Source organism: Blautia sp. LMAG:36 (assembly GCF_008680535.1).
Classification (GTDB): domain Bacteria; phylum Bacillota; class Clostridia; order Lachnospirales; family Lachnospiraceae; genus Blautia_A; species Blautia_A fusiformis.
In genome coordinates this window covers 372,672-462,074 of sequence record NZ_NALB01000006.1, presented here as the reverse complement: position 1 = coordinate 462,074, position 89,403 = coordinate 372,672, and the positions used below count along the sequence as shown (strand labels likewise).

At 46.0% G+C, this 89,403-nt stretch carries 66 protein-coding genes, 1 tRNA gene and 5 pseudogenes (1 of these 72 cut by a window edge); 18 read left to right on the top strand and 54 right to left on the bottom strand.

What is annotated here, in order from left to right; translation table 11 throughout:
• The first annotated feature begins 319 nt into the window (after positions 1 to 319).
• The 6 genes and pseudogenes from CCC17_RS09525 to CCC17_RS09500 all read left to right on the top strand — a co-directional run bounded on the left by CCC17_RS09525 (position 320) and on the right by CCC17_RS09500 (position 5,960).
• A complete protein-coding gene (locus CCC17_RS09525; RefSeq protein ID WP_015527375.1) occupies positions 320 to 475 on the top strand; it encodes a hypothetical protein in 156 nt (51 codons plus the stop codon).
• Positions 476 to 916: 441 nt separating this feature from the next.
• A pseudogene (locus CCC17_RS09520) lies at positions 917 to 1,552 on the top strand (IS607 family transposase).
• Positions 1,515 to 2,676, top strand: a pseudogene (locus CCC17_RS15070) (RNA-guided endonuclease InsQ/TnpB family protein). The pseudogenes CCC17_RS09520 and CCC17_RS15070 overlap by 38 nt, the downstream one beginning before the upstream one ends.
• Positions 2,677 to 2,853: 177 nt before the next feature.
• The gene (locus CCC17_RS09510; protein WP_287082264.1) at positions 2,854 to 4,062 is read left to right on the top strand and encodes a MalY/PatB family protein; all 1,209 of its coding nucleotides are present in this window, start codon (positions 2,854 to 2,856) and stop codon (positions 4,060 to 4,062) included.
• 104 nt (positions 4,063 to 4,166) lie between these two features.
• A pseudogene (locus tag CCC17_RS09505) lies at positions 4,167 to 5,562 on the top strand (M20 family metallopeptidase).
• Positions 5,546 to 5,960: pseudogene (locus tag CCC17_RS09500) on the top strand (C-GCAxxG-C-C family protein). The pseudogenes CCC17_RS09505 and CCC17_RS09500 overlap by 17 nt, the downstream one beginning before the upstream one ends.
• A 320-nt stretch (positions 5,961 to 6,280) precedes the next feature.
• Here the strand turns inward: CCC17_RS09500 and CCC17_RS09495 are convergent.
• From CCC17_RS09495 to CCC17_RS09485, 3 genes are all read right to left on the bottom strand, one after another.
• Complete coding sequence (locus tag CCC17_RS09495) at positions 6,281 to 7,210, bottom strand: glycoside hydrolase family 36 protein (protein ID WP_287083004.1); 930 nt, start codon at positions 7,208 to 7,210, stop codon at positions 6,281 to 6,283.
• Between the two features lie 329 nt (positions 7,211 to 7,539).
• Positions 7,540 to 7,821 (bottom strand): hypothetical protein, encoded by a 282-nt coding sequence (locus CCC17_RS09490; protein WP_287083002.1) that lies wholly within the window; start codon positions 7,819 to 7,821, stop codon positions 7,540 to 7,542.
• A 75-nt stretch (positions 7,822 to 7,896) separates the two neighbouring features.
• Entirely contained in the window at positions 7,897 to 8,307 is a 411-nt protein-coding gene (locus CCC17_RS09485; RefSeq protein ID WP_287083001.1) for a hypothetical protein, read from the bottom strand.
• 257 nt (positions 8,308 to 8,564) lie between these two features.
• Between CCC17_RS09485 and CCC17_RS15065 the strand changes: the two genes are divergently transcribed.
• Both CCC17_RS15065 and CCC17_RS15210 read left to right on the top strand, forming a co-directional pair.
• Positions 8,565 to 9,146: a cupin domain-containing protein gene (locus CCC17_RS15065; protein ID WP_287083000.1), complete on the top strand. Its 582-nt coding sequence runs from the start codon at positions 8,565 to 8,567 to the stop codon at positions 9,144 to 9,146.
• Positions 9,147 to 9,170: 24 nt separating this feature from the next.
• The gene (locus tag CCC17_RS15210; RefSeq protein WP_442859774.1) at positions 9,171 to 9,512 is read left to right on the top strand and encodes a helix-turn-helix domain-containing protein; all 342 of its coding nucleotides are present in this window, start codon (positions 9,171 to 9,173) and stop codon (positions 9,510 to 9,512) included.
• 181 nt (positions 9,513 to 9,693) lie between these two features.
• Here CCC17_RS15210 and CCC17_RS09470 read toward each other — a convergent pair.
• From CCC17_RS09470 to CCC17_RS09460, 3 genes and pseudogenes are all read right to left on the bottom strand, one after another.
• Positions 9,694 to 11,770 (bottom strand): annotated as a pseudogene (locus CCC17_RS09470) (heavy metal translocating P-type ATPase).
• A 14-nt stretch (positions 11,771 to 11,784) separates the two neighbouring features.
• Positions 11,785 to 12,126, bottom strand: a complete 342-nt coding sequence (locus CCC17_RS09465; RefSeq protein WP_022426232.1) for a DUF6110 family protein — start codon at positions 12,124 to 12,126, stop codon at positions 11,785 to 11,787.
• Between the two features lie 259 nt (positions 12,127 to 12,385).
• Positions 12,386 to 12,844 (bottom strand): transcriptional repressor, encoded by a 459-nt coding sequence (locus CCC17_RS09460; RefSeq protein WP_021651932.1) that lies wholly within the window; start codon positions 12,842 to 12,844, stop codon positions 12,386 to 12,388.
• Between the two features lie 329 nt (positions 12,845 to 13,173).
• Between CCC17_RS09460 and CCC17_RS09455 the strand changes: the two genes are divergently transcribed.
• Both CCC17_RS09455 and CCC17_RS09450 read left to right on the top strand, forming a co-directional pair.
• Positions 13,174 to 14,289, top strand: coding sequence for an ABC transporter ATP-binding protein (locus tag CCC17_RS09455; protein WP_015527387.1), 1,116 nt, complete (start codon positions 13,174 to 13,176; stop codon positions 14,287 to 14,289).
• Positions 14,290 to 14,393: 104 nt separating this feature from the next.
• The gene (locus CCC17_RS09450; RefSeq protein ID WP_287082271.1) at positions 14,394 to 15,482 is read left to right on the top strand and encodes a PucR family transcriptional regulator; all 1,089 of its coding nucleotides are present in this window, start codon (positions 14,394 to 14,396) and stop codon (positions 15,480 to 15,482) included.
• An 84-nt stretch (positions 15,483 to 15,566) separates the two neighbouring features.
• Here CCC17_RS09450 and CCC17_RS09445 read toward each other — a convergent pair whose 3' ends face one another.
• From CCC17_RS09445 to modA, 3 genes are all read right to left on the bottom strand, one after another.
• On the bottom strand, positions 15,567 to 16,616 hold the full coding sequence (locus tag CCC17_RS09445) for a sulfate/molybdate ABC transporter ATP-binding protein (RefSeq protein ID WP_287082273.1): 1,050 nt from the start codon (positions 16,614 to 16,616) through the stop codon (positions 15,567 to 15,569).
• Positions 16,616 to 17,311 carry a molybdate ABC transporter permease subunit gene (gene modB, locus CCC17_RS09440; RefSeq protein ID WP_021651929.1) on the bottom strand — a complete coding sequence of 232 codons (696 nt, stop codon included), beginning with the start codon at positions 17,309 to 17,311 and terminating at the stop codon, positions 16,616 to 16,618. Before modB ends, CCC17_RS09445 begins: the two co-directional genes overlap by 1 nt.
• A gap of 67 nt (positions 17,312 to 17,378) precedes the next feature.
• Positions 17,379 to 18,281: a molybdate ABC transporter substrate-binding protein gene (modA, locus tag CCC17_RS09435; RefSeq protein ID WP_044961707.1), complete on the bottom strand. Its 903-nt coding sequence runs from the start codon at positions 18,279 to 18,281 to the stop codon at positions 17,379 to 17,381.
• A gap of 312 nt (positions 18,282 to 18,593) precedes the next feature.
• Between modA and CCC17_RS09430 the strand changes: the two genes are divergently transcribed.
• Entirely contained in the window at positions 18,594 to 18,806 is a 213-nt protein-coding gene (locus tag CCC17_RS09430; protein WP_015527392.1) for a TOBE domain-containing protein, read from the top strand.
• Positions 18,799 to 19,719 (top strand): substrate-binding domain-containing protein, encoded by a 921-nt coding sequence (locus tag CCC17_RS09425; RefSeq protein ID WP_118608662.1) that lies wholly within the window; start codon positions 18,799 to 18,801, stop codon positions 19,717 to 19,719. Before CCC17_RS09430 ends, CCC17_RS09425 begins: the two co-directional genes overlap by 8 nt.
• A gap of 139 nt (positions 19,720 to 19,858) precedes the next feature.
• Here the strand turns inward: CCC17_RS09425 and CCC17_RS09420 are convergent, their stop codons facing one another.
• The 9 genes from CCC17_RS09420 to CCC17_RS09380 all read right to left on the bottom strand — a co-directional run bounded on the left by CCC17_RS09420 (position 19,859) and on the right by CCC17_RS09380 (position 34,547).
• Positions 19,859 to 21,433, bottom strand: coding sequence for a serine hydrolase (locus CCC17_RS09420; RefSeq protein WP_287082998.1), 1,575 nt, complete (start codon positions 21,431 to 21,433; stop codon positions 19,859 to 19,861).
• A 54-nt stretch (positions 21,434 to 21,487) separates the two neighbouring features.
• Positions 21,488 to 22,564: an acyltransferase family protein gene (locus tag CCC17_RS09415; protein WP_270389514.1), complete on the bottom strand. Its 1,077-nt coding sequence runs from the start codon at positions 22,562 to 22,564 to the stop codon at positions 21,488 to 21,490.
• 15 nt (positions 22,565 to 22,579) lie between these two features.
• Positions 22,580 to 25,348: a CDP-glycerol glycerophosphotransferase family protein gene (locus tag CCC17_RS09410; RefSeq protein WP_287082997.1), complete on the bottom strand. Its 2,769-nt coding sequence runs from the start codon at positions 25,346 to 25,348 to the stop codon at positions 22,580 to 22,582.
• A 23-nt stretch (positions 25,349 to 25,371) separates the two neighbouring features.
• Entirely contained in the window at positions 25,372 to 27,036 is a 1,665-nt protein-coding gene (locus tag CCC17_RS09405; RefSeq protein ID WP_287082996.1) for a CDP-glycerol glycerophosphotransferase family protein, read from the bottom strand.
• Positions 27,037 to 27,050: 14 nt separating this feature from the next.
• Positions 27,051 to 28,247 carry a CDP-glycerol--poly(glycerophosphate) glycerophosphotransferase gene (locus CCC17_RS09400; RefSeq protein ID WP_021651922.1) on the bottom strand — a complete coding sequence of 399 codons (1,197 nt, stop codon included), beginning with the start codon at positions 28,245 to 28,247 and terminating at the stop codon, positions 27,051 to 27,053.
• Positions 28,248 to 28,274: 27 nt separating this feature from the next.
• On the bottom strand, positions 28,275 to 29,198 hold the full coding sequence (locus tag CCC17_RS09395) for a hypothetical protein (protein WP_173775812.1): 924 nt from the start codon (positions 29,196 to 29,198) through the stop codon (positions 28,275 to 28,277).
• Between the two features lie 24 nt (positions 29,199 to 29,222).
• Positions 29,223 to 30,125: an undecaprenyl-diphosphate phosphatase gene (locus tag CCC17_RS09390; RefSeq protein ID WP_021651920.1), complete on the bottom strand. Its 903-nt coding sequence runs from the start codon at positions 30,123 to 30,125 to the stop codon at positions 29,223 to 29,225.
• 130 nt (positions 30,126 to 30,255) lie between these two features.
• Positions 30,256 to 33,471, bottom strand: a complete 3,216-nt coding sequence (gene carB / locus CCC17_RS09385; RefSeq protein WP_287082995.1) for a carbamoyl-phosphate synthase large subunit — start codon at positions 33,469 to 33,471, stop codon at positions 30,256 to 30,258.
• On the bottom strand, positions 33,471 to 34,547 hold the full coding sequence (locus CCC17_RS09380) for a carbamoyl phosphate synthase small subunit (RefSeq protein WP_015527400.1): 1,077 nt from the start codon (positions 34,545 to 34,547) through the stop codon (positions 33,471 to 33,473). Before CCC17_RS09380 ends, carB begins: the two co-directional genes overlap by 1 nt.
• Before the next feature lie 237 nt (positions 34,548 to 34,784).
• On the opposite strand from CCC17_RS09380, the gene CCC17_RS09375 reads away from it, so the two are divergent.
• Positions 34,785 to 34,868: transfer RNA gene (locus tag CCC17_RS09375), tRNA-Leu, on the top strand.
• 67 nt (positions 34,869 to 34,935) lie between these two features.
• On the opposite strand, the gene CCC17_RS09370 is transcribed toward CCC17_RS09375, so the two are convergent.
• From CCC17_RS09370 to CCC17_RS09330, 9 genes are all read right to left on the bottom strand, one after another.
• Complete coding sequence (locus CCC17_RS09370) at positions 34,936 to 35,403, bottom strand: signal peptidase II (RefSeq protein WP_144094782.1); 468 nt, start codon at positions 35,401 to 35,403, stop codon at positions 34,936 to 34,938.
• An 81-nt stretch (positions 35,404 to 35,484) separates the two neighbouring features.
• Positions 35,485 to 36,177 carry a zinc ribbon domain-containing protein gene (locus CCC17_RS09365; protein WP_287082994.1) on the bottom strand — a complete coding sequence of 231 codons (693 nt, stop codon included), beginning with the start codon at positions 36,175 to 36,177 and terminating at the stop codon, positions 35,485 to 35,487.
• A gap of 42 nt (positions 36,178 to 36,219) precedes the next feature.
• Positions 36,220 to 37,605, bottom strand: coding sequence for an ATP-dependent Clp protease ATP-binding subunit ClpX (clpX, locus tag CCC17_RS09360; protein ID WP_114002048.1), 1,386 nt, complete (start codon positions 37,603 to 37,605; stop codon positions 36,220 to 36,222).
• Positions 37,606 to 37,741: 136 nt separating this feature from the next.
• The gene (locus CCC17_RS09355; RefSeq protein ID WP_173740712.1) at positions 37,742 to 39,307 is read right to left on the bottom strand and encodes a S1C family serine protease; all 1,566 of its coding nucleotides are present in this window, start codon (positions 39,305 to 39,307) and stop codon (positions 37,742 to 37,744) included.
• A 150-nt stretch (positions 39,308 to 39,457) separates the two neighbouring features.
• Positions 39,458 to 40,387, bottom strand: a complete 930-nt coding sequence (locus CCC17_RS09350) for a glycosyltransferase family 2 protein (protein WP_256163751.1) — start codon at positions 40,385 to 40,387, stop codon at positions 39,458 to 39,460.
• A 71-nt stretch (positions 40,388 to 40,458) separates the two neighbouring features.
• Positions 40,459 to 41,811, bottom strand: a complete 1,353-nt coding sequence (locus CCC17_RS09345; RefSeq protein WP_092072540.1) for an LCP family protein — start codon at positions 41,809 to 41,811, stop codon at positions 40,459 to 40,461.
• A gap of 18 nt (positions 41,812 to 41,829) precedes the next feature.
• Positions 41,830 to 43,233, bottom strand: a complete 1,404-nt coding sequence (locus tag CCC17_RS09340; protein ID WP_022426969.1) for an undecaprenyl-phosphate glucose phosphotransferase — start codon at positions 43,231 to 43,233, stop codon at positions 41,830 to 41,832.
• A gap of 108 nt (positions 43,234 to 43,341) precedes the next feature.
• Positions 43,342 to 44,298 carry a glycosyltransferase family 2 protein gene (locus tag CCC17_RS09335; protein ID WP_195656685.1) on the bottom strand — a complete coding sequence of 319 codons (957 nt, stop codon included), beginning with the start codon at positions 44,296 to 44,298 and terminating at the stop codon, positions 43,342 to 43,344.
• 4 nt (positions 44,299 to 44,302) lie between these two features.
• Complete coding sequence (locus CCC17_RS09330; RefSeq protein ID WP_287082993.1) at positions 44,303 to 46,162, bottom strand: glycosyltransferase family 2 protein; 1,860 nt, start codon at positions 46,160 to 46,162, stop codon at positions 44,303 to 44,305.
• 334 nt (positions 46,163 to 46,496) lie between these two features.
• On the opposite strand from CCC17_RS09330, the gene CCC17_RS09325 reads away from it, so the two are divergent.
• Positions 46,497 to 47,744 (top strand): D-alanyl-D-alanine carboxypeptidase family protein, encoded by a 1,248-nt coding sequence (locus CCC17_RS09325; RefSeq protein WP_287082992.1) that lies wholly within the window; start codon positions 46,497 to 46,499, stop codon positions 47,742 to 47,744.
• A gap of 108 nt (positions 47,745 to 47,852) precedes the next feature.
• On the opposite strand, the gene CCC17_RS09320 is transcribed toward CCC17_RS09325, so the two are convergent.
• The 11 genes from CCC17_RS09320 to CCC17_RS09270 form a co-directional block, all read right to left on the bottom strand.
• Positions 47,853 to 49,292 carry an ArnT family glycosyltransferase gene (locus tag CCC17_RS09320; protein ID WP_287082991.1) on the bottom strand — a complete coding sequence of 480 codons (1,440 nt, stop codon included), beginning with the start codon at positions 49,290 to 49,292 and terminating at the stop codon, positions 47,853 to 47,855.
• 11 nt (positions 49,293 to 49,303) lie between these two features.
• Positions 49,304 to 51,751, bottom strand: coding sequence for a glycosyltransferase family 2 protein (locus tag CCC17_RS09315; protein WP_287082990.1), 2,448 nt, complete (start codon positions 51,749 to 51,751; stop codon positions 49,304 to 49,306).
• Positions 51,727 to 57,366, bottom strand: a complete 5,640-nt coding sequence (locus CCC17_RS09310) for a glycosyltransferase (protein WP_287082989.1) — start codon at positions 57,364 to 57,366, stop codon at positions 51,727 to 51,729. Before CCC17_RS09310 ends, CCC17_RS09315 begins: the two co-directional genes overlap by 25 nt.
• A gap of 14 nt (positions 57,367 to 57,380) precedes the next feature.
• Entirely contained in the window at positions 57,381 to 58,703 is a 1,323-nt protein-coding gene (locus CCC17_RS09305) for an ABC transporter ATP-binding protein (RefSeq protein WP_118625862.1), read from the bottom strand.
• A 132-nt stretch (positions 58,704 to 58,835) separates the two neighbouring features.
• On the bottom strand, positions 58,836 to 59,642 hold the full coding sequence (locus tag CCC17_RS09300) for an ABC transporter permease (RefSeq protein ID WP_015527413.1): 807 nt from the start codon (positions 59,640 to 59,642) through the stop codon (positions 58,836 to 58,838).
• 11 nt (positions 59,643 to 59,653) lie between these two features.
• Positions 59,654 to 60,211, bottom strand: coding sequence for a dTDP-4-dehydrorhamnose 3,5-epimerase (gene rfbC, locus CCC17_RS09295; RefSeq protein WP_015527414.1), 558 nt, complete (start codon positions 60,209 to 60,211; stop codon positions 59,654 to 59,656).
• A gap of 27 nt (positions 60,212 to 60,238) precedes the next feature.
• A complete protein-coding gene (locus tag CCC17_RS09290) occupies positions 60,239 to 61,555 on the bottom strand; it encodes a D-alanyl-D-alanine carboxypeptidase family protein (RefSeq protein ID WP_287082988.1) in 1,317 nt (438 codons plus the stop codon).
• An 18-nt stretch (positions 61,556 to 61,573) separates the two neighbouring features.
• Positions 61,574 to 62,704 (bottom strand): dTDP-4-amino-4,6-dideoxygalactose transaminase, encoded by a 1,131-nt coding sequence (rffA, locus tag CCC17_RS09285; RefSeq protein WP_015527415.1) that lies wholly within the window; start codon positions 62,702 to 62,704, stop codon positions 61,574 to 61,576.
• An 88-nt stretch (positions 62,705 to 62,792) separates the two neighbouring features.
• The gene (locus CCC17_RS09280; protein ID WP_022426963.1) at positions 62,793 to 64,085 is read right to left on the bottom strand and encodes an ATP-grasp domain-containing protein; all 1,293 of its coding nucleotides are present in this window, start codon (positions 64,083 to 64,085) and stop codon (positions 62,793 to 62,795) included.
• Positions 64,082 to 65,053: a hypothetical protein gene (locus tag CCC17_RS09275; protein WP_173758256.1), complete on the bottom strand. Its 972-nt coding sequence runs from the start codon at positions 65,051 to 65,053 to the stop codon at positions 64,082 to 64,084. The genes CCC17_RS09280 and CCC17_RS09275 overlap by 4 nt, the downstream gene beginning before the upstream one ends.
• The gene (locus CCC17_RS09270) at positions 65,053 to 65,985 is read right to left on the bottom strand and encodes a glycosyltransferase family 2 protein (RefSeq protein WP_287082986.1); all 933 of its coding nucleotides are present in this window, start codon (positions 65,983 to 65,985) and stop codon (positions 65,053 to 65,055) included. The genes CCC17_RS09275 and CCC17_RS09270 overlap by 1 nt, the downstream gene beginning before the upstream one ends.
• Positions 65,986 to 66,153: 168 nt before the next feature.
• Here CCC17_RS09270 and CCC17_RS09265 point away from each other — a divergent pair, with 168 nt between their 5' ends.
• Both CCC17_RS09265 and CCC17_RS09260 read left to right on the top strand, forming a co-directional pair.
• Positions 66,154 to 66,504: an EamA family transporter gene (locus CCC17_RS09265; protein WP_015527420.1), complete on the top strand. Its 351-nt coding sequence runs from the start codon at positions 66,154 to 66,156 to the stop codon at positions 66,502 to 66,504.
• Complete coding sequence (locus CCC17_RS09260) at positions 66,497 to 66,835, top strand: EamA family transporter (protein ID WP_015527421.1); 339 nt, start codon at positions 66,497 to 66,499, stop codon at positions 66,833 to 66,835. The genes CCC17_RS09265 and CCC17_RS09260 overlap by 8 nt, the downstream gene beginning before the upstream one ends.
• 44 nt (positions 66,836 to 66,879) lie before the next feature.
• Here the strand turns inward: CCC17_RS09260 and CCC17_RS09255 are convergent, their stop codons facing one another.
• The 16 genes from CCC17_RS09255 to gpr form a co-directional block, all read right to left on the bottom strand.
• Entirely contained in the window at positions 66,880 to 68,427 is a 1,548-nt protein-coding gene (locus tag CCC17_RS09255) for a GH25 family lysozyme (protein WP_287082984.1), read from the bottom strand.
• Between the two features lie 171 nt (positions 68,428 to 68,598).
• Positions 68,599 to 71,520: a L,D-transpeptidase family protein gene (locus tag CCC17_RS09250; protein ID WP_287082982.1), complete on the bottom strand. Its 2,922-nt coding sequence runs from the start codon at positions 71,518 to 71,520 to the stop codon at positions 68,599 to 68,601.
• Between the two features lie 52 nt (positions 71,521 to 71,572).
• Entirely contained in the window at positions 71,573 to 71,836 is a 264-nt protein-coding gene (locus tag CCC17_RS09245) for an HPr family phosphocarrier protein (protein WP_015527424.1), read from the bottom strand.
• Between the two features lie 58 nt (positions 71,837 to 71,894).
• Positions 71,895 to 73,196: a CdaR family protein gene (locus CCC17_RS09240; protein ID WP_287082981.1), complete on the bottom strand. Its 1,302-nt coding sequence runs from the start codon at positions 73,194 to 73,196 to the stop codon at positions 71,895 to 71,897.
• Positions 73,177 to 74,061 (bottom strand): diadenylate cyclase CdaA, encoded by an 885-nt coding sequence (cdaA, locus tag CCC17_RS09235; RefSeq protein WP_015527426.1) that lies wholly within the window; start codon positions 74,059 to 74,061, stop codon positions 73,177 to 73,179. Before cdaA ends, CCC17_RS09240 begins: the two co-directional genes overlap by 20 nt.
• 42 nt (positions 74,062 to 74,103) lie before the next feature.
• The gene (locus CCC17_RS09230) at positions 74,104 to 75,213 is read right to left on the bottom strand and encodes a hypothetical protein (protein ID WP_287082980.1); all 1,110 of its coding nucleotides are present in this window, start codon (positions 75,211 to 75,213) and stop codon (positions 74,104 to 74,106) included.
• Positions 75,210 to 75,644, bottom strand: coding sequence for a hypothetical protein (locus tag CCC17_RS09225; protein ID WP_015527429.1), 435 nt, complete (start codon positions 75,642 to 75,644; stop codon positions 75,210 to 75,212). The genes CCC17_RS09230 and CCC17_RS09225 overlap by 4 nt, the downstream gene beginning before the upstream one ends.
• A 147-nt stretch (positions 75,645 to 75,791) precedes the next feature.
• On the bottom strand, positions 75,792 to 76,499 hold the full coding sequence (locus CCC17_RS09220; protein WP_287082979.1) for a ComF family protein: 708 nt from the start codon (positions 76,497 to 76,499) through the stop codon (positions 75,792 to 75,794).
• The gene (gene recD2, locus CCC17_RS09215; protein WP_015527431.1) at positions 76,496 to 78,769 is read right to left on the bottom strand and encodes an SF1B family DNA helicase RecD2; all 2,274 of its coding nucleotides are present in this window, start codon (positions 78,767 to 78,769) and stop codon (positions 76,496 to 76,498) included. The genes CCC17_RS09220 and recD2 overlap by 4 nt, the downstream gene beginning before the upstream one ends.
• Positions 78,770 to 78,894: 125 nt before the next feature.
• Positions 78,895 to 79,878: a rod shape-determining protein gene (locus tag CCC17_RS09210; RefSeq protein ID WP_044961702.1), complete on the bottom strand. Its 984-nt coding sequence runs from the start codon at positions 79,876 to 79,878 to the stop codon at positions 78,895 to 78,897.
• Positions 79,879 to 80,010: 132 nt separating this feature from the next.
• Complete coding sequence (gene uvrA / locus CCC17_RS09205) at positions 80,011 to 82,860, bottom strand: excinuclease ABC subunit UvrA (protein ID WP_059086148.1); 2,850 nt, start codon at positions 82,858 to 82,860, stop codon at positions 80,011 to 80,013.
• 154 nt (positions 82,861 to 83,014) lie between these two features.
• Complete coding sequence (gene hemW / locus CCC17_RS09200; protein WP_118752912.1) at positions 83,015 to 84,151, bottom strand: radical SAM family heme chaperone HemW; 1,137 nt, start codon at positions 84,149 to 84,151, stop codon at positions 83,015 to 83,017.
• Positions 84,141 to 84,527: a hypothetical protein gene (locus tag CCC17_RS09195; RefSeq protein ID WP_021651885.1), complete on the bottom strand. Its 387-nt coding sequence runs from the start codon at positions 84,525 to 84,527 to the stop codon at positions 84,141 to 84,143. Before CCC17_RS09195 ends, hemW begins: the two co-directional genes overlap by 11 nt.
• An 11-nt stretch (positions 84,528 to 84,538) precedes the next feature.
• Positions 84,539 to 86,347 (bottom strand): translation elongation factor 4, encoded by a 1,809-nt coding sequence (gene lepA / locus CCC17_RS09190; RefSeq protein ID WP_021651884.1) that lies wholly within the window; start codon positions 86,345 to 86,347, stop codon positions 84,539 to 84,541.
• 82 nt (positions 86,348 to 86,429) lie between these two features.
• A complete protein-coding gene (locus CCC17_RS09185; RefSeq protein ID WP_287082977.1) occupies positions 86,430 to 87,761 on the bottom strand; it encodes a stage II sporulation protein P in 1,332 nt (443 codons plus the stop codon).
• Between the two features lie 23 nt (positions 87,762 to 87,784).
• The gene (gene gpr / locus CCC17_RS09180) at positions 87,785 to 88,714 is read right to left on the bottom strand and encodes a GPR endopeptidase (RefSeq protein WP_015527438.1); all 930 of its coding nucleotides are present in this window, start codon (positions 88,712 to 88,714) and stop codon (positions 87,785 to 87,787) included.
• Between the two features lie 292 nt (positions 88,715 to 89,006).
• On the opposite strand from gpr, the gene rpsT reads away from it, so the two are divergent.
• Positions 89,007 to 89,270, top strand: a complete 264-nt coding sequence (gene rpsT / locus CCC17_RS09175; RefSeq protein ID WP_022426951.1) for a 30S ribosomal protein S20 — start codon at positions 89,007 to 89,009, stop codon at positions 89,268 to 89,270.
• 113 nt (positions 89,271 to 89,383) lie between these two features.
• A protein-coding gene (locus CCC17_RS09170) for a M48 family metallopeptidase (RefSeq protein ID WP_287082976.1) crosses the window boundary here: on the top strand, positions 89,384 to 89,403 show its 5' portion. 553 nt of this gene lie beyond the right edge of the window; the window shows 20 of its 573 coding nt (coding positions 1-20); the start codon lies at positions 89,384 to 89,386; its stop codon lies off the right edge, out of view.

Here is an 89,403-nt window from a genome sequence, read left to right as displayed (position 1 = left end):
ACAATCTGTGATTTTCAGAAATCAAGATTATATAAACATATAAAATCCAAGATGTAGAAAATCCATATGCTGAAGAAATGAAAAAAGAACTGATTGCAGGCTTCCAAAATGAAGAAGACTTTGCTTATATGAAAGGCTATAAACCCTGGAAAAAATTATTAGCAAAGTATTGATCCTGCTTATGTTTATTGCAAAATAAAAACCCTATTCATTCGCAATAGAGCATTTATAGATAAAAGAGATTATTGGGCAGGCGTCGCGGCTCCTGCCTCTCTTTTAACCCATAGAGTGCGTGATTGCAACGAAATTTACCACCTCAATGGATGATAAATTGCAATATATTTCAAAAATAAAAGAAGAACGTAATAAGGCACAGGACGAACTTGCTGAACTAAGGAAAATTCTTGAATTGTCAGATGATATTTCTTTGACAGAACACATTACAAAGATAAAAATAAATATTGACAAGGAGTAATTGAACCAGTATTATATAAGTACAAAGAAGTCTTTTTCCGGAGTGAGAAAGATATTATTACTTATTCAAAGGAAAGGGGCTCTGGACGAGTTCCTTTTTACATTTCATAAAATTTGATTTTATAACATATACTATGATCACAAAGTAGCTCTGGATAGGATATTCGGAGTTGTAAAACGGCGGAAATATCATTGCTGGTATTTCCGCCACTTCTTTTATAGATTATTCGCACTATTCAACCCATCCACTCAATTACGCAAAATCAAATCGTCTCATAATTTACATTAATATATGTACGCCACCCCCAAAATATGATAAGGTGAAGCAAATAGAATTTTTCAGGAGGTTATTAACAGTTAAATATAAATTATAAAATCATATAAGTACATGTTGAGTTTTATAAGATATTAGAGCAGAATATTATTGAAAGGAGTTGATGCTTTGAGTAAATATTATTCTATACATGAATTTTCAAAAATTATAGCGTATCCGCCCAGACATTACGAAATTGGGATGCCAATGGAAAACTTCATCCGCATCATACTACAGTAAGCGGCTATAGATATTATTCTGACGAGCAACTCAACCAGGTAATAAATGTAAAGCCTAAAACCGCATTACAATTGGATATTGTCGCGTTTCCAGCCATAAACAGAAAGATGATCTGGAACGACAGATTGATAATGTTAAGACATATCTTCTGGCAAAAGGACAGCCATTTGAGATAAAGTGATATCGGTTCCGGAATTAATTATAAGAAAAAAGGACTCCAGGAATTGATCAGGCGAATATCTCAAAATCAGGTTGAAAAGGTTGTTGTTTTATATAAAGATCGGCTATTGCGATTTGGTTTTGATTGATAGAATATATCGCTTCCTTTATAATTGTGAGATTGAGATTATTGATAATACTGAAAAATCCGAACAGCAGGAACTTGTTGAAGATCTGGTTCAGATATCACAGTATTCAGTTGCAAATTACAAGGAAAACGAGCGAATAAAGCAAGAAACTTATCCGGGAATTGATACAGGAGAAAGAGATGGTAAAAGCCATAAAAGTAATGTTAATACCAAATAATATACAGAAAACTAAGATGTTTCAGTACGCAGGTGCTTCAAGATTTGCTTATAACTGGGCTTTGGCAAGGGAAATAGAAAACTATGAAAAAGGGCGGAAAATTCATTTCAGATGCAGAACTCAGAAAAGAATTTACAAAGCTTAGACATTCTGATGAATACGCATGGTTATTGAGTATTTCAAATAATGTAACCAAACAGGCGATCAAAGATGCCTGCACCGCTTATAAGAACTTTTTCAAAGGTTTGCAGAAATTCCCAAGATTCAAGCCAAAAAAGATCAATGCCGAAGTTCTATCAGGATAATATTAAGATACAATTCAGCAATACTCATGTTAAGTTTGAAGGATTTTCTTCGAGCAGGAAAAGAAATAAACAAAAACTAAATTGGGTAAGACTTGCAGAGCATGGCGTATTCCTACAGATGCTAAATACATGAATCCGAGAATATCTTTTGATGGGTTGAACTGGTGGATCAGCGTATGTGTGGAATTTCCTGATTGCATAGAAAAACTTAATGATGATGGGATTGGTATAGATCAGGAATCAAAGATCTGGCTATTTGCTCTGATGGAGCTAAGTATAAGAACATCAATAAAAGTCAGAAAGTAAAGAAACTAGAAAAACAGAAACGCAGATTACAGCGTAGTATCTCTCGCTCTTACGAGAAAAATAAGAAAGGAGAAAGTTACTGCAAAACAAATAATGTAATCAAAAAGGAAAAACTTTTATTAAAACGAAATCACAGATTAACAAATATCCGTAAGAACTATTTGAATCAGACTACATCTGAAATTGTAAGTCGAAAACCAAGATTTATTTGTATTGAAGATTTGAATGTTAGTGGAATGATGAAAAATAGACATTTATCAAAAGCAGTTCAGAATCAGGGTGTTTTTTGAGTTTAGAAAGCAGCTTGAATACAAGTGCAGCGATAAAGGGATCCAGCTTATTGTGGCTGATCGGTTTTATCCATCATCAAAGCTTTGCAGTTGCTGTGGAAACATTAAAAAAGACTTGAAATTATCTGACAGAATTTATAAATGTGATTGTGGAAATGTCATTGATAGAGATTTTCAGGCATCTATAAATCTCAAGGCTTATGGAGAAAGATTTGCAAGCTAACACTAAAACGTTAGTGCAAATATGTACGGGTACGTTAATCCGGAATTTACGCCTATGGAGAGTACAAGAACTTGTGAGTAGATAGATATTTATATCATCAAAAGCATACTCGTTGAAGTAGGAATGAAACATAGAAGTTTATAACTTTTTATAAGTTTTCAGTAACGGAGCATTCATATGAAATACGACTTCACTTCCATCATTGACCGGCATGGCAGAGATTCCATCGCAGTAGACGGCCTGAAGGGCGATGGTTTCTCTCCTGCCCCGCCGAAGGAGGGCTTCGATGTCATCCCGATGTGGGTAGCAGACATGAACTTCCCTACTGTACCTACCATACAGCAGGCGATCATCGAACGGGCCAGTCACCCTACCTTCGGTTACTTTGAAGCCCCGCCGGAATATTATAAGGCCATCATCCGCTGGCAGGAAACACGCCACGGTGTCACCGGTCTGAAGCCCAGACACATTGGCTATGAAAATGGCGTTCTGGGCGGAGTTATCAGTGCACTGAACTGCATCTGCTCCCGCGGTGATAACGTCCTGGTTCACAGCCCGACATACATAGGCTTCACCAAAAGTCTGAAAAACAACGGCTACGAGGCCGTACACTCTCCTCTGATAAAGGATGAAAACGGCATATGGAGAATGGATTATGCAGACATGGAAAAACAACTCCGTGAAAAGAAGATCCACGCTGCCATTCTCTGCAATCCACACAATCCCTGCGGACGCGTGTGGGAACGCCGGGAGCTGGAAAAAGCCATGGAGCTGTACCGAAAATATGATGTCTACGTCATCTCAGACGAGATCTGGTCTGACCTCATCCTGAATGGCCATAAGCATATCCCCAGCCAGTCCATCAGCGAAGATGCCCGCCAGCGTACAGCGGCCTTCTACGCTCCATCCAAAACCTTTAATCTGGCAGGACTTGTTGGCAGCTATCACATTGTATACAACAGCTGGTGGCGGGATCGTATTTTGAAGGAGTCCAGTCTGAGCCATTATAATATGATGAATGTTCTGTCCATGCACGCTCTGCTTGGCGCTTATCAGCCTGAAGGCTATGAATGGACCGATGAACTATGCGAAGTACTAAGCGGAAATGTAAGCTTTGCCTGTGATTACATTGACCGGCACTTTAAGGGTGTCAACGTTTCCAGACCGGAAGGCACCTACATGCTCTTTGCCGACTGCACCGACTGGTGTACTGCCCATGGCAAAACAATCGAAGATGTGGAAAAAGCCTGCTGGGATGTCGGCGTTGCCGTCCAGGACGGCAGGATGTTTTTCGGTCCCTGTCACCTAAGAATGAATCTGGCCTCACCCCGTTCCCGCATAGAAGAAGCCTTCCGCCGAATGGATCGGTACGTCTTCAACAGGTAAAAATCCACTCTGCCATTCATTACAATCTATGCTATAATAGAGCTCATAACATCAGCGTTCCATCCTGTCACTTTCCGGAACGCTGTAAACAGGAGGAAATCAATATGGATATTAAAGAGGAAATCCACGCATTATCAGAAGAAATGCTCACAAATCTTGGCAGACTGGTTGCCATTGACTCCCAGCTCGGTACCCCTTCCGAGGGAAAACCATTTGGTGAGGGTCCTGCAAAAGCCCTGGAAGAGGGACTGAAGATTGCCGAAGAACTTGGCTTTAAAACCGTAAACCTGGATAACTACTGCGGTTATGCCGAAATGGGTGAGGGCGATGAGATCGTCGGCATCGCCGGTCATCTGGATATCGTTCCTGTAGGCGGAGACTGGACCTACGATCCGTTCCGCCTTACCCGTGAAGACGATCATGTATACGGCCGCGGGACCACTGATGACAAAGGCCCTATCCTGGAAGCGCTCTATGCCATGAAGCTTCTCCGCGACCACGGCGTGAAGCTGAACAAAAGAGTCCGCCTGATCATGGGCTGCAACGAGGAAACAGGTTCCAAATGTATGGATCACTACAATCAGGTAGCAGAAGAGCTTTCCTGCGGTTTCACACCGGATGCCAGCTTCCCGTGTATCCACGGTGAAAAAGGTCAGCTTGCCATGATCGCCTGCTCCAAAAACACCCGGATCATCTCCATGAACGGCGGTTTTGTATCCAATGCAATGTGTGACACCTGTACAACCATTGTTCCCGATGAGGACGGTCTGAAGAAAAAGCTGGAATCCGCACTTTCCCGGACGAAGCTCCAGGAATATAAGGTAACCGAAGAAAATGGTGAGCTCACCATCTACGCCAAAGGTATTCCGGCTCATGCCAGCACTCCCCATCTCGGTGTCAATGCTGCAGGAGTAACTTTTGAATGTCTGGCAAAAGCAGGCTTTGAAGATGACTTTGTGGAATTCTATAACTCCCATATCGGCACTGCATGTGACGGCTCCGGCATTGGTCTGAAATTTGCAGATGAATACGGCGATCTGACGTTATGCAACGGAATCGTAAAAACAGAAAACGGTGTCATTTCCTGTACCATCGATATCCGTGTTCCGGTAACTCTTAATGAGACCGATATCCGCAAAATGTGCCAGGACAGACTGGAAGATAAAAACGGTCGTATTGAGATCATAAAGGTTGTTGCTCCGTTATTCTTCCCAAGAGAATCTCCGCTGGTAAATGCTCTTTACAAAGCTTACACAGATGTGACCGGCGATACCGAACACAAACCAATGGTCATCGGAGGCGGCACTTACGCAAAATCCCTCCAAAAACATCATAGCCTTCGGACCTGAAAAAGAGGGAATTGACTATCGCATCCACGGAGCCGATGAATTTATCCTGGTCTCCGGCATGGAAGAAGCGGTACTGATTTATATGGAAGCGATCAAAAATATGTTGCGATCTGAAATCAGGAGGATAAGAAATCATGAGTACAAAAGCTGAACACGCTACAAATATTACACGAGAATGGCTGTAACTGTGCACAAGCAGTTGCCTGTTCTTTCTGCCGGGAATTTGGCATCGATGAAAACGAGATGTTCCGTATTGCCGAGGGCTTCGGCCTTGGAATGAGTGTTATGGAAATGTGCGGTGCTCTTTCCGGTATGGCTATGATCATCGGACTTTCCAACAGCCGCGGAAATACCGAAGAAGGTTCCGGCTCCAAAGGTGACACTTACAAAAAGCTTCGCACCTATATCCAGAAATTCAAAGAAAAAAACGGTTCCTGTATCTGCCGTGAATTAAAAGGTGTGGAGACAGGCAAGGTTCTCTGCAGCTGCCCGCAGTGTATCACAGATGCGGTTGCTCTTACAGAAGAATATCTTGCGGAAAACAGATAATCTCATAAAATAAAACAGCAGAATTGTATATTCCCTGTAATCCCGGGACATACAGCTCTGCTGTTTTCTGTTTCTATTCGCTTTTCACTGTCAGATCCTTCACCCATCTGTATTTCTTATAATTCAGGTACACAGCGGGATCTTTGCAACTTCATCCAGACTGATGAGCTTTCTGGTAAAAATGCCGGCGCTCTTTTATTTTTGCCCACGCCTCTTCGTCAAACTTACGGTCTTTCCTGATTTTCTATTTCATCTCGATCTTAAACAGTCTGGCCGCTTTTTCCTGTGGCATCTTCACTACAAGATTTCCATTTTCGATCTTATATCCGCACATCTCTTCCTTCGGATAGATCACGGATACTCTGCGGACCTGCTCTGCATTTTCCAGTGGGATCACTGCTTCGTTGTTCCCGGTGTCCATACCGAAAGATAGGTTTCTTCTCTGCTTTCACTCCGTAAGCAAGAACTTCAGATTTCAGAGTTCCAAAACCAAGCGGGAAGAACGGCACGCCGTCACGTACTTCCTCACGGATCTCCTTATACAGGGAGATTCCCTCCTTCATACGGTTCATGGAATTTTCGCCCAGCTTCCATACCATACCGCTGATATATGGGCGGAGAAGCATACCATTTACTACATTGTAGATCACATGCTCTTCTTCATCCTCATACGGATATACCCACATACCACCCTGCTCCGGAGTTACCGCACTGGCTACATTGGCAGCGATATTGGCATTGTAGAGATAATCTGTCTGATCACTGGTAGACTGCAGGCTTAAGATTTTCAGCATTCCATAATCCATACGCTGTCCGCCGGAACCGCAGTTCTCCACAACAAGCTCCGGATGATCCCGGAAGATTTCCTCATACCACTGGTGAAGACATTCATAATGCTCACGGATGGCATCTGCACAGCTGTCACTGTTCAGATCACTTCCGTATCCCATGGTTACGTTATAGTCCACTTTAAAGTACTCTACACCGTAATCATTGATCAGCCTGTCTACTACATCACGGCAATATTTCCGTACCTCCGGATTGCGGAAATCCAGCATATAGCGTTTATTGTCAATGTGGCGTTTTCCATGACGGCAGACAAACCAGTCATCCGGAAGCTTGTTTGCCAGCTCACAGGCAACTCCCATAACCTCGATTTCCAGCCAGAGTCCCATTTTCAGGCCTTTACTGTGTGCATGATCGCAGACTTCTTTCAGACCATTGGGAATCTTCCGGATGCTTCTTTCCATTCCCCGACACGGTCCCACCAGAATCCGTCGTCATACCAGCCTGCATCCAGACAGTAATATTCGCATCCGAGCTCTGCTGCCTTGTCAATGAGGAAAGCTCCCGCTCCGTTGTGGGTCTCCCATCAGGCAATTCATGTAATCATTAAATACCACGTTCAGCTTCTCATCGTCCGTATTCGGTCTGCGTACTTTTCTCCGATATCTGGTCAGTGCCGCTGCTGCCGGATTCAGGCCACCTTTTACAACCGCTGCCCCTGCCGGAACGGTTGTAAAGCTTTCTCCCGGTTTCAGATTCTTATACCAGCCATGCTCCTGCTCTGTGGCGCCGCTTAAGGCAAGATACAGATTTCCGCCCTGTGCAGAGCCATATTCTGCCAGCCACTGTCCGGAGCTTTCAATCTGGAAAATATACGTCTCCCCCGTTTCTCTGTCCTCGGCAATTCCATGGGAAGATACTCACAGGTAGACCAGGTGCCCTTTCCACTGTAACAATAACGGTTCAGGCCATATCCCTGATGATTGAAGCCATCTACGACCATTCCGTTTAAATTCAGCGTTTCTGCATCGTATTTCTGCCACTGTGCCTCACAGCACCAGCTGTTAAACGGCACATAGATATCTGTTTTTTATAATAAGGCTTCTCGCCGCCTCTGGAATTCCCTGATACATAAAAGAAGAAACATAAGTCAGCCCCTGATCCTCGCTTCCCTCATTAATGATCTTGTCCAGGTCTGTACTGCCGGCACTCCGTCAAACAGGCGCATATGATATACCGCCTTCAGCTTTTCCGGGGAAACCATTACGATCTCCAGCTCTTTTCCGCCATCCTGTTCCTTCAGCTCATGGTTCTCATAAACAAAATCCGCAGAGGACTGATTAATGTTGTTTTTGTAAGCATGCATGTTCAGGCTTCCTGTGCCGCTTCTGTGAATCTCAACAGCCGGATAACAGATATCCTCCTTCGCTCCATGATCGTTTTTTACTTCCTGTGAAGAAAATCTGCCAGCTCTACCACGCCGTTTTCCCGGATACAAACTGGATATCCAGGCCATTCTCATGTAATTCGTCATTTTCATGTTTTCATTTTTATAGCTCATAGAAAATACCCTCCGTTTTTCTGATTCTGATCACAGTATAATATCTGTTTTTTTATAAGGTGACAGGTATCATCCCCTGAATGTAAAAATGCAATATATTGTCGTATTTATTTTTGCGTGATATACTTATTTGCAGACAGCAAAGGATACATTCAGGCGGGCAGAGTTTTTTAACCGGATATCTGCATCTGTCTGACTCGAAATTTACAGCTGAAATATTTACATTCCGTTTCGCATCGTACTCAGGAGGTTTTTTCATGCCAGATATTTTCCAGGACTCTTCCCAATATTTCCATATTTCTGCTTTTTATGCTCTCTCCCTGCCTTATTATCATATGGAGCATCACACACATTCCAGCTATGAGATTATGTATATCACCTCCCGGTTCCGCCGGGTTTTCTGCCTGGACGGCACGCAGGACATCAAATTCCCACTGAAATCCGGGCAATTTATCTTTATCCGGCCGGATGTACCTCACCGGCTGGAGATTCCGGATGGTTTTCCCTGCTCGATCCTGAATCTGCGAATTTTCCCTTACTCCCGAAAAAAGTCCGGTTGCTCTGGAGCTTCTCCTGAAAAAGGATCCCGGATTTTCCCGGTTCTGGAATTTTATGGAAGCCTCCCAGGGCTTCTGCTCCGGCGCGGATTCCCGCAGCTTCGGATACAGCCTGAAGGATCTGCTCACCTTTTTACAACAAAATTCCGGTCAGATACAAAAGGAAGAATTTCTCTTCTTTCTTCTTTTCAGCCGCATGCTTACAGAGCTTGCATTCTGCGCCCGCTCCAGCCGGAGCACCCAGGAATCGTCTATCTGAAAAAAAGCGCTCCGCTATATTGACGAGCATTATCTGGAAGACATTATATTCCTGCCATCTCCGCATATGCAGGGATCAACAAATCCTATCTGCAGGCGCTCTTTACAGAAAAAAACGGCTGCACCATCAATACCTATATCAACCGCAAGCGTATGGAACAGGCCGCCTTTCTTCTGTGCAACAGCACTCTGCGCATTACGGATATTGCCTTTCTTCCGGATACAACAGCCGGCAGCATTTTGCACATACCTTCGAAAAAATTTTATCATATGAGCCCCTCCAGGTACCGAAGCCTTCATACCCGGCCTCTCCGTTCGGATACCCAAAAAAAACGCTATCATATGACTGACGGACTGATGTTGGAAAGCGAACCCTTTCCTCAGGAATAAAACTTACTTCATACACCTACACCTTCAGGCTGATACCTGCGATCCACGTCTGAGCAGCCTAAAAAAGCCGGCCAGGTACGAAGCTCTTATCTCTTCGATAACCTGGCCGGCTTTTTATATTTATTGTCAAGCGGATATTCGCAATCCTACAGGGGACTTACTTGATTCGGTTAAAAATTTTCTATGGAAGCAGATTCTGCATACTCTTCAGGCTGATCGCCAGTGTGGAGGTATTATGCAGAAGTGCGGATGAAGTCGGCTGCAGGATACCTGCAACACCACAGGCGATAAGACCTGCGTTAAAGGTAATAATAAAACGGTAATTGCGTCTGATACGCTTCATCAGTGCATTGCTGATCTCTTTCAGAACAACCAGCTCCTGAAGATCATCTGCACCTACAGTAATATCTGCGATCTCCCGGGCAATTTCAGCACCATCACTGATGGCGATACCGACATTGGCTGCGGAAAGTGCCGGAGAATCATTGATTCCGTCACCTACCATGATAACCTTTCTTCCGGCTGCCTTTTCTTTTTCGATGAAGTTGGCCTTATCCTCCGGAAGTACCTCGGAATAATATTCGTCCACTCCCACACGTCTGGCAATGGCTGCTGGCTGTACGCTCACTGTCCCCTGTCATCATAACGATCTTGGAAATCCCTGCCCCGCGCAGTGCTTCTACAGAAGCTTTCGCCTCCTCACGAAGAGGATCTTCAATACAGATCACGGCTGCAAGACGTCCGTCAATGGCAAGATACAGATGGGAATACTCTTCCGGAATATTGTCGAATTTCTCCTTGCCATCCTCCGGGATCAGACATTTCTCATCTTCAAATACAAAGTGATAGCTTCCGATCACGGCCTTATGGTCTTCGATCGTAGTGGAAATTCCATGCGCTACTACATATTCAACCTTTGAATGCATCTCCTCATGGGCCAGATGCTTCTTCCTGGCAGCACTGACAACAGCCTTAGCCATGGAGTGTGGGAAATGCTCTTCCATACATGCGGCGATACGCAGCATCTCCTCCGGATCATTGTTGTCAAAAGGAACCACATCCACAACGGTTGGCTTCGCCTTTGTCAGAGTTCCTGTCTTATCAAATACGATGGTATCTGCCTCAGCCATTGCTTCCAGATATTTACCGCCCTTAACTGTAGCCTTATGTGTACCGGCCTCACGGATCGCAGACAATACAGAGATCGGCATTGCAAGCTTAAGCGCGCAGGAGAAATCCACCATCAGGATCGCAAGGGCCTTGGTGGCATTTCTGGTAAGGAGATATGTAAGTGCTGTTCCTCCAAGAGTATAGGGAACCAGCTTATCTGCCAGATGCTCTGCCTTTCCCTCCAAAGAAGATTTCAGCTTCTCAGACTCCTCGATCATGGTAACGATCTTGTCATAGCGGCTGGAACCACCTACCGTCTTTACGCGGATGGTGATCTCACCTTCCTCCACAACAGTGCCTGCATAGGCAACGCTACCCTCTTTCTTGCATACAGGTACAGACTCACCGGTAAGAGAAGCCTGGTTGACCATAGCCTCTCCATCTGTAACACTTCCGTCAAAAGGAATTACGGTACCCATACGTACAACAACCTCATCTCCCGGCTGGACCTCTCCGGACTCTACCAGGATCTCCTGATCCTCTTTCTTCAGCCATACCCTGCCAACATTCAGGGACATGGTTCTTGCAAGATCACCTACGGATTTCTTATGCGTCCACTCTTCCAGGATCTCTCCGATTCCAAGCAGGAACATGATGGAGCCTGCAGTACCAAAGTCCTGACGTAATACAGACACTCCAATTGCAGTGGCATCCAGGACCGGCACCTCGATCTTACGGTGAAGAAGTGTATCGATTCCCTTCCAGATATATTTCAGGGAAGTAGCTGTTGTATAAATGGCATTCAGCGGATATGGCAGAAAAAGCCTTCTTCCGTAATGGCAGATCACCTTGGAGATCAGCTTCTCCTGATATTCTGCATTCAGTGCTCTCCCTGAGCTCTGCAGCACCTGCGAAGGAACCTCTACATCCTGATAATGAAATTCGCTGATACCACGGATAACCGCAGCTCTGCTGCCCCGATAATTTACAACTGCGTCACAGGTTCTCTCGTATACCTTGGCAGAAGCCACTCCATCAAGATTCTCGAGATAATACAACAGCGTATCTGCCTGCCCGTAGCTCATCCTCTTCTGAGCAAGATGGATACGAAGCCGGCCTCTTGTCTCATGTTTGATATAAAATTTCACGGAAAATCGCCTCTTTACTCAGCTGTCTCTTCTGCTGCTTCTTCTGTCTCTTCTGCTGTTTCTTTGAATGCATCCTCATCTGCAGTTTCCTCTGCTTCTGTCTCAACATCCTCTACAGCCTCTTCAGCTGCTGCTCTTTCCTCATTGATCTCCTTAGCTTCAGCATAAATATCTTCAGCATTCTCCTGAAGATTCGTAGCTGTTTTCATGATGCAGTCCTTAGCTCTTAAAACGGCTGCTGTGCATCCTGTGTAAAGCTTCTTCGCATCCTTGCTTGTGAGGATCTTGATTCCTGCTGTACCGAAAAGAACGCCTGCTGCAAAAAGTCCTGATTTCTTGAATTTAAAGTCTACCATAATAATTTCCTCCTGATATATGATTTTTATTTTTTTCTGATTCCCGGTGAGGATTTTTCATGTCCGCCCCGATATTTTCATTATTATAAAATGTCTGTAAAAAAAAGTCCAGTGTTTTTTGTGTGAATTCAACACAATTCGTTAAATTTTCAGTTATTTTTGCCTAACAGTTAATTTTTACTAATAGTTTAATCTATCTAATTCTTAGTCTGTACAAACCTCTTCTTTCCTATTATATTGTGCCATAGCTTTTCCATACTCACCCGACCTCATGAACAGGCAGCAGCGCCAGGGTACGGATATTCTGTTCACTGATCTCCCCGCAGGCCCGAAGTCCTGCAAGAATCACTTCATTAAGCTTCTGTCCGGACAGATGGCATATCGTATCATCATCCAGTTCTACTGTGCAGACGCCTTTTGTGCTGCATGCCACGCGATACATATTCTTTCGGCTGATAGCACCAATGGATTCCAGCGTATTGACCATACGGTATACTGTAGCTACACCGATCTTCGGATCCAGTGCGGAAGCCCTGTAATAGATTTCCTTACAACAGGAGCACTCTCCCTCCAGGATAATGTCCAGAAGAATCTTTCTCTGTCTGGTGATGCGGAGCCCCTTCTCCTTCAGTTTCTCTATAATAAGATCCCTCTGCATCTCTGTATGTCGGTAGCATCCTGTTTTTTTCTCTTCTGTTTCGGCTTCTGCAATATGCATTCTGATCCCTCCTTTATTGAGAAAACTTTTCTTTTATCTTAAGTTAGTATACTCCAACTCAGGTTAGTTGTAAATAACTCATTTGAACTTTTTTACATATTGAGGATTCTGCCTGAATACCGTATAATGTCTCGTGAACCTGTACATAGGAAACCGTCGTTTTGACAAAATGACGAAAAATCCCCTTTCGTTTTTTCGTCAGAATGACAAGAAACTGCCGGAAACTTTGTAAGATTCAGCTCTAGCCCTTTTCTCTCATTTTCGATATACTGTTAACCAGCAAAGGAAATTACGTAAAAACAATATATTAATTTTGGAGGGAAACAACAATGGCAAGTTTATCATTATCTCACATTAATAAAACTTATCCGAACGGCTTCCAGGCAGTTAAAGATTTCAACCTGGAGATTGAAGACAAAGAATTCATCATCTTCGTAGGACCATCCGGATGTGGAAAATCTACAACACTTCGTATGATCGCAGGTCTTGAGGAGATCAGCGGTGGTACACTTAAGATCGGTGACAAAGTCATGAACGATGTTGAGCCTAAGGACCGTGATATCGCAATGGTATTCCAGAACTACGCTCTGTATCCTCATATGACAGTTTATGATAACATGGCATTCGGACTTAAGCTTCGTAAAGTTCCGAAGGACCAGATCGACAAGGCTGTTCGTGAAGCAGCAAGAATCCTTGACCTTGACAAGCTTCTTGATCGTAAACCGAAGGCTCTTTCCGGTGGTCAGAGACAGCGAGTTGCTATGGGACGTGCTATCGTTCGTAATCCTAAGGTATTCCTTATGGATGAGCCTCTTTCCAACCTGGATGCTAAGCTTCGTGTACAGATGCGTATCGAGATTTCCAAGATCCATCAGAGACTTGGCGCTACTATCATCTATGTAACACATGACCAGACAGAGGCTATGACACTTGGTACCAGAATCGTTGTTATGAAAGACGGTGTTGTTCAGCAGGTTGATACACCACAGAACCTGTATCAGAAACCAGGCAACCTCTTCGTTGCAGGATTCATGGGATCTCCGCAGATGAACTTCCTTGATGCTGTTATCTCCGAAAAAGGCGGCAATGTAGTTGCTACGATCGGTGGTGAGCATGAGGTTATTGTTCCGGCAGCTAAGGCTAAAGTCCTGAAAGACAAAGGCTATGTTGGAAAGAAAGTTGTTCTTGGTATCCGTCCTGAGGATATCCATGATTCTCAGATGTTCCTTGAGACATCTCCAAGCAAACCAATGAACTCCGTAGTTAAAGTTTACGAGCTTCTTGGTGCTGAAGTATTCCTGTACTTCGATGTTGACGGAACTCAGGTTACAGCACGAGTTGATCCTCGTACAACAGCTAAGACCGGTGATCCGATCAGATTTGCATTCGATATGGAGAAAGCTCACTTCTTCGACAAAGAGACAGAGCTTACTATCACAAACTAATTCTCGTCGAATCATAAAAACAGAATGTAACCCCGGGGGATATGATTTCCCGGGGTTTCTTTTTATTTCACTAGTTTTATTTCACATCAGAAAGGACGCTTTTTATGAAAATACAGCAAACAATTCAAAAATGTCTGGATGACTGGAACCGGATCAGCGGTCTTGATTTCTGTATTCTGGATGAAAATGACCAGATATACATTTCCACAGGGGACCGCCGACTTCCTTCTTCTGAAAAGCTTGCTCAGTTCCGGGAGGATCCTGCCTTATGCATCTCCAACCGCAGCTGCAGTCTGTACAAGCTGAACAACATACCTCAGAACAATATGCTTCTGATCGTATGGGGCTCCGGAGAGCAGGCTTCTACCATCGGAGAGCTTGCTGTCTGCCAGGTAGAAAGTCTCCTCACTGCCTATACGGAAAAAACAGACAAGAACTCCTTTATGCAGAATCTTCTCCTGGACCGCTATTCCCAGGTAGAAGCTTTTAACAAGGCTGCCCGTCTTCATATTACACCTTCCGCCCGCCGTGCGGTATTTCTTGTGGAAACCAAGCAGCACAAGGACGAAAATGCCCTGGCTACCATCCGCAACATCTTTTCTGCCCGTACACGGGATTTTATCACTGCACTGGATGATTCCGGCATCATCGTAGTACGTGAGCTTCAGAGCACCGAAAGCTACGAAGAACTGGAGGGTATCGCCTGCATGCTGGTGGATATGCTCAATACAGAGGCTATGACCTCTGCCTGGGTTTCCTACAGCAATGTTGCAGATGATATCATGGAGCTTTCCGATGCCTACAAGGAAGCCCGCACTGCTCTGGAGGTCGGCAAGATCTTTTATGCTGACAAAAACGTTTTCGGTTACAACCGTCTGGGCATCGGACGTCTGATCTATCAGCTTCCCACTCAGGTCTGCAACATGTTTGTAGGCGAGATCTTCGGAGAAGAATCCCTGGAATCTATTGACGACGAAACCCTCAATATCATCCGGACCTTCTTTGAAAATAACCTGAACCTTTCTGAAACCTCCAGACAGCTCTATGTGCACCGGAATACTCTGGTGTACCGTTTTGAAAAGCTGCAGAAGCGGTTTGGCCTGGATATCCGTACCTTTGAGGATGCACTGGCCTTCAAGCTTGCCATGATGGTGTCCGATTACATCACCTATTCCGGAAATCACGGAAAATAGCTCCTGTCCGCGAAAATCCATCAAAAATGCAGGTGCACAAAAAATCCCGGAAACAGCAAATAATGTCTGTTTCCGGGATTTTCTTTATTTCAGCAGCATCAGATGCTCCGGTGGAAGATACAGATATTCCGGAAGATCTTTATCCGGATCCTCCGTAAAGCTGTTTTTGGGACGCATCCACCATAATCCGGCAGCATTCTCTTCCGCTTTGTTTCGGATCATATACTGATGTTCAAATGTAGTTTCTATGTATTGGTCTACCTGCACTACCATACAGTTCTCACCCGGCTCTGATTCCGGGCGGATCCAGTGGCCGCGGATCCCTACATGGGTAATATCCATATCTACGTTTTCTTCGGTATGGAGCTTCATTTTCCAGTCCGCCGCATAGATCTCGTGCGGTCCCAGCCTCTCCGCTCTGGAAAAATTCTTACAGCCGGTAAGCTTTGCTGCCTCCAGAAGTCCCGGTCTCTCAAACAGCTGCTTTGTCTCCCCGGTCACAAGGATCCTGCCTTCATGTACAATGGAAAGCTCCCTGCAGAATTTATAAGCCTCATCTCTGCTGTGTGTCACAAGGATCATATCTCCCGGATAGTCCTTGAGGAAATCCTGCATCTCCCGCTGGAGCACATCCTTCAGGTAACCGTCCAGTGCGGAAAACGGCTCATCCAGAAGAATAGCTTCCGGCTCTCCGATCATCATTCTGGCCAGTGCCACTCTCTGCTGCTGTCCGCCGGAAAGCTGTGAGGGCAGGCGCTTCTCCAGCCCCTCCAGATGATATCGCCGGATCAGATCTGCCACTTTTTCTCTGGCGAAGGATTTTTCCCCACGATAACCGCAGCGGATGTTCTGTTCCACTGTCATGGTTGGGAACAGCGCATAATTCTGAAACAGATATCCGATCCGTCGCTTCTGCGGTTTCAAATTGATCCCTTTTTCAGAATCAAACACTGTTTTTCCATTGATGACGATCCTTCCTTTATCCGGTGTTTCGATCCCTGCAATACAGCGTAAGGTCATGCTTTTTCCGCTGCCGGAAGCACCAAGAAGCCCAATGGCTGCCGAACTGCCTTCAAAATCTACCTTCAGGGAAAAATCACGGAAGTTTTTTTCGATATTTACTTTGACTGCCATCAGATCCACCTTCTTGTTTTCATTCCTCTTCCGGATACGATATTGATCAGCGCTACGATCACAAAGGAGATCAGCACGATCACAACGACCCAGAATCCTGCAGTTCCGTAATTTCCGGCTGCTGTCTCTGATGCAATGGCAACAGAAACTGTTCTGGTTTTTCCAAGGATATTTCCGGCAAGCATGGAGGTTGCGCCATATTCTCCGATCGCACGTGCAAATGCCAGCACTGTTCCGGATGCGATCCCCGGTCCTGCCGCCGGCATGACTACCCGCCAGAATATCCGGCTGTCGCTCATCCCCAGAGTCTGGCCTGCATGGATAAGATTTATATCCACCTGTTCAAAAGCAGCCCGAGCATTGCGGTACATCAGCGGAAATGCGATCACTGCCGCTGCGACCACACAGCCCTTCCAGGTCTGCACGATCTTAATATCAAAATTATCCAGAAGAAAGCTTCCGAAGGGCCTTTTCAGACTGAAGATCAGTAGCAGAAAAAATCCAGCCACTGTAGGAGGAAGTACCAGCGGAAGAGTAAGGATCCCGTCCAGTACTGCTCTGGCTCCCGGCTTCAGTTTCATGATCTTTCGGGCACAGAATATTCCCAGAAAAAAAGCGATCACTGTGGCTGCCAGACCTGTTTTTAAGGAAATCCACAGAGGACTCCAGTTTATTTCTCTCAAAAATTCTGTCATATTTCATTCCTGTGCCGGCATTTACTGTGTTTCAATATTTACTGCCTGCCGGTTTTCTACATCATACTCATTTGGATGTGCTGTCTGCGGAAGCTGTGCTGTCCTCAGCCTCCGTGTTGTCTGCAGAAGCTTCTGTGGCATCCTCGGAATCCTCATCCTCATATGCTGTAAATCCATAGCCCTCAAATACCTTGATCGCTGCATCAGACTCTACATAATCAAGAAAAGCCTCTGCTGCCCTGGTATCGTCTTCCGATGCTTCCTTGTCCTCGATAAGTCCCACAGGATAAAGAACCGGCGTCTTAAGGCTGTCTGCCGGCGCCTCTGCGATGATATCTACTTTATCAGTAACAGACGCAGCATCTGTCGCATATACAACACCAACCTCATTGCTTCCTTCACTGACTGCTGCAAGTACATCCGTTACATTCTTGCACTCGTTGATCTCCATTTTGTTTACATCGTCCATGATCCCAAGATTGTTAAAGATCTCACGGGCGTACTGTCCCACCGGAACATCCTCTCCTGCAAGCGCCATATTTTCAGCGTCTGTGATATTCTCGAATCCTGTTACCTTTGTCTCTCCGTCCTTTGGTCTGATCAGAACGACTTTGTTCTCAAGAAGATCCTTAACGGTGTCTTCCTTTGTCAGTTTTTCCTCTGTGAGGGCATCCATCTGTTTATCTGCTGCTGAAAAGAAAAGATCACAGCGTGCACCTTCCTCGATCTGTGTCTGCAGTGTACCTGAGCTGTCTGCACTGTAATAGATCGTTACATTCGGATAAAGCTCATTGAAATCCTTCTGGATCTCCTCCATGGAATTGCTGAGGCTGGCAGCAATAAATGCATAAACCTCTCCCTTCAGGTTCTCATCACCTTTCACTTCTGTGTCCGCCGCAAAAACAGTTCCGGTCATAAGGCCTGTTGTTAAAATTCCCGCGGTAAGGGCTGCTAAGATTTTTTTCTTCATCTTTTGTTTCTCTCCTTTTCCGTTTCGTTCAGTTTTGTTTAGTTTTGAATGGTTTTGTTTAATTTTACCGAAAGGAAAGTTTCTTGTCAAGCTATAAGGCATTGCTGTTTTTCTCTACAAGTGCTATCATAAATACATAGTTGACAAGCCAGGCGGATGTTCACGATCCGCTTCGTTTCTTATCTTATCATGAGTGGCTTACAGCACTCCTGATACAGACAAATCCCACACAAGGTTCATTGCTCTGCACAACGTAAGCAGAGAACTTGCCTGATCCGGTTCATTCAATATTCAAGAAAAGGAGAATTACTTATGAAACTCAGTGCACGTAATCAGTTAAAAGGAAAAATCATCAACATCAACCAGGGAGCTGTAAATTCCATCGTTTCCATCGATATCGGTGGTGGAAATATCATCACTGCTACCATCTCCTGTGCGGCGGTGGAAGAACTTGGACTGAAAGTAGGCTCTGATGCTTACGCAGTGATTAAGGCAACCAATGTTATGGTAGGTATCGATGAATAAAGTCTACACAGCACAGGAAGTTGCAGATAAACTAAAGATCAAAAAATCCACAGTATATGACCTGATCAAACGCGGAGAGCTTTCCTCCTCCAAAGTCGGCAAACAGCTGCGGGTCAGCGAGGAACAGCTGTCTCAGTATCTTAAGGGTTCGGAATGTTCTGCGTCTTCTGCTCAGTCTTATGATCACCAGCCGGAGAGCTCTCTTTTGAAAAGGGATTATCTTCTGCATTCCAGTGGACTGATCATCAGCGGACAGTGTTCTCCGGCTCTGGATCTTCTCCTGAATCAGCTTCCCACACACCCGGACAATCTGCCGGTTCTGCAGTCTCACATGAACACCTACAACGGACTGTATTCTCTCTATTTTGAAAAAGTCCACATTGCCTGTGCATCCGCCTCACCGGAAGATATCCATAGCCTTATACCCGGTATCCCACTGACTGTGATCTCTCTGTGTCAATATCCTGTCGGCTTCTATGTAAAAAAAGAAAATCCCAAGAATATCCGGGGATTTTCTGATCTTACACGGGCAGATATTATTTTTGTGAACCGCGAAAAAGGAAGCAGCCGTCGTATCCTTCTTGACCGTACACTTCTGTCTTCCGAAATTTCACCGGATTCCATATCCGGATATCGAAATGAGCTTGTTACCGATCACTCCACGGCTGCTGCAGTGGCTGGCGGACAGGCAGACATAGCTCTTGGCGAGGCCTGTGTAGCGAGAAGCTTTCCGGAGCTGGATTTTCTTCCTGTTTGCCAGGAATCACTCTTCCTGGTTATGCAGACCAAAAATCTGAGCACCCCCGGCTTTCAGGCCGTAGCGGAAACCATTGCATCCGAACCTTTCCGCCGGTTTTTAGCTCTTCAAACCGGATACGATACTACTGACACCGGAAATATCCGGCATATTTAGGGCTAAGAAAAACGCTTATGTAAAAAATTCTTCCACAACCATTTCTTTGATAATACAAAATCAGCCAGCACGTCAATGATCACTCCTTATTTTTGCCCAATTAAGGAAGTTTCTTGATCCTATGACTGCTGACTGATCTTTATTTATTCAAATATTGATATACTCTTGAAGAAATCGAACGGATTCCGTACAGTAAATGATCTTCGGAAGCGCCTTCTGAAAATATACATAATACATAATTTGTTTTCTTTCCATAGACGATTGCCATATCATGCTGAACTGAGCTTGTCTCACCAGTTTTGTTCGCGCATACTATACCTGTCGGAAGACCTGATGGAATTTTGTATCGTTTCGTCTGATGCAGTAAAAGATTTAGCATTTCTCTGGAATACTGTTGAGAAACACACTGACCTCGATAGATTTTTTCTAAGAGTCTCCCACAATCTTTTGCAGATGCCGTGTTACGCCAGCCATCACTGCTCCAGGCAGAAGAAGATGGATGCAGGGAACTGTGACAACCGGTATTTTTGTAACCGTTCTTTCGAAGATACTGGTTCACTACAGCCGTTCCTCCTACAAAGCTTCCGCCTCCCTGACGCCTTACCAGTTCATTATAACATTCATTATCACTGACAGTGATCATATCCCACAGCAAGCTGTACACACCGGAGCTGTATTGCATTTTTCCCTGACGGATCTGATCATAGACCGACGCCATCACAAATGCCTTGATCGTACTTGCCGGATACATTTCCCGATCATTTATGTTTACAACATTTCCTGTTTTCAGATCTTTTATATAAACAGACCAGTTTCCACCGTAGGCAGAAACAAAGCTCTCCAATTCCGATTTAAATGCACTTAGAGCATACTCTGATCTTGTACTTTTTCTTCCCTGCCAGTCCACATACTGACCATCCGGTGTTTTCATATTTTTCGCAATGGTTCCGTTCGATTTCAGGTAATAACCATCTTTCCACCGGTTCACCAGCATTTTTCCATTTTGGTCTACATAATATTGCTGGCCCTCACAGGTTACCCACCCTGCCTTCTGTACCATTCTCCCATTATCATTGCCAAAATAATAGATTCCGTTAAACTTTTTTCCCTGAACTGTTTTGTTCACTTTATGAAAAGACGGACGCATGCAGATTCTTCCGGTTCCATAGAAATAATAATAACCGCCTTTAAAATCACGCCCACCGAATCTTCTCTGTCTTATATAGCGTACTGTTCCACGATCAGCCAGTTTTCCGTACGCTTCCACATAATAAATGCCTGCGATAATTTTTTTGCCCCGTACCTTCTGTTCAGCTACGTTTACAAAGCCACGCTCTCCCTTTGAAATTCTTCCATTGGAGTCTGTGATGTGGTATTTATCAAAGCGGACACCAGAAACTGTCTTTTTATCGAAATAATAAACGGATTGCTTTCTCAAAAGTTTTCCGTTTTTATCAAACATATAAAATCCTGTTTTTAAAAACTCTGTCTTTGGGATTGACAAATAACGTAATCCGGTAAGTTTTCGCTTCTTAGAATCTTTCAAATACCAGTTCCCGCCAGATTTCTGAAGATAATTTCCACTGTTATCCCAAAATCGTACCGTTCTTTCAGCAGCCTCGACCTTTATCTCTGTACTTCTGGCACCAATAATACATCCAAAAACCACTACTAATATCAACCAATATATACAAACTGTTTTTTTTGCTTTCATACTTTAACAAGACCTGCCACAGACGATGGCAGGTCTTTCTCCTTTATCTTTATATTATCCTATTTTCATGCAGATGTTCTGGATCAGGCGGTTGTATCCGCTTACCTTTTTCAGCCATTCCAGCGCTATGGACACTGCCAGTGAAGCCAGCAGAAGCGTCAGTGTATTGGTCAGAAAATATCCACTCACATACACAAAAGAAGATTTTCTTATAAATGTATGTATCAGAAATATATTCATGGAATGTTTTCCGAGGAACAATAAAATCTGTCGCACTCCCGGAATGACATTAATAAATTCGCAGCAAAATGCCATAAATACAATTGGATACACACCCCAGTGGATCTCACTGTATACCGTCAGCGGCAAAGTTCTGTACGCTTTATACAAAATAAACACCGCAAGAAGCTCCAGAAGAAATTTGAAAACATGCTTCATTCCAGCATTCCATATCTTAAACCATCGGTTAAACAGATCATACTTGGCTACACACATTCCCATGAGAAATACCGGTAAAAATGCATAAATACCCGTAATTCCCATAACCTCCAGGGAAATTGTCCGTGGAAATGCCACAACAGCCACAAGAATAAATACCAAATATTCTTCCTTTATCATAAACAGCGGCACGCAGATGATAAAAATGATCGCCGCACTCATATACCACCAGGTTCCGTTCAGAGTCGAAGTTCCGAAAAGTTTCGCCAGACCAAAAAAATCCAGCACCATTGCGCTAACACCTTTGGCAATATTTCCGTTTCCGAAATATCTGGCCACGGCATAGCCGTTATAAAGCTGTGAGCTCACAACAGAAAGCCCCCATATGATCCAGAACCCTCCCATTGTTTTTATCAGTCTTTTGGCTGTCCACTTGCCAGGTGTAGAATTATTTTTTCTGTAACTGAGATACAGTCCGTATCCGGAAATAAATGCATAGATCGGTACACAGATCTTAAATGTTCTGCACAGATACATGATCCGATCTGCTGAAAACGGAGTGAAAACAACATTCAGCCCCTCAAATCTGTCTTGACTCAGATACATATGATGGAACAGCATTATAACAATGGCAATGCCCTTCATCGCCTGAGAATTATATTTATCAAACTTTATTGCCTGCTTTCCTTCCAAAATCCAACCTCCATATTACCGATTCTCGATGATCCTCTCATAAACTCGTTTGGAACAGTTACGGTCATTAAATGCAAAGGTCTCATCCATTCGTTTCCGATATTCCTCTTTCATCTGACAGCCGTCTGCCATATATTCGATGATCCGGTCCACAGTTCCGTCCAGTGTATGCTCCACCTCTCCGAATCCATCTCTCTCATAGTCAAAGTATCCCTCTGTGTAGGAATGCGCGCCACTGAAAAAGCTGTCTCTGTCAAACTGGGAGTATACGATGGGTTTTCTCAAATATGCAAAATCAAAGGCAACCGAAGAATAGTCCGTGATCATCAGATCTGTCTGGGCAAAAATGTCCTTGTAGGAATAAGACGAATCCATAAATTTTACCCGTGGATCATGACGGAACATATGCAGACCGTCAATGGTATTTGGGTGAGGCATGAAGCAGATGGTATATCCGTACTTCTCTGCCGCTCCCAGAAGTCTTTCGTTGTTGAGAAGATCATCATAAAAATGAAAGTATTCGCTTTCCTGAAATTCTTTTCCAAGCTGCCATACCCCTCTGGCATCGGTTCCTGAGGAAAGGCTCTTGCGCCAGGTAGGCATCACCGTCACATACTTACGCTCATCATGGACCAGACGGTCATAACGCGGCATTCCCGTAAGCCAGATATTTTTTTCCGGATAAAAATAGTCATAGGTAAAGGCAGAATCATATTCCGGCTTTGTGCTGACGATAAATCCGAAAAGATTACGGTTGTATTTGTTCAGCCACTTGGACTGGTTGTCTTTGGTCACACCATGCTGTAAAAATACCAGCTTTTTGTCATAGATGATATCGCGGTACAGATACTCCAGCTTTCCAAAAGGATTGATCACCGGTTTGTTAGCCTGGGAGGACAGTGAAAATTCATTCAGCAGGAACAGAAGCTTATGCTTCCAGGAGAAAGGCTCCACAACCTTTCCAAGCTTCTTCATTTCCACATAATCCTGTGTATCCTTGTTGACTACAAAGTACGGCTCCACCGTAGGGTCCGGATTGGCGCAGAGATAGCGGAACATCACTTCGCCGTTATCATCTCCGCGTGTTGTACGATCGGAGATCAGCCAGATCTGCTTTTTCTGCTTCGCCTTCTGCATCTCGTAGAGCTTACGCACGAGAACTGCCTTTTTTCCGGCCTTTCCCTGAGAAAATATTGCTTTGGTGCGTTTTTTCTTCAGCTGTTTCTCCCTGCTCTGACTGTATGGCTCTACCGTTACTTCATACTGATGGCCCAGAACCTTTGCATCTTCCTGATTCTCTCCACGGATCATCCGTACTTTTTCGTTAAGATACAGAAGCTTATCCTCTATATGCAGGAAAAGCGGCAGCTTCTTTGTAAATGGCACATATTTTCCGTAGGAAATATTGTACATTTTGTTTATATGTCCATCTGTGCCTGTGCCCCAGCTGATAAACTCCCGGATCTCGGAAAGCGGAATGTCCACGATATACAGCTTCTCAACGGCACTTTCTTCTCTGCACCAGCCGGTTCTTTCCAGTGTATATTTCCATCTGGCTTCATAGGTGTTGCCACCAGTCATCATATATACACGGTTTGTCCTGCTCACAGGCTCCACAATGGAAAATTCACAGTGCAGCTGGTCTTTTTCCGGCTGGAATATCTTGACACGGAGATTGTCATATATGGGATTCAGGATCGTGTCTGCCTGATCCGGAAATTTTTTGCATATATCCGGATAATATTTCCGGAGAAGATACACTTTGTTTGCCCTGCTGATATGCTGATTGGACATCACGATCTCCGGAAACTCCATCTGCTTCAGGAAGCTTTCGATGCCTTCCTCATATCTGCACTTTTTCTCTTCATCAAGCTTCTCGTTATCAAATATGATATCCGCTATTTTTGCGCTGTAATACAGCAGCACATAATCTGCATTTTTTTCATGAACAGGATTTTCTTTTCTTCTGCAGTCTGCGATCTTTCGGAAAAATTCCTGATAAAATACCTCCAGTTGTTCCGGATCCTGCAGCATATTCTTCCAGTCCTCCACCATGAGATGGTCCGCAAGGATCTGCACATAGATATCTTCCCCTGAAGTCACTCCCAGACTCCGGCAGCTTACAACGGACTGATATACCATAGTCATCACATCCAGATACCAGATCTCCGGACGGATCTCGGATACCCATTTCACCTGATCTGCTGCAAATGTATAAGCGGCATACAGCTGATGCAGAAGATATACATTGTTATCCAGCGTTGTTTTTTCGGTGAAACGGTCACAGTAGTTATTATGCTCCCGCACATGGATATTTCCTTTTCCACGGATCTTTGTTATGACAACATCTCTGTTGTCTTCCTCAAAGCAGCGTCTGACCTCTGCACTGGATTTTGGGGAAAAACAGATTCCGGCTTTTGCAAAAACAACATAGCTTCCGGCTATCTTATCCTTCAGCTCCGCCACAAGATCCCCACATTCCAGTCCGTCAATATATAAAAGATCCCGGTCATCCAGCATCTCCCGGAAACGAGGATCCTCCGGATTGAACTCTCCGTAGATCTTATCCAGCTCTTCGTCCTTGAGCTCTTTCTCCTTTTCTCCGGCTTCCTCCAGCTCCCGCATGTCCCGTTCATCAGGAATATCCATATCTCCTGCAATGCATACTGCAAGGATCTGTACCGTTCCTTCCGGTGTGACCTCACGTACATTTTTAAAGGTTCTGTAAAGCTTTGCGGTATCTTTTGCAAAAACAACTACTGAAAATTCATACTCCCTGTTCATATTGCTCCTTTTGTATCCTTACATTAAAATTTTTTCTCTTTCAGCCTTCTTTTCAGTTTGTCCGGTATTTGAGCATTGGCTATATATTCATAGATTCGTTTGCTGTTGTCATTGTCCCTGTAGGGAAGAAGCTCATCTCTTCTTCCTGAAAATTCCGGTTTTTCACGGAATCCGTTCCTCGCATATTCTCCGATAAGATCTACCAGCTGGTTCTGATCCCATGCCAGATCTCCGAAAACATCTTTTTTGTAGTCCATATAGCTTCCCTGGACTTTCTCATAGGTTTCCAGATCAAAGGGATAAAATATCACCGGTTTTTCCTGATAGTAGACATCCCAGGAAACAGAAGAATAATCGGTGATCAGCATATGACAGCTCATCAGAAGCTGATTCAGCGGCATAGTCCCAAATGGGATCAGCCGGATATGCCTGTCTTCCACCTGAAAGCTCCGGATATGTTCCCTGAATTTCGGATGGATATAAAAGTTCAGCGTGATATCCTCCTTTTCCAGAAGAGTCTTAAGCCTCTCATCCTGCAGAAATGCTTTATAACGCTGATAGTATTCACTTTTTTTGAACTGCTCCTCGCTGATATCCTCCAGCCAGCTTCTCCATGTAGGCATCAGCAGGATCTCTTTATGAGCCGGATCCGACTTGTCCTCCAGCACATCCCATCTGGCCAAACCAGTGATGATGATCTCTTCATTATCGTATCCGAAATAATCATGGATGATCTTCTGTTCATAACCCGAAGACACCACAAACAGTGCCATCTGATTGCCTCCGCCTTTATGAAAGGTCCTGTGGCATTGCTTGAAGCCCATCACTCCATGCTGGAGAAATACAATGTTCTTCCGTGCCTGATACAGAACCTTGTAGATGCTGTTGGGCGAATCCCAGATATAAAAATGCCGGATCGCATCGGTAGATATCAGATACCGTGCAGCGCTGAGATAGATCATGTACTTAAATGACATGAACTGGATCACATTGGCATCATACTCTTTTACAGCCTGATAATCCGGACATTTTTTATCTATTACATAAAAAATCCGACTTCTGTCCTTCTCCGGTACATGCTCCATACAGTACCGGAAAAAATAGAGGCCGTTGTCCTGTGCCATTGTACAGTATTTCTCGCAGATCAGCCATAATTTCTTATGATCCCAGTAAGGTTTCAGGATAAAATAGCAGAATAATGCAAGAAATTCTTTTGCTATAAATGCATAGCTGTCATATTTCGGATCATATTTCCGGTATTGAATGGTAAACTGCCTTGCTCCGTTGACAAAGGGATAAACCATATGCCCATCCCCGGTTCTGGTCCATCTTGGAAAAAGGATCAGCTTAAGTTTAAGTTTTGAACTTAAGCCTCCCAGGATCGCATCCTCATAATTTCCTTTTCCTTCTTTATCCACAGATGCCACCACATCCCAGAATGCGGTTTCCATCGGATACTGATCTACATTGATCTGTGCATGATACACGATCGTATTTCCTTTTTTTGCTGTCTGCATTTCAAAAGGAAAACTTGTATCCAGCACTGCATTTCGCTGTTTCAGCTTCAGGGAACGGATCCTTCCTCTGGATCCTTCCAGCTCAAAACTGATCTTTATGGTTCCTTTTGTCAGCGAAAATTTCCTGGTTTTTACCTTGATCTCCGCCGGAGCTTCCATTAACTGCTGCAATTTTTCACCACCTGTTACATTTCTTTGATCGCTTTGTAATTTCTTTCACAGTTCTTTGTATCCCACAGATCAAAATATTTTCCGTGTCTTTCCAGATAAATCTCTTCATTGGCAAATCCCTGCTTATGCAGGCGGATCAGCCAGTCCGTTACTTCCTGTTCCGTTACACATACCGGACCGAAGCCATCTTTCCGGAAATCAAAATACCCGATCTGATGATGACTTTGCCGGAATTTTTCATTGTCAAACTGGTAGTAGACCAGTGGCTTTTTCATGTAGGCAAAGTCCATGGCCACACTGGAAAAATCAGTCACCAGCACTGCGGACTCTTTAAGGAGTGTCTGCACATCGTACTCAGGCCAGGACGCCACTGTGATCTTCGGATGATCCACATGAAAATATTTCAGGAACCGATGCATTTCCCTGTGCGGATAAAAGATGATCTGAAGATCGTTCTCCTCAATGTAGCGGATCAGTCTCTCATCCTTGAGAAGTGCATCCCAGTACCGGTAATAATCGGTTTCCATGAATTTCTGTGCTTCCAGCTCGTGATCAGAGGCTGAGATCTCATTGCGGATATACATACGCCAGGTCGGCATGATCAGGATCTGGTTCTTTTTTACCTTCATATCATGAAGCTGGTCAAAACGACACAGTCCCAGCTCCTGCACATAGCCTTCCGGATATCCGTACCGGTCATTGACATATTTCCACTCATCATAGGTACTGGTAACAAAAAGGCTCATTTTTGTATGGGGATAATACAGAAAACTAAGATCTGCCGTAATGATCCCATGCTGCAGGAACGCCCGCTTGTTCCGTAGGATTCCGTAAACCTCCAGCACATAGCAGATGGCTGCGTTTGGTTTTCCCATTTTCTGGGAGCTGATATTTTTTGATGCAGCCAGATAGTAGATCCAGTGGCGGAAGCTTCCATACTGGATCACAGGTCCCAGATTTTTTACCCGGGCATAATCCGGAGATTTTCTATTGATGGCGTACACTGCATCCTCACTGGTATTTTCTCTCAGATATTTGTACAGCCAGAATCCGTTATCCCGGCATTCATTCTCTGTATCACAGAGAAGCCAGAGATCCCTGCGAAAAAGTCTGTAGACCATCGCAATGGGAAATGCCAGGATAAACTTGATGATGTGAAGCAGATCCCCAGGTTTTACTCGTTTCAGTTTTTCAAGAAATGTCTGTTCCATGTTTCCCTCTGTTTACAGGATCCCGGTTTATTCCTCTGACCAGTCTCCGTTATCATCCCAGACAATCTCTCCGTCTCCGCTGTCATCTGTATCTGTACTGTTGTCAAGAGAATCGTCACCGCTTCCGCTGTTGCTGCTGTCATCTACATAGTCGCCGCTATCATCACTGCTGTCATAGTTTCCATCATCACTGCTGTTGTCGTAGCTTCCGTCATCGCTGCCGTCGTAGCTTCCGTCATTACTGCTGTCATAGCTTCCGTCATCACTGTTATCATAGCTTCCATCATCACTGTTGTCATAGCTTCCATCGCTGCTGTCGGAAGAAGTATCCGTGATACCGGAAGAACTGTCTGTCAGATCTGAAGCATCTGTGCTGTCTGCGGAATCACTGCTGTCCGCCTCACTGTTATCCGTTTCCACATTGCCAATAGTACTCTTCTCACTCTTGTCACTGAGGCTTGTATAGGTCAGGTATGCTTCTCCGTTATCGATCATCAGTTTTGCCTTTTCCATATCGCTCAGTTGTACACTGTAGATCTCATAGGCATTTCCGTCTCCGTCTACGATCTTCATATCATAGATGGCATCTCTTGCAGAATCCGGGGTGTAATACATCTGCACCTGCTCCGCATCTTTGATGGTAGCTTCTGCAGGAACAAGACTTTTGCCCCATTCTTCCCCTCCTGCCGCGCGGAGATAGATCTCACGGATCTCTCCCTTCGTGCTGTTGGTAAGATAAACAAATTTTGCAGTACTGGTCTTTACACCGATCAGCTTCGGTGCAGGTGTAGATGTGGGAAGCGGTGTGGATGTAGCCGGTGCAGCCGTAGGTGCGGCTGTAGGAACCGGTGTTGGTGTCACCTCTGCTGTTTCCTTTGATGATTTTCCACAGCCGGCAATACCAAGCGCCGTCACTGCTGTCAGTACGATCAAAAGCTTCTTATATTTCATAATGATTACCTCCAGATTGCAGTTTTATGCTAAAAATGTTTTTCCAACGAAGTATCCGAGCACCAGGATACCAAGAATGATCCTGTACCAGCCGAATACTTTAAAATCGTGTTTCTTGATATATCCCATCAGGAATTTGATGGCAAGAACAGATACCACAAAGGATACCACAACACCTACGATCAAGATGATCAGCTCTGTGGAGCTGAAGGCAAAACCGAATTTGACCAGTTTCAGAAGACTTGCTCCGAACATAACCGGAATTGCCAGGAAAAAGGTAAATTCTGCTGCAACTGTACGGGATGTTCCTGCAAGGATTCCTCCGATAATGGTAGATCCGGAACGGGATGTTCCCGGAATCACGGAAAGCACCTGGAAGCAGCCGATGATCAGCGCTGTCTTAAAGGAAAGCTCATCCAGTCTGGTGCAGGTTGGTCTGCGGCGTTTGTTGTAGTTCTCGATAACGATAAAAAGCACACCATAAACGATCAGCATGATGGCAACGACCACATAGTTGTAAAATTTCTTTTCAATAATGTCATTAAAAGGAAGAGCGATGATGATCGTCGGCAGACATGCTACCAGGATCTTAAACCAGAGGATCCACTTATCCTTATCACAGTATTTTTCTACAAAAGTAAGGACAGTTCTGGGTACTGCCGGCTGTTTACGCAGTGCCATCTGTGTTTTCTTCGGGATTTTTCTTATGTAAAAAGGCCACAGCTTGTTCCAGTACAGTACAACAACTGCCAGGATCGCGCCAAGCTGGATCACCACCAGGAAAAATTCCATAAATGCCTCGGATACATTCAGCTTGATAAACTCATCCACAAGGATCATATGTCCGGTACTACTGATCGGAAGCCACTCGGTGATTCCCTCCACAATACCGAGAAGGATAACCTTCAGTAATTCTATAAAAATCATGTTAACTCCTTTCTAAAAGCAAGATAAGGACAGGGCCGGTATGTGAACGACGGCCCCGTCCTTATCAGTATATTACATATTTGACAATTCGTAAACTTTTAATTTTTTATTTCACAAAATTTACAATTTTTTATCGATTGTCGATGGTGGCGATATCTACCAGAGTCAGGTGGTTCAGGTCTGTATTCTCAAGACTTGTGACCAGAGCCTCTGCAGTATCAAGGCTTGTAAGCACATTGACACCTGTCTCGATAGCATTACGACGGATCACGAAACCATCCTTCTGGTGCTCAACACCCTGTGGCGGTGTGTCGATAACAACATCGATCTTGTGGCCAAGGATCAGGTCCATCAGGTTCGGAGACGGCTGCTCCAGCTTGTTGGTACGTGTTACCTTGATTCCGTTTTCAGTCAGTACGCTTGCAGTACCTCTTGTTGCAAAGATACGGTATCCCTGAGCTTCGAAACGTTTTGCGATCGGAATGATGTCCTTCTTATCCTCATCTTTTACAGTGATGATCATCTGTTTGTGCTTCGGAAGACGGATTCCGGCTCCGATGAAGGCTTTGTAAAGAGCCTCGTTAAAGGTTTTTGCAATACCAAGGCACTCACCTGTGGATTTCATCTCAGGTCCGAGGCTGATATCTGCGCCTCTGATCTTCTCGAAGGAGAATACCGGCATCTTGATTGCAAAGTACTCTGCTTCTTTCTGAAGTCCCGGTGTGTAACCAAGCTCTTTGATCTTATGTCCAAGGATAACTCTTGTTGCAAGCGGAACGATCGGGATTCCTGTTACCTTGCTGATGTACGGTACTGTACGGCTGGAACGCGGGTTAACCTCGATGACATATACATCCTCGCCTACAACGATGAACTGAATATTGATCATACCGATTACATGAAGTGCCTGTGCAAGACGACGTGTGTATTCGGCGATGGTATCTTTTGCTTTCTGGCTGATGGTCTGTGCCGGATATACGGAAATACTGTCTCCGGAGTGGATACCTGCACGCTCGATGTGCTCCATGATTCCAGGGATCAGGATGTCCTCACCGTCGCATACTGCATCGACCTCGATCTCTTTACCCATCAGGTACTTATCAACAAGGATCGGATGCTCCTGTGCGATCTGGTTGATGATTCCGATGTACTCTTCCACGTCCTCATCGCTGACAGCGATACGCATTCCCTGTCCTCCAAGTACATAGGACGGGCGGACAAGTACCGGATAACCCAGCTCATTGGCTGCTTTTTTCGCCTCTTCTGCTGTGAATACGGTATGTCCCTTCGGTCTCGGGATCTCACATTTCTCAAGGATGGCATCAAAGAGCTCTCTATCCTCTGCAGCATCTACGTTCTCAGCAGATGTTCCGAGGATCTTAACGCCCATCTTGATCAGTGCCTCTGTAAGCTTGATGGCTGTCTGTCCACCGAACTGAACAACAGCTCCGTCCGGTTTCTCGATATTTACAACATTCTCAACATCTTCCGGTGTCAGCGGCTCAAAATACAGCTTATCTGCAATATCGAAGTCTGTACTTACTGTCTCCGGGTTATTGTTGATGATGATCGTCTCATATCCTTCTTTCGCAAATGCCCATGTACAGTGTACAGAGCAGAAGTCGAACTCGATACCCTGACCGATACGGATCGGGCCGGAACCAAGTACCAGGATCTTTTTCTTATCTTTTGTTTCTACAGCTTCATTCTCTGTCTGCTCATCGCCGTATACAGAATAGTAATATGGTGTCGCTGCCGCAAACTCTGCTGCACAGGTATCAACCATCTTGTATGCTGCACGGATGCCGTACTCTTTACGCAGGTCTTTGATCTCAGCTTCTGTCTTTCCTGTCAGGTCTGCGATGATGTAGTCCGGGAACTCCAGACGTTTTGCTTCCAGAAGAAGGTCTTTGTCCAGCTTCTGAGTTTTCAGAGCCTGCTCCATCTCAACAAGGATAGCCAGCTTATCGATGAACCAGATGTCGATCTTTGTGATATCATGAAGCTTCTCCTGGGAAACATTTCGTCTCAGGGCTTCTGCGATCTTCCAGATACGGCGGTCATCCACAATGTTCAGCTCGTCCATCAGTTCTTCATCAGAAAGATGTGAGAAATCATAGGACATCAGACTGTCTACATGCTGCTCCAGGGAACGGATAGCCTTCATTAAAGCGCCCTCGAAGTTATTGCAGATACTCATAACCTCACCGGTAGCCTTCATCTGTGTAGTCAGTGTACGTTTTGCTGTGATGAATTTGTCAAATGGCAGACGCGGGATCTTAACAACACAGTAATCCAGCATCGGCTCGAAGCTTGCATATGTTTTGCCTGTGATGGCGTTCGGGATCTCATCCAGTGTGTAGCCCAGTGCGATCTTGGCTGCAACCTTGGCGATCGGATAACCGGTAGCCTTACTTGCAAGTGCGGAGGAACGGCTTACACGAGGGTTAACCTCGATAACGCAGTACTCAAAGCTCTCCGGATGAAGAGCGTACTGTACGTTACATCCACCTGTGATGCCAAGCTCTGTAATAATGTTAAGAGCAGATGTACGGAGCATCTGGTACTCTTTATCTCCTAAGGTCTGGGAAGGAGCAACTACGATGGAGTCACCGGTATGGACACCAACCGGGTCAATGTTCTCCATGTTGCAGACTGTGATGCAGTTTCCTGCGCTGTCTCGCATTACCTCGTACTCGATCTCTTTCCATCCGGCGATACATCTCTCTACAAGAACCTCGCCTACACGAGAAAGACGGAGACCATTCTCAAGGATCTCACGAAGCTCCGGCTCATTATGCGCGATACCGCCGCCGCTTCCGCCAAGTGTATATGCAGGACGGAGAACAACCGGATAACCGATAGTCTGAGTAAACGCAACACCGTCTTCTACAGTCGTTACGACCTTGGATGCTGCAACCGGCTCGCCGATCTTTTCCATTGTATCCTTAAATTCCTGACGGTCCTCAGCTTTACGGATCGTAGCTGCTGTGGTACCGATGAGACGTACATTGTGCTCTTTCAGGAAGCCCTTTTCCTCAAGCTCCATGGCAAGGTTCAGACCTGCCTGTCCGCCCAGTGTAGGAAGTACACTGTCCGGTTTCTCTTTGAGGATCAGCTGCTCTACGACTTCAACAGTCAGAGGCTCGATGTAAACTCTGTCTGCGATGTCTTTATCTGTCATGATGGTAGCAGGATTGGAGTTTAAAAGTACAACCTCCATGCCCTCTTCCTTCAGGGAGCGGCATGCCTGGGTTCCTGCATAGTCAAACTCTGCTGCCTGGCCGATTATGATCGGGCCTGAGCCGATTACAAGTACTTTTTTTATGTCCTTATTCCTTGGCATTATTTCTCTCCTCCCATCATCTTCATGAATCTGTCAAAAAGGTAACTGGAATCCTGTGGTCCAGGGCATGCTTCCGGATGGAACTGTACAGTAAAGATGTTCTTTCCGTTATATGCCATACCCTCGTTTGTTCCGTCGTTGACGTTTACAAATGCAGGATGTGCGATATTTTTCTCCTCAAGTCCCTCTGCGTCTACAACGTAGCCATGGTTCTGGGAGGAAATATATACTCTTCCTGTCTCAAGGTCTTTAACCGGATGATTTCCGCCTCTGTGACCGTATTTCATCTTATGGGTGTCTCCGCCTGTTGCAAGAGCCATAAGCTGATGTCCAAGACAGATGGCAAAGATCGGTACATCAGAGTCATAGAGTTTTTTGATTTCTTTAATAATAGAAGTACATTCCTTCGGATCTCCAGGTCCGTTGCTGAGCATAATGCCGTCCGGATTGTCTCCAAGGATCTCTTCTGCAGATGTCAGAGCCGGGTAAATAGTAACCTGGCATCCTCTCTCATTCAGTGAGCGTGCAATGTTTTTCTTGGCGCCCAGATCAAGAAGGGCAACCTTCGGTCCGTTCCCCTTAAGCACTTCCTTTTCGCGGCAGGAAACCTTCTCTACCACTTTTCCTGTTGTATATGCTTTTAATCTGGGGATGATTGTATCCAGGTCATAGTTCTCGTCAACTGTGATCATTCCGTTCATGGTTCCCTTCTCACGAAGGATCTTAGTCAGTGCTCTGGTATCAATTCCTGCGATTCCCGGAATGTCGTTTTTGCTCAGAAAATGCTGAATGGTGTCTACGCTTCTGAAGTTGCTGGGAACTCGTGATAATTCGCGTACAATAAATCCGTCAATCCACGGCTTCCTTGATTCCTGGTCATCATAACAGATTCCGTAGTTTCCGATCAGCGGATATGTCATACACACCGCCTGTCCTGCGTAAGAAGGATCTGTCATTACTTCCAGATAACCGGTCATGGAAGTGTTAAAGACAATTTCACTGATGACTTCCCTTGCAGAACCAATGCTAGTTCCTGTAAATACATGGCCATCTTCCAATATCAGAAATGCTTTCATACAATCTCCCTTTCTTTGTTCTCTTATTTTATCCTAAATCTTCAAGATTGTATCACAGGAATCGTCATTTTTCAACACCATATGCAAAAAAAATGTATAAAACTAACTTAAAATATTTTTTTTGAATTTTTTTAATTTTTTTGAATTTTTCTATTGACATTATCCAATTCCTGAGTTATTATAAGTGAGCAGTCGACGAGCGGAGCAAACAAAGTGAAGCAAGCCGGTTGAAAAAATGCAGGAATGGCGGAATTGGCAGACGCGCAGGCTTCAGGTGCCTGTGGTCGCAAGATCGTGTGGGTTCAAGTCCCATTTCCTGCATTCTTTTTTATTTTATCCAAAATCAAAAAAACAGAAGCGCCCAACACCGGCACTTCTGTTTTTTTATTTATTTTTCTTTTTCAGAAAAGATCTCGCTCCCGCCCCAGAGAAGCGCACCTGTAAATATGAAAAGATCCGAAATATTAAATACGACCTTCTTAAGCTTCGGATTTTCCACATTCAGGCTCACATAATCCGTGACGTATCCCTTTCTGCGACGTTCCGTATAATTATTCAGACCGCCGCCCAGGATCATGGAAAGCCCAAGCTTGGATATGCGTGTGCCTTTTTCTCCGGAAGTACGTATATACTCCCAGATCGCACCGCCCAGCACCATAGATGCAAGATCTCTCAGGAATTCTTTATCTTTGTTTTTTAATATTCCAAGCATCATCCCATGATTATGACAATTTCTTACGATCAGTCTGCCTCCCAGGCACTTTTCCTTCAGATCTTTCTTTTCCGATGTGTTGATTTTTTTCTTTATATAATAGTCTGTACCAAAGATTCCCGCCGTCAGTAAATTCCACAACATTATTCTCCCTCCTTATTTCTGTGGTCTGCATAATATTCAGGCAGGCTCCCACTGGGGAAAGCCTGCCTTATATGCTTATGGTTATTCTGTTTTTTCTTCTGTTGTTTCTGTATTTTCCGGATCAGCCGCAGGCTCCTCTGTTTCTGCAGATCCCACTTCCGTTCTTTCCTCTTCCAATTCCGGATCTGATCCTGATGTTTCTGTTTCTGACGCTTCTGCGGTTTCTGCTGTTTCTACTACTTCTGACGCTTCTACTGTCTCTTCCGGATCTGCTGCCACTTCTGTAGCTTCTGCGTTTTCTTCCGCTTCTGTCTCCGGTACTTCTGTCACCTCTGCCTCAGCAGCCTCTTCAAGCTCCTCATCTGCCTGCTCGATCACATCGGCAGCTTTCTCTTCCAGCTCCGCTGTAGGACACGCCGCTCCGCAATACGGACAGAAGCTGGCCTCCCGCATCACCGCCTTATGGCAGGCCGGGCAGAACTTCTCCCCTTTACTGGCAGCGATCGCATCTCTGTAGTGATCTGCCTCCAGCATGTGCTGGCTAATCTCCTCGCAGATAGCTCCCGTCTCACCGTCAACGGCTTCTCCCTGCTCATAACGTGTATAGATCATCTTTCCGATATCCATCATCAGCTTTTCGGTCATACGCTCCTGTGCAGAGAGCTTGTTACGAATCTTCTGGATCTCATAGAGATTCTCTGCTCTGGAGCTTAAGCCCTTTGCCTTTCTTGTCAGTGTGTTTCCCAGATCATCCCAAAAACTGCTTTTTGCCATATCTGTCACGCTCCTTTATATATTAAAGAATCTTCTTGTTTCTTATCCTTCCAGTGCCGGGATCTCCTGTCCACGCATAAGGATCTTCGGACCTCCGTTGCCCTGAATGTATCCCTCTGTGATCACGACCTCACCGATATTGTCGTCCTTCGGGATCTCATACATGATATCCAGCATATATTCCTCCAGGATAGCCCGGAGAGCTCTGGCTCCTGTATGGCGTTCCAATGCCTTACGGGCAATGGCATGTAAGGCACCGTCCTCAAACTCCAGTTTTACTTCATCCAGTGCCAAAAGCTTCTTGTACTGTTTCAGAATGGCGTTCTTCGGCTCCTTGAGGATCTTCACAAGCATATCTTCCGTCAGCCCGTTCAGGGTAAAGATGATCGGAAGACGACCGATAAATTCCGGGATCATTCCAAATGCACGGAGATCATCTACCGTTACTTTCTCCAGCACATGCGGATCATCATCATATTTGTCCTTCAGATCTGCATAAAATCCGATAGACGCCTGTTTATTCAGTCTTTCTTTGATGATATTCTCAAGATCCGGGAACGCACCACCACAGATAAACAGAATGTTCCTTGTATTTACAGTCACCATAGGTACCATGGCATTCTTGCTGGTAGCACCTACCGGAACTTCCACTTCACTTCCCTCCAGAAGTTTCAGAAGTCCCTGCTGGACAGCCTCTCCGCTGACATCTCTCTGGTTGGTATTCTTCTTCTTTGCGATCTTATCGATCTCATCGATGAAAATGATCCCGTGCTCTGCCTTCTCCACATCATTATCTGCAGCCGCAAGGAGCTTGGATACTACGCTCTCGATATCATCACCGATATAACCGGCCTCTGTAAGAGATGTGGCATCTGCAATGGCAAGCGGTACCTGAAGAAGTCTGGCAAGCATCTTCACCAGATAAGTCTTACCGCAGCCTGTAGGTCCGATCATCAGCATATTGGATTTCTCGATCTCAATATCATCCATGGTATCTGTGGCAACTCTCTTATAATGGTTGTATACACCTACAGACATTACCTTCTTGGCATATTCCTGTCCGATCACATATTCATCCAGAGTTGCTTTGATCTTATGTGGTGCAGGAATATCTTTGAGATCGATCACCGGCTTCGGAGTCTCTGATTTTTTCTTGATCTTCTTCGCCTGGTTTCCGGGATTCTGGAAACTGCCCAGATCGATCATGCTCACATTCGGCATGTTAAAAAGATCGGAATAATTTCCATTGTTCATCTGGGTGTTCATAGTATCAAAGCTTTTCTGCATGCAATCCGCACAGATATGTATATGATTAGGAAGGTCGATCATCTTCCCTGCCTGACTCTCCGGTCTGCGGCATAAAAAACAGAATTTCTCGTATTTCTGCTCCTGGTCATTGTCTTTATTATTATCAAACTGATCTGCCATAACATTTCCTTTCTGGTTTTTATTATGCATATTATAGCACATAATCCCGCTGTATCAAATTAAGTTTTTATAAACCGGGGAGCTGCATGTTCTTATGCAGCTCCCCGGTTTATAAATGGTTATCCTGTATTTTCTTTTATTTGTCAGAAGAGGGTTTGCTTCCGAGGGTCACTTCAACCGTCTGTTCCTTGTACTCTCCGCTATTCGCTCTGGAGATCACCACTTCGATGGTTTCTCCTGCCTCATAATACTGCAGCTTATCAACAAGGTCATCCTTGCCGCTTACCTTCTGTCCATCCAGCTTCACAATGATATCGCCTTTTTTGATCCCTGCATTATCTGCTGCGCCACCTTCCGTTACCTCAGTAATAAAAGCACCTGCCGGCATATTATACATCTGGATGGCTTCTGTTGTAAGATCGGCAGCCTTGACTCCCATATATCCTACCTTGGAAGAATCTTCCACCTTATCCCTGGTTTCGCGGTTCATCAGTTCTTCCAGGATCGGCTCTGCCTTGGAGATCGGAATGGCATATCCCATGCCTTCCACCTGACTGTCTGCATACTTGGCCGCATTGATACCGATCACTTCACCGTTCATGTTCAGAAGTGCACCGCCACTGTTTCCGGGATTGATCGCTGCATCAGTCTGGATCAGTCCGCTGGCTTCTCCGTCCTCTGTACTGATGCTTCTGTTAAGGGCACTTATCCATCCGGAGGTAACTGACTGTCCATAGCCCAGTGCATTGCCAATGGCAACCACCTGCTCACCGACTACAAGATCGTCCGAGCTTCCCATCTGTGCAATCTTGATCTCATCCATGGTCTCATCCGGAATATCGGATTTCTCCACTGCCACCACTGCCAGATCATTCTCTTCATCGGTGCCTTTGATCTTGGCAGAAACTGCGTTATCCACATCCGCATCTCCATCGGAGCTGCTTGCCATAGCCTGGGTTTCTTCTTCCGCTCCTACCACATCACTGCCTGCAAAGCACACAGTAAGTGTAGTCGCTCCAGATACCACATGGTTGTTAGTCGCAATGAGAAGCTCGCTGTCATTTTCTCCTACAATAATACCGGAACCACTTCCTGCACTCTGATACTGCCTCGTTCCATATCCGAAAAAGCTTGGGATCTCCTGCACACTGACAGATGTAATGGCAACGATAGAAGACATGGTTGCCTGGGCTACACCGGCCACTGTACCACTCTCTGCCACAATATCCTTCACAGTAGAATCCGCAGAGCTACTGTCAGTACTGTCCTCTGTCCCGGTAACTGTTTCTGTCTTTCCGATCGTTGTACTGCTGCCATTTCCTCTGTATTTATCTGCTGCAATATTCACGCCCTGAAAAACCACTCCGGCTACCAGCCCAAAGATCACAGCCAGGGCCACCGCAGTGGCTGCTTTCTTTCCAAAGCTGTTGTTGCCTGAAAAATCTCTCTTTTTCCGCGGCTTTTTGGGCGGTATATTTCCACCGGCATAATTACCGGCCTGAGGCTGGTGCACCTCATAATGTCCGTATTTTGGTTTCTCCTGCGAAGTGCCTTCACTCTGTCCGGCACCTGCATAACTGTCCTGTCTGCTCTCCTGCATCCTGCGTCCCTCAGAATAAGGATGCGTCAGCGGTTTCTGTTCTGCCGAAGCATTCTTATCCTCATCCGGCAAGTCTGTCACCCATTTATTCTCTTCACTCATGCCTCTGGTGCTCCCTTCTATGTTATCTGATGCATGTATCTGTTACTGCTCACTCCGTTCTCAGTAACATTTATTTCTCTTATAAAAGACAGTTTAACAGGGAATTGTGTTTAAACTGTGATATCTCTTTTAAAAAACCGTGACCTGCTCTTATTTGTTCTTTTTCCAGTATTCCGGATTCATGGTGCAGGAGCGGATCATTTTTTCAGGGAGCTTTTTGTATCGTTTTCCGAGAAAATAGCCGGCATATTTGGAGACACTTTGCAAAAACAGTCCGGGGATCAGCCATATGTGGCCTGTTTTCAGAAGATATGCCATGCTTTTTTTTACCAGCCGGATGCCCTCACCTTCGGAAGGCACTCCTTCAAAAACCTCCGGATGCTCCGCCTGGGAAACTCCCAGATCAAAATTCCTGTGGAACTGCTGCATACAGGTGTAATTGTGAGAATGATATACACGCGCTTCTGATACATAGGCAACTCCATAGCCTTTTTTTACCATCCAGCCTGCATAGATCATATCTTCATTAAAAATAGCATGCTCCGGAAATCCACCAATCTCATCATAGATCCTGTGATCATAAGCAGCACAGACGTTGGAGCAGAAATATGTTTTGATCCCGTAGGTCTGTACATCTTTTTCCGTTTTCAGACAGGACTGTTCCGGATAATTAAAGGAACGGGTATATTTTTCCAGAAATCTGCAGTCCTTTTTTGGAAGCTGACGCGCATAAGCGGCTCCTGCCTGTGGATTCTCTGCAAGAGCTCCTACCAGTGCTCCGATCAGTTCCCTGTCTGCCGGCATTGCATCCTGTGTCATAAATACAAGGATCTCCGCATCCGAAAGCTCTGACGCCTGCCTTCTGGTACCGCCATGGTCAAATTCTTCTTTTGTAAGATGCCGGACTTCCACAAGCGGATATTCCTGTTCCCAGGTCTCTTTCCAGAATTTCTTTTCTGTATTCATGACAAGGATCTTATTGATAGGATATTTCTGTGCGCTGAGTCTTTCCAGCAGTTTTTCAAATTCTTCTCCCGGACGGTATGCCGGGATGATCACGTCTGTTTTTAATGTTTTCATATTTGTCTCCTGTCCAGAAAGGACCACCCGTTACTGGATGGTCCCTTCTGCTGGTTGCTCATTTTGATGTTTTATTCATTCTCCGAATAATCTTCTCCGTCGGTATAATCGTTATAATCCGTATCGGAATCGCCTCCGGAATAGTCCGTATCTGTGCTGTAATCGTCTCCGGAATAATCCGTATCTGTGCTGTAATCGTCTCCGGAGTAATCCGAATCATAATCTGTGTCTGTGCTGTAATCAGCATCATCACTTGTGTCCGTACTGCTGTAATCTGTGGATGTATCTCCCTGCCACGTGTACGAATCATCCGTCGCGTCATTCGGTGTATCTGTCACCGCAGGTGCTGTGTCCTGCACGTCGCCTCCGCCTGCGATATTTGTGATCTGGGCACTTCTGTTGAGTACATCCTGCGTCGGAGTGTAACTGGTGTCTCCATACAGAAACTGATGCATCTTCAGAACATTGGATTCCAGTGTGGTAGGTACGATAACGCTGCCCTTTACCTGGGCAAATTTATAATCGTTGGGGAAGCCTGTAGTTTCATCAATACTGTAGCCGATCATAGCCGGGATCATCTTCAGGATCTCTGTTTTGGAAACAGAAGTTTTGACCATCGGGAATACCTGATCCATAATATCAAAGATAGTGGAAAGTCCTGCCTTTTTCGCCTTATCTACGATCATCTGGATCACTCGTCTCTGTCTCTCGGTACGTCCCATATCAAGACTTGCAGTATAACGGATACGGCAGTAGGAGGTAGCCTGTACACCATTAAGATGATAGGTATCTACGATTGCTTCCTCATCCTCCGGCTTCGGATCCGGCAGTTCGATCGGTGTGTAGCTCTTTCCGGTTTCCTCTGATGTCTCCACACAGTAATTGTTCATATGAACGATCTCCGCATAGGAAAGAGGGATGTCCAATCCTCCGAGGCAGTCTACCACAGTTACCAGCGCATTAAAATCAATGGCAACATAATCTGTGATATTCAGATCCAGATTCGTATTCAGCATGGAAACCGCGTTGGTCGGTCCGCCAAATGCATATGCCGAATTGGCTTTGGAATAGGTATCATCCTTTACATTGAGAAGGGTATCTCTATAGACAGACACAAGTTTGACTGCCTTCGTATCATTGTTGATACTCGCAATGATAATGGTATCACTGTTCTCTGTATTCAGCTTCTCATTCTTGCTTCTGTGGTCCAGTCCGAACAGTGCATAGGTGGTATATCCCGTCATCTGCGGTGCCTGATCATTAGTTACAATATCCTGGTCTGCAAGATCTGTTTCCTGGATGTCGATCTTATCCAGTTTGGCTGAGATCTGACCATAAACGAACAGACCTCCGATAAACAGGAGCAGTACGACGATCTCCAGGATAAATAAAATCTTCTTGCTTTTTTTCCGAGGTTTTGACATCTTTTCCTTTTCCCCTTTTTAGTATGCGTTCTTATTAATAAATCCTTTGAATATGGTAAGAAACATGATCTTTATATCAAATCCCACAGACCAGTTTTCGATATAATACAGATCACACTCTATCCTTTTTCTGATAGAAGTATCTCCACGATAGCCATTTACCTGTGCCCACCCGGTAAGACCCGGCCGCACCTGATGCTTGACCATATAACGTGGTATCTCCTCCCTAAACTTTTCTACAAAAAACGGCCGCTCCGGTCTTGGTCCCACAAGACTCATCTCACCCTTCAGAATATTAAAAAGCTGTGGAAGCTCATCCAGACTGGTATGACGCATAAATTTACCGATTCCGGTAACTCTTGGATCGTTCTTTACTGTCCACGCCTTTTTTTCTTCTGATTCTTTCTGGATCTCCATGGAACGGAATTTATACATCCGGAAAGTCTGATTGTGAAGCCCGACACGTTCCTGCTTATAGATCAGCGGTCCCGGCGAAGTCAGCTTGATCAGCATACACAACACCAGCATCACTGGTGAGGACACAATGATCGCAACGATCGCGCCTGCAATATCCATAGATCTCTTGATCAGTGCATTAAACGTGTTGCTCAGGGGCACATACCGGATATTGATCACCGGAAGCCCGAGAATATCTTCTGTATATGGTTTGGTCGGAATAATATTATTATAATCCGGAATAAATTTTGTGTGCACGCCGGATTTTTCACAGAGTGCAACGATCTCTTCCAGACGATAATACTCACTTAAGCCCAGGGTAATGGCTATCTCATCCAGACGACTGGATGGAAGGATGATCATCAGATTGGCGATTCGACCGATCACCTTAACGCCCTTATAAGTAGTGCCTGCCGGCACATTGTCATCCAGTATGCCCCTGATCACGTATCCCCATTGCGGATTCTGCAGGATCCTGTCTACATATTCCTCGGCAGCACGGCTGTATCCTACCAGCAGCACCTGTTTCTGGTTCATTCCTTTTTTGCGCATATCCCGGAGAATGTAAAATATGACCATACGCACAAACCATTCCAGGACGATATTGATCACACAGAAAGAAACCAGAGTAAGACGGGAATAGTCCAGCTCTTTAAAATTGTAAAGTGCAAACATGATGATAAGGAGCCCTAACGCATTTGCCTTCACAATTCCGGCAAGTACGAGACGACGCCCCTGCATTCGCATCGGTGTATAAAGATCAAAGGCCTGATAAAGAAGTAAATATCCCGGAATAATGAATATCAGCATAAACATATATTCCTGGACGGTCTTGGACTGGACCGCCGAATGTTCAAAAATTCCCTGAAAACGGATCAACCAGGCCAGGGCATAGGAGGCCGCGATCACAAATACATCGATCAGCATATGGAGACGACTGAAATTTTTCTGGTTGTCTTTAATCAATTTCCGCCACCTCATTTAAGTTCATTGCTTTTATCTTATAATAGATGAAACTCAAAAGCAATAAAATCTTCCCTCCGAAATATAAAAATTCTGTGAAAATATGATGTCTTAACCGGCAAAACGCCTAAAAATGTTGATCCAGAGTTCAAACTGAAGCTGTATATAACGCGGAAGATTCCTCATGGAAAATCTGACTTTTTTGTTTTTGCGGCTGATCTGAAAGCCGTTTTTGATGCCTGCAAGGTACTCACGTCCGAATCCCTTGGACGCAAAAAACAGGATCTTCGCACCGAATCCCACCAGAAAAAACGGAAGGTTCAGCACGATCTGGAGAAACGGCATATTCTTATAGATAAGATAAATATTGTTTCTGGAAGAATACCGGATCTTAAACTGATTATATCTGGAGCCGCTGGTGCCGCTTCCTACATGATAAACCTTCGCTTTTGGAGCATACCAGTTTTGATAACCGCAGATCCTGGCACGATAGCCGATATCCAGATCCTCCAGATAAGCAAAATGCTCCTCATCAAAATCTCCGATCCTGTCAATAAATTTCTTCCGGTAGATCGCAGCTCCCGCACAGGTGGAAAAAATCTTCTGCTCTCGGTCATAATGGCTGATATCCTTGCCTTTTCCCCTGGCAAAAGCCCAGCCAAGGGCACAGTAATAATTTCCGGCATCATCCATCTTGTCCCTGTCATGAAGCTGGATCATCTTTGCCTGACAGGAAAATGCCTTCTTATGTCTGCGCAGGGCAGCAACCATCTCCTCCAGGAAATCCGGTTCCGCTTCCGTATCATTGTTCAGAAGCAGCACATATGGGGAACGTGCCGCATGGATCCCTTCATTGACGGCTCTGCTGAAGCCGTAATTCTCCGGAAGCTGTATCATGTGTACCCATGGATATTCCGCTGAAACAAATGCACAGCTGCCATCAGTGGAACCATTATCCACTAGTATAACCTCAAAATTACGGATAGTCTGTCTTTCAAGACTGGAAAGAACACCATCCAGATATGCCATTCCGTTAAAGTTTGGTATGACTACTGATACTTCCTGCATTGCTTTATCCCTTCTTCTTTCCCATTCCCGGAAGGGGCTTCAGGGAATAATTCCATTTGGTTAAAGAAAGATTTTTGTTATAGTATGGATCTCCTTTTTTCAGGATATCCAGCCAGTGACAGCGCATGTATTCGATCTCCGTCTGAAAACGGCGGACCTTTTCCTCGCTGTCCTCAGTGCCTCTTGACTTGGATTCGTAATGATAGAGCTTCACATACGGATCATAGACGATCAGATGGCCGTGGCTTCGCACCTTCAGACAGAGATCCACATCATTAAACGCAACTGCAAGCTCTTCCGTAAAGCCTCCTGCCTCCAGAAAAACTTCCTTCTTCATCATCATACATGCTGCAGTCACACAGCTCATATCCTGCAGAAGAGAAGCCTTATGGAGATATCCGGTACGCTCTGCCGGCATATTCACAAACATGTTCCCGGCAATTCCGCCCATTCCCACCACGCAGCCTGCATGCTGAATGGTGTTGTCCGGATAGATCAGCTTGACGCCAACTGCACCTGTTTCCTTACGCTGGCACACGCTCAGCATCTCTGACATCCAGTCCGGATCGATGACCTTTACGTCATTATTCAGAAAAAGCAGGTAATCTCCTTTGGCATGGCGCACCCCGAAATTGTTGATGGCAGAATAGTTGAAGCCTTTTTTCCAGCGGATCAGATGGACCCTGGGATCCTCCGAAAGCTTTCTGTAATACCGGAAGATCTCTTCGGAGCTGCTGTTATTCTCCACAATGATGATCTCGTAATTTTTGTAGGCAGTTTTTTCAAAAATGGATTCCACGCAGGCCTGAAGCGTTTCTTTCTCCTCACGGTTCGGAATGATAACAGAAACCAGAGGTTCTCCCTGCACCGGATACTTCACACGGTAAAATCCAAAATCCGGAGTATGCTCCACGGTTCCCGGAGTTCCGGTCCGTTTGAGATTCCCCTCAATGGCACGTCTGCCGGCTTCAAAAGCATACATCTTGCTTGCCGGATTATCTGCTGTGGAGGATTTGTGGGTCCTCCAGTGATAAAGGATCTCCGGTACATGGATCACTTCCCTAGCCTGCTCCACACAACGGAAAATGAAATCATAATCCTGGGCGCCGTCAAATTCCCGGCGGAATCCGCCCACTGTCTGCACTACGGAACGTCTTACCACCAGAAAATGGCAGATATAATTATTGGATCTTAAAAGATCCAGGTTAAAGTCAGGTTTCAGATGGGGCTGAAAATGTTCAGAAAGATCTGTCGTGACCTTATCCTCATCTGTATAGATCACATCCGCCTCCGGATGCTCCTCCAGTGCCGCCGCGATCTCATACAATGCATTAGGTGCCAGCAGATCATCATGATCCAGAAGTGCGATAAAATCACCCTCTGCCATGGCAAAAGCTGCGTTTGTATTTTCTGCAATGCCAAGATTCTCTTTCAGATCCTGATAGCGGATCCTCCTGTCCATCTCTGCATAGGATCTCAGCACAGTCTGCATGTCCGGATCCTCCGGGCTTCCGTTTGCCAGACACAGCTCCCAGTTCTCATATGTCTGTGCAAGGAGAGAGTCCAGCATCTGTCTTAAAAAACGCTCCGGTGTCAGATATGCAGGTACCACAATGCTGATCAGCGGCCCATCCGGAAATTTGCGTTTCCGCTGCTTCTCCAGTGTTTCCTCGTCAGGTCTGTATGCCTCATACCATGGTCCGTAAGGAACCTCTTCCGGTTCAAAACGTTCATGAAGCCGGATCCAGAACTCTTTCAGGCCATAATGCTTCAGGTATCTTAAGCCCTTCTGTACTGTATAGGGGGAAAGCTTCTTTATAAGTCTGTCCCATTGAATCTTTCCTGTAGAATCATCTTTACTCATATATTATCTCCGTATTACTCAGTTTGATGTTACTGTTCACTCTGTTTTTAGTAACAGTTTGAGTTACTGTTCACTGGCAATATTCCGCGAGGTGTTTTTTGTGAGCGAAGGTCACAGAAAACCCGAGACATACCGCGCGAATTTATGCGATTAGCATAAATTCTGTGCATCGCGAAGCGTGTTACTGAGAACGGAGTGAACAGTAACCAGTTTGATGAACATATTTTACCATTCCATCATTTTTTTTGCAAGGAAGAGAGGAAATGTGTTATACTGAGCTTACGTATGTATTGCTTACATAAGAATTATTTTTTATACAGGAGTACCATTTATCATGAAAAAATCAAGAATAACCACAGCGCTTCTGGCTATTGGGATCTCCGCTTCCATGGTGTTCCAGACTCCAGTTTTCGCCACAGAAGAAACCGCTGTTGCTGTATCCTCCGGTGTTACCACCAATGGGATCAGCGGATGGCCTCAGGGGCCTGAGATCACTTCCGCATCTGCCGTGATCATGGAAGATACTTCCGATACGATCCTCTATGCCAAGGATATGGACACCACGCTTTCTCCGGCCGGCGCAGTTAAGATCATGACCTGTCTTCTGGCACTGGAGAACAGCCAGCTTGACGATCAGGTTACCATGACCGAAACCGGTGTATCCGGTGTTACAGACGGAGGCGCTCATATTTCCTCACAGCTCGGAGAGGTATTTACCATGGAGCAGTGCCTTTACGCTCTGATGCTGGCCTCTGCCAATGACATTGCTCTCCAGGTCGCAGAACAGATCGGCGGATCTGTGGATGCCTTTGTCCAGAAAATGAACGACCGTGCCAAGGAGCTGGGATGTACCAATACGGTATTCACCAATCCTACCGGTCTCCCGGATGACAACCAGCATACCACAGCACATGATCTGGCTCTGATCATGCAGGCGGCTATCCGTAATAACAGCTTCCGCACCATCTCCGGAGCCACCTCCTATACGATCCCGGCTACCAATGTTTCCGGCGGTACCCGTAACCTGACAAGCTCTTTTACCATGACAGATCCTGCATCCGCTTCCTATTATGAAGGATGTATCGGCGGTCGTGAAAGTACCACCACTGCTTCCGGAAGCGTTCTTGTCACAGCTGCACAGCGAAACGGTACTACTCTGATCGCAGTAGTCATGAACGGAGCGACCGGTCAGACAGCCACCGAAGCGATCTCACTTCTGGATTACGGTTTTTCCAATTTCCAGCTTCTGGATCTCAGCGAGGATGATTTTCACATCCTGTCCGGCGGCACTGTAATGGTTCCATCCGGTGCGACCGCAGACGACCTGACTACGGAAGATACGGAATCTGATGGTCAGATCTTACGCACCTATTCCTTTGGCGGAACTCAGGTGGGAACTGCAGTTGTCGAGGATCCCTCCCAGGAAAGCTCTTCCGATGTACTGGAAAATGATGAAAACATGGATTCTGCAAAAGCTTATTCCGAATCCAGATCCCAGATCCCGTATTTTGCCATTGGCGGTGTGGGCATCCTGCTCCTTATCCTTCTGCTGTGGCGCATGATCCGGATCATCCGTTCCTGATCTTGGTTCCCAGGCGGATATACTTCAGAATCAAAAAATCCCTCCTATGTACCGGTCATATCCGGATACATAGAAGGGATTTTTTTCTGCCATCTCTCCATCTGGGTGTCAGCCATAAAACGGAACTACCAGGAAGATATAGCATAAAAACGGAGAAGCAGCCAGAAGTGCTGTCAGGACCCGGTATATCCACATTCTGATATTTTCTTTTTTTACAAAACGCTCAAGCAGACGATTCCAGCCGGCTGTCACAAAATACATGGCCGGATACAGTGCCGGCATGATATAACGTCCCTGTGCCTGGTTGTCACTATAATATACATAATACATAAACAGCCCAACAGGGATCAGGATCAGAATGATCAGCAGCAGATGAAAGATCCCTTTTCTGTCCCATTTATCGTACACGGTTATTGTTTTTATCTTCAGCTTTTCACTTCCTGCTGCTTTTCGTTCTTTTACCACAGTACGTTTCTTCGGATAAAACATTCCCAACATGGTTAAAATACCGATCCCACCCATTCCAAAGAACAGGAAATATGCCTTGCTAACATTATAAGGCATATAAATCTGCATCAGACCAAAGGTTCCGATAAAGCTTACCAGTACTGTCAGCAGCCAGTTATGCTGCCAGCCCGGGTCCTGATACAGAAGGATATCCTTCCATGACCAGTTCAGCTTCTCCGGTGTAGGGTATCTGGACGGTCTGTAATCAACAACCGCATATTTTTCCGCACACTGTGCACAGGCTTTTCTTCCGATAAGATCTCCGTCATAGAGAACGGCATTTCGTATAAACCACCAGCCGCATAAAGCAAGGGTTACTGCCGCGATCACGATCCCTCTCCGGAACAGAAATGCAACTCTCTGTTTTACCGGCTCTTCCCTGCACAGAAGGACTGTCAGGCAGAAAAACAGGAAACTGCATAAGATCCATCCGTAGGTATTATAGTAGGACAGTGCACAGACTGCCATTCCAACAGCCAGAAGGATCGAATTTCTGAAGCTCCAGTCTCCCGTTTCCAGATAACAGGACCAGGAATACAGGATCATCGCCATGGATAAAAGCGCCAGGGAATCCGTGTTTACATAAGTTCCCAGAAACAATGCCTGCGGCATAAAGCCTGCCAGTGCGGCAAACAGCCATCTTCCCTCTTTCGGAAAAAGCTTTCCGGATGCTTTCACCACAAAATATACCGCTCCAGTCACAAAGAGCACATCTGCCATCCTCGCCGCATGGAGTAATCCGTCTGCAGATGCATGGAACAGACCTGCGATCCCCATAAATACAGCAGATACCATATAGGAAAGGATCGGATAATAGGCATAGGAAATCCCCCATGTCGCATCACGGATGGTTGGCTCATCTCCAAGAGGCAGCTTTCCCGGATGCTCATGAAGATACTGTGCCACCATGTAGCGCATTTTTTCATCGGGGCCTGCCCCCAGGGGCTGCATAAACGCCCATGCAGTCAGGAGCAGAAATGCTGCCAGGACAAGAACCCCTGCCTGAACTCTCTCATCCTTCCAGATTTTTTTCTTTTCCAAAATATAACCTCCTATATCCGCTTCAGAGAGAAATCCTGGCTCTCCAGTGTAAGGTTCGGATTATAGTAAGGATCTCCGTCACGGAGGATCTCCGGCCAGTGCTTCTCAAAGGAAGCGATCTCGCGGTTAAATCTTGCCACCTTCTCCGGTGTATCCTCAAGACCTCTGGATTTGGATTCATAGTGATAAAGCTCCGCATAAGGATTGTATACAACCAGATATCCGGCTTTTCCCAGACGAAGGCAGAAATCTATGTCATTAAAAGCAACCTGAAATTCCTCACTTAATCCGTGAACCTTATCAAAGGCCTCACGCTTCACCATCATGCAGGCTGCGGTTACAGCGCTGTAATCCTGGGCACAGATGATCCTGTGGCAGTATCCGGTAGCGTCTCTCTTCTGCTGCACAAAGCAGTGTCCCGCAATGCCGCCGAAGCCAACGACTACTCCTGCATGCTGCACGGTATCATCCTCATAATAGAGCCGCGCTCCTACAGCTCCCACATCCGGTCTCATACAGTATCCCAGAAGCTGCTCCAGACAGTCCGGGCTGATGATCTCCGTATCATTGTTGAGAAGAAGCAGATAGTCACCCTTAGCATGAGCAGCTCCGAAATTATTGATGGCAGAATAGTTGAAAATACCATCCCAGTACACCACATGGGCTTTCGGATTGGATGCTTCCAGCTCTTTATAGTAAGCAAAGGTCTCATCCTCCGTACTGTTGTTCTCCACGATCACATACTCATAATTGCGGTAAGTTGCCTTTTCTTCAATGGAATCAATACATCTCTTCAGATCATCGATGTGATCCTTGTTTGGGATGATGATGGAGATCAGCGGTTTTTCCTCCCAGAGGAATTTTGTACGGTAAAGTCCAAGATATTCACCCTTTTCGATTTCCACCGGAACTCCGAGCCTGTCATAATGAGCCTTGATGGCACGTGCTCCTGCATCAAAGGCATACATCTTGCTTTCCGGATTCTCTGCTGTGGAATCCTCATGGCATCTCCAGTGATAAAGGATCCTGGGGATATGATGGATCTGCTCTCTTCCCGCAGCTTCCACACAGCGGAACACAAAATCATAATCCTGTGCACCGTCAAATTCCTTTTTCAGCATTCCGATCTGATCCACGATTTCTTTTTTTACGACAAAAAGATGACAGATGTAGTTTACTGTACACAAAAGATCAATATTGAAGTCCGGTTTGAAATGCGGCTGAAAGAATTTGTGCCCGTCCATGGACATCTTATCTTCATCGGAATACAGAACCTTAAGCTCCGGATCCTCATTCAGCGCTTTCACACACCGGAACAAGGCGTCCGGCGTCAGCTCATCATCATGATCTGCAAACACGATAAAATCTCCTGTTGCCGCTTTCATAGCCGCATTGGTATTCTCTGCGATCTGAAGTGCCTGGTCGTTGCGGATCACACGGATCCTGTCATCACTTTTTTCCAGCCTGTTCAGATAATCGGTAAGAGGAGAATCTACTCCGCTTCCGTCGGAAAGACAGAGCTCCCAGTTCCCGTAGGTCTGGGCTTCTATGGAATCTACCAGCTGCTGGAGATATTTTTCCGGTGTTTTGTAAAGCGGGATCACAATACTGAATTTTGGATTCCTGGAAAATTTCGTTTTTCTTTCTTCTGCAAGCTCTGCCTTGTCCGGCAGATGCTTCACGATCCATTTGGAATAATCCACCGGACGGTTTTTACGGTCCAGCACCTTTCCAAATACCTTTCCGGTAAGGGCTGCTGCCCCGTGAAGCTTCATGTAACGGCTTCCCTTACGGAAATATACCGCAGCTTTCTCCGCAAGGCGCTTCTGTGGCTGCAGATGTACCAGACGAAGCGTCCGCACATTGCCTGCCTCAAATACAATGTAGAATTCCTTCACACTGTCATAATGGAATTCAAAGAAAAAACCGCTCTTCTCATCGATCTCTGTTTCCTGGTACTGATTCTGTACATCCACACGTTTCAGTCTGGTGATCTCGCAGGGGATTTCCTTCCGGCTGCGATCCTCCAGGCGTATGGTCAGGGGGCTGTTAAAGGCTGCCCACCCACGGACACGGCAGATTTTTTCCCCAGCTTCCACCTCGATGCTCTCGATAAAGTACTGCGGTTTTCCCTGTTTCCTGTAAAGCTGTGCTGCCGAAACAGAAAACCACCGGACACGTTTTTCACCCTTTACCGCATAAACAACAAGCTTCTTTTTGCCCTCCAGATCCGGCAGGCAGATTTCCATCTGCACACGTTCTCCGTTTACCAGATCCAGATCCTTAAAGCGCTCCAGGGCGCTGACACGCTCCTGGGCACTGATGGCTGCCGGAAGCTTTTCCCCGTCAAGAACGGCTTCCGGCTTATGATCCTTCGGCCAGGTTCCCTGAAGGTGATACAGAGAACTGTCCTTCAGGTCAAACCTGTCCTTTTCTACTTCGTATAGCTCTCGCTGCATAACAATTCCTCCATTGCATCCTTTCCGGTATTTACTGTAAGGTAATGTTCCATAACCTTCTGATGTGCGGCCTCACCCATGGCTTTTCTGGCCTTCTCATCAGTAACCAGAGCTTCCAGGGCATTGACCCACTCTTCTTTTGTGGTGCACATCCAGCCATCTTTTCCGTTTTCGACCACGTATTCCATCTCACAGTTACGGCTCATGACACTCGGAACCTTTACAAGGGCAGCCTCTGTCCACTTATTCTCGGATTTGCACCAGTGGAACAGGCTGTTCTCCAGTGGCATCAGATTGATATCAAGTCCTGCGATCACGGCAGGCAGCTGTCTCCAGTCCATAAACGGAAGCTTCTCGATACGGTTCTGCACCGGCTCCATTCCAGATTCATCCAGCACACCCACCAGCTTCAGGTAAACCTCCGGGTGGCGCTCCATCACCTCCAGAAGTGCTGCCTCCACCTGGGCAAAATCCTGATCATGGGTTTTGGAACCACTTAAATATCCGATATAGATCCGGTCTTTAGCCTTGTCTGTCTGCTCCACAGCCTCGTGAGACAGGATCTCCATCTCCATACTCATACAGTTGCGGTTGATCACCACCGGTTTTTCCGGAAATTCTTCCCGGATCTCTCCTGCCAGTGTCTCCGTAGATGTAAAATATCCGTCGCAGAATCCCATACATCCGCGGATACGGTCTGTAGTTGTGCGGAAGTCACTGTACTCGCTTCCCTTCAGGAAATGCAGCCCGGAAATTTTTTCGTAATTAAATACTAGGTCATCCACATCATAGTAAACAGGGATTCCGGCTGCTTTCGCCCGGTTGGCAAGCAGTTCTGCTTCCATCAGCTTGCTGCAGCGGTACATCACGATCGCTGTATATTCCTCGATCTTTTCCTGCTCTGCCTGATCTATCTGGATAAACTTCGATGCATAGCCTTTAAGGATCAGCTGCTCCCGGAAATGCTCCACACGATATCTGGAGGCAAAGGAAATCTCCTCTCCTACAAAAAGAAGCCTGCGTTTTTCCACAGGGAGCTCACTTTCGCCGAGAGTTTTCCACAGAGAAATCATCTCTTCCACAATATTCTCCGGCTTCTCATCTTTCAGAACAAGGCCCTTGGCATAGCGTTTCACACGTTCTACAGGTGCACCTACCGGAAGTACCGCTACCGGAAATCCCATGGAAATGATCTCCGAGGTTGTGTAGGAGAAGGTCTCCGGCCATACGGACGGGATCAGGAACATATCAATATCCTGCTCCAGGGTAAGTCTTGGGATCTCCTCTCTTGTATATCTTCCTGTCTGGGAAAATACCGGACTTTCGATCTCTTCGTCGGAAGTACCGATCAGTCTCAGACGGATATTCAGTTCATTCTCTTCGATATATCCTGCAAGCGCCTTCACAACCTCCAGGCCTTTTTTGTAGCAGAGTACGCCGATAAGACCAATGTTAAAGGTCTCTGTGGTTTTTTTATTTTTTTTCACTGCCGGAAGGTAATGGGGTGCATGCGGGATCACATGGAGATTGTATACATCCGGATAAGCACGCTTGAACAGCCTTGCCGTATCATCGGAAAATGCACGGATCTCATCACAGTTTGACAGAAATTCCCGGAATTTTGTACGCCAGAGCGTTCCGGTTCCGTATTCTGTGCAGGCATTGCTGCGGTTATCCGGAATACATTTATCGCAGACCTCACAGGATGGAACACCACAATATTTTCCTTCTGCATCAATCAGATTCACTGCCGGGCAAAGGGCAAAGAAATCATGAAGAAGCATAAGGAGCTTCGCACCCTGCTCTCTCTTAAGACGCAGGATACGTTCCAGGGTTCCGTAAAGATTCTGATAGGTCACAAGCTCGTTGATCCAGATCTCATCCACACGCATCAGCTCACCAAGGGCAGTTTCCAGATCATTTGCAAAAAATTCCATCTCATACTGCTTATACTGATACGTAAAGTAAAAACGATTGCTTACGATATTATAGCGGATGGTCACAAAACGGTATCCTTCCCGCAGAGCCAGACGTCTTTTTTCCACAAGATAAGCCGTTGCACCGCCGCCAAGATCATGGTCAAAGGCCACAATGGTAGGCACATCCAGCTTCCTGTTGAGAAGCTTCATTTCCACGTAGAGTCTTACCGGACGAAGCGGGTCTCTTCTGCAGTAATCCGCAGTATCCTTGTTGTAATCCGGATGCTTGCGGAGCAGCGCCTCACTGTGCTCTTTCAGAAGTCTCTGCTTTTCCTCAGACGGGAAGCTTCCACCATGCTTGTGATATACAAACAGGTTATCCACATGCACGTTCTCATAGCCTGCAGCTATGGCACGCTGGCACCAGTCATTCTCCTCACCGTAGCCTTTTCCGAAATTCTCCTCATCCAGAAGGCCAACCTCCTGGATCGCTTTCAGGTTCATACCCATGCAGAAGCCCACACCGGTAGGCATAGCCGGATACTGCGGACGGATCATGCGGAATTCATCATCGATCTCCCACAGCGGCATTCCCTCAAACAGTTTGTTATCCCGGCAGAAATCCGGGAAGCTGCAGATGGTTCCGCAGGTGGTAAACGGTGTAGTGGTTGCAATGTTTTCCTTTGCAAAGATCGGAAGCATCAGGCGCTCCAGCCACTCTTCCGGAACCTCCACATCTGTATTTACAAGAGCCACATGATTTTCCGCCATCTTTAATCCACGGTTTACAGACGGAAGAAAGCCCATATTGGTCTCATTATTCAGAAGTACCACATTGTCATGCTCTGCGGCATATTTTTCCAGATAGTTTCCTACCTCAGGATCCGGACTCTTGTCATTTACGAGGATCAGACGATATGGAACCTTTGTCTTTTCAATTCCGGAAAACAGGGCATCAAAATACTCCAGTCCGTTGTAAACCGGCACGATCACATCCACCTTCTGCTGATAGACTGCCTGTGGATATGCCTTTCTCGCACTGCGTATATGACGCTGTTTGAAATGACGGAGATTTCCGATACTCTTCGGATCTTCGATCGCGTATACCAGAAGCTCTTTCTGATCCCTGGTTCCCGGGATCTTTCCGATAAGGAATCTTCCGGTATCCGCTGCGGTTCCGTATTCCAGGAAAACAGAAGTCTCTGCCGGCGCAAGAACCGTTGCCAGGAAAGAAAATCCGGCACTTTCCGCATCCGGATTTCCAATGGCATTAGCCACATCCGTACGGTAGATTGTAGTACAGGAAGCCTCCTGAAGCTTCTGTGTTCCCTGATAAAATGCGATCCTTGGCTGTCCCATAGACGCAAACGTCGGATCAAAGGCCCAGCCAATGGCATTTAAGGTGCCATTCTCATAATGAAAGAAATCAACACTGCCCATACAGGTAGGAGTTGTCTCCACTCCCATCACTGCTGCCGGCTCTGTATGATAACGAAGAACCTTTTTGACCAGTCTCTTTACCTGCGCTTTTTTGCCTGGATGACGAAGGGCCTCTTCCTGCGCACGTGCTGCTTCCTCTGCAGCCTGCTTTGCGGCACGTTCAGCCTCTTTTCTGACACGCTCCTGTTCTCTTCGTACTTCACGCTCTTTTTCAAAGGCCAGAAGCTTTTCCACATCCGGAAGCTCAAGGCAGTCAAGTTTTCCCTCTATTACGATCCTGTCCACATTTTCCGGGTGCGTAACATCGATAAGATAAAAGCCATCGGTGGTAAAAAACGCAGTGGTACTGTTATCCACCTTCATATGGACACCCTGAGGCACAAGCTCCGCGCTACATCCGCAATCCAAACGCTCTATCCTCACTTTCAGGAAATGACCGTTTGCAGGATTCCAGCGGAGATTTCGTATTCCTTTGATACCGGAAAGCGCAAACTCTACCCGGAAACGGTTTCCGGAAAGTTTTCCCTCTGCATAAAGAGTATGCTCTTCACAGAATCCCTCACCAAGATCATAGTACATCTTGCTATGCATCTGATGCTTTTCTCTTTCTCTGTTCACTAGCTCTGTTACGGAAACCGGCACTTTTTTCTGTTCAAACGGGATCAGAGAACCACAGCCCACATACTCATAGACGAAATGCATGGTCCAATCCATAAATATCTCATAGTCTGTATAGCTGATGTCAAACTCCGCCATCATCTCATCCTCATGACATAACCGCGGCAGCTCAGAAACATGTGTATACAGTTCATGGATCAGGCGCCACATGATAAAATTCACAGGCACAGGGAAATCAAACATCCACTCATAATCTATGATCTGATTTTCCTTTTCTCCCATAAAGATGTTGCTGCAGATCAGGTCCACATTGGCCGGGCAGACACATTCGTAATCCTCTCTTCCCGGATGATCACCAAATACCTCGCGGAACTCTCCGGTCCTGTAATCCACAACCTGACGAGCCCCGAAAAATTCCTGATAGAATTTTTTAAGAAGGGCCTTGATCTCTTCAAGATCTTCTTTCTGGGCAAGCTCTGCGATTTCCTGGTGAAGAGTTTTTCCGGTAAGGAGCGGATAAGAGATCTTTCCGTTTTCTGCCCTGCAGGGAAGATTCTTGTATTTATCAGATCCGGTACTCTCTGTTCCGGTTTTTTCCAGTTTTTCCACAAATTCCTCAGCCTGGGGCACCATAGCCTCTTTTTCCGCACGGACCTCTCCGTTCTCCCGAACGATCCTGGTCAGAAGACGGAACTTTTCTTTTCGCTCCTGGTTCAGCTTCACATAAAGGATTTCCTCCGGGTCCCGGTTTTCGGTACGTCCTGCCTCCACAAGAAAAGAATTCACAAAGCTGTCCAGGATCTTCTCTTTTTCGAAGGCCTTTACGCCTTCACTTTCTGCAAAAAGATCTGCTGTCTTATCTGTGTATACAGGATAGCTTCTTCCGTAGGAATTGGTATAAAGGCTCTCATCTGTAAAAATCTCTGTCGGAAATTTATAATCCGGATACGGGTAGTAAAAGCGCAGAAAAGGAAAGCCGCTGTTTTCCAGCAGCTCTCCCAGTTCATTCTTGGAAAAGGTGCGCACAGACTGATTTCCCGGATATCCATTGATCCCGAAAAAGTGAAGATCTGTGTGATCCTCCGGTGCTCCGGCAAAGTACTTCAATCCCAGTCTGTTCTCAATGGCGATCAGAAGTCTTCCCTCCGGCTTCAGATAAGCGCCCATACGCTGAAGAAATGTCTCGTAAGGAGTTTTTCCCTCGGTAAAGCTCATGGCATACTCCAGCACACCGTTTACTACCACATAGTCGAATTTTTCTGGAAAAGTCATGTCATTCAGGTTTCCAACCATGATCGTCAGATTTTCCTTATCCCTGTTTCTCGCATAATTGATATCTGCCCGACGTTTGGAAAGCTCCACGGAAGTCACATGACCGGCCTTGCGGCAAAGCATTCCGGTAATGGCTCCGCATCCGGCTCCGATCTCCAGAACGGAATCCGCCTTTTTCAGAGGATACCAGCTTAAGATATTCTCCCGCAGCCCTGAAAAATGGTAGACCATTGGAAAACTCACCTCTTCCTCCGGCAGGTCTTCAAAAGATTTGCCTTCCTGTGCCATTTTCAGAAGTGTTTCCTCGATATCCCCATCGGAATAATGATCCTTCGCCGTATAATAATCTAAATTCAACTCCGCCATAGTCGTTCCTCCACTTATTTCACAGATACTTTGGAAAACAGATCAAAATATCCCACTGCTTTCTTATCTGTGATCACGGTCAGGTTACACACATCGTAAAGACGATGAAATACGGTAAAATCGCCGTCTTTATATCCGGTGCAGCCCAGACACAGCATATATTCCCCTGCCTCCAGAGGCATCACCTGTTTGAAGGTGATCTCACGGACATCGCCTGCCTTCTGCGGTTTCAGAGGCGTATGTTCATACATGGTATTGGTTCCTGTGATCTCGGTGCCTTTCAGATCTTTCAGGGTAAATGCAAAGATCGGATCGCTGACATCTGCCTGGAACTTCACTTTCATCTGAACGGAAAATTCCTTGCCTTTTTCGATCACATTGGTGATCATACCTGTATCATCCCGGATGGCAAAATCCACGATCTCGCCAAGCTTACTGCCGTATTCCAGGACCTTGGGATTCAGGTTCAGGCTGTCCTTCATAGCTTTACCGCTTCCGGTATGTGCTTTCAGTGAAACGTCTGCTCCGGCTGCCTGGTTCTCCGTCGCCTGTCCCTCTTCTGCATCATCTGTGTTTTCTTCCAGATCTGCATCGTCATACTGATTGACCAGCACACGACGGTAAAGATTGACCATCTCCTTGGCACCACCCTCTGCAAGCTTCTCACCTTTGTTTAGAAGTACAACACGGTCACAGTATTTTCCGATGCTGCTCAGGTCATGGCTTACAAACAGAATGGTCTTCCCCATTTCCTTGAACTCTTCGAATTTTCGGTAACATTTTGCCTGGAAAAATACGTCACCTACGGAAAGAGCCTCATCAACGATCAGGATCTCCGGATCGATATTGATAGCTACCGCAAAAGCCAGACGCACGAACATACCACTGGAGTATGTTTTTACCGGCTGATAGATAAAATCACCGATATCTGCAAAATCAAGAATAGACTGCAGCTTGGCATCGATCTCTTCCCTGGAAAAACCGATCATGCTTCCGTTGAGATATACATTTTCAAGTCCGGAATATTCTCCGTTAAATCCGGCTCCCAGCTCCAGAAGCGCTGAGATCCTTCCGTTTACGGCTATTTCCCCGGCCGTGGGCGAAAGTACGCCGGTGATGATCTTCAGGATCGTGGATTTGCCGGAACCATTTGTTCCGATAATTCCTACTGTTTCTCCCTTATGCACCTGAAAGGATACATGGTTGAGCGCATAATGCTCTTTATATTTCTTTTTTCTGGATAATCCCAGGGACTCCTTAAGACGATCCATAGGATTATCGTAAAGCTTGTACATCTTACTGACATCATTTACTGAAATCGCAATATCTTCTGCCATTTTCAACCTCACTTTTGTGTAAATCGTTCACTCTCACAATCTGCCGCCGTTCTGCTTTTTATCCTTACAGAGCAAATCCCCCATGGGAACTGTCCGGTCCGGATCAGGCGGATATCCGCCATCCGCATTCAATTAAAGCACATCTGCAAAATGCGGCTTCAGACGTTTGAATATCACAGATCCCAGTCCGAAAAGCAGGATCGTAACTACCCAGAAATAGATCGTCCATGAAGCATGGTTCCAGATCCCGATATGACCAAGCATGGAATCACGGTAGCCCGTAACTACATAGTACATCGGATTCAGCTTAAACAGCTTGATCAGCCATGGATGTGAAGAAAGCATATTGATATCCCACATGATCGGTGTAAGCCATACACCCACCTGAAGAAAAATACTGATGATCTGGGTCAGATCACGGAAAAAAATGACGATCGCACTTGTAGCATACACAAGTCCCAGTACAAAAAGGAAGGTGCAGACAGAGTAATAAATGATCTGCAGTGTATAAAGGCTTGGTGTATATCCGTAGCATGCACATAAGATCAGTGCAAAGGCCACAAAGAAAACATGCACGAAAAGTGCGGAGATGATCTTTACGATGGGAAGGATGCTGATCTTGAATACAACCTTCTTCACAAGATAATTGTATTCGATCAGGGCATTGGTTCCACCGTTTAATGCATCCTGGAAGAAAAACCACGGCACGATACCGGATACCAGATAGAGTACAAAAGGGTAATCCGATACTGTTCCGGCCTTCAGTCCTACGGAAAATACAAACCAGTAGACCAGGATCGTTACGATAGGCTGGATAAATGCCCAGACAATACCAAGATAGGATCCTGCATATTTTGTTTTGAAATCATTTTTTGCAAGGCTTAAAACCAGCTTTCGATTCTGGTACAGCTCCGCCGGCAAAGCTAATATTTTCTTCATTCTGCAATTCCTTATCGATTCTTATATTCCTCGAAGCTTCCCCACTTCTGGTCCTTGTCGGAGAAAATAAGCTCCATGCCTTCCGGGATCGGCCACTCAACGTTAATGTCCTTATCATTCCAGATCAGTCCGCCCTCATCGTTTGGATGATAGAAATCAGAGCACTTGTAAGTGAACTCTGCATTCTCGGAAAGTACCAGGAAGCCATGAGCAAATCCCTTCGGGATAAAGAACTGTTTCTTGTTTTCTGCGGAAAGGACTACACCGTACCATTTTCCAAAGGTCTTGGAGCCTTCACGAAGGTCAACCGCAACATCAAACACTTCTCCGTTTACCACACGTACCAGCTTATCCTGGGGATAGCTGATCTGGAAATGAAGTCCGCGGAGAACACCGTAACGGGAGCTGGACTGATTATCCTGAACGAATTCCACATCAATGCCTGCTTCCTTGAAATCGTTATAATTGTATGTTTCCATGAAATATCCTCTGGAATCACCAAATACAGTTGGCTCGATCACTTTTAATCCTTCAATATCTCCGCACTGTGTTACTTTTATTTTTCCCATTTTTTCTTTCTCCTTTTCTGTTTTGATTTATTTGTGATGTTTCTTTTCTTTTATTCTGAGAGCCGCAAGAAGGGCGATCAGGATCAGGATCATCGCTGCCATGATCATAAGAAGGATCTTACGCAGGACAGGAATGCTCTTTTTTTCGCTGGAGTCCTCTCCGGCTGTACTCTTCTCTGTTGTTTTGCTGTTATCTTCCTCTGCTGATTCTGTGGAAGCTTCCTCTTCGGAGCTGTCCGCTTCCTGGCTGTCCTCTGCCGCAGCGGTCGGTTCCGGTACCGGTGTATCAGTTGCCTGTGCAACACTTGCGGTACCGATCAGATAATCTCCGAAATAGTAACCGGTTTCTGTTTTCCCATTGGTATTCTCTGACTTCTCGGTAAGAGAATTCAGCTCCACCCCTTTTGGAAGGAATACATAGCCGCCATTTACTTCTGTTTTTGTGAAATTCTCAAATGCGTAATTGAACATAGCTGTACTGTCCATACAGGAATTAGAAAGCTCTGTTCCACGCATAGTCACTGCAATATATGTGGTATTATCTCTGGTCACTCCTGTGACAAGTGTATGCCCTGCCGCAACGGTAGTTCCGGTTTTTCCACCAATGCAGCCTTCATAGTAAAATCCGCTTTCCGGTGCAAACATAGGATGATGGGTATGCAGGATCCTCTGCTGGCTGTTCATATTTGTAGGCTGGATGATATAGTCCGGTGTGCCCACGACCGTACGGAATGTTTCATTTTTCAGGCCTTCTCGGAAGATCAGCGCCATATCCCGTGCTGAAGAATAATGATTATCATCCGGAAGTCCGCTGGAATTTGCAAAATGTGTATTGGTACATCCGATCTCACTGGCGCGCTGGTTCATCATATCGATAAATGCCTGCTCTGTCCCGCCGATATGCTCTGCGATCTGTGCCGCAACGTCATTGGCAGACTGGATGATCAGAGCATGAAGACAATCCTCCATAGTCAGGACTTCGCCCACCTTTGTGCCGATATTACTGGAATCTGCCGTAACATTACGCACCCCGGTCTCTGTAAAGGTCACCTTCTCATCCATGGTGGAGTTCTCCACTGCCACCAGCAAGGTCATGATCTTGGTAATGCTGGCCGGATATCTCTGTTCATCTCCGCCCTTGTTATAAAGAACAACTCCTGTGTCTGCATCCATCAGGATACCGGTATCTGAGGTAATATCCGGTCCTGCCGGCCATCCCTGGATCTGGTTGGTGCTGATATCATATTTCGCATTCAGATCCACTGCAGCCATGGTCTGTAACGGCAGCATCAACGCCACACTGACTGCTGCGAAAACTGCCAGTAATTTTTTTGTTTTTTTCATAGCTCTCCCCTTCTTCTGTTAAAACCCGTCAAAGGAAGCAATCGCATCCACAACTCTCTTCGCATCCTCCATATCCAGATTATAGAACATGGGCAGTCGCATAAGACGCTCGCTTTCTTTTGTAGTATAAACATCTTCTCCGGAAAATCTTCCGAATTTTTTTCCTGCCGGTGCGGAATGAAGGGGTACATAATGGAACACACTGCAGATATCCTTTTCGCGGAGATATTTCAGAAGCCTTGTGCGTACCTGGATATCATGTACCTTAATGTAGTACATATGTGCATTATGTGTGCATTCTTCCGGTACATAAGGCTGCTGGATCTTTCCTTCCTCCGCCAGAAACCTGAGGTTCTCATTGTAAAAATCATAGATCTGCATCCGCTTATCGCTGATCTTCTTATGCTGCTCCAGCTGGGCATAAAGATATGCCGCATTCAATTCGCTCGGAAGATAGGATGATCCATAATCCATCCAGCGGTATTTATCTACCTGACCACGGAAAAACTTACTGCGGTCCGTTCCTTTTTCTCTCAGGATCTCTGCCTTCTCCAGGTACTGATCCCCGTTGAACAGGATCGCACCGCCCTCTCCCATGGTATAGTTCTTAGTTTCATGGAAGCTGTAGCAGCCAAAATCTCCAATAGTACCAAGGGCTTTTCCCTTATAGTAGGCATCCACACCCTGGGCCGCGTCTTCCACTACCTTCAGATCATGTCTTCCGGCAATCTCCATGATCGTATCCATCTCGCAGGCTACTCCTGCATAATGGACCGGAACGATCGCGCGGGTCTTATCTGTGATCGCCTGTTCGATCAGCTTCTCGTCAATATTCATGGTATCCGGCCGGATATCCACAAATACGATCCTTGCACCGCGAAGCACAAATGCATCTGCCGTTGATACAAAAGTATAAGACGGCATGATCACCTCATCGCCAGGCTGGATATCTGCCAGAAAAGCAGCCATCTCCAGTGCATGGGTACAGGAGGTTGTCAGCATCACATGACCCACATGAAAGCGCTCTTCCATCCATGCAGAACATTTCTTCGTGTAGATCCCGTCGCCGCAGAGCATTCCCCGTTCTACTGCGTCACGGATGTACTCAAATTCCTTACCTGTAAACGCAGGTCTGTTAAAATCAATCATGTATTTCCTCTTTATTTCTTATTCTTCATGGTTTTTCTACATTAACTGCACATTCCATTTTCTCACACTCATGTTGTAAATTCAATGCCTATTTTTCTGCCGGTGCATAATCCGGGATCTGATTATGGTATGCCACCTCCTGGCCGTTGGGATCCAGAATATGCATTTCCTCATAAAACTCTTCTGTGAGAAGATCCATTTCCTTACGATTCTCTGTTTTTACATAATATAATGCCAGATACGGATTAGGACCATGCTCAATGACCTTCTCTCCTTCCTGATAAAAGATCCAGGGCTTTTCCACCTGTTCTTTCTCTCCCAGCCGGACTGCCGCAGACTGATCTTCGATGGTAAGAAGCCTTCCCTGAAAATAAATGACAGCTCCACAGCACTGTGGTTTATGAACATCGTGTTCTGCAAGCATTTTTTCCAGTTTATCCGGATCATAGAGAGATGCAAGAAGAAGCTCTTCCATATTAAAGCCATAGACCATATCGGTCAATTCATGCTCATATCCGAAAAATCGTGCGGCGATCTCGCAGACCTGGATACCTTCTCCCGGCTTCCAGAAAAACTGCATGGAAAGGGCTCCGTCTTTCTGACCGGTTCTGTCCGCATATGCCTGAAGAAGTTCTGTGGCAGGCTTTTCAACTTTTGACAATAATCTGGAAGGATACACATTTCTTGTGCTGATGGGGATCTCACCTTTGGCAACAAATGTCTTTTCACGGTCTGCAATACTGATCACATGGACTTTTCCATGCCGCACCCAGGTCATCATATTGAATTCATAGCCATCGTTATATTCTTCCACCAAAATCTCCGGCATATCAGAAAATCCTGCTGTTTTTTCTGCCCCGTTTATCAGCTCCTCCAGATCTTCGGATATATAGATCCCGCGGGAGCCGTATTTATCCAGTGGCTTGCTGACCACCGGATAACGAAGTCCCTCAAGCAGCTCTTGCAGCTGAGTTCTTTTGGACCTGTCTTTAAAATATGCGATCGGGATTTTTCGAAAGCCCGGAGTGGGAAGTCCCAGTTCAGTAAGCAGTGCTCTGGTCGCTGATTTATCACGATACCAGGGAAGCTGCTCCGGTTTCAGATAACAGGGGATTCCTGCCCGGTCCGCGATCTTTACCATACATTCCAGAAGAAGGTCGGAAAAGGATGTGATGATCCCATCGATCTCTTTTTCTCGGCAGAGACAGGCGATCCGTTCCGTATCTGTTACCGGGATCTGAAATGCCTCATCTGCAAATTTTCTTGCCGGACCATCCGGATATCCGTCGCAGACAATGGTGTAGTATCCTTTTTCGCGGGCCTTCTGCACCAGCTGCTCAAATTCTCCCAACGTTCCCAGTATCAGCAATCTGTGTTTCATGATTCCGTTTCCTCCCATTCTCTTATGGAATCCGCGATATACTGCATTTCTTCTGCCCCGTATCTCTGGTCACAGGGAAGCGGCAGCACATTGGCAGCCCAGTCATATTCCATGGTATCCCTGTCAAATTCTTCCAGGATATTACGCCAGTTTGTCGGCACAAAAATCTTCCGGCCTGCCAGCCAGCGTCGAAGCTCTAATCCGTTCTTATGATAATACGGATAGGCAAACGGTCCCTCCGGCACCTCCCCTGTAAAAGCATTCCTTGAAGGAAGAAGCTGCGACAGCAGACGGTAGTTCTGTTCTCTTCTTGTTTTGATACCGGAATAATCCATAGTCCTGAGGAGGTTTCCGGTCAGACGGGACATTCGGCGGATCTCCATCTCATGATAATTTGCTGCATTATCCAGCATTTTCTGATAGAAGGTTCCGGCATCATATTCATAACGTCCCAGAATATGCTCCATTCTTCCCATGGAATGGTCCAGAGGCTTCTTTTCCGGTTCCAGTTCCGCATCGGTAGACAGATATGCTCCGTCACTAACTCCGAGAAATTTTCTGCAGGAGTACAGAGTGTCCACACCCGGCAGCGGCTTCTGAAAAAACGCATGCGTATGATCCACAATGATATTTCCATAGATTTTTTTATATTTCCGGATCTTATCATCGGTAAGCTGGCCATAATAATTTACCAGATACAGATATTCTCCTTCCGGAAGCGTTCTCTCCTCAAGAACCGGATGCAACCCTTCATCCATATGATAAAATTCGATTTCTGCCCCGGACCTCTCACAGGCACCGGTTACGGAATCGCAGAGAAAAAATGGCAGGTAGATTTTTTTGCACCTGCGTGCTTCCATCAGCCACAAAAGCGCTGTTCTTCCGAGATTCACGCCGCAGAGATCCGGATAGTATTCCTGTCCCGCCGGTTCTTCCAGTTCCAGATAGCCGCCGATCTCTTTTTTCATCAGTCTGTCTCCTCCTGACGGATCACATAGTGCGGCATCTTTTTGGCCTCATTGAGAATATTCATGAGATAAATACCGATGATCCCGATCGAAAGCAATGTCAGTCCGAAAAATGCCAGCATCACAAGCATCAGAGATGTCCAGCCTTCCACTGAGATCCCGCACAGAAAATATCTCACCAGATAATAGATTCCCAGTAAAAAGCTTACCAGAAAACTGGCAATGCCGATGTTTCGCACCATAAGCAACGGAAATGCCGTATGGGCAGTAATATCATAGATGAGATCCTTCACAAGGCGGCGAAAAGAATATCCGCTCTTTCCATATGCACGTGCTGCATGCTGCACCGGAACATTGATGATACGGTTGGAGCTTAAAACCAGAAGATTTCCAATCTGCGGAAGATATGTATTGGTCTTCAGCATGGCTTCCACCAGAAAACGGCGGATCAGTCGATAACTGGTGATCTGAAGGTTCGGATCCTTGCCGAGCATTTTGGAAGTTGCCCATACAGACAGCTTTGTGCCCAGCTTCCGGATCAGATTATGCTTACGTCCTTCATAGCTTGCAATGATCACATCCACATCGTCACGTTCCTTCATTACATTGATCATTTTGGGGAGCTCCTCAGGCTGATGCTGAAGGTCATCATCCATAGTTACGATGAACTGTCCCTTTGCGTGGGCAAATCCGCACAGAAGCGCAGGATGCTGTCCAAAATTCCTTGCCATCTGGATGATCTTGACACGGGGATCTTTTTCCCGGAGTTCTTGCATAACCGCAAAAGACCGGTCCCTGGACCCGTCATCTACAAGGATCAGTTCAAATTCTTCTTTTATCGTTTCCCGGAATACTTTTTCCAGACGGGTGTACAGTTCCTGCAGCGTATGTTCTGAATTGTATACAGGAACAACCACTGAATATAAACACATATCGTTTTTCCTCTCTTTTGTATCAATTGACACTTATCGTTTAATCTTATCATTTTCATTTCCTGTTGTAAACCATTACATTGTTCAAACATTTTCTTGCATAAACCTGCCGGATGATATATATTGATTATCAGTCTATGATAATCGCATTTATGATATGGAGGAAACATGACAAAAATCAAAGATTATATTCAGCTTCATCTGAATATCCTGCTGTTTTCTCTTACCAGCGTTTTTTCCAAGCTTGCATCGGTTTATTATAATAAAGAAGGGCTTCATAGTCCTCTTCTCTATGTATTTCTTTTTCTTATGATCGCAAACTGTGGAATCTACGCCATTGCATGGCAGCAGGTGATCAAAAAATTTTCCCTTTCCACGGCCTACGCCAACAAAAGCGTCTATCTTCTGTGGTCCCAGGTATGGGCTGTGATCATTTTTCACGAAAATCTTTCGCTTCAGAACATCATCGGCATCCTGATCGTTCTGATCGGAGTCTGGATGGTGCAGAGATATGAATAGAACATTTATGCTGATCATGCTGGCCGGAACCTTTTTTTCGGCAATTTCCCAGGTACTTCTGAAGCAGAGTGCCAATATGGAATACAAAAATCCCCTCCGGGAATATCTGAACTGGCGGGTGATCCTGGCCTATGGTATCTTTTTTGGAGTGTTGCTCCTGAATACCTGGTGCTACACCAAAGTGGATATGAAATTCGGACCGGTGATCGATACTGCCGCCTATGTTTTTGTCCTGCTGTTTTCCTGGCGGATCCTGAAAGAAAAGATTTCCCGCGGAAAGATCATCGGAAATCTGATCATCATCCTGGGAATCCTTGTTTATACCTTATGATCATAAAAATGCCGGCAGCTTTATGTTCGCTGCCGGCATTTTTTTTATTTTTTCTTATTTGCTGCGGATACAGTTGTGTATACACCATCTTCATCGAATGTATAGCTCTTTCCGTTTTTCTCAATAGTACAGTTTTTGTACATGATTCCTGTTTCCGGATCAAAATAATATCTCTTTCCGTCCAGTTTGAGCCAGCCTCTCTGCATCTTTCCATTGGAGCCAAAATAATAGGTATGGCTTTCATTGTTTCCGCTCCATGTATAGAATACCTTTTTGACCATAACGCCGTCACCGCAAAAATAATATACATCATCCCTGCTGTTCATGTACCGCACATGTCTCATCATGTATCCGTATTTGGCCTGAAAATAATAATAGTTCTTTCCAACCTTTTTCATGCCCTTTAATGCATGTCCGTTTTTGTCAAAATAATATTTTTTCTCCTTATAGGTGATCCAGGTATTTTTCACAAGGACTCCATTTTTGTCTACATATCTGGAAATATTCTTGGAATCCCTGATCAGCTTTGAACGGCACATTCCTGCGGTCTTATGGATATAATATTTCTTATTTTTCACCTGAACCCAGCCGTATTTTTTGACACCATTGACATAATAAAATTTCTTTCCGTTCTCTGTTGCCCAGCCGGTTTTTCCTTTATAGTTACTGGTATCCGGTCTGGTGGACGCTTTGTATCCGGTCTGTGCATGCCATCTGGGTGTGATGATCTTGGTATAATCAACATAACCGAAGTCAATATCTACAGTAGAATAAGACGGGATTCCCGCAACCAGACCCTTGGTGGTATTCAGATATCCGCCACCGTCACCATCGGTGGACTGCCAGATGGTATATTTGTACTTTGTCTTGTCAGGAGCCGGGATCGTATCACCATAACGTGCAAGCCATACATCATAACCTGTCATCTTGCTCCAGTCAAGCTTGTTGTCATACCAGTCTGTATTGCAGTAGATCATTGGATGATATCCGGCTTTTTTTACCTCATTGCAGAAGGTCTTTGCCAGATCTGCGATCTGTGATGCGGAAAGATTGCGCATCTGATCATATTCAATGTCATAAACCACCGGATAGGATACTTTATATCCATCCATTTTACGGATGGCAAGCTGCGCTTCCTTCAGTGCCTGCTGTGTGTTCAGCGCAAGGCTGTACACATAGGTTCCTGTCGGAACTCCTGCCTTCTCTGCCTGTTTCATGTTGTAATCATATGTCTTATCCAGATGGTTCAGACCATAGGAGATCCTGACAAAGGCAAAATCTACATTAGATTTTTTGACCTGGCTCCAGTTGATGGTATCCTGCCACTCAGAAACATCGATTCCACGTGTGACAGCACCTTCCAGCTTCTGACCGCTTCCGTTATAGCAGACACCGTTGATCTTCTTCCAGGCCTTTGAACTTACCCTGGAATCCTGTGTTGCCTTCCCGCTGGGGACCTTTTCTTCCTCAGCAACTGCCTCGCTTCGGTCTACGCCTCCGCCGCCCATGGCCATCGCTGTAGTTCCCATTGTTCCGATTCCCAGCAGTGCTGCCATACAGCCTGCCACCAGCCATTTCTTCCAGTTTTTCATTTTAGTTTCCTTCCATAAAGTATGTTGTTAATTTGTGCATAACTTTTATTATACATATGAAAAAATGGAAAGTAAAGCCATATATGGAAAAAGACCGATGTCAGCTTCATACAGCTGAACATCGGTCTTCAGTTATTCTATATATTTCTTTCTGGTACTGTTCGGTAAAGATCACGGAACTTCCGGGTCTGTAGGATCAAAGTTTCCGGCTCCACGGAAGGTTGCCAGCGGTCTGCGGCCTAACGGTCCCTTGAAGGATTCATTGTTAACGTAATTTCCGCTGCTGTAAATGTGGATCGTAGAACCGTTACAGTTCTCAAATACCCACTTCGCATCAGCCACACAGGTACGGATACATCCGTGAGATGCAGGCTGACCAAGCTTCAGGTACTCGCCTGCCGGAAGATTATAAACACTCCTGGTCGATCCGGCTACGGAATGGATAAAGATTCCTCCCTGTCCGCATCCGTCAACATGTGTTCCATACTGTCCCCAGGACGGTCCCATCAGTGGCTGCCATCTCAGACTGCGGGTCAGTCTGTATGTACCATCCCATGTAGGTGTTCCGGAGAGACCTACAGAAACACGGATTGTCTTAACCGGAATGGTCTTGCTGCTATTTGTGTATACAGTCATAACACCGTTGGTCTTATCAACCTCCAGGTAATATGGTCCTCCGTAAATATTTGAAACATCATTGCGGCGGTAACCGTTCTTATCAAAGTAATACAGTTTTCCATCGATCCATCTGCTTGTATTGGTCAGATACTTGGAACCGCTGTCCGGATCGATATATTTGACCTGATCATAGTAATCGCTGACGATCACCCAGCCGGTGGAAAAACGTCCCTGGCTGTCCAGATAACCATTTACGGAACCACGCTTCATGGATTTATTTGTCACAACGGTATAGTTCTGCAGATAGTACCAGTATTTACCTACCTTCTGCCAGCCTGACTTTTTCAGAACACCGTTGCCGCCTGCATAATACCACTTATTCTGGTAACGGATCAATGTACTCTTGTACATCCAGCCTCTGTGCGCATTGGCATCTGATGTTGCAAAGAAATAGTATTTTTTGCCGATCTTTGTTTTTCCTGTTGCAAGCTGTCCTGTGCTATTAAAGTAATAGCTCTTTTTTGAGGACTTGTTTGTTATCATCTGGCTCTTATAGTGGTTTCCGTTTTTGTCAAAGTAAAACCATCCGAAGAACTGGCCTTTTGCGTCGGTCACCTTCTGCCAGCCATATTTTTCAACAACTTTTCCTGCTGTGCTTCCGAAATAATAAATCTTGTTGGATGCACCCGGGCAGCCATGCCAGCAGTTCTTCCAGGAAACTCTCTGGCCATTGCCTCCGAAATAATATCTGCTGCCTTTATACTTCACAAGTTTTTTTGTAATGATGCGGCCCTTGCTGTCTGAAACATAATATGCGTTATTCTGCGCCTTCGCCATTGTATTCGTCATAACATAGCCGCTGGCATTCAGCATATATCGATATTTCTTGGACATTACAGGTGATACATAAACTCCATGTTTCATGATCTGTCCACGTGTGGCAGCCTTCGGACTACAATAGATAAAACGTTTCTGATTTTTGCTGTTTAAAACATATGTCCATCCGCCATAAAAAAGCTTTCCTGGAATCTCTCCTGCCTTTGATGCCGGCTGGAAGTAATACTGATATGTTGTGGAACCGGTTGTCAGCTTCAGGATTCCTGTTCGCGGTTTTCCGTTACGCATCAGTGTATAATAAGCATTTCCGATCTTCTTGATCTTGCCTACAAGGTTCTGAGCCTCTATGGATTTGTAATCACCCTGGGAATTATAATAGCGGAAAACAGTTCCTGTCCATAACCAGTAATTTCTCTTCTGCTGGCCAAGATTGGATGTCCACGGTGTGATTGCTTTTCCGGTGGAATCCGAATACAGGGAAGCTTTGGAGTTTTCGAGGAAATACCATTCTGTCTTCTGTGTTCCGGTATAACCTGCTGCACCTGGCTCACGGGTCATACGGCCGGTTACCAGATATCCGTCTTCATTAAAAAGATAATATCCCACATGTCCGTTGGTATTGATCTTAAGAAGACCATCTTGCGCAGTAAAATAATTATCTTCGATGGAACCTGTTTCTGATACCTGAGAAGCGTTCCCTTCATCCTGGGCAAGAGTCTCTGCGTTATCTACGCTCTCTGATGTTTCGACTGCCGTCTCTGTTTCTGCGGGTGCTGTCTCTTCGGATGTCTCCTCTGCAGACACTACATCTGCGGATGCTGTCTCTGCAGAAGCTTCTGCTGCGGATACTTCCTCTGCAGAAACTTCTTCTGCTGCAGTCTCCTGCTCTCCTTCTGCTGACTCATTCTGGAGTACCTGAGCCTGCTCACTCTCTGCTGCACCTTCCGGAAGCTCTTCAGTCTGCTGTACCTCCTGTGCTGCTGCAGCTGTTTCATCAACTGTTGTTTTCTGCTCTTCTTCGCTGCTTTCTGCAGGATCCTCAGAAGCTTTTCCCTCCGGAGCTGCAGATGCAGCAACCTTCTTTTTGCGGAGTCTGTAAAAACCGTTTGCAGAAACCCAGTCACTTGTCTTGGCAACGACTACACCGTTTACCAGTGATGCTCCGGTAGCAGAAGTTTCCTCTGCCTTGTTGTTCTCTACTTTGTTCTGTACTGCGGTATCTGCTGACGGTGCATCCAGTTCCTGTGCATCACCTGCACTGAAATCATCGCCCGAATCTGTACTGTCTTCTGTTGTCGCATCCGGTGCTTCTGTAGCCTCCGGTGCTTCTGTAGTTTCCGGTGTCTCTGTAATCTCCGGTGTTTCTATAACATCCGGTGTCTCTGCGGAGTTCTCCGGTGTAACAGGTGTTTCTTCTGAACTGTCTGTACTGTCAGTACTACCTGTCTGATCCGCTTCCGTCTCCGGCTGCTGTACAGTCGTTCCCTCTTCATCACTGAATACATCCTCAGCCGGATCGCCGGCTGTCTCTGCTGCCATCTGCACGTCTGTACTTCCCAAAGCCGCAGCGCCGGCTTCCAGAGTTCCGCCCATGCATAATGTCAGACTGAGAAAAATTGCCACAACTCTTCTCTTCACAATAATCCCTCCTGATCATGCTGCTGTAAATAATTATTGTATCTGTTACGTATCATTCGCCCAGTCCGCCTTCGATAAGAGCCACAAGCGCATCTATCGCAGCCTGTTCATCCTCACCCTCGCAGACCAGTGTGATCTCATCCCCGCTTTTAACACAGGCACCCAGAACACTCAGAACACTTTTGGCATTCGCTGTACCTCCGGCATACTGAAATGTTATGGACGATTTGTATTTTATTGCCTCGCCGCACAAAAGCCCTGCGGGACGAAGATGAAGCCCTGACGGGTTCCTGACCGTTACCTTATAACTTAACATTGCTGCTGTCTCCCTTTATATTACTTATCCTTCAAGCCTTGTCTAAAGCTGTGATTACTTACTGACTGCTGCTGTCTACATTGGAAACCTTGGAGATTTTGATCTCGGCGGTTACATCCTCCAGCAGCTTGTAGCCTTCCGGAAGGCTGATTTTGATCGGTACTTCGTAGCTGCCCTCCTCCCAGTCATCCATGGAAAGTGCTGCTCCTACCGACTTCAGATCAAATTGGGAAAGATCTCCGTCTTCCGCCTGCACCTTCAGTTCAATATCCGCAACTTCAAACGCCAGCTGCAGATCATCAGGCAGACCCTTTACTTTGATATCCTCTGTCGGGAAGCTGTATATCTTACTGCCCTCCGGCAGGATATTGACTGTGATCCAGAGGTCCGTACTGGATCCAGATGTCAGCTTAAGGCCATCCGGAAGAAGTTCTGACAGGTTTACTTTCTTTTCCACGTCATTGCTCTTTCCTGAAATATCCACATTCTCATTATCAAGATAAATAGTATTTCCCTGAAGTTTCAGATTGTTCAGTGCTTCCTCACTTCCGGCTACGCTGAAAGTCTCCGGTACTGTTGTGACACTATCCACAACATAGCCTTCTGCTGGTTCCCCTGTATATCCCGCACTGATCCGTATATCAGAACGCACCTTCCAGAGCTTTGCCGTAACATTGACTTTTCCATTGTTATCAAATTTCAGATAGCTCATGGAATTTGATGAAAGAGTGTCCTGATTCTTATCTGTGATAGTCAGTTCTGCGTCCGTGATCATCGTATCCTGATCGATCCCGTCAAGTTTTGAACTTACATCCACACTCACACTATCTATTTTACCAACCAGAGATTCCGGTCCTGTAATACGGACTTTTTCCGGATTCGCGGTGAGCGAAGCAATCTCCAGCCCCTGTGCCGGCTTGCTGTCATCACTGGTAACATTGATCGCAAATTCTTTGGTCACCTTTTTTTCCAGATGGACACTCAGATTCTGCGGTGATACACTAATATTTTCCGGCAGTATCCCGGAGCAGGTCGCTGTAATGGGAATCATTACAGGGTCTGTATCGGTAGACTGAGCCTGCTGCAGGTCTGCAACTGCCTTAATATCACTTGAGGTGAGACGGTTGACTATCTTCCGCTCACCTGTAATATAAACACGTACTGAATTTTCACGATCATCCTGCATGACCATCTCGCCCAGCTGATCCACATAAGCTTCATTGATGATCTGCACATCTGAGATCACAAAGCCTTTCGTAATGATAGGGTCATCAACATTTACTACGATCAGCCACACCAGGATTCCCACAATGATCGACATGATTTTCAAAGGGATGTTCTTAGTCAGATTTTTCTTCATGTTTCACTCTCCCTTTCAGCAGATTTCTCAGCTTACCGTTGTCAACAACCTTTTTATTCTGAGCAGAAACAAGTACTTCACGAAGCTGCTTACTGTTAAGCCCTCTGGATAACTCACCGCCTCTGGCCACAGAAACCTGTCCTGTCTCTTCCGAAACAATGATCGTAAGAGAATCCGTAGCTTCGCTGATACCCACACCTGCTCTGTGTCTTGTTCCCAGCTGTTTACTCAGTTCCATATTATCTGAAAGAGGCAGATAGCAGGTTGCTGCTACTACGCGGTTCCCCCGCACGATCACCGCTCCGTCATGAAGAGGTGTATTATGCTCAAAAATATTGATCAGCAGCTGACTGGTAAGGATACCGTCAATATTGATACCGGTTCTCACATATTCGTCAAGCCGGATCTCTTCCTCGATCACGATCAGTGCTCCGGTCTTAACTTCACCCATATCAAAACAGGCCTTTACCAGTTCGTTGATAGTCTTGTCATTGAAACGCTCCTGCACTTCCCTGCCGGAATCAAAGGGAATAATGTTGGAAACAAACTTCTTCTGTCCCAGCTGCTCCAGCGCCTTCCTCAGCTCCGGCTGAAAGATTACGATCACACCGATCACCAGCACATTAGCCAGGTTCCGGAAGATCCAGAGGATCGTATTCATTTTGAAGATATATGCGACCAGGATAAATCCAAGGACGATCAAAATGCCCTTCAGAAGGGTATATGCACGTGTAAATTTGATCCATGCCATAAACTGATATACAAAAAAGGAAATCAGTCCGATCTCAATGATATCTATCACGCCAAATCCCGGAAGGGAAATCTTCCCCAGATATCCGGCCACAACTGTCAGCACATTCTGCATAAGTCTCCTCCTTTCTTCCTGAGCTATTCCAATCGTTCCTGTTTAAAGATCCTTCAGCGATTCCTCCAGCTGTTTTTCGAAATCGATCTTGTCCAATCCCTGCGGTTTCTCACTTACTGTATTTTCGGAAACCATATCCGGCATCTTTACTGTATGCATTTCGTTCTTCTCAGGAAATACATCATCACTGAAAGACACAACATTGTCTTCTTTTTTTTCTTCTTTTACCGGCTCCGCATTGATCTTTTTGATGCTTCTCTCAGAAGTGGCGACCGTTGCCTTCGGAACGGCTTTTACGTAGTAATAGTACTCATCATCCTCATATTCCAGACGTTCTGTTCTGCTGTAATCTCCGCCAAAAACAAAGAACTCCAGAACAAATCCTGCCAGTACGGAGATCACTGTGGACAGGATCATCGGCACCATGGCTACCGTAATACTAATGCAGAAATCTCCGGCAAGGATAACCAGGATATAGATCACGCCGCCGGCAATGACAGCGATCCTCCATGCATAATCAAACGCCCGTGTTCTCAGAAGGTTCACAAACAGGATCACTACCACAAACGCGATCACCGTGATCCACATTGCCCAGTTGTGGACAAGTCCGTCAGAGATCAGCTTCAGTTTTTCTGTGATCTCTGCGGCAGGATCACTGAGTGCCGCCGACTGTGCATGTACAAACCGTATAAAATAATAGATCACAACACCGCATCCGGCCGGAAGCGCTGACAATGCACTACCCAGCAGGCCTGCTCCGATCGGCATAAGTGCAGGAACACCAAATCCGAAGGAAAGTGGTGTAAGGATCATTGCAAGATTCTGTGACCCGCTGAATCTTAGGAACAGGATCAGCATAAACAGAATAAGAAGCAGCATAAATCCTGCCGTTTCGATCCCGACTGCATAACAGTGCCCGATCATCAACGCAAATCCCATAAACATCATCACGGAAACCGGAAGGATCGAACATACAAGCGCCAGGATCAGGACAACAAAAATATTATCCAGCTGTTTCATGTAGCCCATATTGCTGTTGATCCAGAGAAAATAGGCAAATGCCAGAACAAACTTCAGGACCGGCAGTATATATACTTCATATTGTCCGTAAAATCTTTTGATATTCTGTTTGATCTCAAGTAAAGCTGTCATTTTCTATGTCCTCCTGCATTTCTCCGGACCGGATTTCTTTTTTCCTCCCGCCCGTAGATTTTTTCCAGTCTTGTAAGATCCTGATAATATTCCCTGACACTTTTTTTTGCCCGGAAATATTTCACAGAATACTGGATGTAGGTCAGTATCGAATATACAACAAGCACGATCAGATAACCGACGATGATATAGATCCCAACCTCGACCAGATTAATCTTATTCACATTATCCATAAGATATTCGCTGAAATATGCGGCAACGCCTGCAAGTCCCAATATATATCCGATCGTTACCAGAAAAAAGTTTCTGATCAGTGCAAGTCCAATATAATCACTTCGATAATATCTGCTCACCGGAAGATACTTCCTGCCTTCTCCATGCTCATACATGGCCAGACGGTTCATGATCTTCACTTTTTCTTCATTTACCATAAAAATAACTCCTCATAAGCTTTCTTTATCAGGAAAATCCCCGATATATGATCTGCATTACGCTTTCCATACAGTTATACTGTTTAACTGCAATCAAATTTATTGTAGCATAGTTCCATACCTATGAAAAGTGTTTTTTCGGCTGTTTCATGCCCTTCCTGCGCATATTGTCAGAAAATAAACTTTCTCTGCACCGGCCTCAAGAAGACACATTGCCATGGCATCTGCCGTACTTCCTGTTGTGTATACATCATCCACCACAAGTACAGAAAAACCTGGGATCTTTTCGGTTACCTGATATGCATTTTTCAGGTTCTGACGCCTCTGTATGGCATTAAGTTTTTTCTGAGATCTTGTGCTTCGTATCTTCTTTACCAGATGCTCATTCCATGGGATCCCTGTAAGAACACTGAGCCTTTCTGCCAGATATGCTGCCTGGTTAAAACCTCTCATCCTTTTTTTTCTGGGATGCAGAGGAACGGGAACGATCAGATCAGGCTTCCACCGTTCCAGATATTTTTTTCCGAAGATGCTCATTGCCTTTGCATAAAAATCCCCATATTCCCGACATCCGTAATACTTAAATCGTACCAAAGACTGTCTCCAGACCTCTCCGTACCAGAAAATACTTCTGCCCTCCGTAAAATAATGGGCACCCTTGCGGCAGTCTTCACAGTATTCCTCTTCCATTTTTACCGGTCTTCCGCATTTCATACACCTGGGACCGGATATAGGCCTGACCTTTCCGGAACACTCCGGACAGATCAGCCGGTCTTTTTCTTTCAGTATCTGATGACACAGCGGGCATTTTTTCGGGTAAAGCATGTCCAGTAAAAAATCTGCTGTTTTTTTCAAGAAAGTCCTTTCTCCCCGATGGCGCTCTCCTTCTGTTCAGATTCATCCAGCTCCCGGATCCGTCTGTCCAGAGAGCTGTATCTCTGCTGCTGTTTTTCATTACGGATCATCTCCGCAAAAGTGGTCTCGCTGCCTACTACGGTAACACATTTTCTGGCTCTGGTCACTGCTGTATACAGAAGATTCCGATTCATCAGCATCCTTGGTCCGGAAAGGATCGGAAGGATCACTGCCGGATATTCTGAGCCCTGGGACTTATGTATGGTCACTGCATAGGCAAGTTCCAGTTCCTCAAGCTGTTTGAAGGAATATTCTGCCTGTCTGCCATCCTCAAATTCCACGGTGGCCGTTTCCGCAAATTCATTGATCTCCGTCATAATACCGGTATCTCCGTTAAACACGCCCACACCTTTATCCACAGGAATCTTGTATCGTCCAAGGATTTCCCACTCCAGCTGGTAATTGTTCTTCACCTGCATCACCTTATCCCCTTCACGGAAAAGACGCTGTCCGATCTCTTTCTCCTTTTTCTTTTCATCCGGCGGGTTCAGATATCTCTGAAGGATCTGGTTCAGCCGCTCCACACCTAAAAGTCCCTTACGCATAGGCGTGAGCACCTGGATCTCATAGGGCTTTGCATCTACATAACGCGGAAGCTTCTCCTGGATCAGTGCGATCACCACACGGATAATGATGTCCGCATCATATCTTTTCAGAAAAAAGAAATCCCGGCTCTTGTTATTGATGGTCACCTGCTCGCCCCGGTTGATCTTATGTGCATTCACCACAATATCACTTTCAGATGCCTGGCGGAAAATCTTTTTCAACTCTACTACCGGAAAACAGCCGCTGCGGATAATATCCCTCAGAACATTTCCCGGGCCTACACTGGGAAGCTGATTTTCATCACCTACCAGGATCAATCTGGTCCCTGCTGTCACTGCAAGAAGCAATGAATGCATCAGTGCGATATCTACCATGGACATCTCATCAATGATGATCACATCCGCTTCCAGCGGATTCTCCGAATTCCTGTCAAAATGAACTGCACGGCCTTCCTGCTCTTCCTCCGGCATTCCATTCAGCTCCAGAAGTCTGTGGATCGTCTGAGCCTCGTATCCGGTAGCCTCTGTCATTCGCTTGGCTGCACGGCCGGTGGGAGCTGCAAGCCGCAGCTCAGCGCCTTCCTCTTCAAAATAACGGATAATCGCATTGATCGTTGTAGTCTTTCCGGTTCCCGGCCCGCCGGTCAGAATGAACAGACCATGACTGGCAGCTGCCGCCACTGCCTGTTTCTGCATTTCATCTAACCGGGTTCCTGTCTCCTTTTCGATCCTGTTGATCCGTTTCTCCATCATCTCCTCATCTTCCGGGCAGAGGATGTTCAGCTCACAGAGCATTCTGGCTGAATTCAGCTCAAGATAATAATATCGTGTGGGATAGACAACTGCACCGTCTTCTGTTTCTTTCAGGATCAGTTTCCGGTCTACTACCATATCCATGAGATGTTTTTCCATGTAGGAGGAATCTACTCCCAAAAGTCCGGATGCCCTGGAAAAAAGTTCCTCCTTCGGGAGATAGATATGGCCTTCTCCTGAAGCCTGTAGGAGAGTATACAACATTCCGCTTCTTATCCTGTAATCTGAATCTGTATGGATCCCGATCCGGGAAGCGATCTCATCTGCGATACGGAATCCCACACCACTGATATCCTCTGCAAGGCGATACGGATTCTCCTGCAGGACTCCATATACAGTCTGCCCATATTTCTGATAGATCTTTGCGCCGAGATTCAGTGATATCCCGTATTTCTGGAGAAAGATCATAGCGCGGCGCATATCTGCTTTCTCCGTCATCTGTTCTGCGATCTCCATGGCCTTTTTTTCGCTGATTCCCTTGATCTCAGCCAGCCGCTCCGGCTCTTCCTCTACAATACGCATAGTATCATCACCGAAACGACGTACGATCCTGGCTGCCAGTGCCGCTCCGATCCCCTTGATCGCACCGGAACCCAGATAACGCTCCATGGCCAGTGCATCCTCCGGCATTTTTTCTACGTAGGAGGCTATCTGAAACTGCTTGCCATACACCGGATGTGTTGTATAATTTCCGGAAGCTTCAATGGCAGCCCCCTGGGTGATCGCAGGAAATGTCCCCACACAGGTCAGTTCCCGTTCCTCTTCCATCCCTTTCAGTACCATGACCGTATATCCATTATCTTCATTTCGGAAGATCACATGATCTATATATCCTGTAACTGTCTCACTCATTTTTTTCTCCATCTGTAAACCTCTGATAACAGCAAAAGGCACTGCAGCTGCAGCGCCTTATCTGTATGAGTTTCCTGCGGCAGTCTCTTCTCTGACCCTGTGCCGTCCGGACGCCTCATAACGGTTTACATCCTTGACATGATTTCCGCATATTTTCCTGTTCCGGCAGCCACTACAAGCATTGCATCCTGCACAGTCAATGTGCTGACTCCTGTTTTCTGCTCGATCAATGCATCCATTCCATGCAGCATGGCACCTCCGCCTGTAAGAACGATTCCTCTGTCCATGATATCTGCCGCCAGCTCCGGCGGTGTTTTCTCAAGAACGCCATGGACTGTCTCTACGATCTGTCCGGTCGTTTCCCGCAAAGCGGTCCGGATCTCCTCAGAAGTCAGTGTTGCCACCTTCGGAAGTCCTGTGATGATATTTCTGCCCTTGACCTCCATCGTGCGAAGATCCGCTTCTTCACTGGCTGTTCCAATCTTGATCTTGATATTCTCCGCTGCATCCTCCCCGATAAAGAGGCTGTGCTTCTCACGTACATAATTCATGATCGCATGATCAAAATTATCTCCTGCAACCTTCACAGATGCGGAAACAACCACACCTCCTACGGATACGACCGCAACATCCGTGGTCCCTGCACCGATGTCCACGATCAGATTGCCAAATGGCTTGGTAATGTCTACACCTGCCCCGATAGCAGCAGCAATGGGCTCATCCACAAGAAAAACTTCCCTGGCCCCTGACTGATAAGCTGCTTCCTCAACTGCCTTGCGCTCGATCTCCGTGATCCCGCTCGGAACACTGATGCTGACTCTCGGTTTCCGGAACGCTCTCCGTCCCATAGCCTGTGAAATAAAATATTTCAGCATCTTTTCCATTACATTATAATCTACGATCACACCTCTTCGGATTGGCCAGATCACTTCCATATTGGAAGTCAGATGGCTTGCCATCTGTCTGGCTTCCTCACCGATTGCTCTGATCTTCTCTGTATCTTTATCATAAACAACCACAGAGGGCTCTCTTAAAACGATTCCCTTGCCTGTGGAAAACACCAGACTGTTTCTGGTTCCCAGATCGATTCCAATATCCTTTGCCGGCATAAATCCTCCCGCCTGCGTCATACACATTCATATGCTGACGCATTTCTGACTTATTCTGTTCCGGTCTGTGCCGAAACGTTCCCGCACTTCATTATATACAAAACCACAGAAATTGAAAAGAACTTTTACCGGTTATTTCTGTTCCAGATATTTTTTCACATATTTACCGGTGTAGGAAACCGGATTCTCTGCTACTTCCTCCGGAGTTCCTCTGGCAATTACCGTTCCGCCTCTGTCACCGCCTTCCGGTCCGATATCAATAATATGATCCGCCGTCTTGATCACATCCAGATTGTGCTCAATGACCACAACGGTGTTTCCTCCTTCAGACAGACGGCGCAGGATCTCGATCAGCTTGTGGACATCCGCAAAGTGCAGTCCTGTGGTAGGCTCATCCAGGATATAGATCGTCTTTCCGGTACTGCGCTTGCTGAGTTCTGTGGCAAGCTTGATACGCTGTGCTTCTCCTCCGGAAAGAGTGGTGGAGGGCTGACCCAGACGGATATAGGAAAGCCCTACATCATACAGGGTCTCGATCTTTCTCCGGATCGACGGTACATTCTCAAAAAATGTCAGTGCTTCTTCCACAGTCATATTCAATACATCATAAATGCTCTTGCCCTTATACTTCACTTCCAGAGTCTCACGATTGTAGCGTTTGCCCTTGCAGACTTCGCAGGGCACATATACATCCGGAAGAAAATGCATCTCGATCTTGATGATTCCGTCACCGCTGCAGGCCTCGCACCGTCCGCCCTTGACATTAAAACTGAAACGGCCTTTCTTGTAGCCCTTTGCCTTGGCATCTGCGGTGGCTGCAAAAAGATCACGGATCTGGTCAAAAACTCCGGTATATGTGGCAGGATTGGAACGGGGAGTTCTTCCGATCGGGGACTGGTCGATATTGATCACCTTATCCAGCTGATCGATACCCAGGATGTCATCATGTTTCCCGGGGATCACTCTGGCACGGTTCAGGTCTCTGGCAAGTCTCTTGTACAAGATTTCATTGATCAGAGAGCTCTTACCGGAGCCGGAAACACCTGTGATACAGGTCATCACTCCCAGAGGAATATCTACGTCGATATGCTTCAGGTTGTTCTCTGCCGCACCCTTTATATGAAGAAATCCGGTTGGTTCCTTCCTCACTTCCGGTACCGGGATCTTCAGCCTTCCGCTTAAATAAGCTCCTGTCACAGACTGCTCATTTTTCATCAGATCCTCAGCTGTCCCCATTGCGACCAGTTGTCCGCCATGTTCTCCGGCTCCGGGGCCGATATCGATGACACAGTCTGCAGCACGCATGGTATCTTCATCATGCTCCACCACGATCAGACTGTTGCCAAGATCACGGAGACGCATCAGTGCCCCCAGAAGCTTGTCATTATCTCTCTGGTGAAGCCCGATACTCGGCTCATCCAGGATATATGCAACCCCCACAAGCCCGGATCCGATCTGTGTGGCAAGACGGATCCTCTGAGCCTCTCCGCCGGAAAGGGTTCCGGTAGCTCTTCCAAGTGAAAGATACTCCAGGCCAACCTCTGCCAGAAATCCAACCCTGGCGCGGATTTCCTTCAGGATCTGCCTTCCAATAAGCTCCTGCTGCTTTGAAAGCTTCAGATCGCGGAGAAAGCCCTGCAGCTTCTGTACCGGCATATTGGTCACTTCATAAATATTCTTATCCGCCACGGTCACTGCCAGTGACTCCTTCTTCAGCCTCTGTCCCTTACATGTGGTGCACGGAGTAATCCGCATAAAGCTCTCGTATTCCTGCTTCATGGCCTCGGAACCGGTTTCACGGTATCTCTGCTCCACATTGCGGATCAGTCCCGGGAACGCCACATCGTAAACGCCCTCTCCCCGCTGTCCTTTATAATAAACCTTCACAGAATGACCGCCGGTACCATGGATGAGGATATCCTGGACCTTCTTCGGATACTCACAGAAAGGTGTATCCAGAGAAAATTCATATTCCCTTGCCAGGGCATCCAGGATTGCTCTGGAAAAACTTCCCTGCGTAGTACAGGACTGCCATCCGAGAACAGCGATAGCCCCTTCATTGATACTCCGTTTCTTATCCGGAATCATCAGATCGATATCAAATTCCATCTTATATCCAAGACCCAGACACTGCGGGCAGGCACCAAATGGATTATTAAAGGAAAAGCTCCTGGGTTCGATCTCATCAATGCTGATGCCGCAATCCGGACAGGAAAAACTCTGACTGAAATTCAGAAGCTTCCCGTCCATAGTGTCTACTACCAGCAGACCATCCGCCAGATCCAGCACGGTTTCAATAGAATCGGAAAGACGCTTCTCTATTCCCGGTTTCACAATAAGTCGATCCACAACGATCTCAATGTTATGTTTGATATTCTTATCCAGCTTGATCTCCTCAGAAAGCTCATAGAGATTTCCGTCGATCTGCACTCTCACATATCCGCTTCTTCTGGCCTGATCCAGAAGTTTAACATGGGTTCCCTTGCGTCCCCGCACTACCGGTGCAAGAAGCTGGATCTTCTGGCGTTCCGGAAGCGTCATGATCTGATCCACCATCTGATCTACCGTCTGTTTGCGGATTTCTCTTCCACATTTGGGACAGTGCGGGATTCCCACACGGGCATACAGAAGTCGGAAATAATCGTAGATCTCCGTTACCGTACCCACTGTAGAACGGGGATTCCGGTTCGTTGACTTCTGATCAATGGAGATTGCCGGCGGAAGGCCCTCGATACTCTCCACATCCGGTTTCTCCATCTGTCCCAGGAACTGCCTCGCATAGGAAGAAAGTGACTCCATATAACGTCTCTGTCCCTCTGCATAAATGGTATCAAATGCAAGAGATGACTTACCGGAGCCGCTGAGTCCGGTAAGTACCACAAACTGGTCTCTGGGAATATCGACGCTAAGATTCTTAAGATTATTCTCATTGGCTCCGCGTATCCTGATAAAACGCTTCTTATCGTTTGCTTCTGCTGACATGAAAGCCTCCTACTCTGTCCGGTCATAAAAAATACTCCGGTATTCTTCTCAACAGCAGAATCTACCTCTCTTATTCCGCTGTAAAACTTCTGATTTTTTACCAGTATACTGCCAGAACATCCGTTCGTCAAGGTGAAAAAACCGACAAATTTTTCTACAGCAGAAAATCCGCCATCACTCCATTACTCACATGGATTCCCTTTCTCGAAAGATATATCCTGTCTCCTTTTTGTTCCAGCATTCCGATCTCCAGATGTTTTTTCAGGACCTCTCCGTAAACGTTTTCCATATTTTTTCCGAAATATTCCGCAAACGCTTCCATTGAAACACCCTCTGTCATCCGAAGCCCCAGAAACATAAACTCAGCCATCTCATCTGCCTCTGTAAGGCTTTCCATATTCTGGCGGATCTTATCCGGAAACGCACTGTTTCCAATATATTCCTTCATATCCGCAGTATTGGAAAAACGCATATGATCCAGAAGTGAAGACGCCCCAAGTCCCAGTCCCAGATAATCGATCCTCTGCCAGTATCCCTTATTATGGCGGCATTCCCGCCCGCCTTTCGCATAATTGGAGATCTCGTACTGATGAAACCCATATTCCTCCAGGATCCCTGCCGTATTCTCATACATACGGTACTCCGTATCCTCATCCGGCAATTTCAGCTTTCTCTCCCCGAAAGGAGTACCTTCCTCAATGATCAGACTGTAGGCGGAAATATGTTCCGGCGAAAGCCCTGCCACCGTGCGGAGATTTTTTTCCCAGTCTGCATAGGTCTGTTCCGGAATGGCACTCATCAGATCGATATTGATGTTGGAAAAGCCTGCATCCCTTGCCATAAAAAAGCTCTCCTGAAACTCTTCCCACGTATGGATCCTTCCAAGGATCTTTAATTCCCGATTCTGCGGGGACTGAAGCCCCAGACTCAGTCGGTTGATCCCGTGTTCCAGATATATCTGAAGTTTTTCTTTATATAAAGTCCCCGGATTTGCTTCGATGGTGATCTCAGCATCCGGGGCCACAAAAAACTTATTTCTGATCTGATCCAGCATCTCTCCAACAAGAGACGGATCCGGCACGGAAGGTGTTCCTCCGCCGATAAAAACTGTGGTGATCTCCCTGTCCGAAAAATCCGGAACAGCGGCAATCTCCCTTTCCAAAGCCTGGAAATATTCACGCTGCCTCTCTTTTCCGGCAGGTCCGGAAAGGAAATCACAGTAATCGCATTTTTTTACACAAAACGGAATATGGATATAGAGCTCCAGCGGTTTTTTCGCCTCATTCTCCATCCATGGCTCCTTCCTCTCCACCACTACCTGATGTATCATTATCCTCATCGGAGCTTGTATCTTCACCGGCACTATCCGCATTATCCGTACTTCCGTCTGAAGCAGCCGGTGTCGGTGTCACGCCATCGATCCCCAGTGCCTCGCTGCCGTTTTCTGCCAGGTACTCATTGACCATTGTCAGATTTCCATTGCTCGTCACTGCATCCGGATCTACGGTTTTCGGATCAGGAGTGGCAGTCGGTTCCGGCGCTGTACTGATTTTGATCACACTTTCCTCTTCTGCATTTTTCTTCTTTGAACCACATCCGGTAAGCAGAGCTCCTGTTATAGCCAGAAGTCCTGCTGCCAGAAACAGTTTTTTTATATTTTTTTTCAAAAAGTCATCTCCTATTTATCATCCAGCTTCAGGACACTCATAAATGCCTTCTGCGGGATCTCCACGTTACCTACCTGACGCATACGTTTCTTACCTTCCTTCTGTTTTTCCAGAAGCTTCTTCTTACGGGAGATATCTCCACCGTAACACTTGGCAAGTACGTCTTTACGCATGGCTCTTACCGTCTCTCTGGCAATGACCTTGCTTCCGATAGCTGCCTGGATCGGAATCTCAAAGAGCTGTCTCGGGATCTCGTCTTTCAGCTTCTCACACATCTTTCTTCCACGCTCGTAAGCAGTATCTGCATGCACGATAAAGGAAAGAGCATCCACTTCTTCTTTATTCACAAGGATATCCAGCTTTACAAGCTCACTTCTCTCATATCCGTCCAGTTCGTAATCTAGGGATGCATAACCTCTGGAACGTGATTTCAGTGCATCAAAGAAATCATAAATGATCTCGTTCAGCGGCAGTCTGTATTTCAGGAGTGCACGGGTTTCTTCCATATATTCCATGCCTTCATACTGACCACGTCTCTCCTGGCAGAGATCCATGATCGCACCAATGAACTCTGTGGTTACCATGATCTCCGCCTTCACCATAGGCTCTTCCATGTATTCGATCTCTGAAGGATCCGGAAGGTTGGTGGGATTGGTCAGCTCGATGATCTCACCATTGGTTTTATAGACCTTATAGATAACACTCGGTGCTGTAGTTACAAGATCCAGGTTATACTCTCTCTCCAGACGCTCCTGGATGATCTCCAGATGAAGAAGTCCCAGGAAGCCGCAGCGGAAACCAAATCCAAGGGCGACCGATGTCTCCGGTTCATAATAAAGGGAAGCATCGTTGAGCTGAAGCTTCTCCAGCGCGTCACGGAGATCGCCGTACTTGGCACCATCTGCCGGATAAAGGCCACAATAAACCATAGGGTTTACCTTCTTATATCCCGGAAGTGCCTCTGCACAGGGGTTGTCCGCATCCGTTACCGTATCACCCACGCGGGTATCACGGACATTCTTGATGCTGGCTGTGATATATCCAACCATGCCTGCTGTCAGCTCGTCACATGGGATAAACTGACCCGCTCCAAAATATCCAACCTCCACAACCTCCGTGGTGAATCCGGTCGCCATCATATGGATCCTCGTGCCCTTTTTCACACGTCCGTCCTTCACTCTGCAAAATACGATAACACCCTTATAAGGGTCATAAACAGAGTCAAAGATCAGAGCCTTCAGCGGTGCATCCACATCCCCCGCCGGCGCCGGGACCTTATTGACGATCTGCTCCAGGACCTGGTCTACATTCAGTCCTGTTTTTGCGGAGATCTGCGGTGCATCCTGCGCCTCAATTCCGATCACATCCTCGATCTCATTGATAACACGCTCCGGATCCGCACTTGGAAGGTCGATCTTGTTGATCACCGGAACCACATCCAGATCATGGTCCAGTGCCATATATACATTGGCAAGTGTCTGAGCTTCGATTCCCTGTGCTGCATCCACAACAAGGATCGCTCCGTCACAGGCAGCAAGGCTTCGGGAAACCTCATAGTTAAAGTCTACATGTCCCGGGGTATCGATCAGGTTAAAAATATACTCATTTCCGTCCTTGGCTTTGTATACAATACGAACCGCCTGGGATTTGATGGTGATCCCTCGTTCTCTCTCAAGGTCCATGTTATCCAGAACCTGGGCCTGCATTTCCCTCTCGGTAAGAAGTCCCGTCATCTCGATGATACGGTCCGCAAGTGTTGACTTGCCATGGTCGATATGTGCAATGATACAAAAATTCCGAATTTTACTCTGGTCTATCATTCAGGAAGTCCTCCTTAAATTTCTCTCGTATAAAGCGTTCAGAACGCATATTTTTCCATACTGCTCTTTATCATACCATATTTCAGTCTTCTTTGTCACTGCCTTTCAGAACTCTGTTTAAGATATCTGCAAAAGGTTCCATGGCATTTCTGACTTCCTCCACGGTATTTGTCTGCGCTCCGGCCTCCAGAAGCAGCGCACGTGGCTTAAGATGCAGATTATAGCGAAGACCTGCCAGATAGATTCCCCGGTAAAGATCGGGGTAATACTGTGCCGCCTGATATTCCAGCTGAAAGGAAAATGCCAGATTCTCTTCTATGTAAGGATTGGGCAGATAACTCACTGCCCCCTGACTGACTGTATAGCTTAATCCATTATAAAAAAGCAGCTGAGCAGTAGGTTTTCCATTCACCTGCGTTACCAGATGCCGATCATCCGGCACACCATCTCTATGAAGATCGATCACAACTTCAATGGTGGGGTTTTCTTCCAGCACTTTTTCTATGGATGCCCTGGCATAATCATAAGCCTTGCTCCTGTCCAGTGTTCCTCCCATCATATCAAAGGCATCTGTTATATGAATGACCTGGTATCCATATGTTTTTTCCAGAAGTTCAGTAAGATGATCTCCCACTCCTACGATGGTGTCCTCAGTCTGTCCTTCTCTTGAATCTGCAAAAGCCTCCTGGGAATGGGTATGATAGATCAGGATCTGGGGTACCGATGAATCCTTTTTAACGGACAGATCCTCCTTCAGAAAACGGGGCGCACTGATCTGCTGTGCATTCGTCTCCGTATTGGAATCCAATATAAAAAACTGATTCATCACATAATCAAAATCTGCCAGTTTCGCCTGAGACAAGTCAATCTGCGGATGTGGCAGTGCCACAGCCTCCTGTTCCTTCGCGGTATTTTCACCGGATCGGTTCTCCTCTGACGCCGGAGTCTCCTGTTCTGCAACTTTCTGTCCTGTGTCCCCCGACTCCGTAACTTCCGGCTCTGCATTTTCCTTACCGGTCTCCTTTTCACTTTTTTTGCCGTCAGAAGATTTTTTCTCTGCCTCTTCCGCTTCTTTCTTTTGAATTTCTTTTTTCTTTTGAAGCTCTTCTTTCTTCTGAAGCTTTTCTTTCTTCTCTACTTCTTCCGCCTCGGCCATCAGCAGCGTCTCCTGCTCTTTTCGGTTCTCTGCTTCCACTTCTTTACCCAGATGCTCTGCGTTTTTTTCCTGCAAAAGCATCTCTGTTTCCCTGTCTCTGCCATTTTCCTTCTGCAGAGCTTTCTTTTCCAGAAAGCAATACAGCGGCAGCTGTCTGTAGATCTCACCATGCCTGAAAAAATCTCCCGGAAGGACAGCCACCACACACAGGAAGATCAGGCTCAAAACCACGCAGAAAGCCCTCTGGATATTCGTCACCCACGATCACCTCTTATGGTATTTTATGACCTGTCCTCTTCGATTAGACTATCGGAAAAAGCCAGATTCAGTCCCTCGGAAATGGTAAAGCTTAAATACCGTACCGTTTCATCCACATCCTTTGGTGTTACAAACATGGTGTAAAGCTTCGGCGAGATCATTTCTTCCAGAAACTCCTTCTGCTCATCTTCCTCCAGCGCCTCCAGAAGCTCCGCCATGGAATCATGGACAATAGTAGCCGCATCCACCACAGTCGGAACACCGATCCCGATCACACGGACCGAAAGATTTTCTTCATTCAGGCCTTCCCTGTGATTCCCCACGCCGGAGCCCGGACTAATCCCGGTATCCGTGATCTGGATCGTCCGGTTAAGTCTTGTCGTACTTCTGGCCGCCAGCGCATCTACGGCGATCACCAGATCCGGCTTTGTCTCAGAAACAACACCCCGAACAATTTCCAGAGTTTCCATTCCGGTCTGTGCCATCACACCCGGAACGATCCCGCTGATCTGATGCATTTTCATATGTTCATTGCTCTTCAGCCCATATTCCCGGATCACATGCCTTGTCATATGAAGATTGGAAACTGCACGAGGGCCAAGGGAATCTGCAGTAATCTCCTGATTTCCAAGCCCTACCACCAGGATCGACTGCTGCCGTCCGAGATCGATCAGCTCCCTCAAATGATGTGCCACCTCTTCCGAGATCTCCCTGTGATAATCCTCATCCGGAACGGAAAGATCCGGTGCCTCAATGGTAATATAGGTCCCCTGTGGTTTTCCCATGGTCCTGGCTCCGTTTTCCGTTGTGATCCGCACTACGGTAGTCCGAACATCCTTTTCCTCATCGTATCTTTCCCTGATCTCTACTCCACGTACTTCTACGTTTTCCGCCTGAAAGCGTTCCGTTGCTTCCAGCGCCAGGTCTGTTCTGATTCTGCTCCTTCCAGCCATACTCTCATCCTCTTTTTCTGTAAGATTGCAAAGACTTTTCCGCTGCTATCTGCAGCTTTACCGGTGTTTTCCCTTTCATTATTTCCCTTTTTCCCATAAATATGTATCATTTCCCCTTTCCCACACAGCATCTGGTATTTTTTGCATATTTTTTTGGAATTTTTGCAAAAAACATCTTGACATTCCTGTGCACGTATAATAATATATATAAGCATGTTTCATAGGAGCGCCCGTGTCTGTTCCTGTGAATGTAATTTAATATTATATTTTTAAGGAATCGGAGGTGTACGAATTGGCTAACATTAAATCCGCAAAGAAGAGAATCTTAGTTAACAGCACTAAGGCTGCAAGAAACAAAGCAATCCGTTCTGCAGTTAAGACTTCCATCAAGAAAGTTGAGACAGCAGTTGAGAATAAGGATAAGGCAGCTGCAGAGGTTGCTCTTAAGGACGCAATCTCCACAATCAGCAAAGCTACATCCAAGGGCGTTTATCACAAAAATAACTGCGCCAGAAAAATTTCCCGTCTTTCCAAAGCTGTCAACAGCATTGCGTAATAGACCACGGAATATTTTAGTTATAAGCTTATAAGTAAAAGGAAAGACAGTCGAACCGTCAGCGACTGTCTTTTTTGTATATAGATTTCTGCATTGACCAAAAGGAGTTTTTTATGATATCCCATCCCTTTCC

Bases quoted from the DNA above. Each gene is read 5' to 3' on its own strand.
- CCC17_RS09355 (WP_173740712.1), bottom strand. From the start codon at position 39,307: ATGAGTGAAGAGAATAAATGGGTGACAGACTTGCCGGATGAGGATAAG.
- cdaA (WP_015527426.1), bottom strand. From the start codon at position 74,061: ATGCAGAATGTGCTGACAGTTGTGGCCGGATATCTGGGGAAGATTTCC.
- clpX (WP_114002048.1), bottom strand. From the start codon at position 37,605: ATGGCAGATCAGTTTGATAATAATAAAGACAATGACCAGGAGCAGAAA.
- CCC17_RS09290 (WP_287082988.1), bottom strand. From the start codon at position 61,555: ATGAAAAAAACAAAAAAATTACTGGCAGTTTTCGCAGCAGTCAGTGTG.
- hemW (WP_118752912.1), bottom strand. From the start codon at position 84,151: ATGGAGAATGAGGCGAAAAAACCGCTGGAGCTCTATATCCATATTCCG.
- CCC17_RS09485 (WP_287083001.1), bottom strand. From the start codon at position 8,307: ATGAGCTATAAAAATGAAAACATGAAAATGACGAATTACATGAGAATG.
- CCC17_RS09455 (WP_015527387.1), top strand. From the start codon at position 13,174: ATGGCAAGTTTATCATTATCTCACATTAATAAAACTTATCCGAACGGC.
- CCC17_RS09330 (WP_287082993.1), bottom strand. From the start codon at position 46,162: ATGAGTAAAGATGATTCTACAGGAAAGATTCAATGGGACAGACTTATA.
- CCC17_RS09345 (WP_092072540.1), bottom strand. From the start codon at position 41,811: ATGTCAAAACCTCGGAAAAAAAGCAAGAAGATTTTATTTATCCTGGAG.
- CCC17_RS09390 (WP_021651920.1), bottom strand. From the start codon at position 30,125: ATGATTTTTATAGAATTACTGAAGGTTATCCTTCTCGGTATTGTGGAG.
- CCC17_RS09370 (WP_144094782.1), bottom strand. From the start codon at position 35,403: ATGTTGTGGAATTTACTGACGGCGGGAATCTTTGGTACAGACTATTAT.
- CCC17_RS09400 (WP_021651922.1), bottom strand. From the start codon at position 28,247: ATGGAACAGACATTTCTTGAAAAACTGAAACGAGTAAAACCTGGGGAT.
- CCC17_RS09420 (WP_287082998.1), bottom strand. From the start codon at position 21,433: ATGAAAGCAAAAAAAACAGTTTGTATATATTGGTTGATATTAGTAGTG.
- CCC17_RS09275 (WP_173758256.1), bottom strand. From the start codon at position 65,053: ATGAAAAAAGAGATCGGCGGCTATCTGGAACTGGAAGAACCGGCGGGA.
- lepA (WP_021651884.1), bottom strand. From the start codon at position 86,347: ATGATAGACCAGAGTAAAATTCGGAATTTTTGTATCATTGCACATATC.
- CCC17_RS09325 (WP_287082992.1), top strand. From the start codon at position 46,497: ATGAAAAAATCAAGAATAACCACAGCGCTTCTGGCTATTGGGATCTCC.
- CCC17_RS09315 (WP_287082990.1), bottom strand. From the start codon at position 51,751: ATGCAGCGAGAGCTATACGAAGTAGAAAAGGACAGGTTTGACCTGAAG.
- CCC17_RS09280 (WP_022426963.1), bottom strand. From the start codon at position 64,085: ATGAAACACAGATTGCTGATACTGGGAACGTTGGGAGAATTTGAGCAG.
- CCC17_RS09240 (WP_287082981.1), bottom strand. From the start codon at position 73,196: ATGAAGAAAAATCTGACTAAGAACATCCCTTTGAAAATCATGTCGATC.
- modB (WP_021651929.1), bottom strand. From the start codon at position 17,311: ATGACAGAATTTTTGAGAGAAATAAACTGGAGTCCTCTGTGGATTTCC.
- CCC17_RS09225 (WP_015527429.1), bottom strand. From the start codon at position 75,644: ATGGTAAATGAAGAAAAAGTGAAGATCATGAACCGTCTGGCCATGTAT.
- CCC17_RS09430 (WP_015527392.1), top strand. From the start codon at position 18,594: ATGAAACTCAGTGCACGTAATCAGTTAAAAGGAAAAATCATCAACATC.
- recD2 (WP_015527431.1), bottom strand. From the start codon at position 78,769: ATGAGTGAGACAGTTACAGGATATATAGATCATGTGATCTTCCGAAAT.
- CCC17_RS09270 (WP_287082986.1), bottom strand. From the start codon at position 65,985: ATGTGTTTATATTCAGTGGTTGTTCCTGTATACAATTCAGAACATACG.
- CCC17_RS09365 (WP_287082994.1), bottom strand. From the start codon at position 36,177: ATGGCAAAAAGCAGTTTTTGGGATGATCTGGGAAACACACTGACAAGA.
- CCC17_RS09255 (WP_287082984.1), bottom strand. From the start codon at position 68,427: ATGAAAAACTGGAAGAAATGGCTGGTGGCAGGCTGTATGGCAGCACTG.
- carB (WP_287082995.1), bottom strand. From the start codon at position 33,471: ATGCCAAGGAATAAGGACATAAAAAAAGTACTTGTAATCGGCTCAGGC.
- CCC17_RS09525 (WP_015527375.1), top strand. From the start codon at position 320: ATGGATGATAAATTGCAATATATTTCAAAAATAAAAGAAGAACGTAAT.
- rffA (WP_015527415.1), bottom strand. From the start codon at position 62,704: ATGATTGATTTTAACAGACCTGCGTTTACAGGTAAGGAATTTGAGTAC.
- CCC17_RS09300 (WP_015527413.1), bottom strand. From the start codon at position 59,642: ATGAAGAAAATATTAGCTTTGCCGGCGGAGCTGTACCAGAATCGAAAG.
- CCC17_RS09260 (WP_015527421.1), top strand. From the start codon at position 66,497: ATGAATAGAACATTTATGCTGATCATGCTGGCCGGAACCTTTTTTTCG.
- CCC17_RS09380 (WP_015527400.1), bottom strand. From the start codon at position 34,547: ATGAAAGCATTTCTGATATTGGAAGATGGCCATGTATTTACAGGAACT.
- CCC17_RS09425 (WP_118608662.1), top strand. From the start codon at position 18,799: ATGAATAAAGTCTACACAGCACAGGAAGTTGCAGATAAACTAAAGATC.
- CCC17_RS09350 (WP_256163751.1), bottom strand. From the start codon at position 40,387: ATGAAAACATTAAAAACAGACGTGATCATCCCGGCATACCGTCCGGGA.
- gpr (WP_015527438.1), bottom strand. From the start codon at position 88,714: ATGGCTGGAAGGAGCAGAATCAGAACAGACCTGGCGCTGGAAGCAACG.
- rfbC (WP_015527414.1), bottom strand. From the start codon at position 60,211: ATGGGAAAAATAAAAGTAACACAGTGCGGAGATATTGAAGGATTAAAA.
- CCC17_RS09465 (WP_022426232.1), bottom strand. From the start codon at position 12,126: ATGGTAGACTTTAAATTCAAGAAATCAGGACTTTTTGCAGCAGGCGTT.
- CCC17_RS09445 (WP_287082273.1), bottom strand. From the start codon at position 16,616: ATGGCAGTCAAAGTAAATATCGAAAAAAACTTCCGTGATTTTTCCCTG.
- CCC17_RS09305 (WP_118625862.1), bottom strand. From the start codon at position 58,703: ATGGCAGAAGATATTGCGATTTCAGTAAATGATGTCAGTAAGATGTAC.
- modA (WP_044961707.1), bottom strand. From the start codon at position 18,281: ATGAAGAAAAAAATCTTAGCAGCCCTTACCGCGGGAATTTTAACAACA.
- CCC17_RS09335 (WP_195656685.1), bottom strand. From the start codon at position 44,298: ATGCAGGAAGTATCAGTAGTCATACCAAACTTTAACGGAATGGCATAT.
- uvrA (WP_059086148.1), bottom strand. From the start codon at position 82,860: ATGTCAGCAGAAGCAAACGATAAGAAGCGTTTTATCAGGATACGCGGA.
- CCC17_RS09395 (WP_173775812.1), bottom strand. From the start codon at position 29,198: ATGAAATATAAGAAGCTTTTGATCGTACTGACAGCAGTGACGGCGCTT.
- CCC17_RS09310 (WP_287082989.1), bottom strand. From the start codon at position 57,366: ATGGCGGAGTTGAATTTAGATTATTATACGGCGAAGGATCATTATTCC.
- CCC17_RS09495 (WP_287083004.1), bottom strand. From the start codon at position 7,210: ATGGAAAGAAGCATCCGGAAGATTCCCAATGGTCTGAAAGAAGTCTGC.
- CCC17_RS09510 (WP_287082264.1), top strand. From the start codon at position 2,854: ATGAAATACGACTTCACTTCCATCATTGACCGGCATGGCAGAGATTCC.
- CCC17_RS09410 (WP_287082997.1), bottom strand. From the start codon at position 25,348: ATGAACAGGGAGTATGAATTTTCAGTAGTTGTTTTTGCAAAAGATACC.
- CCC17_RS09450 (WP_287082271.1), top strand. From the start codon at position 14,394: ATGAAAATACAGCAAACAATTCAAAAATGTCTGGATGACTGGAACCGG.
- CCC17_RS09230 (WP_287082980.1), bottom strand. From the start codon at position 75,213: ATGACAGCTTTACTTGAGATCAAACAGAATATCAAAAGATTTTACGGA.
- CCC17_RS09460 (WP_021651932.1), bottom strand. From the start codon at position 12,844: ATGCATATTGCAGAAGCCGAAACAGAAGAGAAAAAAACAGGATGCTAC.
- CCC17_RS09265 (WP_015527420.1), top strand. From the start codon at position 66,154: ATGACAAAAATCAAAGATTATATTCAGCTTCATCTGAATATCCTGCTG.
- CCC17_RS09245 (WP_015527424.1), bottom strand. From the start codon at position 71,836: ATGTTAAGTTATAAGGTAACGGTCAGGAACCCGTCAGGGCTTCATCTT.
- CCC17_RS09210 (WP_044961702.1), bottom strand. From the start codon at position 79,878: ATGCCGGCAAAGGATATTGGAATCGATCTGGGAACCAGAAACAGTCTG.
- CCC17_RS15065 (WP_287083000.1), top strand. From the start codon at position 8,565: ATGCCAGATATTTTCCAGGACTCTTCCCAATATTTCCATATTTCTGCT.